Source organism: Erythrobacter sp. HL-111 (assembly GCF_900105095.1).
In the GTDB taxonomy this organism is placed as follows: Bacteria; Pseudomonadota; Alphaproteobacteria; order Sphingomonadales; family Sphingomonadaceae; genus Erythrobacter.
In genome coordinates this window covers 110,685-221,752 of the sequence record NZ_LT629743.1, presented here as the reverse complement: position 1 = coordinate 221,752, position 111,068 = coordinate 110,685, and the positions used below count along the sequence as shown (strand labels likewise).

Annotated in this window: 111 protein-coding genes and 1 tRNA gene (2 of these 112 cut by a window edge); 66 read left to right on the top strand and 46 right to left on the bottom strand. The window is 69.1% G+C overall.

What is annotated here, in order from left to right:
* From BLU08_RS01100 to BLU08_RS01050, 11 genes are all read left to right on the top strand, one after another.
* A protein-coding gene (locus tag BLU08_RS01100; RefSeq protein WP_090194225.1) for a chemotaxis protein CheA crosses the window boundary here: on the top strand, nt 1-2,001 show its 3' portion. Its footprint begins 135 nt before the window's first position; only the last 2,001 of its 2,136 coding nucleotides appear in the window; the start codon falls outside the window, past its left edge; it ends in the stop codon at nt 1,999-2,001.
* The gene (locus tag BLU08_RS01095; protein WP_090194221.1) at nt 1,998-2,906 is read left to right on the top strand and encodes a protein-glutamate O-methyltransferase CheR; all 909 of its coding nucleotides are present in this window, start codon (nt 1,998-2,000) and stop codon (nt 2,904-2,906) included. Before BLU08_RS01100 ends, BLU08_RS01095 begins: the two co-directional genes overlap by 4 nt.
* On the top strand, nt 2,903-3,979 hold the full coding sequence (locus tag BLU08_RS01090; protein ID WP_090194219.1) for a chemotaxis response regulator protein-glutamate methylesterase: 1,077 nt from the start codon (nt 2,903-2,905) through the stop codon (nt 3,977-3,979). Before BLU08_RS01095 ends, BLU08_RS01090 begins: the two co-directional genes overlap by 4 nt.
* Nucleotides 3,980-4,026: 47 nt before the next feature.
* The gene (locus BLU08_RS01085) at nt 4,027-4,572 is read left to right on the top strand and encodes a chemotaxis protein CheD (protein ID WP_090194217.1); all 546 of its coding nucleotides are present in this window, start codon (nt 4,027-4,029) and stop codon (nt 4,570-4,572) included.
* 113 nt (nt 4,573-4,685) lie between these two features.
* Nucleotides 4,686-5,045, top strand: coding sequence for a response regulator (locus BLU08_RS01080; protein WP_255361278.1), 360 nt, complete (start codon nt 4,686-4,688; stop codon nt 5,043-5,045).
* A 43-nt stretch (nt 5,046-5,088) separates the two neighbouring features.
* Nucleotides 5,089-5,529, top strand: coding sequence for a chemotaxis protein CheW (locus BLU08_RS01075; protein WP_090194213.1), 441 nt, complete (start codon nt 5,089-5,091; stop codon nt 5,527-5,529).
* A complete protein-coding gene (locus BLU08_RS01070; protein WP_090194210.1) occupies nt 5,526-5,795 on the top strand; it encodes a hypothetical protein in 270 nt (89 codons plus the stop codon). Before BLU08_RS01075 ends, BLU08_RS01070 begins: the two co-directional genes overlap by 4 nt.
* A gap of 7 nt (nt 5,796-5,802) precedes the next feature.
* Nucleotides 5,803-6,117, top strand: coding sequence for a hypothetical protein (locus tag BLU08_RS01065; protein ID WP_090194207.1), 315 nt, complete (start codon nt 5,803-5,805; stop codon nt 6,115-6,117).
* Entirely contained in the window at nt 6,105-7,634 is a 1,530-nt protein-coding gene (locus BLU08_RS01060) for a methyl-accepting chemotaxis protein (RefSeq protein WP_157674405.1), read from the top strand. The genes BLU08_RS01065 and BLU08_RS01060 overlap by 13 nt, the downstream gene beginning before the upstream one ends.
* 323 nt (nt 7,635-7,957) lie before the next feature.
* The gene (locus BLU08_RS01055) at nt 7,958-9,448 is read left to right on the top strand and encodes a DUF1800 family protein (RefSeq protein ID WP_090194202.1); all 1,491 of its coding nucleotides are present in this window, start codon (nt 7,958-7,960) and stop codon (nt 9,446-9,448) included.
* 5 nt (nt 9,449-9,453) lie between these two features.
* Nucleotides 9,454-10,626, top strand: a complete 1,173-nt coding sequence (locus BLU08_RS01050) for a DUF1501 domain-containing protein (protein ID WP_172800950.1) — start codon at nt 9,454-9,456, stop codon at nt 10,624-10,626.
* Between the two features lie 4 nt (nt 10,627-10,630).
* Here the strand turns inward: BLU08_RS01050 and BLU08_RS01045 are convergent, their stop codons facing one another.
* From BLU08_RS01045 to BLU08_RS01030, 4 genes are all read right to left on the bottom strand, one after another.
* Nucleotides 10,631-11,821, bottom strand: coding sequence for a flippase-like domain-containing protein (locus BLU08_RS01045; RefSeq protein ID WP_157674404.1), 1,191 nt, complete (start codon nt 11,819-11,821; stop codon nt 10,631-10,633).
* The gene (locus BLU08_RS01040) at nt 11,818-13,053 is read right to left on the bottom strand and encodes a glycosyltransferase (protein ID WP_090194197.1); all 1,236 of its coding nucleotides are present in this window, start codon (nt 13,051-13,053) and stop codon (nt 11,818-11,820) included. The genes BLU08_RS01045 and BLU08_RS01040 overlap by 4 nt, the downstream gene beginning before the upstream one ends.
* 244 nt (nt 13,054-13,297) lie before the next feature.
* Entirely contained in the window at nt 13,298-13,840 is a 543-nt protein-coding gene (locus tag BLU08_RS01035; RefSeq protein WP_090194194.1) for a DUF421 domain-containing protein, read from the bottom strand.
* A 51-nt stretch (nt 13,841-13,891) separates the two neighbouring features.
* Nucleotides 13,892-15,322, bottom strand: coding sequence for a M28 family peptidase (locus tag BLU08_RS01030; protein ID WP_090194192.1), 1,431 nt, complete (start codon nt 15,320-15,322; stop codon nt 13,892-13,894).
* 118 nt (nt 15,323-15,440) lie between these two features.
* Here BLU08_RS01030 and ettA point away from each other — a divergent pair, with 118 nt between their 5' ends.
* Nucleotides 15,441-17,114, top strand: coding sequence for an energy-dependent translational throttle protein EttA (ettA, locus tag BLU08_RS01025; protein WP_090194189.1), 1,674 nt, complete (start codon nt 15,441-15,443; stop codon nt 17,112-17,114).
* 176 nt (nt 17,115-17,290) lie between these two features.
* The gene (locus BLU08_RS15020) at nt 17,291-17,782 is read left to right on the top strand and encodes a hypothetical protein (RefSeq protein WP_157674403.1); all 492 of its coding nucleotides are present in this window, start codon (nt 17,291-17,293) and stop codon (nt 17,780-17,782) included.
* 165 nt (nt 17,783-17,947) lie between these two features.
* Here the strand turns inward: BLU08_RS15020 and BLU08_RS15015 are convergent, their stop codons facing one another.
* A complete protein-coding gene (locus tag BLU08_RS15015) occupies nt 17,948-18,088 on the bottom strand; it encodes a hypothetical protein (protein ID WP_157674402.1) in 141 nt (46 codons plus the stop codon).
* Nucleotides 18,089-18,090: 2 nt separating this feature from the next.
* Here BLU08_RS15015 and BLU08_RS01015 point away from each other — a divergent pair, with 2 nt between their 5' ends.
* Both BLU08_RS01015 and BLU08_RS01010 read left to right on the top strand, forming a co-directional pair.
* Nucleotides 18,091-18,612, top strand: a complete 522-nt coding sequence (locus BLU08_RS01015) for a BLUF domain-containing protein (RefSeq protein WP_090194187.1) — start codon at nt 18,091-18,093, stop codon at nt 18,610-18,612.
* 86 nt (nt 18,613-18,698) lie between these two features.
* On the top strand, nt 18,699-19,400 hold the full coding sequence (locus BLU08_RS01010; RefSeq protein ID WP_090194184.1) for a diguanylate cyclase domain-containing protein: 702 nt from the start codon (nt 18,699-18,701) through the stop codon (nt 19,398-19,400).
* Between the two features lie 19 nt (nt 19,401-19,419).
* Here BLU08_RS01010 and BLU08_RS01005 read toward each other — a convergent pair whose 3' ends face one another.
* A complete protein-coding gene (locus tag BLU08_RS01005) occupies nt 19,420-20,004 on the bottom strand; it encodes a pyridoxamine 5'-phosphate oxidase family protein (RefSeq protein ID WP_090194181.1) in 585 nt (194 codons plus the stop codon).
* A gap of 181 nt (nt 20,005-20,185) precedes the next feature.
* On the opposite strand from BLU08_RS01005, the gene BLU08_RS15010 reads away from it, so the two are divergent.
* The gene (locus BLU08_RS15010) at nt 20,186-21,298 is read left to right on the top strand and encodes an RcnB family protein (protein ID WP_233996038.1); all 1,113 of its coding nucleotides are present in this window, start codon (nt 20,186-20,188) and stop codon (nt 21,296-21,298) included.
* Nucleotides 21,299-21,398: 100 nt separating this feature from the next.
* The gene (locus tag BLU08_RS00995) at nt 21,399-22,067 is read left to right on the top strand and encodes a 2OG-Fe(II) oxygenase (RefSeq protein WP_090194178.1); all 669 of its coding nucleotides are present in this window, start codon (nt 21,399-21,401) and stop codon (nt 22,065-22,067) included.
* A gap of 34 nt (nt 22,068-22,101) precedes the next feature.
* On the opposite strand, the gene BLU08_RS00990 is transcribed toward BLU08_RS00995, so the two are convergent.
* Nucleotides 22,102-23,724, bottom strand: a complete 1,623-nt coding sequence (locus tag BLU08_RS00990; RefSeq protein ID WP_090194175.1) for a lysine--tRNA ligase — start codon at nt 23,722-23,724, stop codon at nt 22,102-22,104.
* Between the two features lie 427 nt (nt 23,725-24,151).
* On the opposite strand from BLU08_RS00990, the gene BLU08_RS00985 reads away from it, so the two are divergent.
* The 3 genes from BLU08_RS00985 (at nt 24,152) to BLU08_RS00975 (ending at nt 28,064) form a co-directional block, all read left to right on the top strand.
* Nucleotides 24,152-26,800 (top strand): ATP-dependent DNA helicase, encoded by a 2,649-nt coding sequence (locus BLU08_RS00985; RefSeq protein ID WP_369816848.1) that lies wholly within the window; start codon nt 24,152-24,154, stop codon nt 26,798-26,800.
* Nucleotides 26,797-27,429 carry a hypothetical protein gene (locus tag BLU08_RS00980; RefSeq protein ID WP_090194171.1) on the top strand — a complete coding sequence of 211 codons (633 nt, stop codon included), beginning with the start codon at nt 26,797-26,799 and terminating at the stop codon, nt 27,427-27,429. The genes BLU08_RS00985 and BLU08_RS00980 overlap by 4 nt, the downstream gene beginning before the upstream one ends.
* Nucleotides 27,430-27,524: 95 nt before the next feature.
* The gene (locus BLU08_RS00975; RefSeq protein WP_090194168.1) at nt 27,525-28,064 is read left to right on the top strand and encodes a histidine phosphatase family protein; all 540 of its coding nucleotides are present in this window, start codon (nt 27,525-27,527) and stop codon (nt 28,062-28,064) included.
* A 63-nt stretch (nt 28,065-28,127) separates the two neighbouring features.
* Here BLU08_RS00975 and BLU08_RS00970 read toward each other — a convergent pair whose 3' ends face one another.
* Together BLU08_RS00970 and ubiA are read right to left on the bottom strand one after the other, a co-directional pair.
* Nucleotides 28,128-28,757, bottom strand: a complete 630-nt coding sequence (locus BLU08_RS00970) for an SOS response-associated peptidase (protein ID WP_090194165.1) — start codon at nt 28,755-28,757, stop codon at nt 28,128-28,130.
* Nucleotides 28,757-29,683, bottom strand: coding sequence for a 4-hydroxybenzoate octaprenyltransferase (gene ubiA, locus BLU08_RS00965; RefSeq protein WP_090194162.1), 927 nt, complete (start codon nt 29,681-29,683; stop codon nt 28,757-28,759). Before ubiA ends, BLU08_RS00970 begins: the two co-directional genes overlap by 1 nt.
* 148 nt (nt 29,684-29,831) lie before the next feature.
* Between ubiA and BLU08_RS00960 the strand changes: the two genes are divergently transcribed.
* Together BLU08_RS00960 and BLU08_RS00955 are read left to right on the top strand one after the other, a co-directional pair.
* Complete coding sequence (locus BLU08_RS00960; RefSeq protein ID WP_090194159.1) at nt 29,832-30,587, top strand: 16S rRNA (uracil(1498)-N(3))-methyltransferase; 756 nt, start codon at nt 29,832-29,834, stop codon at nt 30,585-30,587.
* A 76-nt stretch (nt 30,588-30,663) separates the two neighbouring features.
* Nucleotides 30,664-32,037 (top strand): glutamate--cysteine ligase, encoded by a 1,374-nt coding sequence (locus tag BLU08_RS00955; protein WP_090194157.1) that lies wholly within the window; start codon nt 30,664-30,666, stop codon nt 32,035-32,037.
* 25 nt (nt 32,038-32,062) lie between these two features.
* Here the strand turns inward: BLU08_RS00955 and BLU08_RS00950 are convergent, their stop codons facing one another.
* The 5 genes from BLU08_RS00950 to BLU08_RS00930 form a co-directional block, all read right to left on the bottom strand.
* Nucleotides 32,063-33,466: an isoprenylcysteine carboxylmethyltransferase family protein gene (locus BLU08_RS00950; RefSeq protein WP_090194155.1), complete on the bottom strand. Its 1,404-nt coding sequence runs from the start codon at nt 33,464-33,466 to the stop codon at nt 32,063-32,065.
* A 65-nt stretch (nt 33,467-33,531) separates the two neighbouring features.
* Nucleotides 33,532-34,881: a PQQ-binding-like beta-propeller repeat protein gene (locus BLU08_RS00945; protein WP_233996037.1), complete on the bottom strand. Its 1,350-nt coding sequence runs from the start codon at nt 34,879-34,881 to the stop codon at nt 33,532-33,534.
* Between the two features lie 101 nt (nt 34,882-34,982).
* Nucleotides 34,983-35,783, bottom strand: coding sequence for a tetratricopeptide repeat protein (locus tag BLU08_RS00940; protein WP_233996036.1), 801 nt, complete (start codon nt 35,781-35,783; stop codon nt 34,983-34,985).
* A gap of 192 nt (nt 35,784-35,975) precedes the next feature.
* On the bottom strand, nt 35,976-37,118 hold the full coding sequence (locus BLU08_RS00935; RefSeq protein ID WP_233996035.1) for a glycosyltransferase: 1,143 nt from the start codon (nt 37,116-37,118) through the stop codon (nt 35,976-35,978).
* Nucleotides 37,115-37,981: an alpha/beta fold hydrolase gene (locus tag BLU08_RS00930; RefSeq protein ID WP_090194149.1), complete on the bottom strand. Its 867-nt coding sequence runs from the start codon at nt 37,979-37,981 to the stop codon at nt 37,115-37,117. The genes BLU08_RS00935 and BLU08_RS00930 overlap by 4 nt, the downstream gene beginning before the upstream one ends.
* Nucleotides 37,982-38,089: 108 nt before the next feature.
* Between BLU08_RS00930 and BLU08_RS00925 the strand changes: the two genes are divergently transcribed.
* Nucleotides 38,090-39,541 (top strand): protein adenylyltransferase SelO family protein, encoded by a 1,452-nt coding sequence (locus BLU08_RS00925; RefSeq protein ID WP_090194145.1) that lies wholly within the window; start codon nt 38,090-38,092, stop codon nt 39,539-39,541.
* 81 nt (nt 39,542-39,622) lie between these two features.
* The gene (astD, locus tag BLU08_RS00920; protein ID WP_233996034.1) at nt 39,623-41,038 is read left to right on the top strand and encodes a succinylglutamate-semialdehyde dehydrogenase; all 1,416 of its coding nucleotides are present in this window, start codon (nt 39,623-39,625) and stop codon (nt 41,036-41,038) included.
* A gap of 9 nt (nt 41,039-41,047) precedes the next feature.
* Here astD and BLU08_RS00915 read toward each other — a convergent pair whose 3' ends face one another.
* Entirely contained in the window at nt 41,048-41,773 is a 726-nt protein-coding gene (locus BLU08_RS00915) for a hypothetical protein (protein WP_090194143.1), read from the bottom strand.
* Nucleotides 41,774-42,103: 330 nt separating this feature from the next.
* Between BLU08_RS00915 and rarD the strand changes: the two genes are divergently transcribed.
* Nucleotides 42,104-43,033 carry an EamA family transporter RarD gene (gene rarD, locus BLU08_RS00910; protein WP_090194141.1) on the top strand — a complete coding sequence of 310 codons (930 nt, stop codon included), beginning with the start codon at nt 42,104-42,106 and terminating at the stop codon, nt 43,031-43,033.
* Nucleotides 43,034-43,045: 12 nt separating this feature from the next.
* On the opposite strand, the gene pyrC is transcribed toward rarD, so the two are convergent.
* Nucleotides 43,046-44,083 (bottom strand): dihydroorotase, encoded by a 1,038-nt coding sequence (pyrC, locus tag BLU08_RS00905; protein WP_090194139.1) that lies wholly within the window; start codon nt 44,081-44,083, stop codon nt 43,046-43,048.
* A 69-nt stretch (nt 44,084-44,152) separates the two neighbouring features.
* Between pyrC and BLU08_RS00900 the strand changes: the two genes are divergently transcribed.
* Nucleotides 44,153-45,061, top strand: a complete 909-nt coding sequence (locus BLU08_RS00900) for a RimK family alpha-L-glutamate ligase (RefSeq protein WP_090194136.1) — start codon at nt 44,153-44,155, stop codon at nt 45,059-45,061.
* Nucleotides 45,058-45,801 (top strand): folate-binding protein YgfZ, encoded by a 744-nt coding sequence (locus BLU08_RS00895; RefSeq protein WP_090194133.1) that lies wholly within the window; start codon nt 45,058-45,060, stop codon nt 45,799-45,801. The genes BLU08_RS00900 and BLU08_RS00895 overlap by 4 nt, the downstream gene beginning before the upstream one ends.
* Here BLU08_RS00895 and BLU08_RS00890 read toward each other — a convergent pair.
* Nucleotides 45,798-46,409, bottom strand: coding sequence for a TetR/AcrR family transcriptional regulator (locus BLU08_RS00890; protein ID WP_090194130.1), 612 nt, complete (start codon nt 46,407-46,409; stop codon nt 45,798-45,800). The genes BLU08_RS00895 and BLU08_RS00890 overlap by 4 nt on opposite strands.
* A 53-nt stretch (nt 46,410-46,462) precedes the next feature.
* Between BLU08_RS00890 and BLU08_RS00885 the strand changes: the two genes are divergently transcribed.
* Nucleotides 46,463-47,371: a metal-dependent hydrolase gene (locus BLU08_RS00885; protein WP_090194127.1), complete on the top strand. Its 909-nt coding sequence runs from the start codon at nt 46,463-46,465 to the stop codon at nt 47,369-47,371.
* A 20-nt stretch (nt 47,372-47,391) separates the two neighbouring features.
* On the opposite strand, the gene BLU08_RS00880 is transcribed toward BLU08_RS00885, so the two are convergent.
* The 3 genes from BLU08_RS00880 to rplU all read right to left on the bottom strand — a co-directional run bounded on the left by BLU08_RS00880 (nt 47,392) and on the right by rplU (nt 49,117).
* Nucleotides 47,392-47,931: a GNAT family N-acetyltransferase gene (locus BLU08_RS00880; protein ID WP_090194124.1), complete on the bottom strand. Its 540-nt coding sequence runs from the start codon at nt 47,929-47,931 to the stop codon at nt 47,392-47,394.
* Between the two features lie 231 nt (nt 47,932-48,162).
* On the bottom strand, nt 48,163-48,432 hold the full coding sequence (rpmA, locus tag BLU08_RS00875; protein WP_090194120.1) for a 50S ribosomal protein L27: 270 nt from the start codon (nt 48,430-48,432) through the stop codon (nt 48,163-48,165).
* Between the two features lie 22 nt (nt 48,433-48,454).
* Complete coding sequence (rplU, locus tag BLU08_RS15605; RefSeq protein ID WP_369816806.1) at nt 48,455-49,117, bottom strand: 50S ribosomal protein L21; 663 nt, start codon at nt 49,115-49,117, stop codon at nt 48,455-48,457.
* Nucleotides 49,118-49,364: 247 nt separating this feature from the next.
* Here rplU and BLU08_RS00865 point away from each other — a divergent pair, with 247 nt between their 5' ends.
* Both BLU08_RS00865 and BLU08_RS00860 read left to right on the top strand, forming a co-directional pair.
* Nucleotides 49,365-49,898, top strand: a complete 534-nt coding sequence (locus BLU08_RS00865) for a hypothetical protein (protein ID WP_157674401.1) — start codon at nt 49,365-49,367, stop codon at nt 49,896-49,898.
* Nucleotides 49,895-50,584, top strand: a complete 690-nt coding sequence (locus BLU08_RS00860; protein WP_090194113.1) for a Crp/Fnr family transcriptional regulator — start codon at nt 49,895-49,897, stop codon at nt 50,582-50,584. Before BLU08_RS00865 ends, BLU08_RS00860 begins: the two co-directional genes overlap by 4 nt.
* A gap of 70 nt (nt 50,585-50,654) precedes the next feature.
* Here the strand turns inward: BLU08_RS00860 and BLU08_RS00855 are convergent, their stop codons facing one another.
* The 16 genes from BLU08_RS00855 to coxB form a co-directional block, all read right to left on the bottom strand.
* The gene (locus BLU08_RS00855) at nt 50,655-51,089 is read right to left on the bottom strand and encodes a hypothetical protein (RefSeq protein WP_090200828.1); all 435 of its coding nucleotides are present in this window, start codon (nt 51,087-51,089) and stop codon (nt 50,655-50,657) included.
* A 63-nt stretch (nt 51,090-51,152) separates the two neighbouring features.
* Nucleotides 51,153-51,614, bottom strand: a complete 462-nt coding sequence (locus BLU08_RS00850; protein ID WP_090194111.1) for a molybdenum cofactor biosynthesis protein MoaE — start codon at nt 51,612-51,614, stop codon at nt 51,153-51,155.
* A gap of 1 nt (nt 51,615) precedes the next feature.
* Complete coding sequence (locus tag BLU08_RS00845; RefSeq protein ID WP_090194108.1) at nt 51,616-51,888, bottom strand: MoaD/ThiS family protein; 273 nt, start codon at nt 51,886-51,888, stop codon at nt 51,616-51,618.
* Between the two features lies 1 nt (nt 51,889).
* Nucleotides 51,890-52,960, bottom strand: coding sequence for a GTP 3',8-cyclase MoaA (gene moaA, locus BLU08_RS00840; protein WP_090194106.1), 1,071 nt, complete (start codon nt 52,958-52,960; stop codon nt 51,890-51,892).
* On the bottom strand, nt 52,957-53,271 hold the full coding sequence (locus BLU08_RS00835; RefSeq protein WP_090194104.1) for a Rossmann fold domain-containing protein: 315 nt from the start codon (nt 53,269-53,271) through the stop codon (nt 52,957-52,959). The genes moaA and BLU08_RS00835 overlap by 4 nt, the downstream gene beginning before the upstream one ends.
* A gap of 3 nt (nt 53,272-53,274) precedes the next feature.
* The gene (locus tag BLU08_RS00830) at nt 53,275-53,658 is read right to left on the bottom strand and encodes a dihydroneopterin aldolase (protein WP_090194102.1); all 384 of its coding nucleotides are present in this window, start codon (nt 53,656-53,658) and stop codon (nt 53,275-53,277) included.
* 17 nt (nt 53,659-53,675) lie between these two features.
* Nucleotides 53,676-54,575 carry a class I SAM-dependent methyltransferase gene (locus BLU08_RS00825; protein WP_090194100.1) on the bottom strand — a complete coding sequence of 300 codons (900 nt, stop codon included), beginning with the start codon at nt 54,573-54,575 and terminating at the stop codon, nt 53,676-53,678.
* Complete coding sequence (thrC, locus tag BLU08_RS00820) at nt 54,575-56,008, bottom strand: threonine synthase (RefSeq protein ID WP_090194098.1); 1,434 nt, start codon at nt 56,006-56,008, stop codon at nt 54,575-54,577. The genes BLU08_RS00825 and thrC overlap by 1 nt, the downstream gene beginning before the upstream one ends.
* Nucleotides 56,009-56,067: 59 nt before the next feature.
* Nucleotides 56,068-56,700, bottom strand: a complete 633-nt coding sequence (locus BLU08_RS00815) for an SURF1 family cytochrome oxidase biogenesis protein (RefSeq protein ID WP_090194096.1) — start codon at nt 56,698-56,700, stop codon at nt 56,068-56,070.
* Nucleotides 56,697-57,071 carry a DUF983 domain-containing protein gene (locus BLU08_RS00810; protein ID WP_233996033.1) on the bottom strand — a complete coding sequence of 125 codons (375 nt, stop codon included), beginning with the start codon at nt 57,069-57,071 and terminating at the stop codon, nt 56,697-56,699. The genes BLU08_RS00815 and BLU08_RS00810 overlap by 4 nt, the downstream gene beginning before the upstream one ends.
* Nucleotides 57,071-57,901 (bottom strand): cytochrome c oxidase subunit 3, encoded by an 831-nt coding sequence (locus BLU08_RS00805; protein WP_090194093.1) that lies wholly within the window; start codon nt 57,899-57,901, stop codon nt 57,071-57,073. Before BLU08_RS00805 ends, BLU08_RS00810 begins: the two co-directional genes overlap by 1 nt.
* Before the next feature lie 43 nt (nt 57,902-57,944).
* A complete protein-coding gene (locus BLU08_RS00800; protein WP_090194091.1) occupies nt 57,945-58,535 on the bottom strand; it encodes a cytochrome c oxidase assembly protein in 591 nt (196 codons plus the stop codon).
* A 1-nt stretch (nt 58,536) separates the two neighbouring features.
* Nucleotides 58,537-58,662 (bottom strand): hypothetical protein, encoded by a 126-nt coding sequence (locus tag BLU08_RS15575; protein ID WP_255361268.1) that lies wholly within the window; start codon nt 58,660-58,662, stop codon nt 58,537-58,539.
* On the bottom strand, nt 58,659-59,612 hold the full coding sequence (locus tag BLU08_RS00795) for a heme o synthase (RefSeq protein ID WP_090194088.1): 954 nt from the start codon (nt 59,610-59,612) through the stop codon (nt 58,659-58,661). Before BLU08_RS00795 ends, BLU08_RS15575 begins: the two co-directional genes overlap by 4 nt.
* A gap of 105 nt (nt 59,613-59,717) precedes the next feature.
* Nucleotides 59,718-61,439 carry a cytochrome c oxidase subunit I gene (ctaD, locus tag BLU08_RS00790; RefSeq protein WP_090194085.1) on the bottom strand — a complete coding sequence of 574 codons (1,722 nt, stop codon included), beginning with the start codon at nt 61,437-61,439 and terminating at the stop codon, nt 59,718-59,720.
* Nucleotides 61,440-61,490: 51 nt separating this feature from the next.
* On the bottom strand, nt 61,491-62,570 hold the full coding sequence (gene coxB / locus BLU08_RS00785) for a cytochrome c oxidase subunit II (protein ID WP_090194083.1): 1,080 nt from the start codon (nt 62,568-62,570) through the stop codon (nt 61,491-61,493).
* A gap of 266 nt (nt 62,571-62,836) precedes the next feature.
* On the opposite strand from coxB, the gene pyrE reads away from it, so the two are divergent.
* From pyrE to BLU08_RS00740, 9 genes are all read left to right on the top strand, one after another.
* Entirely contained in the window at nt 62,837-63,415 is a 579-nt protein-coding gene (pyrE, locus tag BLU08_RS00780) for an orotate phosphoribosyltransferase (RefSeq protein ID WP_090194081.1), read from the top strand.
* 26 nt (nt 63,416-63,441) lie between these two features.
* Nucleotides 63,442-64,197 (top strand): pyridoxine 5'-phosphate synthase, encoded by a 756-nt coding sequence (locus BLU08_RS00775; RefSeq protein ID WP_090194078.1) that lies wholly within the window; start codon nt 63,442-63,444, stop codon nt 64,195-64,197.
* On the top strand, nt 64,197-64,484 hold the full coding sequence (locus BLU08_RS00770) for a pyridoxal phosphate biosynthetic protein (protein ID WP_090194076.1): 288 nt from the start codon (nt 64,197-64,199) through the stop codon (nt 64,482-64,484). Before BLU08_RS00775 ends, BLU08_RS00770 begins: the two co-directional genes overlap by 1 nt.
* Nucleotides 64,485-64,553: 69 nt before the next feature.
* The gene (gene acpS / locus BLU08_RS00765) at nt 64,554-65,012 is read left to right on the top strand and encodes a holo-ACP synthase (RefSeq protein WP_090194073.1); all 459 of its coding nucleotides are present in this window, start codon (nt 64,554-64,556) and stop codon (nt 65,010-65,012) included.
* Entirely contained in the window at nt 65,009-65,992 is a 984-nt protein-coding gene (gene lepB / locus BLU08_RS00760; RefSeq protein WP_233996032.1) for a signal peptidase I, read from the top strand. The genes acpS and lepB overlap by 4 nt, the downstream gene beginning before the upstream one ends.
* Before the next feature lie 26 nt (nt 65,993-66,018).
* Nucleotides 66,019-67,227 (top strand): DUF3089 domain-containing protein, encoded by a 1,209-nt coding sequence (locus BLU08_RS00755; RefSeq protein WP_090194069.1) that lies wholly within the window; start codon nt 66,019-66,021, stop codon nt 67,225-67,227.
* Complete coding sequence (ruvX, locus tag BLU08_RS00750) at nt 67,224-67,694, top strand: Holliday junction resolvase RuvX (protein ID WP_090200823.1); 471 nt, start codon at nt 67,224-67,226, stop codon at nt 67,692-67,694. The genes BLU08_RS00755 and ruvX overlap by 4 nt, the downstream gene beginning before the upstream one ends.
* Nucleotides 67,695-67,752: 58 nt before the next feature.
* Nucleotides 67,753-68,232, top strand: coding sequence for a PaaI family thioesterase (locus BLU08_RS00745; RefSeq protein ID WP_090194067.1), 480 nt, complete (start codon nt 67,753-67,755; stop codon nt 68,230-68,232).
* Nucleotides 68,225-68,617 carry a PaaI family thioesterase gene (locus tag BLU08_RS00740; protein ID WP_090194064.1) on the top strand — a complete coding sequence of 131 codons (393 nt, stop codon included), beginning with the start codon at nt 68,225-68,227 and terminating at the stop codon, nt 68,615-68,617. Before BLU08_RS00745 ends, BLU08_RS00740 begins: the two co-directional genes overlap by 8 nt.
* Here the strand turns inward: BLU08_RS00740 and BLU08_RS00735 are convergent.
* Nucleotides 68,614-70,803 (bottom strand): transglycosylase domain-containing protein, encoded by a 2,190-nt coding sequence (locus BLU08_RS00735; RefSeq protein ID WP_090194062.1) that lies wholly within the window; start codon nt 70,801-70,803, stop codon nt 68,614-68,616. The two genes, BLU08_RS00740 and BLU08_RS00735, sit on opposite strands and share 4 nt — an antisense overlap.
* Nucleotides 70,804-70,863: 60 nt before the next feature.
* The gene (gene cobS, locus BLU08_RS00730) at nt 70,864-71,811 is read right to left on the bottom strand and encodes a cobaltochelatase subunit CobS (protein WP_090200821.1); all 948 of its coding nucleotides are present in this window, start codon (nt 71,809-71,811) and stop codon (nt 70,864-70,866) included.
* A gap of 164 nt (nt 71,812-71,975) precedes the next feature.
* Here cobS and BLU08_RS00725 point away from each other — a divergent pair, with 164 nt between their 5' ends.
* Both BLU08_RS00725 and BLU08_RS00720 read left to right on the top strand, forming a co-directional pair.
* Entirely contained in the window at nt 71,976-72,809 is an 834-nt protein-coding gene (locus BLU08_RS00725; protein WP_090194060.1) for an oxygenase MpaB family protein, read from the top strand.
* A gap of 23 nt (nt 72,810-72,832) precedes the next feature.
* On the top strand, nt 72,833-73,474 hold the full coding sequence (locus BLU08_RS00720; RefSeq protein WP_090194058.1) for a glutathione S-transferase family protein: 642 nt from the start codon (nt 72,833-72,835) through the stop codon (nt 73,472-73,474).
* On the opposite strand, the gene BLU08_RS00715 is transcribed toward BLU08_RS00720, so the two are convergent.
* Nucleotides 73,471-74,064, bottom strand: coding sequence for a J domain-containing protein (locus BLU08_RS00715; protein ID WP_090194056.1), 594 nt, complete (start codon nt 74,062-74,064; stop codon nt 73,471-73,473). The two genes, BLU08_RS00720 and BLU08_RS00715, sit on opposite strands and share 4 nt — an antisense overlap.
* 67 nt (nt 74,065-74,131) lie before the next feature.
* On the opposite strand from BLU08_RS00715, the gene BLU08_RS00710 reads away from it, so the two are divergent.
* From BLU08_RS00710 to BLU08_RS00655, 12 genes are all read left to right on the top strand, one after another.
* A complete protein-coding gene (locus tag BLU08_RS00710; RefSeq protein WP_090194054.1) occupies nt 74,132-74,404 on the top strand; it encodes a BolA family transcriptional regulator in 273 nt (90 codons plus the stop codon).
* Nucleotides 74,401-74,880 (top strand): NUDIX hydrolase, encoded by a 480-nt coding sequence (locus tag BLU08_RS00705; RefSeq protein WP_090194052.1) that lies wholly within the window; start codon nt 74,401-74,403, stop codon nt 74,878-74,880. The genes BLU08_RS00710 and BLU08_RS00705 overlap by 4 nt, the downstream gene beginning before the upstream one ends.
* 127 nt (nt 74,881-75,007) lie before the next feature.
* The gene (locus tag BLU08_RS00700; RefSeq protein ID WP_090200818.1) at nt 75,008-75,820 is read left to right on the top strand and encodes an SDR family NAD(P)-dependent oxidoreductase; all 813 of its coding nucleotides are present in this window, start codon (nt 75,008-75,010) and stop codon (nt 75,818-75,820) included.
* A 4-nt stretch (nt 75,821-75,824) separates the two neighbouring features.
* Complete coding sequence (locus tag BLU08_RS00695; RefSeq protein ID WP_090194049.1) at nt 75,825-76,715, top strand: alpha/beta fold hydrolase; 891 nt, start codon at nt 75,825-75,827, stop codon at nt 76,713-76,715.
* 139 nt (nt 76,716-76,854) lie between these two features.
* Nucleotides 76,855-77,556 (top strand): ATP phosphoribosyltransferase, encoded by a 702-nt coding sequence (gene hisG, locus BLU08_RS00690; protein ID WP_090200816.1) that lies wholly within the window; start codon nt 76,855-76,857, stop codon nt 77,554-77,556.
* Nucleotides 77,556-78,848, top strand: coding sequence for a histidinol dehydrogenase (gene hisD / locus BLU08_RS00685; RefSeq protein WP_090194047.1), 1,293 nt, complete (start codon nt 77,556-77,558; stop codon nt 78,846-78,848). Before hisG ends, hisD begins: the two co-directional genes overlap by 1 nt.
* Complete coding sequence (gene nusB / locus BLU08_RS00680; protein ID WP_090194044.1) at nt 78,845-79,315, top strand: transcription antitermination factor NusB; 471 nt, start codon at nt 78,845-78,847, stop codon at nt 79,313-79,315. The genes hisD and nusB overlap by 4 nt, the downstream gene beginning before the upstream one ends.
* A 71-nt stretch (nt 79,316-79,386) precedes the next feature.
* Nucleotides 79,387-80,289: a thiamine-phosphate kinase gene (thiL, locus tag BLU08_RS00675; RefSeq protein WP_090194042.1), complete on the top strand. Its 903-nt coding sequence runs from the start codon at nt 79,387-79,389 to the stop codon at nt 80,287-80,289.
* A gap of 214 nt (nt 80,290-80,503) precedes the next feature.
* A complete protein-coding gene (locus BLU08_RS00670; RefSeq protein ID WP_090194039.1) occupies nt 80,504-82,657 on the top strand; it encodes a sodium-translocating pyrophosphatase in 2,154 nt (717 codons plus the stop codon).
* 187 nt (nt 82,658-82,844) lie between these two features.
* On the top strand, nt 82,845-84,032 hold the full coding sequence (locus BLU08_RS00665; protein ID WP_090194037.1) for a GNAT family N-acetyltransferase: 1,188 nt from the start codon (nt 82,845-82,847) through the stop codon (nt 84,030-84,032).
* Nucleotides 84,029-84,904: a cupin-like domain-containing protein gene (locus BLU08_RS00660; RefSeq protein ID WP_157674400.1), complete on the top strand. Its 876-nt coding sequence runs from the start codon at nt 84,029-84,031 to the stop codon at nt 84,902-84,904. Before BLU08_RS00665 ends, BLU08_RS00660 begins: the two co-directional genes overlap by 4 nt.
* A 46-nt stretch (nt 84,905-84,950) precedes the next feature.
* The gene (locus BLU08_RS00655) at nt 84,951-85,874 is read left to right on the top strand and encodes an acyl-CoA thioesterase II (protein ID WP_090194035.1); all 924 of its coding nucleotides are present in this window, start codon (nt 84,951-84,953) and stop codon (nt 85,872-85,874) included.
* Nucleotides 85,875-85,986: 112 nt separating this feature from the next.
* Here the strand turns inward: BLU08_RS00655 and BLU08_RS00650 are convergent, their stop codons facing one another.
* Nucleotides 85,987-86,802: a universal stress protein gene (locus tag BLU08_RS00650; protein WP_090194033.1), complete on the bottom strand. Its 816-nt coding sequence runs from the start codon at nt 86,800-86,802 to the stop codon at nt 85,987-85,989.
* Between the two features lie 171 nt (nt 86,803-86,973).
* On the opposite strand from BLU08_RS00650, the gene BLU08_RS00645 reads away from it, so the two are divergent.
* Complete coding sequence (locus BLU08_RS00645) at nt 86,974-88,512, top strand: carotenoid oxygenase family protein (RefSeq protein WP_090194031.1); 1,539 nt, start codon at nt 86,974-86,976, stop codon at nt 88,510-88,512.
* On the opposite strand, the gene uvrC is transcribed toward BLU08_RS00645, so the two are convergent.
* Complete coding sequence (gene uvrC, locus BLU08_RS00640) at nt 88,509-90,485, bottom strand: excinuclease ABC subunit UvrC (RefSeq protein WP_090194029.1); 1,977 nt, start codon at nt 90,483-90,485, stop codon at nt 88,509-88,511. The two genes, BLU08_RS00645 and uvrC, sit on opposite strands and share 4 nt — an antisense overlap.
* Nucleotides 90,486-90,657: 172 nt before the next feature.
* Here uvrC and BLU08_RS00635 point away from each other — a divergent pair, with 172 nt between their 5' ends.
* Nucleotides 90,658-91,827, top strand: a complete 1,170-nt coding sequence (locus BLU08_RS00635) for an NAD(P)/FAD-dependent oxidoreductase (RefSeq protein ID WP_090194027.1) — start codon at nt 90,658-90,660, stop codon at nt 91,825-91,827.
* Between the two features lie 31 nt (nt 91,828-91,858).
* On the opposite strand, the gene BLU08_RS00630 is transcribed toward BLU08_RS00635, so the two are convergent.
* Nucleotides 91,859-95,035, bottom strand: coding sequence for a hypothetical protein (locus BLU08_RS00630; RefSeq protein ID WP_090194025.1), 3,177 nt, complete (start codon nt 95,033-95,035; stop codon nt 91,859-91,861).
* Nucleotides 95,036-95,257: 222 nt separating this feature from the next.
* Here BLU08_RS00630 and infA point away from each other — a divergent pair, with 222 nt between their 5' ends.
* The 9 genes from infA to purQ all read left to right on the top strand — a co-directional run bounded on the left by infA (nt 95,258) and on the right by purQ (nt 102,827).
* Nucleotides 95,258-95,503 (top strand): translation initiation factor IF-1, encoded by a 246-nt coding sequence (infA, locus tag BLU08_RS00625; protein WP_007163491.1) that lies wholly within the window; start codon nt 95,258-95,260, stop codon nt 95,501-95,503.
* 17 nt (nt 95,504-95,520) lie between these two features.
* Nucleotides 95,521-96,093, top strand: a complete 573-nt coding sequence (locus BLU08_RS00620; protein ID WP_090194023.1) for a nucleoside triphosphate pyrophosphatase — start codon at nt 95,521-95,523, stop codon at nt 96,091-96,093.
* Entirely contained in the window at nt 96,086-97,105 is a 1,020-nt protein-coding gene (locus BLU08_RS00615; RefSeq protein ID WP_090194021.1) for a ribonuclease, read from the top strand. The genes BLU08_RS00620 and BLU08_RS00615 overlap by 8 nt, the downstream gene beginning before the upstream one ends.
* A complete protein-coding gene (locus BLU08_RS00610) occupies nt 97,102-97,290 on the top strand; it encodes a DNA gyrase inhibitor YacG (protein WP_090194019.1) in 189 nt (62 codons plus the stop codon). Before BLU08_RS00615 ends, BLU08_RS00610 begins: the two co-directional genes overlap by 4 nt.
* 108 nt (nt 97,291-97,398) lie before the next feature.
* Nucleotides 97,399-97,474: transfer RNA gene (locus tag BLU08_RS00605), tRNA-Phe, on the top strand.
* A gap of 34 nt (nt 97,475-97,508) precedes the next feature.
* The gene (gene purC, locus BLU08_RS00600) at nt 97,509-98,306 is read left to right on the top strand and encodes a phosphoribosylaminoimidazolesuccinocarboxamide synthase (RefSeq protein WP_090194016.1); all 798 of its coding nucleotides are present in this window, start codon (nt 97,509-97,511) and stop codon (nt 98,304-98,306) included.
* A gap of 462 nt (nt 98,307-98,768) precedes the next feature.
* The gene (locus BLU08_RS00595) at nt 98,769-101,642 is read left to right on the top strand and encodes a pitrilysin family protein (protein ID WP_090194014.1); all 2,874 of its coding nucleotides are present in this window, start codon (nt 98,769-98,771) and stop codon (nt 101,640-101,642) included.
* A 250-nt stretch (nt 101,643-101,892) separates the two neighbouring features.
* Entirely contained in the window at nt 101,893-102,138 is a 246-nt protein-coding gene (gene purS / locus BLU08_RS00590) for a phosphoribosylformylglycinamidine synthase subunit PurS (protein ID WP_090194011.1), read from the top strand.
* A complete protein-coding gene (gene purQ / locus BLU08_RS00585; protein ID WP_090194009.1) occupies nt 102,138-102,827 on the top strand; it encodes a phosphoribosylformylglycinamidine synthase subunit PurQ in 690 nt (229 codons plus the stop codon). Before purS ends, purQ begins: the two co-directional genes overlap by 1 nt.
* Before the next feature lie 11 nt (nt 102,828-102,838).
* Here the strand turns inward: purQ and BLU08_RS00580 are convergent, their stop codons facing one another.
* From BLU08_RS00580 to BLU08_RS00570, 3 genes are all read right to left on the bottom strand, one after another.
* Nucleotides 102,839-105,085 carry a bifunctional diguanylate cyclase/phosphodiesterase gene (locus BLU08_RS00580; protein ID WP_090200812.1) on the bottom strand — a complete coding sequence of 749 codons (2,247 nt, stop codon included), beginning with the start codon at nt 105,083-105,085 and terminating at the stop codon, nt 102,839-102,841.
* Nucleotides 105,086-105,294: 209 nt separating this feature from the next.
* Entirely contained in the window at nt 105,295-107,139 is a 1,845-nt protein-coding gene (glmS, locus tag BLU08_RS00575) for a glutamine--fructose-6-phosphate transaminase (isomerizing) (protein WP_090194006.1), read from the bottom strand.
* 117 nt (nt 107,140-107,256) lie between these two features.
* Nucleotides 107,257-108,168, bottom strand: coding sequence for a DMT family transporter (locus tag BLU08_RS00570; protein WP_090194004.1), 912 nt, complete (start codon nt 108,166-108,168; stop codon nt 107,257-107,259).
* Between the two features lie 158 nt (nt 108,169-108,326).
* Here BLU08_RS00570 and BLU08_RS00565 point away from each other — a divergent pair, with 158 nt between their 5' ends.
* Nucleotides 108,327-109,358, top strand: coding sequence for a glycosyltransferase family 2 protein (locus BLU08_RS00565; RefSeq protein WP_090194002.1), 1,032 nt, complete (start codon nt 108,327-108,329; stop codon nt 109,356-109,358).
* Nucleotides 109,355-110,878, top strand: coding sequence for a glycosyltransferase family 39 protein (locus tag BLU08_RS00560; protein ID WP_157674399.1), 1,524 nt, complete (start codon nt 109,355-109,357; stop codon nt 110,876-110,878). The genes BLU08_RS00565 and BLU08_RS00560 overlap by 4 nt, the downstream gene beginning before the upstream one ends.
* Before the next feature lie 60 nt (nt 110,879-110,938).
* Here the strand turns inward: BLU08_RS00560 and BLU08_RS00555 are convergent, their stop codons facing one another.
* Nucleotides 110,939-111,068 carry the end of an IS1380 family transposase gene (locus tag BLU08_RS00555; RefSeq protein WP_090193770.1) on the bottom strand. The gene runs 1,241 nt beyond the window's last position, so only the last 130 of its 1,371 coding nucleotides appear in the window; its start codon lies off the right edge, out of view — the gene reads right to left on this strand; its stop codon occupies nt 110,939-110,941.

The following is a 111,068-nucleotide window of genomic DNA, read 5'->3' as shown; positions in this document are numbered from 1 at the left end:
CATTCGGTGAAGGGCGGCGCGGGGGCCTTCGGGCACCTCGCGATGCAGGCCTTCACCCACGGCTTCGAGAACCTGCTGGGCGAAATCCGCGAACACAAGGTGGAACTCACCCCGGCGCGGGTGGACCTGATGCTGACCGCGCTCGACCTGCTGCGCGACCATGTCGATGCCGCCCGCAGCGGGACCGAGGCGCCCGACGACGCGGCCCTGATCGCCCGGCTCGAAGCGGCGCAGTCGGGCGCGGGCGCAAATGCCGGACCCGCCCGGCCCGCTCCCGCACCCGCCCCGCTGCCGGAGCCTGCCAGGCTCGACGAGCTCGACGCCCTGCTCGACGAACTCGCCGCAGATCACGCGGCCCCGCGGGACGATGCGGGCGGGGAATGGCGCGTCCACATCCGCCCGCATTCGGGCGCGATGGCCAATGGCAGCGAACCGCTCCTGTGGCTGCGCGAACTGGCCGAACTGGGCGGCACCTGCGAGGCCTGCGACTTCTCCGCGATCCCCGCGCTCGAACGGCTGCTGGTCGAGGAAGGCTATTTCGGCTGGACTTTCCGGATGCCCGCCGCGGTCACGCGCGAGCAGGTCGCGGACATCTTCGATTTCGCCGGTGACGATGTCTCGATCGGATTCGGCGAGGCGGGCATTCCGCCGCTGCGGATATCGCAGCGCGCCAGCGAACAGCCCCTCCCCGGAAAGCCGGAACCGCCGCTCCGGTCGGATCGCCGCAAGCACCCGCCCGCCGCAGGCACCGCGGGCGGAAGCGGCGCGGGCGGAACCGGGGCGAGCGGCGGCGGCTCGCAATCGGTCCGCATCGACCTCAGGAAACTGGATCGCCTGATCGACGGCGTCGGCGAACTCGTCATCGCCCAGGCCATGCTGACGCAGCGCCTCGCCAATGAAAACGTCGCCCATGTCGAGGAACTCGCCATGCTCGACACGCTGGTGCGCGACATCCAGGAACACGCCATGGCCTTCCGCGCCCAGCCGATCAGCGCGGTCTTCGGGCGCGTGCCCCGGCTGCTGCGCGAACTGGCGGGCAGGACCGGCAAGCACGTCAAGCTGGAGGTCACAGGCGAGACGACCGAGCTCGACAAGACCGTGATCGAGCGCCTGTCGGAGCCCATGACCCACCTCATCCGCAACGCGGTCGATCATGGCATCGAACCGGCCGGGGAACGCCGCGCGGCGGGCAAGGATCCCGAAGGCACGCTCTCGCTCTCCGCCGAACAGAAGGCGGGCCGGATCGTCATCCGCATCGGCGACGACGGGCGCGGGATCGACCGCGACAGGCTGCGCGCGAAGGCGATCGCGAACGGCCTCATCGCCGAGGACGCGCAGCTGTCGGACGAGGAATGCTGCCAGCTCGTCTTCGCGCCCGGCCTTTCGACCGCAAAGGAAATCTCGAACATTTCCGGCCGCGGCGTGGGCATGGACGTGGTCAAGCAGAACGTGAAGGACCTGGGCGGCCGCATCACGATCGAATCCGAGCCGGGCAAGGGCACGACCTTCATCCTCGCCCTGCCGCTGACGCTCGCGATATCGGACGGCATGATCGTCGAGGTCGGCGACCAGTCGCTGGTCATCCCGCTGACCCACGTGATCGAAAGCCTGCGCCCTGCGGAAGGGGAGGTGAAGGGCCTCGGCACTTCGCGGCAGATGCTCAACGTGCGCGGGTCCTTCGTGCCGATCGTCTCGCTCGGCGCGATGACCGGCGCGCGCGGGTGGCAGGCCGATCCGGGCAAGGGCGTGCTCGTCCTCGTCGAAACCGAAGGCAGCGGGCGCGCCGCGCTGCTGGTCGATGCGATCAGCGACCAGCGGCAATTCGTGATCAAGAGCCTCGATGCCCATTACCGCGCGGTCGAAAGCGTCGCGGGCGCGACGATCATGGGCAACGGGCAGGTCGCGCTGATCGTCGATGTCGACTTCCTCGTCCAGGCGACGGGCGCCCCGGGGCCGGTTCCGACCGACCAGGCCACGCCCGTCACGGCCCGCGCCGCATGACCGCCGGCCGCACGCTCGGCCGGGACGTCGGCGAGGCGGAAGACGCGATGCTCGTCCCCGGCATCAGCCCGATGGTCTATTCGCAGGCCGATTTCCTGCGGATCGCCGAACTCGCGCGGATCGAGGCCGGGATCGTCCTTGGCGAGCGCAAGCGGATGCTCGCCTATTCGCGCCTCGCCCCGCTGGTGCGGCGGAGCGGGCGGACGACCTTCGGCGACTATCTCGACCTCATCGAAACCGACCCGGGCGAAGCAATGGACGCGATCGCCGCGCTCACCACGAACCACACCTATTTCAACCGCGAGCCGCATCATTTCGCGCATTTCGAGGCCGAGGTCCGCCCTGCCCTCGTCGCCCGCGCCTCTGCCGGCGGGCGGGTCCGGCTGTGGTCGGCGGGATGTTCGAGCGGGGAAGAGGTCTGGACGCTGATGATGGTCCTTCTGGGCGAGGACAGGGGCGCCGGGCGGCGGATCGCCGGACGCGACGTGATCGCGCTCGCCAGCGACCTGTCGGGCCGGGCTCTCGCGCGCGCGAAGGCGGCGACCTACCCGGCCGAGGCACTCGGCGCCATGCCCGAACGGCTTCGCGCCAACTGGACCCTGCCCGCCGGGGCTAACGGCCCGGCGCGCCTCGCGATCGGGCCGGAGCCGCGCGCGATGGTCCGTTTCCGCCAGCTGAACCTGCTTCGTCCCTGGCCCTTCAACAGCCTGTTCGACGTGATCTTCTGCCGCAATGTCATGATCTACTTCGACGCCGCCGCGAAGGAGCAGCTGGTCCTCGCGCTCGCGCGGCAGCTGGTGCCGGGCGGCTATCTCTACATCGGCCATTCCGAACGCGTGTCGGGCGAGGCGACCGGGCTGATCGATCCCGTCGGCCCGACGATCTACCGCCGCAGGGCGCCATGAACGCGCCGCCCGGGTCCCCGCCGCGCGCGCCGGTGCGCGTCCTTGTCGTCGATGATTCCGCGGTGATGCGCGCCCTGCTCCAGCACCGCCTGACGCGCGAAGCCGACATCGAGGTGGTGGGCTGCGCCGCCAATGCGACCGAGGCGCGGGCGCTGATCAAGGCGCTCGACCCGGACGTGGTGACGCTCGACATCGAGATGCCGGGGATGGACGGCCTGTCCTTCCTCGAAAAGATCATGACCTTGCGGCCCACGCCCGTCATCATCGTCTCGAGCGCGACCGAGGCGGGTGCGAGCGCGACCGCGCGGGCGCTGAGCCTGGGGGCGGTGGACTGCTACGCCAAGTCCGAACTCCAGCGCGGGACCGGGCACGACGATCGCGGCGCGCTCGCCCGGATGGTGCGCGAGGCGGCCTCGGTCCGGCGCGGCCGCCCGCGCCCTCGCCCGGCCCCGCCGAACCCGTCGACCGCCCCGCGCGAACGCCGCGAAGCCGCGCCCGAACTCATCGCGATCGGCGCATCGACCGGCGGGGTCGAGGCGCTCCACTCCCTGCTCGCCCGCTTCCCGGCCGATTGCCCGCCCACGCTCGTCGTGCAGCACGTCAACGCCTGTTTCGCCCCGGCGATCGTCCAGTCGCTCGGCCGGGTGTCGCGCCCGCGGGTGATGCTGGGCGAAAGCGACCTGCCGCTCGCCCGCGGCACGATCCTGCTCGCGCCCGGCGATGCCAAGCACATGCTGGTCGGCGGTGCCGGCCCGCGCGGCAGCCGCTGCGTCCTGCGCGCGGGCGATCCGGTTTCCGGCCACCGGCCGAGCGTCGACATGCTGTTCCAGTCGGTCGCCGAGCGATTGGGCCCGCGCGCCTGCGGCGTCCTCCTCACCGGCATGGGCCGCGACGGGGCGGAGGGCCTTGCCGCCATGCGCCGGGCCGGCGCCCACACCATCGCGCAGGACGAGGAAAGCTGCGTCGTCTTCGGCATGCCCCGCGCCGCCATCGCGCTCGGCGCCGCGCGCGAGATCCTGCCGCTCGCCAGCATTGCCGAGGCCTTGTACACCCCCGAGGAGATCGCCCGATGAGAGCCCCGCCCAAGCCACGCCCCGCGGACCTCGCGCGAGCCGGCGCCATGGCCGATCCCGGAACGGGCGCCCCGGTGCGGATGACGATCCTGCAGGGCCAGGCGCGGGCCAGCGCCGATGCCGCGGTCGAGATGGGCACCGTGCTCGGCAGCTGCGTTGCGACCTGCCTCTACGACCCGCGCGCGCGGGTCGGGGGAATGAACCACTTCCTCCTCGCAGAACCGCCCGAACACGCCGACCGGGCGAGCTTCGACCGCGACTATGGCCTGTTCCTGATGGAGCTGCTGGTCAACGAGATGCTCCATCTGGGCGCCAGCAAGGCCCGGATGAAAGGCCGCCTCTACGGCGGCGCGAACATCAATCCCGACCTCGCCCCGATCGGTTCGGCCAACGCCGCCTTCGCCCGCGACTTCCTGCGGCGCGAGGGGATCGAGCAGGTCCACGAGGACCTCGAGGGCCGCCATGCGCGCCGCATCCAGTTCCGCCCCGCCTCGGGCCTGGTGCGCTGTCGGGCGGTCGCGCGCGATGCCGCCCCTACGCAAAAACCACTGGCCCGTCCGCAATCGGCGATTGGGACGGTCGAGCTATTCTAGGACGAAAGGATCAGGTCATGTCGTCACCCCAGGCTTCCCCGCCGCACCCCGCCTCCGCAACCGCTCCCGCAACCCCGACCGCAACCCCGACCGCAACCGACGCGGGCGGCTCGATCCGCGTGCTCACCGTCGACGACAGCGCTTCCATGCGCGCGCTGCTGCTGGCCGCACTGTCCTCGCGCGGGTTCGCCGTGGAACAGGCCGAGGACGGGCAGGAAGCGCTCGAATGGCTCGCCACCAACGAGGTCGACGTGATCATCACCGACATCAACATGCCGCGCCTCGACGGCTTCGGCCTGATCGAGAAACTGCGGGGCAGCGCGCTCCACGCCGACCGCCCGATCCTGGTGCTGACCACCGAAAGCTCGGACGACAAGAAGAAGCGCGCGCGCGATGCCGGCGCGACGGGGTGGATCGTCAAGCCGTTCGACGCGGACAAGCTCACCACCGCGCTGCGCCGCGTGACCCACTGACGAGCCCAGAGCCCACCGATTTCCCGAGGAAGCGGACGACCCCATGCGCTATGAACTGATCACCTTCGGCATCGCCGACCAGCTGTTCGGCATCGACATCATGACGATCCGCGAAATCCGCGCGTGGTCGCCCGTCACGCGCCTGCCGCGGGTGCCGGACTATGTCGCGGGCGTGGTCAACCTGCGCGGCGCGGTGCTGCCCGTCATCGACCTGTCGGTCCGGCTCGGCTGGGGCGCGACCGAATGCACGCCGCGCAACCCGATCATCGTGACCGAATTCGAGGGCCAGTCGCGCGGGCTCATCGTCCACGACGTCAACGACATCGTCTCGCTCGACGCCAATGACCTGCAGCAGCCCGACGCGGTGCAGAACGACTACATCAACAATTTCCTCGAAGGGCTCGCGCCCCTGGGCGACGACATGGTGATGGTGCTCGACCTCACCAGGCTGATGGCGAGCGACGAACTGGACCTCGCCGCATGAGCGCGCCCTTCCCGCGCGCGATCCAGCCCGCGATCGCGGATTCGCTGCGCCTGCTGGCGATCGACACGGAAGGCATGGGGCTCGCCCTGTGCTCCGATCCTGCCGTGGCGGCCCGGCACATGGAGCAGTTGCAGGCGATCGACCGCATCTCGCAATCGCTGCGCGAACTCGCCCGCGTGCTCGCGGCGAGCGATCCGGAGGCGGCGATCGGCAGCATCTGCCTCGGCGACCTGCGCGAAGCGCTGGAGGGTTCGCTTGCGGCCTGAACGGATCATGCTCGCGGGCCATTCGCTCGCACTGGGCTTCGCGCTGGCGGTTGCGGCGTTCTGCCCGCGGCCGGGCGAGCCGGCCCTGCTCGTGCCGGTGGCCGCGACAGGCGCGGACGGGGGCCTCCTCGCCGCGCTCGCCTGGGCCCGGCGCGAAGGCACCCGCCCGCTCCTGCTCGACACCGCCGGCGCCAGGATGGTCGCGCCGGTCCCCTCGCATGGCAGCCTGCTCCGCGCGCTCGCTGCCGGCATCCTTCCGATCGCGGCCGGCACGGCGGGCTGCGCGGAGCCCTTGGACGGAGAGAGACAGTGGAAGAGTTGAACCGCCTGCGCCTCGAAGGCGTCAAACTGCTTGCAGCGCAGTCCGCCCTGTGCAGCACGATCGTGACCATCTGGGCATTGCAGGCGGGCGCCCCCGCCTTCGCGCTCGCGGGGGGCGCGCTCGTCGCCCTGCCGCTCTACCTCGCCGTGACCGGCCGCGCCGATGCCGCCTCGCGCGTCGCGCTGGGCGCGACCTTCCCGCTCTACGCCGCGCTGTTCCTCGCGCTCGCGCGGGACACGGGGTGGATCATCGACTGGCACATGACCTTCTTCGCCTTCCTTGCGACGCTGGCGATCATGGCCGACTGGCGCGTCATCGTCGCCGCCACGGCGACCACGGCGGTCCATCACCTCGCACTCAATTTCATCGCCCCGCTCTATGTCTTTCCCGACGGCAGCGACCTCCTGCGCGTGCTGTTCCACGCGGTCATCGTGCTGGTCGAGGCGGGCGTGCTCATCATGCTGTGCCTCAGGCTCGAGGCGCTGGTCACCGGCCTGATGCGCGCGCGGCACGAACAGGCGCAGCAGGAAGCGCGCGCCGCGGCCGAGCGCGAACAGATCGCGGCCGAGCAGAACGAGGTCCTCACCGCGATGAGCACGCGACTTCGGGCGCTGGCCGCGGGCGATCTCGGCGCCCGGCTCGAAACCCCCTTTCCGGACCACTACGACAGCGCGCGGACGATGCTGAACGAAAGCTGCGCCGAGCTCGAAAAGCTGGTCGGGTCGGTCGCGCACAATGCCGACCTCGTCCAGGTCGGATCGCGCGAGATGCGCGAGGCCTCGAACGACCTCGCCGCCAAGACCGAGGAGCAATCCGCCGCGATCGAGAACGTCGCGCGCACCACGGCCGACCTCCTGCGCGAATTCAAGGCGAATTCCGACGCCTGGAGCGCGACGCGCGCGACCGCGCTCGAAGCGAAGGCCGATGCCGACCGCGGCACCGAGGCGATCAGGGGCGCGGCCGAGGCGATGGAGCGGATCGAGGCATCCTCCGCCCAGATCGGCGAGATGATCGCCTTCATCGATTCGATCGCCTTCCAGACCAACCTGCTTGCGCTCAATGCCGGGGTCGAGGCCGCGCGCGCCGGAGAGGCGGGCAAGGGCTTCGCCGTGGTCGCGGGCGAAGTGCGCGAACTCGCCCAGCGCTCGGGCGAAAGCGCGACCGCGATCAAGGAACTCATCCGCACCTCCAAGACCGAGGTCACGACCGGGGTCGAACGGGTGCAGGAACTCGTCACCCTGCTCGGCGGCGTGGTCACCCGCTTCACCGAAATCGCCGAGCGGATCGACGAGATAGCGGGCAAGTCGGACCGGTCGCTCGCCGGGATCGAGCACATCAACGAGGCGATGGCCCTGCTCGAACGGGCGATGCAGCAGAACGCGGCGATGGCCGAACAGACCAGCGCGGCCTCGGCCCAGCTGATGCAGAGCGCCAGCGAGCTGAAAAGCCACATCGCCAATTTCGACTACGGGCAGCCTCCAGCCGCCGGACCCGAAACCCTGCGCGCGGCCGCCTGAACGCCCGCGCATCGCCGCCTGACCCGCTTGCCGCGACGCGCCCCCGACAATCGGGGCATGGCGCGGCCTGCCACCCGGTGAAGGAACCGGAACCCGTCGCCCTTCGCGCGGCCTTGCCGAGAATTTCAATCCTCGAAATTCCGCCAAGGCCGCGCGAAGGGTTCGGCCGCTTCGGGCGTTTGCCCATCCGAGCATCCGGCTCGCCGCTGCGCGACATCTTGCGACGCGACGAGACATGACATCGACAGGGCCGCGCGGCATTTTCGCCCCCCGGCTTCGGCAGCAATGCAAGGCGGCAAGAGACTGGCATGAAAGGGGCAGGCATGGGCGGGGCAAGCACTTATCTCAACCGCTTCGGCTACGGCCTGCGCTGGCGCGGGCAGACGGGGCCGGGTGCCGGCGGGACCGGGAAAGCTCCCGAAGCCGCGCTGCTGGCCGAGATCGACCGCTTCGATCCCGCCCCTAGCGCGATCGCGGGGCGCGAGGACACTTCGGGCAGGGCGGGCGAAATCTTCGAGCTGCTGCGCCGCAACCGCATGATGCGTCAGCGCCAAGGCCCGCCCGCCGCCGCCGCGGGCATGATGCCGGGTGCGATGGCGGCGGAAGACGGCGCGGTGCGCGGACCCCTGGCGGACCTCCCGCCCGAGATCCGCCGCGCCTATCTCGACGGCGGGCGCGTCCTGCGCCGCGACATCGCGATCAAGGTCAACACCGCCGCACGCAGCGACACCCCCTTCGCCGAGCGGCTGGTGCATTTCTGGTCCAACCATTTCAGCGTCTCCGCCGGAAAGCCCGGCACCCAGCACCAGGTCGGCAACCACGAGTTCGGCGTGATCCGCCGCCACGTCTTCGGGCGCTTTTCCGACCTTCTCAAGGCCGCCGTGCTGCATCCGGCGATGCTGCTCTATCTCGACCAGTTCCAGTCGGTCGGCCCCAGTTCGCTGGCCTTGCGGCGCGGGTGGCGACGCGGCGGCGGCGGGCCCGGCGGGCGCGAGCGCGGGCTCAACGAGAACCTCGCGCGCGAAATCCTCGAACTGCACACGCTCGGGGTCGCGGGCGGCTATGACCAGGCGGACGTGACCGAATTCGCCCGCGCGCTGACCGGCTGGACGATCGCGGGGCTTGGCCGGATCGCCCGCTTCGCCGAGCCGCAGGCGAACGGCGCGGCCTTCGTGGCGGTGGCCCACGAACCGGGCGCGCGGCGGATCATGGGCAGGACCTATCGCGAAGGCGGGCCGGAGCAGGCGCTCGCCGTGCTCGACGACCTCGCCGCCCATCCCGCGACCGCCCGCCATGTCGCGGTGAAGCTCGCGCGGCATTTCGCGGGCGATACCCCGCCCGAAACGCTGATCGCGCGGCTGGAGGCGGATTTCCGCAGGACCGGCGGCGACCTCGAAAGCCTGTCGCGCACGCTGGTCGCTTCACCCGAGACCTGGGCGGCGGGGCCGGTCAAGTACCGCGCCCCGTTCGAATGGCTGGTGGCCGTCCTGCGCCTGACCGGGATCGAGGACCTCGACGACAACCGCCTCGCTGGCGCGCTGCGCGAACTCGGGCAGCTTCCCTGGCGCGCGCCTTCGCCGGCGGGCTATGATGATCTCGAAGGGAGCTGGGCCGGGCCGGACGCGCTGGTGCGGCGGGTCGAACTGGCCGAACGGGTCGCGCGCAACGTGCCGGCAGGCGACGTGATGGCGCGGGCCGAGGCGGCCTTTCCCGGCGCGCTGTCCGAGAACACGAGAATATGGCTGTCGCGCGCGGAAAGCGGGACGCAGGCGCTCGGCCTGCTGCTGGTCGCGCCGGAAATGATGCGGAGATGACGGGCATGGGACAGGGAATCGATCGCCGCGGGATGCTGGCCGGATCGCTCGCGCTGGGCGGCGCCAGCCTCGCATGGCCGCGCATGGCCTTCGCGCGCGTGGCGGGTTCGCGCAACTTGCTCTTCGTCCTGCTGCGCGGCGCGGCGGACGGGCTCGCCCTGCTCGCGCCGGTCGAGGACCCCGGTTTCCCGCACCTGCGCGAGCGGACGCTGCCCGATTACGCCGACGCCCGCCGGGCCGAGGGATTCTTCGCGATCCACCCGGCCCTCGATGCGGTCGGCGCGGCCTATGAACGCGGCGAGGCGCTGTTCGTCCACGCCGCCGCGACCGCCTATCGCGAGCGGTCGCATTTCGACGGGCAGAACCTGATCGAGACCGGCGGGACGCGGCCCTACGGGACTAAGGACGGCTGGCTCAACCGGCTGGTCGCGCTCCATGCCGAGGCGCACGCGAAAGCTCCGCCGCGCGCGCTCGCCATCGCGCCGACCATGCCGCTCGCCCTGCGCGGGGCCGCGCCCGCCTCGAGCTATGCGCCCTCCGCCCTGCCCCAGGCGAGCGGGGATTTCATGGGCCGGGTGGCGCAGCTCTATGCCGGCGATCCGCAATTGGGCGCGCTCCTCGCGCAGGCGATGGAGACGCGCGCCATGGCCGAAACGAACGACCTTTCGAACCTGCGCGATGCGAGGGCCGCGGGCGAGCTCGCGGCCACGCTGATGCGCGAGGAAGGCGGGGCGCGGATCGCGATGATCGAGCTGGGCGGGTGGGACAGCCACGCGAACCAGCCCTTCCAGTTCACCCGCGCCGCGCGCCAGCTCGACGCGCTGCTCGGCGCCTATGCCGCCGGCATGGGCAGCGCCTGGGGCGAAACGCTGGTCCTGGTCGCCACCGAATTCGGGCGCACGGCGCGCTTCAACGGGACGAACGGGACCGATCACGGCACGGCCGGCGCGGCGATCGCGCTGGGCGGGGCGGTGGCCGGGCGGCGGGTGATCGCCGACTGGCCGGGCCTTGGCGACGGCGCGCTCCACGAAGGGCGCGACCTTGCCCCGACCCTCGCGCTCGAAAGCGTGCTGGCGGGCGCCGTCGCGGAGCATTTCGCGCTCGATCCGAAGACGGCGATGGCGCGGCTCTTCCCCGGCCGCGGCGCCGCGCCGCTCGCCGGTCTGGTGCGCGGCTGAGGTCCTATTCGGCCGGCTGCGCGCGCATCGACGCGCCGAGCCGCGCGCCCGACGCGCGGTGAAGCAGGACGAACACCAGCGCGGCCCCCGCGAGCGGCAGGAAGAAATGGAGCAGGCGCCACGCGCTCATCGCCGGGACCAGCGCATCTACCGGGGCGAAGGGCGCGAAGAGCAGCAGGAACCCCGCTTCGGCCCCGCCCGCCCCGCCCGGCGTCGGCACGATCGCGCTGATCGACTGCACCAGGTATTGCAGCAGCCAGTAGAGCGCCGGGTGCCATTCCACCCCGAAAGCCGCCAGCACCAGTCCCGCGATCGAGAAGCGCACGCCCCATTGCAGCAGCGCAAGCGCGAGATTGGCGAGCGCGACGAGCTTGCCGCGCCGCCACATCGCGCGCCAGTCGCCCGCCACCTGCGCGAGGAACCCGCGCGCGCGCAGCCCGACCCGCGCCGCCCAGCTGCGCACCCGCTTGCCAAGGAGGCCGCCCGCCGTCACCAGCGCCAGCAGCGCGAGCGCGGCAAGGCTCCACAACGCGACCAGGCTCGCCGTGCGGACCGTCATGTCGATCCGCGCGAGCAGGGCCGGGTCGGAACCCAGGAATTCGAACATTGCGAAGCCCGAAAAGCCCAGGCACAGGGCGATGAGGCAGGCCGCTGCCACCGCGTCTTCCGCCGCCTGAAAGGAGATCAGCGTCACCGCGCGGCGGGATTCGACGCCCGCGCCGACCAGGAACAGGAGCTTGATCGGCATTCCCCCGGTTGCCGACGGCGTCACGGAATTGGTCACCATCGTCCCCGTGATGACCTTGAGCGCGCCTCCGAAGCCGAGGCCAAGCGCCATGAAGCGCGACCAGATCGCCAGCCGCGCGGCATTGGCGAGCATCGGCACGAACACCAGCACGGCAGCAAGGCCGAGCAGTTCGGGCGCGACGATGCGCTGCGCCAGATCGACCCCGCCGAGCGACCAGACCAGCACCGCGACATTGCCCAGCGCCACCACGGGCAGCACGTAGAGCGCGATCCGCAGCGAACGGCGCGGGACCGCTTGCCACAATTGCGCGAGCCGCCCGCCCGCCTGCGCCCCCGCTCCGGCCTGCTCCGCCACCGCACCGGGCGCGTCCTCGGGCTCGGACGCGGCGAGGGGATCGGAGCGCGTATCCTGTTCGAACCGGAACTCGGGCGGTGTCTCGTGGGTCAAGAGAAGTTCGGCGCTCGCTTCAATCGCCCGCGGATCAGACCCGCGCGACGTCTGTCGCGCGCCCTTAGCGCTTCTGCATATTCCACATCAATCAGTTGTTCGAAGGTCTGCGGCCAACGATTGTGCCGCGCGGCCAGGGCGAGCGCGGCGGCGCGGCTCCCGGCGTAATCCTCGCGCCAGACGCGCACGACATTGTCCGCCATCGCCTTGGCGTCGTCGACCGGGCCGAGCAGGCCCGTCCCTTCCGGCACGCGTTCGGGCATGGCCCCGCTCGCGACGCCGACCACCGGCAGACCCGATGCCTGCGCCTCCAGCACCGAAATGCCGAAAGTCTCGTCCGCCATGCCGCTGACATAGATGTCGCACGAGGCGAGCGCGCTCGCCAGTGTCTCGCGGTCGGTTTCGTAGCCGGGAAAGGCGATCGGCAGGCTCTTCGCTTCCTCCATCAGCGTATCGCGCAGCTTGCCGTCGCCCATCAGCACCATCGCCGCGCCGAGATCGCGCGGGAGCTGCTTGAACATTTCGGTGAGGACATAGGCGCGCTTTTCATTGTCGAGCCGCCCGGCATAGATCAGCAGCGGCCCGTCCGTCCGCGGCAGGCCGAGCTTCGCGCGGAAATCGGGATCGCGCCGCGCGGGCGAGAAACGCTCGACATCGACGCCGAGCCCCAGCACCCCGGTGTTGCGGCAGCCGAGCTGTGCGAGCATCGCCTGCGCCTCGCGGTTGAGGGTATAGACCCGGTCGAAGCGGTGATAGGTCATCCAGGCGTAGAAATAGGCGACCTGCCTGAAGAAGCTCGCCGGGTAGTGCCCCGACAGGTCGTTCATCACCCGGTAGACCTGCGAATTGGGAAAATCCGTGCGGTAGCCCGCGACCAGCGCGGTGTCGGGATGGCGCAGGCGATGGCGGATCGCGATCCACGGCAGGACCCAGGGGCACAGGCTCTCGATGATGTCGGGCTTGTATTCGCGCAGCAGGGCGAAAACCGCGTCGTTGCGGCTGATCCAGCGGTAATTCGGGCTGCCCCAGACCTGGCCCGAGCCGACTTCGGCGAAGATGGTGCGGCCCTCCACCGTGATGCGGTCCTCCGGCCCGGGCACGATCTGGAGCAGGCGATGTTCGGTCTTCGCCTGGAAATACTTCCGCTTTTCCTTGAGATAGGTCGATATCCCCCCTCCCCCGGTCGGCGACCAGCTTTGAGTGAGATCGCAGATGAGGAGGTTGTCGGACATGACGGCAGCGTCCAGCTGTGCGGTTGGTGCGGGGCGCCCGGGACTGCCTTGCCGCCGAGGTCGAGCGCGAGGCGGTCCGGGGGCGCGTATCGCATCTCCTTGCCTTCGTGACGTGTCGCGGGTGCGACAGGCGCGTGTCGTTTGCGAGGCGAGGTTTCACCACCGCGTCGGTTGCGCGACCGCAGTCTGATGATTGTCTGACGAAGTCGCTCGCGGACCCGGGACGGCAGGACGGCCGGACGCGTCAGGCGGGCGTCTTTCCCTCCGCCCCGCCCACCCGATCGACGTCCTCGATGAGGTCCCGGTCCAGTCTTTCCCCCTGCACCACGGACACGTCCCCGGTCGTCTCGAGGATCACCGCGCGCACCTCGGAGATGTCCGTGACATTGGCGGACCGCAGCTTTTCGTAGAGGTCGGCCCGGCTCACGCGGGTCTCGTGCATCGCCTCGGTCTGGAATTCGCCGTCCCGCACCAGCACGACCGGGCGGTTCTGCACGAGCGTGCGGAAAGCGGGCCATTTCATCCGCAGTTCGTTCATGCCCCACTGGACCGCGAACAGGCTCGCCATGGCGGCGAGCGCCTGCACGAAGGGCTTCCATTCGCTCGACGTGGCCGCGCTGGCGAGCAGGCTGCCGAGCGCGATGGTCATGACGAAGTCGAAATTCGACATCTTGGACAGCGAACGCAGCCCGTTGATGCGGATCAGGAAAATGGCCCAGATCAGGCCGGCCGCGGCGAGGATCGCTCCGCGCAGGATCGCGTCGATGACCGGTGCTTCAACAAACATGCGCGCTCTCCCTTTCCCGATGCAACGGGAAAGCGCGGCGCTGTTTCCGCCTTAGCGGTCCATCACCGGCGGCGCGGAGGGTTCGGGAGAGCCGTTCAGGATCGCGCGCGGTTCGTTGGCGAGGATGCCCACCACCTGCGTCCACACCGCGACATTCTGGCGCAGCTGCGCCGGGTCGATCTTGTCGAGCGTGTCGTCGGGCGTGTGGTGGAGATCGAAATAGCGCAGCCCGTCCTGCTGGAGGTCGATCAGGGCGCCTTTCTGGTCGCGCACCACGTCGAGGTCCGCGCCGCCGGTCGCGACGACGGGGGAATCGGCGACGCCGAAGCGCGCGACAGCCTTGGCAAGCCGGGCGTGGAGGTCGGCATTGGTGCCGCGGAAATTGCTTTCGAAACGCCAGATCCGGTCCGCGCCGAAATCGCTTTCGAGCCCGACCGCGATGGGTTCGTCGAGATGCGCCGCACTGTAGGCCTTGGAGCCCCACAGGCCCGTCTCCTCGGCGCCCGCCATCAGCACGCGGATGGTGCGCAGCGGTTGCTCATCGCGGCTGGCGTGGAGCGCGGCGGCGGCGATGATCCCGCAACCCGCCGCATCGTCGAAGGCGCCGGGCGAATTCCACCAGCTGTCGATATGGCAGGCGAGAAGCACCGGCGGCAGGCCCGGATTGCGGCCGACGATCTCGCCCACGACATTGCCGCTCGTCGTTTCGCCGAGTTCGCGCGGGTTGAGTTCGAGCCGCAGGCGGATCGCGCGCCGGCCATCGCCATCGGCGGCGCGGGCGAACATCCGCTCGACATTGTCGGCATCGGGTAGCGACATCGCCGCCGCGGGGATCGGCGCGATGCCGTCCGGAAAGGTCGTCCCGCCGGTGTGCGGGTTGCGGTGGTAGTCCGTGCCGACCGATTTGATCACCGTCGCTATCGCGCCCTTCTGCGCCGCGATCCCCGCGCCGACCCAGCGCGCCGGCCCGGCAAAGCCGTAATGCGAACCGTCCTGCGCCGGGCGCATGGCGTGGCTGATATAGGCGATCTTGCCTTCGAGGCTGCCCGCGGGCGCGGCGCGCAGTTCGTCGACATTGCGGAAATGGACCAGCTCGCCCTCGACCCCGCCTTCGGGCGTGGCAGCGCTGTTGCCGAGGGGGAGCACGACGAGGTCCTGCGCGAAAGGCTGCGTGATGCGCGCCCTTGCGATGTCGCCGGGCACCCAGGTTTCCATCGCGAAGGGCTCGCTCGCGACGTTCGCGAAGCCGTGTTCGCGCAGCCAGGCCATCGCCCATTCGCGCCCGCGCGCCTCGGCCTCGGTCCCGGCCTGCCGCGGCCCGACCTCGGTCGTCAGCCCCTCGGTGAAGTCCCAGGCGTGGCGATCCTCCTCCAGCGCGGTGTCCGCCCGCTGACCGAGCGCCGGGGGGACATCGCCGGCATGGGCGGTTGCGGACGCGAGCGCGAGGGCCGCGAGGGCGAGCGGGGATGCGAATGTCTTCATCGGACAAGGCTGCTAGGGTTGCCCGCCCGGCCTGTCCAGCGCCACTTGCCCGATCCTGCCGGGCGGCCTATCTGCACGGGCAACTCTCCCCCCGACCTGACCCGAAGGACCCAACCCGATGGCCGCGCAATACGCCTTCGTCATGAAGAACATGACCAAGAGCTTTCCCGGTGCCCCCAAGCCCGTGCTCTCGAACATCAACCTGCAGTTCTACCAGGGCGCGAAGATCGGCATCGTCGGACCCAACGGCGCGGGCAAGTCGACGCTGATGAAGATCATGGCGGGGATCGACACCGATTTCAGCGGAGAGGCATGGCCGGGCGAGAACATCACGGTCGGGTACCTTCCGCAGGAACCGGAACTCGATCCGACCAAGACCGTGCTCGAGAATGTCCGCGACGGCGCGCGCGAAACCGCCGACCTGGTCGAGGAATTCAACGCCGTCTCCGCGCAGATGGCCGAACCCGATGCCGATTTCGAGGCGCTGGGCGACAGGATGGCCGATCTCCAGGCGAAGATCGACGCGGTCGACGGGTGGACGCTCGACAACCAGCTCGAGATCGCGATGGAGGCGCTGCGCTGCCCGCCGTCCGATGCCAGCGTCGAGAACCTGTCGGGCGGCGAAAAGCGCCGCGTGGCACTGACCCGCCTGCTGATCCAGAAGCCCTCGATCCTGCTGCTGGACGAACCGACCAACCACCTCGACGCCGAAAGCGTCGAATGGCTCGAAAACCATCTCAAGGAATATGCCGGCGCGGTGCTGATGATCACCCACGACCGCTATTTCCTCGACAACGTGGTGGGCTGGATCCTCGAACTCGATCGCGGTTCCTACTACCCGTACGAAGGCAATTATTCGACCTACCTCGAAAAGAAGGCGAAGCGGCTCGAACAGGAAAGCCGCGAGGAATCCGGCCGCCAGAAGCAGCTCAGCCGCGAGCTCGAATGGATCCGCCAGACGCCATCGGCCCGCCAGACCAAGTCCAAGGCCCGCATCCGCAAGTTCGAGGAGCTCCAGAACGCGCAGGAGGGGCGCAAGCCCGGCAAGGCACAGATCGTCATCCAGGTCCCCGAACGGCTCGGCGGCAAGGTGATCGAGGCGAAGAACATTTCCAAGGCCTATGGCGACAAGCTATTGTTCGAAAACCTCTCCTTCCAGCTTCCCCCCGGCGGGATCGTCGGCGTGATCGGTCCGAACGGCGCGGGCAAATCGACCCTGTTCCGCATCATCACCGGGCAGGAAGTGCCCGATTCCGGCACGATCGAGATCGGCGAGACCGTCCGCCTCGGCTATGTCGACCAGAGCCGCGACGACCTCAATCCCAAGAACAACGTGTGGGAGGAGATTTCCGACGGGCTCGACTACATGAAGGTGAACGGCCACGACGTGTCCACGCGGGCCTATGTCGGCGCCTTCAACTTCAAGGGGCAGGACCAGCAGAAAAACGTCGGCAAGCTGTCTGGCGGGGAACGCAACCGCGTCCACATGGCCAAGATGCTGAAACAGGGCGGCAACGTGCTGCTGCTGGACGAGCCGACCAATGACCTCGACGTCGAGACGCTCGGCGCGCTCGAGGACGCGATCGAGAATTTCGCCGGCTGCGCCGTGGTGATCTCGCACGACCGCTTCTTCCTCGACCGACTGGCGACGCACATCCTTGCGTTCGAGGGCAATTCCCACGTCGAATGGTTCGAGGGGAACTTCGAAGCCTATGAAGAGGACAAGCGCCGCAGGCTGGGCGATGCGGCGGACCGGCCGACGCGGCTCGCATACAAGAAGCTGACGCGGTGATCTCGTCCTTTGCCTGTCTTCAAATATTTTGACGAAGAAAGATACGCTAGACGATTTATGAGCAAGGGCGAAATATTGCTTCGCCCTTTGGCTTTCTATCGAGCGCTAGAAATCGAAGAGGGGGGCGCGGGGATAAATGGGACGGGGTCTTGCGCTATGCGCCAGCCGAGGGCCTGATGCTGAACATGGAGGACGGGCGAACGGTCAAATTGCAAGACCACAGCTTCAACGCCTCCGTTCGCCAAGATGAAATATTCGTTTGGTGTGCAAGCAAGGATTTCTCGGCAGAGATCGCAAGCACCTTCGGAAGGTTTTGCGTTCAGATTGATCCCAAGGTGATCGTAGATCGCTTGAGAATGCGCGCGAATGCTAGCTCATCACTCGATTACTCCAAAATCGTTGCCGACGACGTAGTCTATCGCTCAATACAACAAGTCCCTCTCGCCGATTGGGCGCTGCCGGAGAAAGTTGCTCTTATCAAACCTGAAAGCTTCGCCAATCAACGAGAGTACCGCATTGCAGTGAGTAAACGGGGTGCCTTTGATGTGGAGAATGTAGAGCTTCAGCTAGTCCCGCTGGCTCATCTTGAGCCTATAACCCTTGTCAGCTCAAAAATACTCGTGGCCTTGGGTAATCTTGAAGACCATGCAACTCTTCACGAATTCTAAAATTCGCACTAATATTATTCGTCACGCCGACATAGATCGTTCCGCGATATCGGTCCGCCATCGCATAGACCCAGCCGCCGCGCGTTTCCCGATCCATCCGACGAAGAAAAAGGCGAAGCGGCACCCCGGGTCAAGCCCGGGGCGACGGCTGGGGCACATCCCCCCTCACCCCCGCATCTTCCGCAGCAGCATCCCGTTGATCATCTGAAGGTCGCCCTCCGACACCACCGGCTCGATCTGGCCGAGAAAGCCCGAAAGCGCGGCGGCCTTGTCGAACAGCACCTCGTCCTTTTCGCCGCGCAGCAAGAATGTCCCCGAGCCCGCCCGGCTCGCGACCCCGGCTCCCGCAACCGATCCCCGCTGGCCCTCCCCGCCCCGCAGGTGTTACACTGCCGCATCCACGCAGCAGGAGCGCCGCCATCAAACAGCTCATCTACCGCTCGCAGCCCTTCGGCTTCGACCAGTCCATGCTCGACGGCATCCTCATGGCGGCGCGGCGCAACAACCGGGCGAACGGCATCACCGGCGCGCTGATCTGCCGGCAGGACATGTATATCCAGCTCGTCGAAGGGCCGGACGACGCGATCGACGCGTTGTACCAGCGCATCCTCGCCGATGACCGGCACACCGACGTGAAGCTCGAAATGTCGCTCGCCATCGAGGAACGGATGTTTCCCCGATGGGCCATGCTCGACGACACCAATCCCTCGATGACCTTTTCCAAGGAGGAGGTCGAGGACGGCGCGATCGACCGCGCCAGTCCCGAGGCGCTGCGGGCGCTGTTCCGCCGGATCGCGGACAGGGCGAACGCGGCCAGCACCGCGACCTAGTTGCGCGGGGCGGGCGCCCCTTTACGCCGTCTTAACCACACTGCCCGCATTGCTGCGTAAAAGGGGCCGGCAAAAGGGGCAGCGTCATGGCAGTGGGCCATTCCAGCGGCGAGGCGGCAGCGCTCCTGATCGATCCGGGCGCGCTCGATCCCGGGGCGGGCCTCGTCATCACGATCGCGCTGGCGGCTGTCCTTACCGTCTTCGCGCTGATCCGCGACCCGCTGGCGCTCGCCGGCGCGGCCGGGGTCGGCGCGCCATGCGAATCCCTTTCGGACCTGCTGGGGCCGCGCCGTTCCGGGCGTGACGGCCGCTCCCCCGGCGTCCCGCACGCCGTGGTCGAGGCGCGGATCGACCAGTTCCGCGCGATGCCGCGCCTCATGGGCGAAGAGGCCCTGCGCGAGGCGGTCGAAGGGTTTGCCGCGATCCTGCGCGGGGGGCTGCGCCGCGGCGACAGCCTGCGCACGATCCCGGGCGAGGGTTTCGTCATCGTCCTCGAAGGCACGCGCGAGGTCGAGGCCGCCGGCATCGCCGGGCGGCTGCGCCGCGCGCTCGCACGGACCCGCGTCCCGGGGCTGGCGGACATGATCCGCGTCACCGCCAGCTTCGGGGTCGCCGAGGCGCGCCTCGGGGAAAGCCCCGAGGCGACCCGCGCCCGCGCCGCGAGCGCGCTCGACGCGGCGATGGCGCAGGGCGAGGACTGCGTCGTGATGGCGAGCGAGATCGAGGAAGTGCTGTTCCTGCCCCCGCCCGCCCTGCGCCTTACTGCATCGGACAGCCGGGCGGCCTGAGCCGCGCCGGGAAGCCGTCTCAGGGCGACAGCCAGCGGCCCTGCCAGGCGCCGTCCTGCGCCCGTTCGAATCCGGCCCGGACATGGCCGGTATGCGCCAGATGGAGCCAGTCGAGGCTCACGAGGTCCACCATCATCACCGCGAAATTGGGCCGCGCCTCGACCAGCTGCCCGTCGGTCGGCTCGACGCCTTCGAGCGCGCCCGGCAGGCCCGAGGTCGGCGCATCGCTCGGCGTGCCCGGCCCCGCGCCGAGATAGCAGCGCCGGGCGAAATTGGTGCCTTGCGCCCAGGCCTCCTCGGTGATCGGCGCATCGGGCAGGACCCGGGCCGTGCCGCGGGCGCGGATCTGGATCTTCGCGCCCTTGTCGTAGAACAGGACCGCGACGCGCGGGTCGGCGGCGATCGCGGCGGTCTTGGGCGCGCGGGTGTCGGTGTGGAAGCGCAGGCTCCAACCGGCCGCATCGAACGCGCGAAGGACCATGACGCGTGCATCGACATCGGCGGTGACGACGGCGGGCGTGTGCATCGGCGACTTGCGGTCGCGCGCCCCGCGGACGAGGCGATTGGTGCAGTCCTCCAGGACATCGTCGAGCGCGTCGAACATGGCGGCGCACTTGCCCGGTAGACCCGGCGGGATCAAGCCCGGCCACAATCGGTTCAGCCTTTATCCTCATAACATTAACGCAGGCCCGACCGACCGATTAAGGCGAGCGACAGGCCGCTGCCGCCACAATGCTTCCATCGAAATGGCCGTGTGTGGTGGTGCGGCATTGACGGAGGCACACATGGACATGACCTTTTTCCTGCGAGGCACCGCCCTGTCGGGCATCGCCCTTGCCCTTGCCCTCGCGCTGTCGCTGGTCGCGCCCGCCGGACCGGCGAGCGCGGCGAGCACGAGCGCGGCCGAAGCAGGGCGCGGCGTCGGGGCGGACCCGATCGCGCAGCGCCGCGCGGCGATGCGGCAGGCTCGCCAGCAGGCCCGCAGCGAGCGTCGCGCGGCGCGCCAGCAGGTCCGGCGCGCGCGTCCTTCCGCGGTCCGATCGAGCCGGGGCACGGCGCGCCCCGACCGCGCGCGTCCGCGCTTAGATGCCATGCCGCGGGTGCCGCAGGGCCGGGTCGAACGGGTCGAAGGGCGCCCGGACCGGCGCATGAGGCAGGCCGCGCGGCGGGCCGAACGGGTCGAGCGGCAGGCAAACCGGCGGGCCGAGCGGGTCGAACGACGGGCCGGACGGCAGGCGGACCGGCTCGACTGGCGCGGACGCGACCGCGCGGCGCAGCGGCTCGAACGCCGGGGCGTGCGGCGCGCCGATCGCATCGAGCGCCGGGGCGAGCGCAACGCGGGCCGCATCGAGCGCCGCGCCGACCGCCGCATCGACCGCTTCGACCGGCGGGGGAACATCCGCGCCGAACGCCGTGCGCAGCGGCAGGGCCGGGACTTCGACAACCGCGTCGCCCGCCGCGTGATCCGCGCCGAACGGCGCCGCGACTGGCGCGACGAGCGTCGGCGCGATGTCCGCCGCGAAATCCGGCGCGAGCGGCGCGATGCCTTCCGCAGCGGCGTGCGGGCCGAACGGCGCGCCAGTTTCCGCCGCTGGGACCGTCGCTGGCGCAACGACAATCGCTTCGGCTGGCGCAACTATCGCCGCGCACACCGGCAGCATTTCCGGCTCGGGCGCTATTACGCCCCGTTCCGCGCGCACCGCTACAGCCGGATCGGCATCGGCTGGCAGCTCGACCGCCTGTTCTTCCAGCCGCGCTTCTTCATCAACGATCCCTGGGCCTTCCGCCTGCCGCCGGTCTACGGGCCCTATCGCTGGGTGCGCTATTACGACGACGTCCTGCTGGTCGATGTCCACAGCGGCCAGGTGGTCGATGTAATCTACGACTTCTTCTGGTAGGCTCCGCGCACGTCCTGCCGGACCCCGGCCTGCCCGCGCCCGGCGGTCGGGGTCCGAGCCTTCTTGCACCCGCAAGCACGCCTGATAGATAGTCGGCCCCATGCCGAAATCCCCCGCCATTCCCGACCAGGACGCCCTGCGCCGCATCGGCGCGACCGTGACCGCACGCCTCGACGCCGATCCCGGCGTCTACCGGATCGACACCGACAAGGCCGACCTTTTCGCGGTCGGCCAATTCCTCACCCCGGCCGAATGCGAGCGCCTGTGCCTGATGATCGACGCGGTCGCGCGCCCGTCGAGCCTCCACGAACAGGGCTATGAAAGCGGCTTTCGCACCTCCTATTCGGGCGATCTCGATCCGCATGACAGCTTCGTCATGGGCATTTCGCGGCGGATCGACGACCTGCTCGGCCTCAACCCCGTCACCGGCGAGGCGATCCAGGGCCAGCGCTACCTGCCGGGACAGGAATTCAAGCCGCACAACGACTGGTTCTACACCTCCGAAAGCTACTGGCCGCTCGAACGCAAGCGCGGCGGGCAGCGTTCATGGACCGCGATGGTCTTCCTCAACGCGGTCGAGGAAGGCGGGCACACCCATTTCACCGACCTCGGGATCTCGATCGAGCCCAAGCCCGGCGTCCTGCTCGCCTGGAACAACGCCGACCGCGACGGGGTGCCGAACGAGCTCACGAAACACGCCGGGACGCCGGTGGGCAAGGGCGCAAAATACATCATCACCAAGTGGTATCGCACCCGTCGCTGGCGGTAGGAAAGGGGGCGCGTCCCCCTCCCGGGTCCGGGGTTCACGCCCGTTCGAGCGCTTCGGCGATCAGCTTGCGCGTCGGCTCCACCCCGTAGAGCGCGATGAAGCTGCCCATGCGCGGACCCTGCGCCGATCCGAGCAGCGTCTGGTAGAGCGCCTGGAACCAGTCGCGCAGCGAGCCGAAGCCGAATTCCTCGCGCTTGCCGATCTCGTAGACGATGGTCTGCAAATCCTCCGCCGCCATGTCCGCCGGCACCGCGGCCAGTTCCGCGTCGAGCGCACGCAGCGCCGCCGCCTCGCTTGCCGTGGGCGCGCGCTTGACCAGGGTCGGCGCGACGAAATCGCGGTTGTAGGCGAGCGCCTTGTCGACGAGGTCATCGAGCGCGGGATGCGCCGCGGGGTCCGCGTTCTCGATGTAATTGCCGAGATAGGACCACACCGCCTCGCGCGTCGCTTCGGCCCCCAGCACCCCGACCAGGTTGAGGAGCAGGCTGAACGGCACGGGCAGCGCGTCGCCCGCGCCGGGCGCGTGCGGACCTTCGATCCGCTCGTTCGCGCGCAGGAGGTGCCAGACCGGGTTGCCGAGCCGCTTGTCGAGTTCCTGTTCGGGCAGCTTCTCGCGGAACTGCCAGTAATCGTCCACCGCCTTCGGGATCACGCCCGCGTGAAGCTGCTTCGCGCTCTTGGGATTGGCGAAGATGTAGAAGCCGAGGCTCTCCTCGCTGCCGTATCGCAGCCATTCCTCGATCGACAGGCCATTGCCCTTGGACTTGGAGATCTTCTCTCCCTTCGCATCGAGGAACAGCTCGTAGATCAGCCCCTCGGGCTTGTGGCCGCCGAGCACGCGCGCGATCTTGCCCGACTGCACGCCGCTGTCGGTCAGGTCCTTGCCGTACATCTCGTAATCGACGCCGAGCTCGACCCAGCGCATCGCCCAGTCGACCTTCCACTGGCATTTCGCCCGGCCGCCCAGCGCGCTCTGTTCGACCGTGGTGCCGTCCTCGTCGGTGAAGCGGATCAGGCCCGCTTGCGGGTCGATCACCTCGATCGGCACCTGCAGCACCGTGCCCGTCGAAGGGCTGATCGGCATGATCGGCGAATAGGTCCTGCGGCGTTCCTCTCCCAGTGTCGGGAGCATGATGTCCATGATCGCATCGAAGCCGCGCAGCACCTTGCGGATTCCCTCGTCGAAGGCGCCCGAATCGTAGCGTTCGGAGGAACTCACGAATTCGTAGTCGAACCCGAAACGGTCGAGGAATTCGCGCAGCCGCGCGTTGTTGTGGTGGGCGAAGCTTTCGTGCGTGCCGAACGGGTCGGGGATGCGCGAAAGCGGCTTGCCGAGGTGCTCCGCCAGCATTTCCCGGTTGGGCACGTTGTCGGGCACCTTGCGCAGCCCGTCGAGATCGTCGCTGAACGCCACCAGCCGCGTCGGCGCGCCGCCGGTCAGCGCCTCGTAGGCGCGGCGCACCAGCGTCGTCCTCAGCACTTCCTGGAAGGTCCCGATATGCGGCAGGCCCGAGGGGCCGTAGCCGGTTTCGAACAGCACCGGCGCGCCGCCCGGCTTGCCGTCGCGCAGCCGCTTGGCAAGGCGCTGCGCCTCCTGGAACGGCCAGGCCTTGGAAGAGCGCGCGGCGGCGAGGAAATCGTCTGTCGTGGTCGTCATGGCGTCGCGCCTATCAGGCAAGAAAAGCGCCCTTGCAAGCCGGGATGAAGCGGCGGGGCCGCCTGCAAAGGTGACAAAGTTGACACCCTGTCACCTTTTCCGGCTCCGATTTCTTCCCTGCAGATCATGGGCTTGAATTCCGAAACGACGGGCGGACGAACAACGGGGCGAGGCGCGAAATGGCGTTCCCGCCTGCCGACCGCGTCAGCCTCCTGCCACGCGCCGCGCCGGTAGGACAGGGCGCCGGGCGAAACGGCGCGCGGGCGCGTTTACTTTCGGCGGCGCCTGCTCCATCTTGGCCGGCGTGACGGTTCCCTCCACCGCCCCCGCCCCGCTTCCGCTGCCCGCCCTTCATGCCAGTCATGGGGGCAACTGGCTGCGCGGCCCCGACGGAGGGACCGGGGCGGTGTCGAAAGGCGATGCGATCATGGCCGCCGCCGACACCCCCGTGCTGATCCTGAACGCCCCGCTGGTCGCCAGCCGGCTGGGCTATCCCGACCTTTCGGGCCTCGACCTGCTCGAAGCCTTCGCCTTCGTCCACCCGGCGCGGTTCTGCGTGCCGACGCCGCGCGGCCTTGCCGAAGCGCTCGGCATGGATCCGCCGCAGGGCGATTCGGACGTGCCCGAATTCCTCCAGCGCGCCGCGGGCGCCCTGTGCGCCGCCTGCGCGGACGGCGAATGGTTCGAACGCGCCGGGGCGTGGAGCGCGCTGCAATCGCTGGAACGCCTGCGCTGGCCGTGGGCGCAGGTGCTCAGGCCCCATGTCGCGCGCCCCGAACGGGCGGAGAAATGGCTCTTTTCCGCGCTTCCCGAATGGGAGGAGGCGGGCGAGCGCGCGCCTCCGCGCCAGGTCGACCTGCCGCCCGAGACGGTCCTGAAACGGCTCGACGAACTGACCGGAGAGGGCGCGGAAAGGCGCGCGGGACAGCGCGCCTATGCCGCCGACGCGGCGCGCATCTTCGCGCCCCGGTCGAAACGCGAAGCGCCGCACGTCGCGCTGGCGCAGGCGGGGACGGGGATCGGCAAGACGCTGGGCTATCTCGCGCCCGCGTCGGCCTGGGCCGAGGCTTCGGGCGGGACGGTGTGGGTGTCGACCTACACCAAGAACCTGCAGCGGCAATTGCGGGTCGAAAGCCGGCGGGCCTGGCCGCTCAAACGGCCCGACGGCACGCCGCCGGTCGTGGTCCGCAAGGGGCGCGAGAACTACCTGTGCCTGCTCAATCTCGAGGACGCGCTGCAGGGCGGGTTTGCCGGGCGGCCCGCGATCCTCGCCCACCTCGTCGCGCGCTGGGCCGCCTTCACCCGCGACGGGGACATGATCGGCGGCGACCTCCCGGGCTGGCTCGGCACGCTGTTCCGCCGGCGCGGCATTGCGGCCCTGACCGACCAGCGCGGCGAATGCATCTATGCGGGCTGTCCGCATTACCGCAAGTGCTTCATCGAACGGGTCGCGCGCGAAAGCGCCGGCGCCGATCTCGTCATCGCCAACCACGCGCTCGTCATGATCAACGCCGCGCGCGGCCGCGATCACGCGCAGCGCCCCACCCGCATCGTCTTCGACGAGGGGCACCACGTCTTCGAGGCGGCGGATTCGACCTTCGCCGCGACGCTTTCGGGGCAGGAGGCGATCGAGCTGCGCCGCTGGATCATCGGGCCGGAAAAGAACGCGCGCGGGCGGCGGCGCGGCCTTTCGGCGCGGCTGGCGGACGTGGCGAGCTACGACGAGGCGGGCGGCGAGGCGATCCGCGCGGCGAGCGAGGCGGGCCAGCTGCTCCCTTCCGACGGCTGGCTGCAACGGCTGGTCGAGGGCGAGCCGAGGGGGCCGCTCGAACGACTGCTCTTCGCGGTCCGCACCGTCACCTACGCCCGCGACGAGAGCGGCGGGCAGGAAGCGGGCTACGGGATCGAGACCGAGGCGGCGGGCCTGCCGGGCGAGGTGATCGAGGCCGCCGGGCTTGCCGCCGGTGCGCTAGCGGCGATCCGCGTGCCGCTGATCCGGCTTGCGGGGCGGCTCGAGGCGATCATGGCGGACCCGCCCGACTGGCTCGATTCGCAGGGCAGGGCCCGGATCGAGGGGGCGCGCCATTCGCTCGCCTGGCGGATCGACCTGCTGGCGGCCTGGGAAGCCCTGCTCGATCGGCTCGGCGGGTCGGCGGACCCCGAATTCGTCGACTGGCTCGCGGTAGACCGCAACGACGCGCGCGAATTCGACGTGGCGATCCACCGCCGCTGGCTCGACCCGATGAAGCCCTTCGCGCGCATCGTGCTCGAACCCGCGCACGGCGTGATGCTGACGAGCGCGACCCTGACCGACCGGATCGGCAGCGCGCCGGGCGATCCGTGGGAAAGCGCGATCGCCCGCTCGGGCGCGGCGCATCTCGACTGCGCTCCGATGCTCAGCACCGCCGACAGCCCCTTCGACTACGCCGCCCGCGCCGAGGTCCTGATCGTCACCGACATCCGCAAGGGCGACCTGCCCGCGCTCGCCGGGGCCTATGCCCGGATCATCGAGGCCTCGCGGGGCGGCGTGCTCGGCCTGTTCACCGCGATCCGCCGGATGCGCGCGGTCCATGGCCGCATCGCCGACCGGCTGGCGCGCGCGGGCCTGCCGCTCTACGCCCAGCACGTCGACCCGATCGACACGGGCACGCTGGTCGACATCTTCAAGGGCGATCCGCGCGCCAGCCTGCTCGGCACCGATGCCCTGCGCGACGGGGTGGACGTGCCGGGCCGGAGCCTGCGCTGCGTCGCATTGGAAGCCGTGCCCTGGCCGCGCCCCGACATCCTCCACAAGGCCCGCCGCGCCGCGAGCGGGGCCGGCAGCGGGTACGACGACCGCATCATCCGCGCCCGGATCGCCCAGGCCTTCGGGCGGCTGATCCGGGGCAAGGATGATTCCGGCCATTTCGTGGTCCTCTCGCCCGCCTTCCCCTCGCGGCTCCTTTCGGCCTTTCCCGATGGCACCGCGATCCGCCGGGTGACGCTGGACGAGGCGCTGGCGCGCATCTCGGCCGGGCTGATCGGGCCGGACGAGCCCGCCGGGGCCGAAGCGGACAGGATGGAGGCAGGCGCGTGACCGGCGATTTCAACAGCGCCCTCAGGATCGTGACGATCGGTGCCTGGCTGCTGCTGCTCGCGCAATATGCCGGGATCGCGATGCGCGCCGAACTGCGCCTGCCGCTCGCCCTGCTGGCGCTCGCCAACATCGCCGCGATGCTGGCGGGCGGCGGGCTGCTGTTCGCGCCCAGCATGGCGGAGCCCTTCATCCTGCTGCTCGCCGCCTTCGCGCCCTTCGCCGCCTGGCTCGCGGTGCTGCGCCTGATCGGACAGGGGCCGGAATGGCGGACCGTGCTGGTCGCGGCGCTGGCGGTCGCGGGCACGTTCGCGGTCGCGCGATACGGCGGGCCGCCGGGCGAGCCCGCCTTCTACGCGCTGCGGGTGCTCTCGCTGCTGCTCGCCGCCGACATCGCGCGCGCCGCCATCGTGGGCCGGTCGCGCGACCGCGAACCCGCCCGCCGCGCGCTGCGCCTGACGCTCGCCCCCTTCGCCGCCCTCCAGGCGGGCCTGCCCGTGCTGGCCGAGATGGTCGTCGGCCGGGGCTTCCTGCCCGCCCCGCTCTCGCTCGCCGAGGCGGCGCTCACGCTGGTCCTCGCCATGCTGCTGGCGCTCGCCCTGTTCGTGCCCGAGCGCGCGCTGCTCGATTAGGGCGCGGCCGGGCGGCGCCCTTCCCCTTTACAGCACCCCGATGCTCGTGTTGGAGGAGCGCCGCCGAAACATCCGCGAGGGAGCGCGTTAGGGTCATGAAGCTGCTCGGATTGCTGCGCCATGCCAAGTCCGACTGGGGCGATACGAACCTGCGCGATTTCGACCGCGGCCTCAACGAGCGCGGGCGGCGCGGGGCGAGGGTGATCGGCAGGCACCTGCGCGATCACGGGACGAAATGGGACCTGCTGCTCGCCAGCCCCGCCGTGCGGGTGAGGGAGACGCTCGCGGGCGCCCTGCCGGAAAGCGAGCCGGTCTTCGACACGCGGCTCTACCTCGCCAGTTTCGACACGATCATCGAGACGGTGCAGAGCCATGCCGGCGCGGCGGAAAAGGAACCGGACGCGGTGCTCGTCTCCGGCCATAATCCGGGCCTGCAGGAGCTGATCCTCGAACTCGTCTCGCCGAGCCACGAAAGCGACCTCTTCCGCGAGGCGGCGATCAAGTTCCCGACCGCGAGCTACGCGATCCTCGAATGCCCGATCGATTCGTGGGCCGAGCTCAAGCCCCGCACCGCCAGGCTCGCCCATTTCGCCCGGCCGCGCGATCTCGATCCTGAGCTCGGGCCGAGGCACTAGGACGGGCAAGGATCGCAGCTTCGACGAGGCGCTGGGCGCGATCGAGCAATTCCGCAGGGAGCCCTAGAGCAGGCTTTTCTGCGTCCCCCGGCCCTTGGCCCAGCTTTCGTCGGTGCGCTCGACCGCGATGTCGCCGCCCCAGGCCCGGCACAGCGCCTTCGCCTCCTCGGGCGAGCCCTCTACCCAGCCCGCGTAATCCCCGGGCGCGAGCAGCACGGGCATGCGCGTGTGGACCTCTTCGGCGGCACTCCCTGCACTGTCGGTCATCACCATCGCATAGCACGCGCCCCATTCCTCGCTGTCCCGCCACACCCCCGCAGCGGCGAACAGCGGAGCATCGGGCAGCGACAGCCAGGTGCGGGTCATCGCGCCCTTCGCCCCTTGCGCCTCGGCCCAGCCGGTCAGCGGGATCAGGCAGCGCCGCTCCTCGAAGGAATGGCGCCAGAAGAAGCTGTCCAGCTTGTCGGTGCGCGCGTTGTTCACCGGCTTGGGCTTCAATGGCTGGCCGCTCTTGCCCTTCGTCACCAGCGGGAAGCCCCAGACCATGCTTTTGAGCGACCCGTCGGCGACGACAAGGCCGGGCCAGCCGGGATAGACCTCCTCTGCGTAATTCGCGCCCCCTGCCGCGTCGATCGCGTCGAACCAGCGGGCGACTTCGTCGCGGTTCTTCGTCATGCGGTAGAGGTTGCACATCAGGCGAACCCGACGACGAAACACGCCGCCGCCATCAGCGCGCCCGCCATCCGGTTCGACCGGAACCGCTCGAGCGGGTTCGCCGGGTCGTCCGCATCGAGCGTCGCGACCTGCCAGGCAAGGTGCCCGGCCACCGGCAGCAGGGTGAGAAGCGCCAGCGGATCGGGCCGCAGCAGCCAGAAGCCGAGCGCCCACAGCGCGATGGTCAAGGCATAGAACCCCGCGATCCCGGCATGGACCCGCGCCCCCATGCGAAGCGCGGAACTCCTGATGCCGACCAGCGCATCGTCCTCGCGGTCCTGCAGCGCATAGATCGTGTCGTAGCCGATCACCCATGCGATGCACCCGGCATAGATCGCGCCGATGGCGTCCCAGTGATCGAGCCTCAATTGCGTCCAGCTCACCAGCAGGCCCCAGTTGAACACCATGCCGAGCCAGGCCTGCGGCCACCACGTGATCCGTTTCATGAACGGATAGGCCGCGACGAGCGCAAGGCTGGCGAGCGCGACCAGTTGCGCCTGCCAGCGCAATTGCAGCAGCACGAGAAGGCCCACCATGCTCAGCGCGACGAGCCAGATCCACGCGGTCCGTTTCGACACCCGCCCGCTCGCCACCGGCCTTGCGGCGGTGCGCGCCACGCTCGCGTCCAGTTTCGCATCGACGATGTCGTTGTAGACGCACCCCGCCCCGCGCATGGCGATGGCGCCTGCGAGATAGAGCCCGAGCAGCACCGCCAGCGCCTCCCACGGCGCGCCGTATCCGCCGAGCAGGGTCCCGAAGGCGCAGGGCCAGAACAAGAGCCACCACCCGATCGGCCGGTCGAACCGGGCAAGCTGGGCAAGGTCGCGCGGCAATTGCGGCAGCCGCGCGACGAGGCCGCCCGAAATCGTGTTGCGTTCGCTGTCGGGGACGACGGTTTCGCTCATGCTGCCCTCCTACACATCCGCGCCGCCGAGGCGAAGGGGGAACGCGGTTCGCCCGGCTTCGCGCGGTGCGCGCCATGCCCGGCACCTTCGGGCGAAGCTCCCCGCGAGCGGGGATGACGCAGCGCGCGGCGCAGGCTAAGGGCGCGCCATGCCCGCCACCCCTGCCTGGCCGCCGAAAAGCGCGCCCCGCCTGTTCGTCGAACCCGTACTCGCCGCGGGCGAACGGCGCGTGATCGCGGGCAATGCGGCGCATTACCTCGCCCGCGTGATGCGCGTCGCGCCGGGCGATGCGGTGATATTGTGCGACGATGCGACCGGCGAATGGGCCGCGCGGGTGGTGGACGTGGCGAAGCGCGAGGTGACGCTGGAAGTGGTCGAAAACCTGCGGGCGCGCGAGGCCGTGCCCGACCTGTGGCTGTGCCCCGCCCTGCTCAAGAAGGACCGTTTCGACCTCGTGCTGGAAAAGGCGACCGAACTGGGCGCGGCGCGGATCCTGCCCGTCCTCACCCGGCGCTGCGTCGCCGACAGGCTCAACCCGGAGCGCGCCCGCACGATCATTGTGGAGGCGGCCGAACAATGCGCGCGCACCGCCCTGCCCGACCTTGCGGAGCCGATGAAGCTCGACGCGCTGCTCGCCGACTGGCCGGAGGACCGAACGCTGTTCTTCGCCGACGAGGAGGGCGGGGAAAGCGCCGCCGATGCCTTCTGCTACCATGACGGCCCCGCCGCGATCCTGATCGGCCCCGAAGGCGGCTTCGATGACGCGGAGAGGCAGGGGATCCGCGCCCACCCGAACGCGCGCCCCATCAGCCTCGGCCCGCGCATCCTGCGCGGCGAGACGGCGGCGATCGCCGCGCTCGCCGTGTGGATGGCCGAGGCGGGCGACTGGCTCGAGGACGAATGATCCCGCGCGGGGCCGGGCAATTTATCGCTTCCCACGGCCTCGCCGGTTTCCTAGGGCGACGCACCGGGAGAAGCCCATGAGCACACGCGAGACGTCCAGCATCGACGAACCCGTCATCGAAAGCCGCGAAGACCTCGTCGCGCCGATGATCCGCGGGGAAAAGCCCGTCTCCGAATGGCGGATCGGGACCGAGCACGAGAAGCTCGTCTACAAGCGTTCCGATTTCCGAGCGCCCTCCTATGATGAGCCCTGCGGCATCCGCGACCTGCTGATGAACCTCGCCGAATTCGGCTGGGAGCCGGTCGAGGAAGGCGGAAAGGTCATCGCCATGCGCGGCGAGGACGGCACGGTCAGTCTCGAACCCGCCGGCCAGCTCGAACTGTCGGGCGCGCCGCTCGAGAACCTTCACCAGACCTGCGCGGAAACCGGGCGCCATCTCGAACAGGTCAAGAAGGTGGGCGAGCGCTGCGGCGTGTCCTATCTCGGGCTCGGCATGTGGCCCGACAAGACGCGCAAAGAGCTCCCCGTCATGCCCAAGGGCCGCTATGCGATCATGATGCGGCACATGCCGTGCGTCGGCAATCTCGGGCTCGACATGATGCTGCGGACGTGCACGATCCAGGTCAATCTCGACTATTCGTCCGAAGCCGACATGGTGAAGAAGTTCCGCGTCGGCCTCGCCCTGCAACCGCTCGCCACCGCGCTGTTCGCCAATTCCCCTTTCACCGAAGGCAGGCCCAACGGCTATCTTTCCTATCGCAGCCACATCTGGTCCGACACCGATCCACACCGTACCGGAATGCTGCCCTTCGTGTTCGAGGACGGCTTCGGCTACGAACGCTGGGCCGAATACATGCTCGACGTGCCGATGTATTTCGTCTTCCGCGACGGGAGATACATCGACGCGGCGGGGCTTTCCTTCCGCGATTTCCTCGAGGGCAGGCTTTCGGTGCTCCCCGGCGAGCGGCCGCGTCCGTCGGACTGGTGGGATCACCTTTCGACCGCCTTCCCCGAGGTGCGGCTCAAGAGCTTTCTCGAAATGCGCGGCGCGGACGGCGGCCCGTGGAGCCGGATCTGCGCCCTGCCCGCGCTGTGGGTCGGCCTGCTCTATGACAGGCAAGCGCTCGATGCGGCGTGGGACCTCGTCAAGAACTGGTCGATGGAGGAACGCGAGCGGCTGCGCGGCGAAGTGCCACGCCTCGCGCTCGACACGCGGCTGCCCGGTGGCACGGGCACGATGCAGGACCTGGGGCGCGAAGTGCTGAAGATCGCCCACGGCGGCCTCGCCGCGCGCGCGCGGCTCAATTCCTCGGGCGACAACGAAACCGGCTATCTCGAAACGCTGGACGAGATCGTGGCGACCGGAAAGGTCCCGGCGCAGCGCCTGCTCGACGCCTATCACGGGGAATGGAACGGGGACGTGACGAAGGTCTACCAATACTCGTTCTGACAACGCCGGGTCATTCGGCGCCGGGTCATTCGGCGGGCTGGACGACCGCGCCCCGTCCGCCCTCCCCGCCCCGTCCCAGGGCACGCATCAGCCGCGCGAGCCGGGCGGTGACGAGGCCGCGCTCCTCCATCCAGGCGTGGTATTCGCGGTATTTCGCATCCTCGGCGAGGAGATGCGCCTCCTCCGTCTTCGCACGCCAGTAATAGATCGCGTTGACGAGCAGCAGGAAGAAGGTGTTGCGGATCGCGTCGGCCGCCGAATTGCTCGTGACGAGGAAGGGCATGACGGTGAACCACCAGAACAGGTTCTTCGAAAGATAGGCCGGGTGGCGGGTGAAGCGGTACGGCCCGTTCGTCAGCACGCCGCGATAGGTGAGGTTGGAAAAGCGGATCCCGAAGGCGACCGTCGCCCAGGCGTAGATCGCGCTCAGGAACACGATGATCGCGGCCCAGGTCCACAGCAGCGCCGGCTGGCCGGAAAGCCAGTAGCCCCAGCCCGCGACGTTCCGTTCGTAGGAAAGGATCTGGTTGCCGTTGCCGATGATCCCCCAGACGAAGGGCGGATAGCAGAGCAGCGCCGCGACCCACCCGCCGAGCAGGGGATTGCCCGAACGGATATGCGCGTCGAGCGGGCGCAGGGTGAAAAGGTATCCCACCGTCCCGATCTGCACGTCGACGACGAAGAGCAGCGCGACAAGGAACATGGTGAGCTCGACCGGATTGGCGAGCATCCGCGCCGGGTCCGCCTCGACCACCTCGGCAAAGCCGCCGGGGAGGATCGAGATCATGAAGGCGCCGAAGAAGCCCTTGATGAGCCAGGCGCGCGCGTGCTTTGCGATCTCGCCCCGCTCCCAGCCCGGCCGCCCGGCGATCAGCGCACCGAAATGCCAGGTCGAATCGCGCTGATCCACCATGAACCGGTCGAGCCACAGGACATAGGGAACCGACAGCGCCATCAGCGGGACCAGCGCGGCGGCAAGCACCTCCATCGCGAAGAGGTAGGAGCCTTCCCAATACCAGCGGCCAAGACCGTAGAGCGCGGCGAGCGCGGCGAAGGTCGCCCAGAGCCCGACGAGCTTGACCAGGCTGACCGGCCAGGTTTCGGCGAGCGGGCGCTTCGAGGACCAGTCGAGCCCGGTCGAAGGACGCAGGTGCACCCGGTCTACCAGCACCGAATAAACCGCCATCGGCCCGGCGGTGAAGACCAGCGCGGCGAGCGCTGCGTAAGGCCCCGACAGGACGCCGCGCGCGCCCGACAATTCCCCCGCGAGGCCGAGCGCGTCGGCGATCGCCGGATAGGACCGGCACACCAGGATCCACGCCAGCAGCCCCAGCAGCCCCGCAAGGCCGACCCCGGCGGACACATCGCTTGCGGGCATCGGCCTTGCAGGCAGGCGCGCGGGCGCGCTGGACGGGGAACGGGCGCTCATCACGCGCCGAGCCTTAGCGCGAAGTGGTTAACGACCCGCTCAGACCTGCGCCGCGCGGCGCGAGCCTATTTCCAGGCATGAATCGTCCCGTTGTCGTCGAGCACGTAGAGGAACCCGTCGGCGACGATCGGCGGCAGGCTGACCGGCTTGCCGATGTCGGCGAACATCGTCGCCGACCCTTCGGACACCGAGGCGCGCCAGATTTCCCCGCGCGAACTGGCGACCCACAGGTTGTCCCCGGCGAGCACCGGCCCGGTCCAGAAGATCGGGTCCTTCTTCTTCTTTTCGTTGCGGAATTGGCGGAGCTGCGTGATCCACCGCACCCGCCCGGAAGACCGCGCGATGGCAAGCAGGCGCGCATCGTCGGTCAGGGTGAAGATCCATTCGCCCGCGATCGCCGGGGTCGAAATCCCCGCCAGCGTCAGTTCCCAGATGCGCTGGCCGGTGACCAGTTCGTAGGCCGCCATGCGCCCGCCCTGGCCGAGCGCATAGACGCGGCCCGAATCGATGATCGGATCGGCGTCGATATCGGTGAGCGAGGAAACCTGCGTCGAGATGTTCGTGCGCGCCAGCGCATCGGCCCACAGCGGGCGCCCGTTCTCGTAGCGATAGGCCGACAGTTCCCCGGAGGAATAGCCCGCGATCACCGTGCCCTGCCCGGCCGCCGGAGCGGCGACGCCGAACACGCCCGATTGCGTGGACGAACCGGATTCGTCCCACAGCAATTCGCCGTTGCGCGCGTCGAGGGCGAGGATCTGGTTGTCCTGCGTCATCACGTAGACCTGCCCGAAGGCGATCGTCGGCGAACCGCGGAGGGGACCGGCGGGTTTGACCTTCCAGATCAGCTCGCCGGTCTCGGCCTTCTTGGCCTTGACCTCGCCAACGCCGTTGGTCGCATAGACGATGCCGTTGTCGTAGCTCACCCCCCCGCCGAAGACCGAGTTCCTGAGGTTCTTCGCCATCTCGTCCTCGGAACGGGTCCACCTGGTCTCGCCGGTCGCGTGGTCGAAGGCATGGATCACGCCCTGGGTGTCCTCGACGAACAGCAGGCCGCCGCCCACCACGGGCGAGGCGGCGAGCCGGCGGCGCTGGTTCGCCCCGGCGATCCGGGCGGTCCAGCGCTTGGTCGGGTTTTCGGCGAGGGCGAGGTGGCCGTAGCTCTTGCTGGCCGAGCCGCTGACCTGCGGCCAGTCGTCATTGCTGCGCGCGGGCGGCAGCACCACGCTGACGTCGGCGAGATCGGGATCAACGCTGGTGCCGCGCTCGATCCGCGAAAGGATCGGCGTGCGCTCGCCGATGGTTGGGGTGGTCTTGGGGTCGCCGCCGCCGAACAGGCCGCCGCTGCAGCCCGCCAGCCCAGCCGCGAGCGCCCCGGCGACGAGCGCGCCCTTGAAAGCCGTCTTGGTGATCATCATCCGTCCGTTCATTTGTCGTGCGCGGGCGCCCCCGTCCCGCCGTTCCCGCCGGATCCGCGCGGCCGATGCCCCCGGGGCCCGCCGTGCGGCTCGTTGCCAGTTCATTCTCCCGCGTCGACCCCGGCGCCCTCTTCGGGGAGCGCGCCTTCCTCGCGCAGCAGCGCCTCGACATCCTCGATCGCGTCGACGCCGAGCACCCCGGCAAGCTGCTGGGCGCGGCGAGTCAGCGTGTCGGGCAGGTCGTCGTCCTTGGCGATGGCGGCGAAAATCTCGCCCGCCTCGTCGCGATTGCCCATTTCGAGATGGGCGATCGCGGTGAGTTCGGCGGCGCTGCCGTAGAAAATGCTGCCCGGCCGGGCGAGCGGTTCGAGCTTGGCGATGGCGTCCGCCGGGTCGCGCTCGTCGAAATTGCTCGCCACCTCGCGCAGCCGGGCAAGGTCGCGCATGGGTGCCGGGATTTCCTCGTCGGCGGCGATCGCCGCGTAGATTTCGACCGCGCGCGCGGTTTCGCCCTGTTCCAGCGCCGCGCCCGCCTGCAGGAACAGCGCCGCCGCCCGCGCCCCGACCGTGCCGTCGGCGGTGAGCGGTTCGACCCGCTCGCTCGCCGCCTCGTAATCGCCCGCATCGACCGCGTCCAGGGCGGTGATGAGCGTTTCCGACTGCGCCTCGAGCTCGGCCTCCTGCTGGTTCTGCCAGTAGAGCCAGCCCCCGAAGGCGGCGAGGAAGACCACCAGGATCCCGGCCAGGGCCGGGCCGTAGCGTTTCATGAAGGCGGCGGCATCGTCCTGCCGCACGGCTTCGTCGATCTCGCGGATCAGGACCTCGTCCTCGGCCGAAGGCGCCGGCGTTGCGCGGTCCGCAGCCGGTTTCGATCGATCGGTCTTCGTAGGGATAAGCGCCACGGAAGAAGGGTTCCTTGTCCATTCGTGCCCGCCCGAGGCCCGAAGCGGACGGGCGGCACCGACATATGTTTGCAGGTTGCGGCTCTTTAGGCAGGTGCGCCGCCTTCCGCAATGCCAAGGCAGCGGGTGGCGCCGTCCCTTGCCGTGCGCCAGTTGAACCGGCGATGAAGCGAAAGGGGCGCGACGGGGTCGCTAGATCGCCCGGCCCAGCGCCTCGCCATAGACTTCGCGGTAGCGCGCCACCATCGCCGCCTCGTCATACAGCTCCCGCGCGCGCGCCCGGTTCGCCGCGCCGATTTCGGCGGCAAGGTCCGGTTCGGCGGCGAGGTCGGCGAGCATCTGGCCGAGCGCCTGCCAGTCGCCGGGCACCGCGATGAAGGGCCGGTTCGCATCGGCCAACATCGCGCGGATGTCGCCCACGTCGGGCGCGGCGATCGCGAGCCCGGCGGCCATCGCCTCGACCACCGAAAGCGGGAACTGCTCCGACCGGCTCGACAGGGCGAAGATGTCGAACAGGCCGATCACCTCTGCCGGGTCGGGATGGCTGCCGGGCAGGTGGACGCGGTGGCTGATCTCGAGCTCGTCTGCGACCGCGCGGATCGAATCGCGCTCCGGCCCCTCGCCGATGATGACGAGGTGCCATTCCTCGCCGAGCGCGGTCAGCGCGCGGACGAGGTCGCCCAATCGTTTTACCGGGCGCAGGCCGGCGAGCGTCCCGACCCAGCGTTCGCCCTCGCGCTTGACCACGCGGAACGAGCCCGGCTTCGGCTTGCGGGCGAAGCGGGCGGTCGCGATGCCGTTGGGGATACGCACGATCCGGGCGGGCGGCTGCTTCCACGCCTCGCGCGCGATCTTCTCCAGCCGCTCGCTCGGCAGGATCAGGCGATGAGTCCGGCCGAGCGCGATCCGGCGGTACCAGTTGCGCCGCGCCTTCAGTTCGTCGACCTCGTCCTCGTTGAAGCCGTCCTCGTGGTGGATCAGCGGCGGCAGGCCCATCGCCTGCGCGAAAAGGGTGTGCGCCATCACCGCGTCCATCGCGCCCCAGTTATAGGTGAGGACGAGGTCGTAGCCCTTCATCGCCTCGGCGATGGCGACCAGCCGTCCGGGCGAGGGAAACCCGGTGAGCGCCGGGAAATCGGCGGGGAAGGAAACCTTGACCGCGCGCGCGACATGGTCCCGCGCCCCGGTCTCGCCCGGCTCGCCCGAAACCACCGCGTGTTCGAGCGCGCCGCCGAAGGCGTTCATCAGCCTGACCGCGCGCAGTTCCTTGCCCCCGGCCGCGAAGGTCGAGTGGCAGTGCAGGACGCGCGGCGGGCGAGCGGCGGGCGCGGTCACTCGACCCCGGCCAGCAGGGCGTCGATCGCCGCGCGCGCCTCGGGCTCGTCGAGGGTCGGGGCATGGCCGACGCGCGGCACGGTGACGGTTTCCAGCCGCGGGTTCAGTTCCCGCATCCGTTCGACCGTCGCGGGCGAGATGAGGTCCGACAATTCGCCGATCACCAGCAGCATCGGCTTGCCCGCAAGCGTCTCGAACGCGCTCCACAGGTCGGCCGGCGCGGCGTTGCCGGGCTTGGCAAAGGGTTCGGCGATCGCCATGTCGTAATCGTAACTGATGCGCCCGTTCTGGCTCACCACCATGATCCGCTTGGCCATGTCGAGCCAGTCTTCGAGCGTGTAGTCGGGGAAGGCCTCGCCGTGCACTTCGCAGAGCGAGCGGGCGGCGTGGATCCAGGTCGGATAGCTGCGCCCCTGGCCGACATAGCCGGAAATCCGTTCCAGTCCGGCCGGTTCGATGACCGGCCCGATGTCGTTGAGCACGACCGCGGCGATCCGGTCGGCGTCGGCCTGGGCAAGCAGCATGGTCATCAGCCCGCCCATCGAGGTGCCGATCGAAACGAAGCGGGTCAGGCCGCGTTCGGCCAGCAGTTTCTCGACGTCGGCGACATAGGTCAGCGGGTTGTAGGTCTCGGGATCGGGGGCGTAGTCGCTCATCCCGCGCCCGCGCATGTCGGGCACGATGACACGGCGGGTCTGCGCGATGTGCTGGGCAAGGTCGGCGAAATCGCGCGCGTTGCGGGTCAGGCCGTGCAGGCACAGCACCGGGGTCCGCGTGCCGCCTTCGGGTCCGGGATAATCGCGGTAATGCAGGGTCAGACCGTCCGGGCTGGTCCAGCTGCAATCGTCGTAGCTTGCTGCCATGGCGGCGGATTTTCCTTCGATTCTCGACACGCGGCGGTTGTCCGCATTCGCGCATAGGCCGCCTCGCGGCGCTTGCAAGGGGCGAGGCGCATCGCCACACTCGCGCGGATGGACAAGGACACGCAAGCGGCCGCGCAGGGCGGCGAGACAGCAATCGGCGAAATCGCGGACTTCATCGCCGTGCCGGTCGAGCCGGCGGACTTCCCGCGGACCGAGATCCGCTTCCGCAACGACCGCGCGGCGGCCGAGGTCGGGCTGGCCGGGCTCTCGGACGACGAATGGGCGGCGCATTTCGGCCGGTTCCGCGCCCTGGAAGGCAACCTGCCGCAGCCGCTCGCGCTCAAGTATCACGGCCACCAGTTCCGGGTCTACAATCCCGAGATCGGCGACGGGCGGGGCTTCCTCTTCGCGCAGTTGCGTTCGTCCGACGGCCGCCTGCTCGACCTCGGCACCAAGGGATCGGGGACCACACCCTTTTCGCGCGCGGGCGACGGGCGGCTGACGCTGAAGGGCGCGGTGCGCGAAATCCTCGCGACCGAAATGCTCGAGGCGCTGGGGGTGAACACCTCGCGCACCTTCTCGGTGATCGAGACCGGCGAGGATTTGTGGCGCAACGACGAGCCTTCGCCCGCGCGTTCGGCGGTGATGGTGCGGCTGTCGCATTCGCATATCCGCATCGGCAGCTTCCAGCGCCTGCTCGCGCACGAACAGGGCGAGGAGATGGAGCGGCTGGTGGACTATTGCCTGACCCGCTTCCCCGGCCCGCCGCCGCCCGCGGACATGCTCGAATCCGTGCCCGCGCCAGAGCAACCGGCGATCCGGCTGATGCACCAGGTCGTCGAACGCATGGCCGACCTCGCGGCGAGCTACATGGTCGCAGGCTTCGTGCACGGCGTGCTCAACACCGACAACATGAACGTGACGGGCGAAAGCTTCGACTACGGCCCGTGGCGCTGGCTGCCGCGCTGGGACCCGTCCTTCACCGCGGCCTATTTCGACCATGCGGGGCTCTATGCCTTCGGCCGCCAGCCCGAGGCGATCCACTGGAACTGCGGCCAGTTCGCGGTCGCGCTGCGGCTGCTCGCCGAAAGCGAGCCGCTGATCGCGGCGCTGGGCCGGTTCCCCGACCTCTACATGGCGGCGGTCGCGCGGCGCTGGTGCTGGCGGCTCGGCGTGCGCCCGCGCGGGGCCGAGCCCGACGGCGCGCTCGTCGCGGCGTGCGAGAAGGCGATGCGCGAAAGCGGCGAGGGGCCGGACGATTTCTTCTTCCGCCTGCGCCGCGCGATCGCCGCGGGCGAGCCGCCGGCCGATCTCGCCCCGGCGCTCGACGGCTACGAAGCCGCGGCCAGCGACCATCCCTACTGGTCGGACGAGGCCCCCCAGTCGATGCTGATCGAGGAGGTCGAGGGCATCTGGTCCGCGATCGCCGAGCGCGACGACTGGCAGCCGCTCGCGCGCAAGGTCGCCGCCCTGCGCCGCATGGGCGAGGCCCACGGCCCCGCCCCCACCCCCGCCGGACATGTCCCGACCGGGCACGCGTCCCATGGGCAAGGCCGCTGACCCCTAGCTTTTGCGGCCTCTTGGGAGTACCCGGGCGCCGATGAAGGGGGGGAAGACCATCCGCTTTGAAGGCAGGCTGACGTGAGCGAACCGGCGACGCTGATCTCGACCGCGCCCGCGACGGGCGAGGAATTGTGGCGGGGCGAACACGGCGATGTCGATGCCGCGGTGAGCCGCGCGCGGCGCGCCTGGCCCGACTGGGCCGCGCGCCCGCTGGCCGACCGGATCGACACCATGCGCCGCTTCGCCAACGCGGTGCGCGACCGCGCGGAAGAATTCGCCGACCTGATCGCGCGCGAGGCGGGCAAGCCCCTGTGGGAAGCCCGCACCGAAATCGACGCGGTGATGGGCAAGGTCGACATCTCGGTCCAGGCCTATGCCGAACGCACCGGCAAGAAGAAATTCGACAGCGGCATCCAGGGCACCGCCGCGGTGCGGCACAAGCCGCACGGGGTGATGGCCGTGCTCGGCCCCTACAATTTCCCCGCGCACCTGCCCAACGGCCACATCGTGCCCGCCCTGATCGCGGGCAATGCGGTGCTGTTCAAGCCGTCCGAGAAGACCCCGGCGGCCGGCGCGATGCTGGTGCGCTGCCTGCACGAGGCGGGCGTGCCGGAAAACGTCGTGCAGCTGGTCATCGGCGGACCGGAGGAAGGCAAGGCGCTGGTCGCCCATCCCGGGATCGACGGCGTGCTCTTCACCGGCTCCGCCCAGGCGGGGATCGCGATCAACCGCAAGCTCGCCGCCAATCCGGGCAAGATCCTCGCGCTGGAGATGGGCGGCAACAACCCGATCGTCGTGATCGACACGCCCAAGCTCGCCGATGCCGCCGCGCTGGTCGTGCAGAGCGCCTTCACCACCGCGGGCCAGCGCTGCACCGCCGCGCGCCGGCTGGTGGTGAAGGAAAGCGTCTACGACGATCTCATGGCCGAACTCGTCCCGCTCACGAAGCAGCTGGTGGTGGGCGATCCGCTGAACGATCCGCAGCCCTTCATGGGGCCGGTGATCGACAACGACACCGCCGAACGGCTGAGCGAGAGCTTCGTCGCACTGATGACCGCGGGCGGACGCGTGCTGGCCCCGATGCGGCGGACGATTCCCGACCGGCCCTTCCTCACCCCCGGCATCCTCGACGTGACCGATATTCCCGACCGGCCCGACATCGAGCTGTTCGGCCCGCTGCTCCAGGTCGTGCGCGTGCCCGATCTCGACGCGGGAATCGCCGAGGCGAACAACACCCGTTTCGGCCTCTCCGCCGCGCTGATCGGCGGCGCGCCCGAGGATTACGGGCGGTTCTGGGCGAACGTGCGCGCCGGGATCATCAACTGGAACCGGCCGACGAACGGTGCCTCGTCGAAAGCGCCCTTCGGCGGGATCGGCCTGTCGGGCAACCACCGCGCGGCCGCCTATTACGCCGCCGATTACTGCGCCTATCCGGTCGCGAGCACCGAGATGGACCAGCCGCGCGCCAATATCGGGATCGGGTTGAAGCCCTGAAGGCCCGGCTCAGGGCCGCCACCAGACGATATCGACCGCGGTGAGGGCGCCGGGCCCCGCGCCCACGGCGACGAGCATCGCCCCCCCTTCGCCCGAGGCGGCGACCATGCGCACGGGCGCGTCGTGAAGGCGCGGGGCCGTTCCCGCGCGCGCGGCGCGGGTGAAATGGTATTGCAGCACGTCCTCGGCCGCCGCCGGGGTGAGATAGCGCACCGCCCGCGCCCCGCACGCCGTGCCTCCCGCCGCCGCCCTGACCATGCCGTGCGGCATGATCCGCGCCATCGCGGGAAGGTCGGCGGCGAAGGCGAAGCCCGCTTCCAGCCCCCGCGTGCAGCGACCGGGCGCCCCCGCCGCGGCGAGCATCGCAGACGCCGTCGGCGCCCCGGCGAAGCCGTCCGGCCCCTTCGCCGCCCCGGCCCTCGGCAATTCCGGGATGCGCCCGCCCTCGAGCAGTTCGAGCCGCGCCGCCTCGCGCGCGGCCTGCGCGGCCTCCTCGCTCCGGCGCAGCGGCGGCAGGGCGTGGCTTGCGGGAACGGTCAGCACCGCATTGGCTTCGTTGCGGTGGGAAAGATCGGGGTCGGTCATGAGCGGGTCGTGGAGCGCCGCGGCGAGCAGCGGATCGGCCGCCAGCGGATCGCCGCCGGTCTTCGCAGCCGGCTCCTCCCCGCAGCCGGCGAGCGCGAGGGCGTGCGCGAGAACCAGGGCGAACGGGAGGGGCGAAAGCGCGCGGATCATCGCCGGGGCGCCTCGCATGGTTCCGGTTAACATCCCGCCAACCACGCGCTCCCGCGCGGCCGATAAGCGCGCGAAAGTGAAGACGCCCCCGCCTCCCATGGGGAGACGAGGGCGCCTTCCGCGGCTGGTGGGGGCCGCGCCCGGACCATAGGTGGGATGGCCCAAGAAGGAGGCGGGGACCGGGCAACCAGTGCCTCGCCGCGATTTCCCGTTCATCCATAGCTCACCTTTCCTGAACGGACGTGCATCCGGCGCGACAGCATCCGTTCACCTCGATCGGTTTTCCGCGGCTTGCGCGCCCGCGCTCCGCGGCCTACCTGCCGCGCCCTGATGCGCGCGCTCTTCCCCGATTCCGCCAGCGGCGAACCCTCCGGCCTTCCCGCTGCGCTCGGCGCCTACACGATCTGGGGATTCCTGCCGCTCTACCTGCTGCTGGTGCGGCACATCCCGCCGTTCGAATTCGTCGGCTGGCGGATCATCTGGACGCTGCCGCTCTGCCTTGTGATCGTCGCCCTGCGAAAGCAGTTCCCCGCGCTGCGGCAGGCGCTGTCGAACCCGCGCGCCATGCTCGCCCTGCTGGCGAGCGCGACGCTGATCGGGATCAACTGGTTCGTCTACATCTGGGCGATCACCGCGAACGAGGTCTATGCGGCAAGCCTCGGCTATTACCTCAACCCGCTGCTGAACGTGCTGCTCGGCACGCTGGTGCTGGGCGAACGGCTGTCGCGCCTGCAATGGGTTGCGGTCGCGGTCGCGGCAAGCGCCGTGGCGATCCTTGCCGCAGGGGCGATCACGACGCTCTGGATCAGCGTGGCGCTGGCGCTCAGCTTCTGCCTCTACGGGCTGGTGCGGAAACGGGTGCCGGTCGGCTCGCTACCCGGTCTCACGGTCGAAAGCGTGCTGCTGCTGCTCCCCGCCGCGGGAATCGCCGCGTGGTACGCGCAGACGCCCGCCGGACCGGCTTTCGGCACGGACTGGGGACAGAGCCTGCTGATCGCCTTTTCCGGCGTGGTCACCGCGGTGCCGCTGCTCCTCTTCGCGATCGCGGCGAAGCGGATGGATTATTCGACCCTGGGCTTCATCCAGTATCTGGCGCCCACCATCGTATTCCTGCTGGGCCTCACCGTGTTCGGGCAGGAATTGCGCCCGGTCCAGCTGTTCAGCTTCCTGCTGATCTGGACCGCGGTCGGCATCTTCGTCGCCGATCTCCTCGCGCGCGGCCGCCGGGCGAAGGCGGCGCGCAGCGTGGCGGCGAGATAGCCGCCGGGCGCGCTAGGCGGCGATCCGCCAGCCGAGCGTCTGCCCGGCGTGGAACGGCACGATCGCCGCGCCCGCCAGCGCCAGTTCCTCCGGCACCGCGACTTCCGCGCGTTCGAGCGTGATCGTCTCCTCATTCACCGGCAGGCCGTAGAAGGCCGGGCCGTGGAGCGAGGCGAAGCCTTCGAACCGGCCGAGCGCGTCCTCTTCCTCGAACACCGCGAGATAGCTTTCGAGGGCGTGGGGCGCGCCGAAGATGCCCGCGCAGCCGCAGGCCGATTCCTTGTCGTGGCGGAAATGCGGGGCGCTGTCGGTGCCGAGGAAGAACTTGGGGCTGCCCGAAGTCGCCGCCGCGCGCAGGGCGATCCGGTGCTTCTCGCGCTTGGCGACCGGCAGGCAGTAATTGTGCGGCCGGATGCCGCCCGCCAGCATGGCGTTGCGGTTGAGGTGGAGGTGCTGCGGCGTGATGGTCGCCGCGACATTCGGGCCGCAGCCGGTGACGAAGGCGACCGCATCGGCGGTGGTGACGTGTTCGAACACGACGCGCAGCCTCGGGAAATTGCGGATGATGGCCTTCAAGTGCCGGTCGATGAACTCGGCCTCGCGGTCGAAGATGTCGATGTCGTGATCGGTCACTTCGCCGTGGATGCACAGCACGATGTCCTCGGCCTCCATCCGTTCGAGCACGGGATAGATGCGTTCGACATCGCTCACCCCGGCGGCGGAATTGGTGGTGGCGTTGGCAGGATAGAGCTTGGCCGCGGTGAACACGCCTTCGGCCGCGCCGCGCGCGAGGTCGTCCGCATCGGTCGTGTCGGTGAGGTAGCAGGTCATCAGCGGGGTGAAGCGCACGCCTTCGGGCACGGCTGCAAGAATCCGCTCGCGATAGGCCGCGGCCATTTCGGCGGTGGTGATCGGCGGCACGAGGTTCGGCATGACGATCGCCCGGGCGAACTGGCGCGCGGTATAGGGCACCACGGCGCGCATCACCGCGCCGTCGCGGAAATGGAGGTGCCAGTCGTCGGGCCGGCGGATCGTGAGGCTGTCGGTCATGCCCCGGACCTGTAGGCGCGCGCGCAGGGTCTTTCCAGAGGCTTGAAGCGGTCCTAGAGGCCGCGAACCATGACCACGATCGGTTTCCTCGCCTGCGAGACGACACTGCCCGGCGCGGGCGCACGCCGCCGCGGCGATGCCTACGAGCACGATCTCATGGTCGCCGCGCTCGAACCCGCGCTTGCCGGCGAAAGGATTGCGATGCGGGTGATCGATTGGGAAGCGCCGCTCGCCGAATTCGACGGGATCGCGGCCGTGCTGCTGGGCACCGCGTGGAATTACCAGGACAAGGCCGCCGCCTTCCTCGCCCGGCTCGAAGCGCTCGCAGCGCGCGGGATCGCGGTCCACAACCCGCCCGCCGTGGTCCGGTGGAACCTCACGAAATCCTACCTCGGCGAGCTCGAGGCGGCAGGCGCGCCGATCATTCCCTCGCAGTTCATGAACGATGTCACCGCCGCGGATGTCCGTTCGGCCTTCGCCGAATTCGGCTGCGACCGGCTGGTCCTGAAACGGCAGGTCGGCGCCGGGGCCGAAGGGCAGGTCCTGCTCCATGCCGCCGACCTGCCCGGCCCCGACTGGCGCTTTGGCCGGCCGGCCATCGTCCAGCCCTTCCTCCCGGCGATCGAAACGGAGGGCGAACTCAGCTTCGTCTTCGTCGCGGGCGAGCTTTCGCACGCGCTGTGCAAGCGCGCGGCGAAGGGGGATTATCGCATCCAGTCGCTCTATGGCGGGATCGAAAGCCGCCACGAACCCTCGCCGCAGGAGGCCGCAAGCGCGCGCGCCGTGCTCGCCGCGCTGCCCTTCGACCCGCCGCTCTACGCCCGGATCGACATGGTCCGGCACGACCGCGCCCTGCTTCTGATGGAAGCCGAGCTGATCGAACCCTATCTCTACCCCGAACAGGGCGAACGGGTGGGCGAACATCTCGCCCGGACGCTCGCCCGCCTGCACCTGCCGGAAGAAGGGAGCCGCCCATGACTGCCACCCGCCTTGCCAACCGCGCCGTGATCCGGGTTTCGCCGCGCGACCCGTCCGAAAACGGCTCCGCCTTTCTCCAGGGCCTCGTCACCAACGACGTGCGCGCCGAACGGCTCGCCCAGGGTCCGGTCTATGCCGCGCTGCTGACCGCGCAGGGCAAGGCGATGTTCGATTTCCTGGTCTGGGGAGACGGAGCTGATGTCCTGCTCGATTGCGAGGCGTGTGCGGCGGACGATCTTGCGAAACGGCTCGGCCTCTATCGCCTGCGCCGGGCGATCGACATCGCGCGGGACGAAACGCTCGCCGTCCACTGGAGCGCGCAGCCCCGCGAAGGCGCCGCCGCCGACCCGCGCCTTGCCGCGCTCGGGTGGCGCTGGCTCGCGCCCGCCAATGACGGCGAGGAAGGCGCGGACGAGGCCTGGCTCGCCCACCGCCTCGCCCACGGCGTGCCCGAGGGGCAGGGCGAGCTCGGCGACATCCTGTGGCTGGAAACCAACGCGGTCGAACTGCACGGGGTGAGCTTCGACAAGGGCTGCTATGTCGGACAGGAGAACACGGCGCGGATGAACTGGCGGCAGAAGGTCAACCGCCGGCTGGTCGTGGTGGACCTCGAAAGGTCGCAGGAAAAGCGGCGCAAGGCGGCTTACCCTGCGCTCGGCAAGGCGGTCGATCACCTGCGCGTGGACGATCTCGACCCGGCGACCCTGCCCGACTGGCAGGCGGCGGGCGTGTCCGCCTAGCCGGCGCGCTGATAGCGGGCGAGCGATGCGGCGAGCTGTTCCGCCGCGCGCACCCGCGCCGCCTCGCGCGGGAGGCCGAGCGATTTCGCCAGCGCCGCCCCGATCAGCGCGTCGCCCATGGCGAGCAGGACGAGGCTGAGCGTCTCGCGGTGGACCTGGCGCGGCTCGCCCCCGTCCTGATCGACGTGCCCGGCTTCCTCGGGCGCGATCTCGTCGACGAGATCGTGGATCGTCCCGATGATCGGATTCAGGGCGTCCTCGTTCCCGGTCAGCAGCATCCAGGATGCAAGCGCCCCCGCCCCCTCCCGGTCGAAGGCGTCGAAGGCGAGATCGACCACTTCGCGCGGGCTGCCGAGCCCCGCGCGGCTGGCATGGACCGCCTCGATGATTGTCTCGCACACGGTCCGCGCGAGATGTTCGGCAAGCGCCTTCTGCAGCCCCGCCGCCGAGCCGAAATGGTGCAGCAGGTTGGCATGGGTCCGTCCGATCCGGGCCGAAACCGCCTTCAGCGTGACCGCCTGCGGACCCGCCTCGATCAGCAGGGCGCGCGCCGCCTCGAGCGCGGAACTGCGGGATTCCTCGGGCGTTAAGCGTTTGCGGCCGGTCATGGCTTTGGGGTATACAAGGTCATCGCCGGTGGGGATTAACGGGGATTGCGGACATGAACAAGCACACGGCACCGGCGAATGGAGCGGCCGCGCGCGGCTCGCACAACGCCCCGCAGGACATCGGCGCAACGCCCCACGACCATGAACTGACGGTCCGCAACGAACGCTTCGACCGCGCCGCGCTGGTCCCGCGGCACTGGCATTCGGGCGATCCGGTCGCGACCGCGTGGTACAATTCGATCTCGGCCAGCCTGCCGCGCGGAGAAGCCTTCTTCATCGACACCCTGCGCGAATTCCGCGGGTCGGTCCCGCCCAGGCTCGCCTCTGAGATCAAGGCCTTCTGCGCGCAGGAGATCAACCACACGCGCGAACACGTCGCCTTCAACCGGCTGGTGTCCGACCATGGCTACAACGTCGAATCGATCGACCAGGGCATCCAGGTCATGCTCGACCTGACCAAGGGACGCCCGGTCGAATTCAACCTCGCCATCACCATCGCGCTCGAACATTTCGCCGCGATCATCTCGCGCCACCTGCTCGCCTATCCCGAATTTCTCGAGGGTGCGGACCCGATCGCGGCGGAAATCTGGCGCTGGCACGCGACCGAGGAGGTCGAGCACAAGGGGCTGACCTACGACGTCTGGCTCCACGCGACGAAGGACTGGTCAGACTGGAAACGCTGGCGGGTGAAGACGCTGCTCGCCATCCTCATCACGCGCAAGTATTTCCGCAACCGCGTGCGCGACGCGCTCGGCCTGTTGGAGCAGGACGGGATCCCGCGCTGGAAGGGGCGACTGAAACTCGCCTGGTTCCTGTGGGGCCGTCCGGGCATGATGCGGCGCATGTTCTTCGAATGGGCCGCGATCCTGAAACCCGGCTTTCACCCCTGGCAGCACGACGACCGGGCGCTCATCGCCAGGTGGCAGAGCCCCTATGCCGACGCGGTGATGCCCGCCGAGTGAGCCGGAAGGGCGCGCGGCGGTCAGGCCGCGCGCTGCCTTTCGCCTTCCGACGCGACCAGCCGAAGGCGATATTCGGCCGCTTCGACCTCTTGCCCGCGCGCGCAGGAATGGCGCTGCACGATCCGTCCGGTCGGTTCGAAACCGAGCTTGCGAAGGACGCGCCCGGAAGCGGGATTGTCGAGGAAATGCGAGGATTCGAGCTCGCGATGGCCCAGCACGCGCGCGATGCCGACCACGGCGCGTCCGGCCTCGGTGGCGAAGCCCTGCCCCCAGAACGGCCGTGCGATCCAGTAGCCGAGTTCGACCGCTTCCCTGCCTTCCACCGCACCCAGCCCGATGCAGCCCACCACCGCCGCATCCGAGGCGCGCGTGGCGAGAAACGTCGGATGGAACGGATCGAACGCGCGCCCCGCGAATTCGCGCGCATGGTTCTCGTCATAGGGCCAGGGCACGGTGGCGAGGTTTCGCACCACGCTTTCGTCCCGGATGCCGCCCAGGACGCCCTGCCAGTCCTCTGGCCAGATCGGCCGCAGGAACAGTCTTTCGCTGCGATGAAACACGAGTTCTCCCTTCCTCGCCCCGCGTCGCCGCCGATAAGCGGGATGCGTGACAATTTCATGGCCGTGAAATTTTATGATTCCAACGGCTTTGCGGCAGAGGGAGAACGGGGCGCGTGAAACCGACACGCAAACGAAAAGGGGGAGACGGGGCGGCCCCATCTCCCTCCTGGTCGCCGGATGCTTGCCGGCTGGGACCGTCCCGCTGGACGATCCCGTCAGCGAATCGTCCGATTATTCGGCTGCCTCGGCAATCATGTCGACCGAGACGTATTTGCGGCCGAGCTTGCCCTTGTGGAATCGCACCACGCCCGCTTCGAGCGCGAAGAGGGTGTGGTCCTTGCCCATGCCGACGTTCGAGCCGGGATAGAACCTGGTGCCGCGCTGGCGCACGATGATGTTGCCGCCGATCACGTCCTGACCGCCGAACTTCTTGACGCCAAGGCGCCGGCCTTCGGAATCGCGCCCGTTGCGCGACGAGCCGCCTGCTTTCTTGTGTGCCATGAGCCTGTACCCTTGCCTTGAATTACTTGTCTTCGCCCGAGGCGGCTTCGGCCTGGTCGACCTTCGCGCGCGGCGGCTTGCCGTCGAGCAGTTCCTGCGCCTGCACCGCCCACTCGTCCTTGATCGGGCGATTGCCGAGCTTGAGCTCGTCGTTCCACTTGTTCGCGGTGGCCTCGTCCCAGCCGGCGATGTCTTCCCAGCTGTTGATGCCCGCCTCGCGCAGCTTCTTCTCGATCGTCGGGCCGATGCCCGAAATCAGCGAGAGGTTGCCGGTGTCGCGGTCGCTCTTGGTGTCGGTGCCCGCGGTATCGGTGCCCTTGGTTTCGGCGCCCTTGGTTTCGGCCTTGGGAGCCGCATCCTTCCTGGCCGCGGCCTTCTTCGCCCCGCCGGTGCCCACGTCCGTGATGCGCAGCAGGGTCATCTGCTGGCGATGGCCGTTCTTGCGGCGGTAGTTGTGACGGCGACGCTTCTTGAAGACGATGACCTTTTCGGACTTCGCCTGGGCGATGATCTCGGCCGAGACGGTCACCTTGGACGCGTCGGCGAGCGAATCGCCTTCGCCGGCCAGAAGGACGTCGCCCAGCGTGATCGTGTCGCCGGCCTCGCCCGCGAGCTTTTCAACGGCAATCTTGTCTCCGGCGGCAACCCGATATTGCTTGCCGCCGGTACGCACTATCGCGAACATGGCTTTTTACTCTCAATCTCTTGCTGTGCCCGGTTTCGGCGGAGTTTCCCTTTCGGACACTCCGCGCCGACCAGGCGGCAGTGGGCGCTGCGACGATGCCGCGCCGGAAAGAAGCGTGCCGTTAGGCGAAAGGGCATCCCAAGTCAACGCCGCCCCGGCATAATTTGCGCCGCGAAGGGCTGCCGACCCCGAAGGGCGCCTCTTGCGGCTTTGCCGGGCGCGAGTGTCATGCTAACACGACACAGGCATGATGACACTCCCTCCGCGCATTTTGACAGTCCTGCTCCCGGGCGCGCTTTGCGCCGGATGTGCGGGCGCGGGCGGGGACTATCCCTCGCTCGCGATTCGCGATGTCGAGCGGCAATATGGCCGCTTCCTCCCGACCGAAGGCGCCCGATCCGGGCCGACACCGGCCGAGGTCCCGGCGCCGGTTCCGCCCGTCGCGGGCTCCGCGGCGATCGCCGCCCTCGTCGACGACGCGCAAGGCTCCCACGCCCGTTTCGAGCAGCGCGAGGACAGCGTCGCGGCGCAGGTCGGCGCGGCGCGCGGACGGGGGATCGACAGCGATGCGCGCGCCGCAGCGCTGACCGCGCTGTCGGACCTGACCGCCCTCAGGAGCGCGACCGCCGTCCCGCTCGGCGATCTCGACTTGCTTGCGGCCGAGGCCGCCACCACTTTCGCACCGACGGGTGACATCGACGCCGCACGCGCCCTCGTGCTGGCACTGGTCGAACACCAGGACGCTGTGCTGGCCGAGCTTTGGACGGAGATGGATCGATGAACCTGCAATGCACCACCTGTCCGGTGCGCGAGACCGCGGCCTGCGCGGTGCTCACCCCCGAGGAACGCGATGCCATGGCCGCCGCCGGGCACACGCGCACCCTGCGGCGCGGCGAAATGCTCTTCGCCGCCGGGGACGAGGACGCGGCCTGCGCGACGCTGGTATCGGGAGCGCTCAAGGTCTCGGCGATCGACGCCAACGGGAACGAGCAGATCCTCGCGCTGGTCCACCCGGCGGGCTTCATCGGGGAACTGTTCGCCCCCTTCGCCCATCACGACGTGGTCGCCCTGACCGAAAGCAAGCTGTGCACCTTCGCGCGCGGCGATTTCGAACGGGCGATCGACGATCACCCCGCCCTCGCCCGCGCGCTGCTGCGCCGCAGCCACGAGGACCTGCTCGCGACGCGCGCCCTGCTCGAACTCACCGGCCACGCCAGCGCCGAGGCGCGGCTTGCCGCCCTGCTGCACGATTTCGCCGCCGCGGCGAGCCAGTCCTCGTGCCATGTCGCCGCCGAATTCGACCTGCCGCTGACCCGCGGGGAAATCGCCAACATGCTCGGCCTGACGATCGAGACGGTCAGCCGCAAGCTCGGCGAGCTCGAGGATACCGGCGCGATCCGGCGCAAGGGCAAGCGCGGGATCGAACTGCTCGACCCCGCACTCCTCCACGAAATTTCGGGGCGCTAGGGGGGAGAGGTCCGGCGCCCCTCGGCGGAAGCTGGCGCTCCCGCCGAAACCCTTTCGCAGCAGGCCCTTCTCAGGACACCAGCGCCGCGATGGTCGCCGCCGCGAGGCCCCAGAAGAACACCAGCACCGGCAGCAGCAGGACCTGCACCGCCGCATCGCGCGGGGCGCACGCGCCCGTGTGGGTCACGATCCCGAACCGTCCGAACTGGCCAAGGCTGAGCGGCCTGCCGTCATTGCCCTTCATGCGCGTCCAGATCGCCGGCACGCCGAAGGCCGCGACGACGAACAGCGCGATCATCGTCATCGGGATCGCGAGCGCCGGATTGGCGAAGGCCATGGCGGTCACGCCGACAAAGCCGAGATAGCACGCCGCCGTCACGCCATAGAGCGCGCCCGGCAGGCCGAAGCTGCGGTCGCGTGCGGGGACCGGTGCTGGCACCTGTGCGGGCGCATCGACGATCCGCGCGTCGCCCCGGGCGAGGATGTCCCGAACCTGTTTGCTCATCATCTCCCTCCTTCTTCGATGAAGGGAAATTAGCGCGGCGCCGCCGTGCTTCGTTGATCGCGGTCAAACAGGCGCGTTTTTTCCGCGCCAGCGCGCAAGGTCGGCGTGATCCTCGACGCGCGGTTCGATCCAGCGCCATCGGCCGCGGCGCAATTCGCGCTTCCACAGCCATGCGGCGGCCTTGAGATGATCCATGCAATAATCGACCGCCTCGATCGCGCTGCGCCGGTGGGTGGCCGCGGCGCCGACATAGACCAGCGGCTGCCCGACCGTGTGGAGGCCGAGCGAATGGTAGACCAGCAGCGCCCCGACCCCGAAGCGCCGCGCCGCGCGCTCGACCATGTCCTGCATGGCCGGGCGGGTGAGCGGTTCGTAATGGAGGAGTTCGAGCGCCTCGACCCCGTCATCGCCCCGCACCCGCCCGACAAAGCTCGCCTGCGCCCCGGCATCGCCGCCCGCCGCGGCAAGTTCCCGGTCGAGATCCGCCGGGTGCCAGGGGCCGCAGCCGACGCGCGCGCGGATCATGTCAGCCGCCCGAAACCGGCGGGAGCAGCGCGACCTCGTCCCCATCGCGCGCGTCGAGCGCGGTCTTGTCGGAGAGCACGCGGCCCGCACAGGCCAAGTGGACACGCTCGCCCGCGACCTCCCGGGCGAGCGCGGGTTCGAGCGATGCGAGCAGCCCCGACCAGTCGAGCGGGGCGGTGACGATGCGCCGCCCGGTCCCGGCAAGGTCCGCGAGCGGCCCGAGAAAGACGAGCGTCACGCTGCCGCCGCCGCCTTCGCTCCCCGGTGCGCCCACTTCAGCCTCCGGTGATCGACATGTGGCGGCCGAGCTGCGGCCCCGCCCCGCGCTCGTCCATGCGGAAGCGGTGCCTTTCGGGCTTGATCGCCATGGCCCGTCCGAGCGCCGCGGCAAGCTCCTCCTCCGGCCGCTCGGAGCGCAGCGCGGCGCGCAGGTCGACCCGCTCCGCCCCGCCAAGACAGGGGTAGAGCTGCCCGGTCGCGGTGACGCGCAGGCGGTTGCAGCCGGCGCAGAAATTGCCCGTATGCGGCGCGATGAAGCCGAGCCTGCCGCGCGTTTCGGCGATCTCGACATAGCGCGCCGGGCCGCCGGTCGCGTGGCTCGTATCGGTCAGCGTCCAGCGCTGCTCCAGCCGCGCGCGGACCTCGGACAAAGGGAGATACTGGTCGAGCCGTTCCGCCTCGACATCGCCGAGCGGCATCACCTCGATCAGCGTCACGTCGTGGCCCTCGCCGTGCGCCCAGGCGATGAGGTCGGGCAGTTCCTCCTCGTTCATCCCCTTCAGCGCGACCGCGTTGAGCTTGACCCTTAGCCCGGCCTCGCGCGCGGCGGCGATCCCCTCCAGCACCTGCGGCAGCGCATCGCGCCGCGTCAGCGCCTCGAACCGGGCGCGGTCGAGCGTGTCGAGCGAGACGTTGACCCGCCGCACGCCCGCCTTGGCCAGCGCCTCGGCGTGCCGGGCAAGCTGCGTGCCGTTGGTGGTGAGCGTGAGCTCGTCGAGCCCGTGGCCGAGCCGCCGCCCCAGCATCTCGAACAGGTGCATGATGTCGCGCCGCACCAGCGGTTCGCCCCCCGTGATGCGAATCTTGGTCACGCCGCGCTCGATGAAGCCGCAGGCAAGCTCGTAGAGCTCCTCGAGGCTCAGCACCTCGCGCTTGGGCAGGAAGGTCATGCGTTCGGGCATGCAGTAGCTGCACCGCAGATCGCAGCGGTCGGTCACCGAGAGGCGCAGGTAGGTGATGGCACGGCGGAAAGCGTCGACCAGCGGGCGCGGCTCGTCATTGACCGCGATGAGGTCGCGCCGCCGCGTGAGGGAATCGATCGTGGTGACGCGCCGCTGCTCGCTCATGAAAGCGGGATATACTGCCCTGTAATGCCGGGCGCATCTGCCAAATATGCGAGCGCGGCCGCGCGGGCCTCGCCCCCGGGTCCGCCGACGAGGTTGACCCGCTTCGGCGTCCACGCGCGGGCGAGGTCGCGGGCGAGCGTGCGGCGCCAGTCGTCGTGGTCCGTCCCGGCGGCGGGCAGGCAGATCGCGAGCGCCGTCACGCCCTCGCCTTCCAGCATCGCCTCGGCTTCGGCGAGGTGCCGCGCGTGGAGGACCGCGCTCGCGGCGAGCGGTTCTTGCGGCAGGGAGGCGACGGTGAGGACGACCTGCAAGGCCTATTCCCCGCCGCGCGGGCGTTCGCGGTGGAGGGTGATGCCGATGCTTTCCCCCGCTTCGGCGATCGCGAGCTTGACGATCTTGACCGTCACTGCCTCGACCCGCGCGTCGCCGATTAACAGGGTTTCGCAGATGTGCTCGGCGACCGCCTCGATCAGCTTGAAATGGACGCCCTGCGGCAGGCCTTCGGTCGCCGCGAACTTGAGGTCCATGTAGTTCTTGCTGGCATCGAGCGGCGTGTCGGGATCGTAGCGTTCGGCGGGCCGGTAGCGCGCCGCGACCGAGATGCGGAGCGGCTGCGGACGTCCGGTTTCCTCCGAATAAATGCCGGTCAGGACATCGACTTCGAGATCGGCGACTTCGAGGGTTAGCGAATCGGTCATTGCGGTCATGAGCGCCCTTAGCCCGGATTGCTCCAGCGCGCGAAGATCGCGGTCGGCAGGCGGCGGCGCGGGGCGTCTCCGGCAGGTTCCTCGATCACGGCAAGGTCCCCGTGTTCGATTCCGCCGGGCAGGTGGACGAGCGCCTCTTCCAGCAGTCCGGCGAGCGCGAGGCTGCTCATCCGCACGGCATAGACGGTGAGGAAGAGGAACCGGCTGTCGGCATCGAGCAGCCTGGCGCAATCGTGGACGAGCGGGGCGAGGCCCTCTTCCAGCCGCCAGGTCTCGTTCTTCGGCCCGCGCCCGAACTTGGGCGGGTCGAGGATGATCCCGTCATAGCGCCTTTCGCGCCGCACCTCGCGCGCGGTGAACTTGGCCGCGTCGTCGACCAGCCAGCGGATCGGCCGGTCCTCCATGCCCGAAAGCGCCGCGTTGTCCCGCGCCTGCGCGACCGATTTCTTCGACGCATCGACGTGCGTCACGCTGCCATGGCGCGACAGGGCGAGAGTGCCGAGGCCGGTGTAGCCGAACAGGTTGAGCGTCGCGGCATCCTCGCGGCCCGAAAGTTGCGCGCGCATCCAGTCCCACACCACGGCCATGTCGGGGAAGAATTGCAGGTGGCGAAAGGGCGTCGGGCGGGCGGTGAAGCGGACCTCGTTCCAGGCCAGGTGCCAGCCCTCTTCGGGCAGATCCTCCCCGAAATCCCACCGCCCGCCGCCGTCCTCGTCCGAGCCGGGGACGAATTCGCCCGCCGCGCGCCAGTCGGCAAGCCGCGGCCGCCACAGCGCCTGCGGCTCGGGCCGGATGAAGGCATGGGGGCCGAACGCCTCGAGCTTGCGCCCCGCCCCGCTGTCGATCAGGCGGTAGGCGTCCCAGCCATGGCATTCCATCACGAGAGGAGCGGGCGCGAGTTGCGCCATCAGGCCTCCGCCGGGTCGGCGTCGGTCCGGGCAAGCGCGTGTTCGAGCACGAAATCGCGGCTCGCCTCGTAATCGCCGGGAAGCTCGGTGAAGCTCTCTTCGCGGGCGAACAGGTCGCCGACCCGCCCCGGCAGGTTCGGGCGCACGCCGATCGCGCGCTCGACCGCTTCGCGGAACTTGGCCGGGTGGGCGGTGGCGAGCGTGACCAGCGGCGTGCCGGGTTCGACCGCGCCCTTCGCGGCGCAGGCGAGGCTCGCGTGGAGGCCCACCCCGGTGTGCGGGTCGATCACCTGCCCGGCCTGCCGCCACGCCCATTGCAGGGCGCGCGCGGTGTCGTCCTGGTCGGCGCGGCAGCTGGTGAAGAGCGCCGCGGCGCCCTCCCTCTGGGCGTTCGTCAGCTGCATCGCCCGCGCCGTCTCGAACCCGCGCATCTGTTCCGCCATGGCGGCCCCGTCGCGGCCGCCGCAATCGAACAGGAGCCGCTCGAAATTGGAGCTTACCTGGATGTCCATCGACGGCGTGTGAGTCGCGGTCACATCGCCGGCGCTGTAATCCCCGCTGGTGAGCGCGCGGTGGAGGATGTCGTTGACATTGGTCGCGACGATCAGCCGTTCGACGGGCAGGCCCATCTTCGCGGCGACATAGCCGGCGAAGACATCACCGAAATTGCCGGTCGGCACGCTGTAGGCGACCGGGCGGTCGGGTGCGCCCAGTTGCAGGGCGGAGGCGAAGTAATAGACCACCTGCGCCATCAGCCGCGCCCAGTTGATCGAATTGACCGCACCCAGCGCGAGCGGTCCGTTGATCGCGGGATCGCCGAACATCCGCTTCACATGGGCCTGCGCGTCGTCGAAGCTGCCTTCGATTGCGAGGTTGTGGACATTGGGCGCGCGCACGGTCGTCATCTGGCGGCGCTGGACCTCGCTCACCCGGCCTTTCGGGTGAAGCATGAAGATCTCGACCCTCTCGAGGCCCGCGACCGCGCGGATCGCGGCGGAGCCCGTATCCCCGCTGGTCGCGCCGACGATGGTGAGCCGCTCGCCCCGCCGATCGAGGAAGGTCTCGAACAGGCGCCCGAGCAATTGCAGCGCGACGTCCTTGAACGCGAGCGTTGGCCCGTGGAAGAGTTCGAGCAGCCAGTGGCGCTCGTCGAGCTGGACCAGCGGCGTGACGGCGGCGTGGCCGAATTCGCCATAGACCTCGTGGCAGATCGCGGACAGTTCCCCGGCGGTAAGACTGCCCTCGACGAAGGGCTGCATCACCCGCGCGGCGATATCGGCGTAGGACAGCCCGCGCATCGCCCGGATCTCCTCCGGCGAGAAGCGCGGCCATTCGCGCGGCAGGTAGAGGCCCCCGTCGCTCGCGAGCCCCGCCAGCGTCACCCCTTCGAAATCGAGCGCGGGCGCGCTCCCCCGTGTGGATAGGTATTCCATCGAATACGGCGGTTAGCGCGCCGCGGGACGTGCGGCAATGGCGCGGGCCGCGCGCAGGCTCATTTCCGCGTCCCCAGCCGCGAGCGAATGGCGAATCCGTACATGACGAGCGCCGTCAGCGCGAAGAAGAACCACTGCCCCGCATAGGCCCAGGAGGAATTCTCCTCCGCCGCGAGCGGCTGCGGCTGGGCCGAAGGGACGAGCCCGTCCGGTGCCTGCTCGGCGACGATCATCAGCCTCGCGTCGCGCTGCGCCCTGGTGACGAGTTCGCCGAGGCCGCGTTCGTCCGGTTCGAGGATGGCGCGCCCGCGGATCGCTCCCCCCGCCCAGCGCGGTTCGGCCCCCGGATCGGCGGAGACACCCATGTCGGCCTTGAACCGCGTGCCTGTCGGCGCATGGAGGCAGGTCGCGATCTGCCGCCAGCCGTTGCGCCCGCGCGTGTCCTTGCCCCCGATCGCCTCCCATTCGAGCACCTCCGAGCATTCGGCTTCGAGCGTGCGGTAAAGGAAGCTCTCGTCGTAGGGATCGGCATAGGGATAGGACGCAGGGGGCAGTTCGACGCGCTGGGCGAGGGTCGCGATGCGCGTGTCCTTTTCCTGCGCGCGGCCGATCTGCCAGATGCCGAGGCCGATCATCGCGACGACCGCGGCAAGCACGAGGATCGTGGGCAGGACGGGCAGGCGGCGGATCATCGGGCAGGACGCCTGTCGTACTGGCGGTAAAGCAGCGCGGTGCGGTAGAAGCGCAGGGCGAAGATCACCCCGCCCACGGTAAGCGGCGCCCAGACCAGCGCCGAAAGCCACAGCGGCGGGCGAAGCAGCGCATCGACGCCGAGCGCCGCGCCGATCAGCACCGCCGCCAGCACCATCGTCAGCAGGCCGGCGAGCCGCCCGCCCCGTTCCAGCGCGCCGAGATCGAGCCCGCACGCCTCGCACGAAAGCGCGATGCGAGCAGGAGCCTCGAACAGGGTGGGCGCACCGCAGCGGGGGCACAAACCGAAAAGGGCAGCCCGGCCAAGACCCGGCTGCCCCTTTTCGCGTTCAGGGCCTGAGCCCTGCTGCATCAGTGGTATTCGGCGCCCCAGCCGCCCCAGACATAGACGGCGATGAACAGGAACAGCCACACCACGTCGACGAAGTGCCAGTACCACGCCGCCGCTTCGAAACCGAAATGCTGGCGCGGGGTGAAGTGGCCGAGATAGGCGCGATACAGGCATACGGCGAGGAAGATCGTGCCGACGATCACGTGGAAGCCGTGGAACCCCGTCGCCATGTAGAAGGCGCTCGAATAGGTGTTGCCGCCGAAGGCGAAGGGCGCGACCGAATATTCGTAGGCCTGGATGAAGCTGAACAGCACGCCGAGCGCGATCGTCGCCCACAGGCCCTGCTTGAGGCCCCTGCGATCGCCGTGGATCAGCGAATGGTGCGCCCAGGTCACCGTCGTGCCCGAACACAGCAGGATCAGCGTGTTGAGCAGCGGCAGCGCGAAGGGATCGAGCACTTCCTCGATCGCCTTGGGCGGCCAGACGCCGCCGACCACTTCGGCGAGGGTCGAGGGGAACAGCGAGAAGTCGAACCACGCCCAGAACCAGCCGACGAAGAACATCACTTCCGACGCGATGAACAGGATCATGCCGTAGCGCATGTGAAGCTGCACCACCGGCGTGTGGTCCCCGCGCTCGGCTTCGACGACGATGTTCTTGAACCACATGAAGAAGGTCGCGATCAGCCCCGCGAGCCCCGCCCACATGACGATCGAGGCGGCCTGGCCGAACAGGTCGGGATAGAAGCTCAGCACCATGCCCGAGGTGAAGGTCAGCGCCGACATCGACCCGACGAAGGGCCAGATATCCGGCTCCAGGATGTGATAGTCGTGGTTTACCTTGCCTGCCATTGTTCTCGTTCCCGTCCCTTAGGAAATGTGCGTGCGGATTGGCCTAGCGCGCGAGCCCGCTCGATACGGGCTCCTTCGCGCGGTGGAAAGTGTAGCTCAGCGTGATCTGTTCGACATCGGCCATGACCTCGTCCTGCTCGATCGCGGGATCGATGTAGAACAGGACCGGCATGTTGACCTTCTCGCCCGGCTGCAGCGTCTGTTCGGTGAAGCAGAAGCACTGGACCTTCTGGAAATAGCGCCCGGCCTGCGCCGGCTCGACGTTGAAGGTCGCGGTGCCGGTGATCGGCTCGTCGGAATTGTTGACCGCGGTGTAGGTGGCGATGTCGCGTTCGCCGATGCGGACGGTTTCGGTTCTCTGGTCCGGGCGGAAGCTCCACGGCATCCCGCTCGCGGTGGAGGCGTCGAACCGGACCGAGATCGTGCGGTTGACCCCCGCGGCCGCGGCGCGCGCGGCGTCGTCCTCGGAAGCGACCTGCGTCGTTCCGGCAAAGCCCGTGACCCGGCAGAACAGGTCGTAGAGCGGCACGGCCGCATAGCCGAGCCCGAGCATGAACGCGGCGAACAGGAGCGCGAACAATCCGGTCCGCAGGTTCCGGCGCGAGGTTTCGATATCGAGCGCGGTCGTGCCCATGTCAGTCTCCCATCCGCACGAGGGTGATGGCGTAGAACAGCACCACGAAGAACAACAGGGTCCCGCCGACCACGAGATTGCGGCTCTTGCGGCGGCGCTTGAATTCCTCTTCCTCTTCCGGCGTCACGCCCCGATCCCCTGGAGCATCCCCGGCCCGATCAGGCCGTTCGCGAACAGCACCCGGTCGGCGACCAGCGCGGCGAAGAGGGCGAAGAGGTAGTAGATCGAGAACTTGAAGAGCAGCTTTTCCTCGCGCATCGAATCCTCTTCGCGCCGCTCCCGCGTGCCGACGGGGACGGCGAGCGCGATGAAGAGGGCGGAAAGGACCACGGCAACCGAACCATAGACCCAGCTCGTCCCGCCGATGACCCACGGCGCGATGGCGATGGGCGCGAGGACGAAGGTGTAGACGAGGATGTGCTGGCGCGTCGTCCTCTCGCCCGCGACCACCGGCAGCATGGGGATGCCGACCTTGGCGTAGTCCGACTTCACGAACAGCGCGAGCGCCCAGAAATGCGGCGGGGTCCAGAAGAAGATGATCGCGAAGAGCAGCACCGGCATGGCGGTGATCTCGCCCGTGACCGCGACCCAGCCGATCAACGGCGGGAAGGCGCCCGAACCGCCCCCGATGACGATGTTCTGCGGCGTGCGCGGCTTGAGCCACATCGTGTAGACGACGGCGTAGTAGACGATCGCGATGGCGAGCGTCGTCGCGGCGAGCCAGCCGATCGCGACGCCCATCAGCACGACCGAGACCGCCGACAGGAACACGCCGAAATCGCGCGCGTCCTCGCGCCGCATCCGGCCCGCGGGCAGGGGGCGCTTGGCGGTGCGCTTCATGCCCTTGTCGAGATCGGCTTCCCACCAGTGGTTGAGCGCCGCCGAACCGCCCGCGCCCATCGCGATGGCGAGGATCGCGGTGAAGCCCAGCACCGGGTGGATCGTCCCCGGCGCCGCCAGCAGGCCGCAGATCCCGGTGAAGATCACCAGCGTCATCACGCGCGGTTTCGTCAGCGTGAAGAAATCACGCCATTCGGCCGGCATCAGGCTCGTCTGGTTCGCTGTGGTCTGCATCATCGTGTTCTCTATTCGAAGGAAGGCGCACCCGCCGGCGCGCCCTCCCCCGTTTTCCCTTGTCGACAGGCCCCGCGTCGGGGGGGGCCTTTGCGAAAAGCTCTCCCGTCAGGCGGTCGCCGGCTTGTCGCCGAGCGGACGGTGATCGTGGTAGCTGTGATGATCCTCGATCACCGGCAGCGTCTCGAACTGGTGGAACGGCGGCGGCGAGGACAGCGTCCATTCGAGCGTCGTCGCGCCTTCGCCCCACGGATTGCCTTCGGCCCGGCGACCGGCGGCCAGCGAGTAGGCGATGTTGATGAAGAAGAACACCATCGAGAACGCCATGATGTAATAGCCGTAGGTGCTCACCTGGTGCCACAGCGTGAAGGCTTCGGTGTAGTCCGGATAGCGCCGCGGCATCCCCTGCATCCCGAGGAAGTGCTGCGGGAAGAAGATCACGTTCACCCCGATGAAGAACAGCCAGAAGTGGATGTGGCTGAGCAGTTCGGAATGCATCCGCCCGCTCATCTTCGGGAACCAGTAGTAGAAGCCCGCGAACATCGAGAACACCGCGCCCATCGACAGCACATAGTGGAAGTGCGCGACGACGTAGTAGGTGTCGTGCAGATTGTCGTCGATGCCGCCGTTGGCCAGCACGACGCCAGTCACGCCGCCCACGGTGAACAGGAAGATGAAGCCCAGCGACCACACGAGCGGCGACTTGAATTCGAGGCTGCCGCCCCACATCGTCGCAACCCAGCTGAAGATCTTCACGCCGGTCGGGACCGCGATGACCATGGTGGCCGCGGTGAAGTACATCTTCGTGTTCACGTCGAGACCGACCGTGTACATGTGGTGCGCCCACACGATGAAGCCGACGACGCCGATCGCGACCATGGCGTAGGCCATGCCGAGATAGCCGAACACGGGCTTGCGGCTGAAGGTCGCGACGATCTGCGAGATCATGCCGAAGCCCGGCAGGATCATGATGTAGACTTCCGGGTGGCCGAAGAACCAGAACAGGTGCTGATAGAGCACCGGGTCGCCGCCGCCCGCCGGATCGAAGAAGGTCGTCCCGAAATTGCGATCGGTCAGCAGCATGGTGATCGCTGCGGCCAGAACCGGCAGGGCGAGCAGCAGCAGGAAGGCCGTGACCAGCACCGACCACACGAACAGCGGCATCTTGTGCAGGGTCATGCCCGGCGCGCGCATGTTGAAGATGGTGGTGATGAAGTTGGTCGCACCCAGGATCGAGCCCGCGCCGGCGAGGTGGAGCGAGAAGATCGCGAAATCGACCGCGGGACCGGGCGAGCCGGTGGTCGAAAGCGGAGCGTAGACCGTCCAGCCCACGCCCGCGCCGTTGCCCGCGCCGCCCGGCACGAACATCGAGAACAGCAGCGAGAAGAAGCCCGCCACCGTCAGCCAGAACGAGACGTTGTTCATGCGCGGGAAGGCCATGTCCGGCGCGCCGATCATCAGCGGCACGAACCAGTTGCCGAAGCCGCCGATCATGGCCGGCATGACCATGAAGAACACCATGATGAGGCCGTGCGCGGTGATGAACACGTTCCACATGTGGAGCGCGGTGTTGAGATCCTCGCCCCCGCCCATGAAGCCGGCCCACCAGGTCAGGTACTGGATCCCCGGTTCGGCCAGTTCCAGCCGCATGATGCCCGAGATCGCGCCCCCGATGATCCCCGCGATGATCGCGAAGATCAGATAGAGCGTGCCGATGTCCTTGTGGTTGGTCGACATGAACCAGCGGGCGAAGAAGCCCGGCTTGTGATCCGCGTGCGTGTCCGCGTGATCTTCCCGGTGGATGTCGAAGCCTTCAGCTGTGGTGGCCATTGTGTTCGTCTCTCGGTCGGTTCGTATTCGTTCTGATCGGTCGGGCGCAGATTACAGGGCAAGCGCCACTTCGGTCGTTTCCTCGACCGCGGTGTCCTCGGCGGCGGAAGCTTCTTCGACCGCCTCGTCACCCGGCATGGTGCCGCCCTGCGAGCGGACCCATGCGGCGAATTCGTCCGGCGGCAGGGCCTCGATCGCGATCGGCATGTAGGCATGGCGCGTCCCGCACAGCTCGCTGCACTGGCCGTAATAGACGCCCGGCTCGTCGATCGTCAGCAGCTTCTCGTTGAGGCGGCCGGGGATCGCGTCCTGCTTGAACCACAGCGACGGGATCGCGAAGGAATGGATCACGTCCGCGCCGATCGTCTGGATCCGCAGCGGCACGCCCACGGGCACGACCATGCGGTTGTCGACCGCGAGCTGCGGCGGTTCGCCGTTCTTGATGGCATCGGCGTCCGACAGCATGTTCGAGATGACCTCGATCTCGCCATGGTCGGGATAGGAATAGCCCCAGTACCACTGGTAACCGGTCGCCTTGATCGTCACCGCGTCTTCCGGCGGGGTTTCGTACTGGCGCGCGAGCAGGGTGAGCGAAGGCACGGCGATCACGACGAGGATCGCGGCGGGCAGGATCGTCCAGACCACCTCGATCGCGGTGTTGTGGGTCGTCTTCGACGGTTCGGGATTGGCCCGGCGGCTGTAGCGGACCACGACATAGAGCAGCAGGCCCAGAACCAGCAGCGAGATCGCGGTGATCACCGGCAGCAGGAACCAGTTGTGCATCCACAGCGCGTATTCCCCGTCCTTGGAATACTGGTCCTGGAAAGTCAGCGACTTGGCCATCGCGCCCGGTTCGCCGGTGCGCGGGTCGGTCGGCATCCCCTTGTCCCTGGTCGGGGCCATCGGGGAGTAGGCACCTTCGGTCTGGGGCGGGACAGTCTCGCTGGCGACGATTTCGCCCTCGGCCGCGCTCTCGGGCGCTTCGCCGAAGTTCTCGCCGCTGCCCGGCGCGGCGGAGATGGCGTCGGCATCGTCCTGCGCGACGACCGCCTGCGGCGCGGCGACGAACGCCAGCGCGGCCAGCAGCGACAGGGTAGCGAATTTGATACGGAGGGTGTGACCCATCTTCATGTGCCTAAGTTGTTTCCAGATCTGATCCCGTGTCACCCCGTTCGAAACCTTTAGAAAGGCGGGAAGGGCGACGCAACGCCGACAGCTTTGCCAGTGTTGGGGCCGCCTTAGCCGCGCTTGCCCGTACCCTCAAGCGCTACTAGGGAGATTTTTATGCAAGCTTCCATGCCGACCGCGCAAGCCCGCGCAAATCCGGGGTTTGCACACACGCGGCCCGCCGCTCCATCCAACAGGTTCCCAGCATGACACACCCCCCCTTGCGCCCCATGAACGAGGCCGAAGTGCTCGCCGAATTCCGCGCCTCGGGCGCGCTGCTCGAAGGGCATTTCAAACTTTCCTCGGGCAGGCACAGCGGCCATTACCTGCAATGCGCGCGCGTTCTCATGAACCCCGCGCGCGCTGCCCGCCTGGCCGAAGCGGTGGTGGCGGGCATCCCCGCCGACGTGGTGGAGCGCGTCGACACCGTCGTCTCCCCGGCGATGGGCGGCATCATCGTCGGCCACGAGGTCGGCCGGGTGCTGGGGAAGGACGCGCTCTTCCTCGAACGGCCCGAGGGCACCTTCCACCTGCGCCGCGGCTTCGCGCTCGATCCCGGGGCGAAGGTGCTGATGGTCGAGGACGTGGTGACGACCGGCCTTTCGAGCCGCGAGGCGATCGCGGCGGTCGCGCGCGAGGGCGGCGAGGTGATCGCCGAATGCGCGCTGATCGACCGGTCCTGCGGGATGGTCGATCTCGGCGTGCCCTTCCACCCGCTCGCCGCCTTCGATTTCCCCACCTACGACGAAGGCGACATCCCCGAGGAACTCGCCCGGATCGCCGTGACCAAGCCGGGTAGCCGCAAATAGCGCTTTGATCTAAGGGGCGCGACGCGATGACCAGGACCTTCCACCCCAACCCGCTCAGGCTCGGCGTGAACATCGATCACGTCGCGACGATCCGCAACGCGCGCGGCGGGGACCACCCGGACCCGGTGCGCGCCGCCGAAATCGTCGCCGGGGTCGGCGGGGACGGCATCACCGCGCACCTGCGCGAGGATCGCCGCCACATCCGCGACGAGGATCTGCGCCGCATCCAGGACGCGACCGACCTGCCCCTCAACCTCGAAATGGCGGCGACCCGCGAAATGCTCGCCATCGCGCTGCGCCACAGGCCCCACGCCGCCTGCATCGTGCCCGAAAAGCGCGAGGAGCGCACGACCGAAGGCGGCCTCGACGCGGCGGGGTTGCACAACACGCTCGTCCCCATCGTCGAGGAACTGAAAAGCGCCGGCATCCGCGTGTCGCTGTTCATCGAGCCGAACGAGCGGCAGCTCGACGCGGCGCTCGGGCTCGGCGTGCCGGTGGTGGAGTTCCACACCGGCGAATACGCCCACGCGGTCCAGGACGGCGATCGCGAGCGCACCGCGGCCGAGCTCAAGCGCATTTCCGACATGGCCGCGCTTGCCGCCAAGAACGGGATCGAACCGCACGCCGGGCACGGCCTGACCTTCGACAACGTCACGCCCATCGCCGCCATCCCCCAGATGGCCGAGCTCAACATCGGCCACTACCTGATCGGCGAGGCGGTGTTCATCGGGCTCGAAGGGGCGATCCGGCGGATGCGCGGATTGATGGACGAGGCCCGCTAGTGGCGGACGAACCGCCCGCGGACCTCACCGCCGAACAGAAGCGCTGGGCCTTCTTCGGTTCGACCCTGTTCCTCACCGCGGTCGGGTTTCTCGGCTTTGCCGTGGCCGAGGGGGTCATGCTCGCCTTCGCCATCGGCTGGGTCGTGCTGCTGGCGTTCGGCTATGCCGGATCGCTCTCCCGCGCTAGGGGCGATTTCGCCCACCCCCTGTTCAAGGGGCAGGTGATGATCCATTTCGTGGTCCTCGGCCTGCTGGTCGCCTTGATCCTGAAGGGGCCGCCGGCCTGATCGGGCAAGTATAATCGCGGGGGGCTTCCGGCGGCTTCGCGCGTAGGATTGGCGAAGGACATTTCCTCCATGATCATCGGCCTCGGTTCCGACCTTTGCAACATCGAACGCATCCAGAACTCGCTCGACCGTTTCGGCGAGCGGTTCGAGGCGCGGGTCTTCACCGACACCGAGCGCACCAAGGCCCGCCGCCGCCCCTTCACCATCGCCGGAACCTACGCCAAGCGCTTCGCCGCCAAGGAGGCCTTTTCAAAGGCCGTGGGCACGGGTTTCCGGCGCGGCGTCTTCATGAAGGACATCGGCGTCGTCAACGCACCCTCGGGCGCGCCGACCCTCGCGCTGGCGGGCGGGGCGGCAAAGCGGCTTGAAGAATTGACGCCCCAAGGGCATGAGGCGCGCATTCATCTCACCCTAACCGACGATCATCCATGGGCCTATGCCCTCGTCCTGATCGAGGCCCTTCCCCTTGGCGATGCCCCCGACGGACCTGTCCTGACCCATCCGCCCCATCCGAGACCCGCCCCGTGACCGACCACGACACCGAACCCGCCGCCCCGCATTCCCCCGAACCCGCCGCCCCGGGAACCGGCGGCGCGGGCGGCACGGCGCCCGCGCCGCCCGCGAGGGGGGAGGAGAAGGAAAAGGTCAACTGGTTCGCCGAAGCACGCGGCCTCGCGCTCATGCTGCTGGTCGTGCTCGCCTTCCACAGCCTCGTCGCCAAGCCGTTCTACATCCCCTCCGCCTCGATGATGCCGACGCTGTGGGTGGGCGACCGCCTGATCGTCACCAAGTATCCCTACGGCTGGTCCTGGGCCTCGGCGAGCTTCCACCTCCTGCCGCGCGGGGACTGGCGGATCTGGCCCGACACGCCCGAATACGGCGACATCGTCATTCCCGTGCACCCGATCCGCAACGAGGACTACATCAAGCGCGTGGTGGCTCTGCCCGGCGACACGATCGAGCTGCGCGAGGGGCGCATCATCCTCAACGGCACGCCGATAGAGCGCGAACAGGTCGCTTCGGTCCGCCTGCCGCTCGAACCGGAACTCTACTGCAACCGGATCGACGGGCTTTCGGCCCCCTGCCTCGACGCCTTCGAGGATCACCGCGTCACCACCTCCGAAGGCACGTTCTTCGAACCGCCGACCTTCCGCGAGACGCTGCCCAACGGCGCGACCTATCTCGTGATCGACCATGAACGCGTGCGCTTCGACGACCACGGCCCGGTCACCGTCCCCGAAGGCCACGTCTTCGTGATGGGCGACAACCGCGACCATTCGGCCGACAGCCGCGCGAGCATCGCCGAAAGCGGGCTCGGCGGGCCGGTTCCGCTCGAAAACATCGGGGGCCGGGCGGAATTCATCACCTTCAGCCTCGACGGGTCGACCACCTGGAACCCGCTGAGCTGGTTCTCCAGCCTGCGCGAAGACCGGGCGTGGACGACGCTGCGCCCCGCGATCGCCGAAGGCACCGCAGTGGGCGAGGCGGCCAAGCTCACCGCCGATTGAATCGCTCGAAGGACCGGGGCAAGCCCATGGCGAAGAAATTCCTCTACCTCGTCGCGATCGTGATCGTCCTGTTCCTCGCGGGCGCGATCGCGCTCAATCTCTTCGCGACCGAGATCACGCGCTTCGTCTACGTGCCGAGGGGCGATTTCGTCGCGCAGGAGCCGCTCGAGGAAAACGCCTACCAGGACCCGGCGCTATGGTATTCGCGGCCCGGCATCGGCACCTCCGACCCGGCGCGCTGGCAGCCCGCCTACGCGCCCGAAGGCGAAGTGCCGAGCGGGGTGGACGAAGCGGCCAAGGCCCGCGTCCTGTCGACCGACCAGCCCCCTTTCGCGGTCTTCTTCGTCCATCCGACGAGCTATCGCAGCACAAGCAACTGGAACGCCCCGATCGCGCTCACCGACGACGCCGATCCCGACACCGAAGAGGCCGAGCGGATCGCGCGCATCTATGTCCGCGGCATGGCGAGCCCGTTCAACGCCGCGTCCGAGATCTGGGTGCCGCGCTATCGTCAGGCGACAATGGGTGCCTTCCTCACCGACTCGCCCGAGGCGCAGCAGGCGCTCGATGCCGCCTATGCCGACGTGCGGGAAGCCTATGCCTATTTCCTCGATTCGATCGGCGAGGACACGCCGTTCGTGCTGGCCGGGCACAGCCAGGGCGCGCTCCACCTGATGCGGCTTCTGAAGGACGAGGTGAAGGGCTTGGACGCGGCGGACCGGCTGGTCGCGGCCTATGCCGTGGGCTGGCCGATCTCGGTCGAGCACGACCTGCCCGCGATGGGTGTCCCGGCCTGCGCCACCGCGAGACAGACCGGCTGCGTGCTGTCGTGGTCGAGCTTTGGCGTGCCTGCCGATCCCGCCGCGGTGATCGAGGCCTACGCGGCCTCCGAAGGCTTCGACGGCGAACAGCGCGGGGCGAGCGAGATCCTCTGCACCAATCCGATCACCGGGACCTACAGGGGCGCCGCGCCGGCGAGCGCCAATGCGGGCACTCTGAAACCCGACGAGACCATGGCGAACGGCGAACTCGTGCCCGGCGGGGTGCCGGCGACCTGCGACACGCGCGGGCTCCTGCTGGTCGGCCCGCCGCCCGAGATGGGGCCCTTCGTCCTGCCGGGGAACAATTACCACGTCTACGACATCCCGCTGTTCTGGGCGAACACCAAGCTGGACGTGGCCCGCCGGGTGCAGGCCTTCGCCGGGGCTGCCGGCCAGGCGGAAACCGGCCGCTGATCACCGAACACGCCCCCGATTTCGCGGACGCCCTGCCCGATGGCGGGGCGCTGCTCGGTCTCGACCTCGGCACGAAGACCATCGGCACGGCGACCTGCGATGCGGGCTGGCGATTCGCGACCGCCGGCCGGACCATCGCGCGCGGCAAGTGGGGGCGCGACCGCGAGACGCTCGCCCTGCTGCTGGCCGAACGTCAGGTGAAGGGCATCGTCATCGGCCTGCCGCGCAACATGGACGCCAGCGAAGGCCCGCGCGCGCAGGCATCGCGCGCCTATGCCCGCAACTGCGCGGAAGCCTTCGCGCTGCCCGTCCTGCTGTGGGACGAACGCTGGTCGACCAGAAGCGCCGAGGCGGCGATGATCGGGCAGGACATGAGCCGCAGGAAGCGTGCGGCGGCGATCGACAGCCATGCCGCGGCCGTCATCCTGCAGGGCGCGATCGACCGGCTTGCGGGGGGCGTGCTTTAGGTGCGCCCCGATGATTTGGGGATTGGATGCGGGCGGCCGCGCCCCTAGGGATCATGCCATGAACGATCAGCCGAAATTCGACGCCGGGGAGGCGGGCAAGTACTTCTTTCGCGGCGGGCATCCGGGCTGGCTCGGGCTCGAATATGTCTCGCATGGCGCCAACTGGGTGGAACTGAAGCTCCCCTGGCGCGAGGACCTGCTGGGCGAACCCGACCGGCCCGTGCTCGCGTCCGGTCCGATCGTCAGCCTGATGGACATGGCGAGCGGGATGTCGATCTGGCAGACGACCGGCGCGTTCACGCCCGTCGCGACGCTCGACCTGCGGGTCGATTACCAGCGCCCCGCGCGCGAGCGCAGCGCTGTGTGGGGCCGGGTCGAATGCTACCGCGTCACCCGTTCGGCCGCCTTCGTGCGCGGGATCGCGCATGACGGGGACGAGGCGGACCCCGTGGCGCATATCGCGGGGGTCTTCATGCAGGTTTCCTACGACGCGAAACAGCGGCTCGAGGCCAAGAGCGAAGGGCGCGACGATGACTGAGCCGCTCGAACTCACCGCCTATGCCCGCTCGCTCGGCATCGAGGTCGCAGGCCGCGAGGACGGCGTCCCGGTCCTTGCGGTCGATTTCGGGCGCAACGTGGAGGGGCGGCCCGGCCATTTCCACGGCGGGGCGACTGCGGGCCTGCTGGAAACCGCGGGCTACGCCGCGCTTCGCACCCGCCTCCTCGCCGAAGGGCGCGAGCCGCTGCTCAAGCCGATCGGGATCACGGTGCAGTACCTTTCCGCCGGGCGGCAGAAGCGCACCTATGCCCTCGCCCGGATCGTGCGGCTGGGACGGCGCAACGCGAACCTCACGGTCGAGGCGTGGCAGGACGACCGCACCCGCCCGATCGCCAGCGCGGTGATGAACATCCTGATGGCCTAGTTCGGGGGCTCGCCCGCGGGCGCGAGCTCGAGCCCGTCCTCGCCCAGGCGCAGTTCGACCGGTTCGCCGTCGATCTCGGTCGACACCGTCACCCCGCCCTGTTCGATCCTGAGGGTCGAGCCGTTTTCGTCCAGCGGGATTTCCTCCCCCTCCTCCACGTCGAAGGGCTGGACCGGGCCTTCGGGATCGGGCGATGCGGTCGGCTTCGGCGCCGGCGCCGGGCCGCCGAGCCGCAGCGCGCCGCGCATGAAGTCCTTCCAGATTCGCGCGGGCAGGCTCCCCCCGGTGACACCGTCCAGAGGCGAATTGTCGTCGTTGCCGACCCACACGCCGACCACCAGCCGCGCCGCGCCCTCCCCCGCATAGCCGACGAACAGCGCGTCGCGGTAATCCTGCGTCGTCCCGGTCTTGCCGTAATTCGCAACCGGCAGCATTGCCGCGCGCCCCGTGCCGCGGTTGACCGCCACCCGCAGCATCCGCTCGATCGCCTCGTGGTGGCGGCGCGAGAGGCTGTCCTCGCGGCTGGTCAGCCATTCGAGCCATCCGCGCTCCTCGCGCTCGAAGGGCCGCGGGGTCACCGGGAAGGCATTGCCCGCGACGCCCGCATAGGCGGCGACGAGTTCGATCAGCGTCATCGTCGAGCTGCCGAGCGCGAGGCTCGGATCGCCTTCGGGCAGGGGCGAGGCGACGCCCAGCTTTCGCGCCATGCGGATGACCCGCTCCGATCCGACCTCGTTCATCAGCCGCACCGCGGCGACATTGCTCGACGAGGCCAGCGCCTGTTCGAGCGTTATCGTTTCGGAATAGCTCTCCCGTGCGTTCCTCGGCTGGTAGGCACCGCTTTCGAAGGGCGTGTTCGCGATCGTGTCCTCCGGCTCCCATCCGGCCTCGAGCGCGGCGAGATAGACGAACAGCTTGAAGGTCGAACCCGGCTGGCGGCGGGCCTGCGTCGCGCGGTTGAAGGGCGATGCCGCGTAATCCCTGCCCCCCACCATCGCGACCACTTCTCCCGACGGCCGCATCGCCACCAGCGCGACCTGTGCTTCGCCCAACGGCGCGCGCGCGGCGACACGGCCCGCCAGCGCCTGCAGGCGGGAATCCAGCGTCGTCGTCAGCACCTGGCGGGAATAGCTCGCCTCCATCCCCTCGCGCGCAATCGGCAGCGCCCAGTCGGCGAAATAGGTGCCGGTGGGAAGGTCGTCCCGCGTCCTCACGTCGAGCCGCGGCGCGGGCAGCGCATCGGCCTCGCCCTGCGTCAGATAGCCCTCCTCCACCATCGCCGAAACAACAAGATCCATGCGCGCCTTCGCCCGGTCGTAATGCCTGGTCGGGGCATAGGCGCTGGGGGCCTGCAACAGCCCCGCCAGCATTGCCGCCTGCTGCGGCAGGAGGTTTTCCGGCTGGCGGTAGAAATAGTGCAGCGAGGCGGCACGCAGGCCATACTGGTTGTCGCCGAAATAGGCGTTGGAAAGGTAGCGTTCGAGGATCTCGTCCTTGGTCAGCCACGCCTCCAGCCACAGCGCGATGAGCGCCTCGCGCGCCTTGCGGGTCAGCGTCTGTTCGGGGGTGAGGAAGGTGAACTTGGCAAGCTGCTGCGTGATGGTCGAGCCCCCGCCCCGCCCGGTCCAGGCGGCGCGGGCGATGCCGCGCGGATCGATCCCCCAGTGCGACCGGAACCGCCGGTCCTCGATCGCGATGAAGGCCTGCGAAACGTGCGGCGGCAGCTTCGCGATCTCGACCGGCGCATCGACCATCGCCCCCGCCCGCGCGATCGGCGTCCCGTCGCTCGCCAGCAGCGTCACTTGCGGCGCGGCGATGGGTTGGAGGCTTTTCGACAGCGGCGCCGTGACCGCGAGCCATGCGACGAGGAGGAAGAAGGCGAGCAGCGCGGCGGCGATGCCCCGGACCATCCACCACAGACGCCCGCGCGCGCGCCAATAGTCACGCTGCCACCACCCGAGCCGCCGGCGCTCTTCCGCTTCGAGAGCGCCGTCGACCTGCGCGAGCCCTTCGTCCCACCGGGCGTAATCGGGCGCAGGCGCGGCGCGCGGAGGCGCGTTCTCGTCTTCGTCGTCGATGATCGGGCGCCGGCTTTCGTAGAGCGGGAAATAGCCGGCTTCGCGTGCCTCTCCGCCATCGCGCCCGTTCGCGCGCACCGGTCTGCGGAATCGCTCGAACAGGCCCATGACTTGCTGTGTTAGCAGGCTAACACGCCCGGGCACAAGCGCGATCGCGGTCGCCGGGCGCTAGCGCCCCTTCGCCGCCCCTTCCGGCAGGTCCTCGCCGAAGACGCGCTGGTAATATTCCGAAACCAGCATCCGCTCGGCCTCGTCGCACTTGTTGAGGAACGACAGGCGAAAGGCGAAGCCGACCGACTTGAAGATCGCCGCGTTCTGCGCCCAGGTGATGACGGTGCGCGGGCTCATCACGGTCGAGATGTCGCCGTTCATGAAGCCCTGCCGGGTCAGTTCGGCGACCTTGACCATGTCGGCGATGACCTTGTCATCGGTTTCGGGCGTCTTGGACTTGACGATCTGCTGTTCGGTCTCGGGCGGGAGATAGTTGAGCGCGACGACGATGTTCCAGCGGTCCATCTGCGCCTGGTTGATCGCCTGCGTGCCGTGATAGAGGCCGCTGGTATCGCCGAGGCCAACCGTGTTGGTCGTGGCGAAGAGGCGGAACCACGGGTTGGGCGTGATGACGCGGTTCTGGTCGAGCAGGGTGAGCCGCCCGTCGAATTCGAGCACGCGCTGGATCACGAACATCACGTCGGGGCGGCCCGCGTCGTATTCGTCGAAGGTCAGCGCGACGGGGTGCTGCAGCGCCCACGGCAGGATGCCTTCCTTGAATTCGGTCACCTGCAAGCCGTCCTTCAGCACGATCGCATCGCGCCCGACGAGGTCGATGCGGCTGATGTGCGCGTCGAGGTTCACCCGCACGCTCGGCCAGTTGAGGCGCGCGGCGACCTGTTCGATATGGGTCGACTTGCCGGTGCCGTGATAGCCCTGCACCATTACCCGGCGGTTGTGCGCGAAGCCCGCGAGGATCGCGAGCGTGGTGTCGGGATCGAACACGTAATCCCTGTCGAGTTCGGGCACGTGTTCGTCATTGGCGGAAAAGGCGGGAACCTGCCAGTCCACGTCGATCCCGAAGGTGTCCTTCACGTCGATCGTCGTATCGGGCTCGGAGGGCATGGCCCCGGCGAATTCTTCTGTCGAATGGTTGTTCATCGCGCGGGAGGGTTAAAGGGCCGAAGCCCGCCCTGCAAGCCGGTCTGCCCTGCCAAATTTGCAAGTCGCGCCCGCGCACGGCGATGAGGCTCGCAAATCGCCCGCGCCGCGCCCATATTGAACGGGCCATGGCGGACCCGCTCGAATCCCTGCGCCTCCGTCTCGTCGGACAGGTGCGCGACCTGTTCAACGAGACCGGCCAGCAGCCCGTCCCCCCTTCGGACGAGGCGCTGTTCGCGCGCGACACGCCAATCCGGCGGGTCCATGCCGACCTGGTGGGCATGATGTCGGGCGGCATCCGCGGGCTGTTGCTGCAGATGCTCCATCCGGCGGCGCTGCAGGGCGTGCTCGACCATTCCAATTTCCGCGCCGACATGCACGGGCGGCTGCGCCGCACCGCGCGCTTCATCGCGGTCACGACCTTCGGCCACCGCGACGAGGCGATGCGCGCGATCGACCGGGTCAACCGCATCCATGCGAAGGTCGGGGGAACCCTGCCCGGCGGCGAGCCCTACACCGCAACCGACCCGCGCACGCTCGCCTGGGTCCACGTGGTCGAGGCGCAGAGCTTCCTGGCCGGATACCTGCGCCATGTCCGCCCCGAAATGCCCTATGCCGAACAGGACGAATATTACCGCCAGTTCGCGATCATCGCCCGCGCGCTCGGCGCCGATCCCGTGCCCGAGAGCCGGCGCGAGGCGGAGGCGATCTTCCGCGAGCTGCGGGGCGACCTGAAAACCTCTCCCGAAGCGCGCGAGGTCGCCCGGCTGGTGCTCACCTCCCGGCCCGAGGGCACGCCGCAGGCGCTGCAGGCGGTGATCGCGGCCGAGGCGGTGGCGATGGTGCCCGACTGGGCGCGCGCCATGCTGCGGCTGCAGCGCCCCGTGCTCGGCGCGATCCCCGCGCGCGCGGCGACCTGGGGCGTCGGGCGCACGCTGCGCTGGGCCTTTCGCCAGACCTGACAACCGATCCGAGGGGGACAGAAATGGCCGAATTCACCTTCTACACCGTGGCCATGAGCCGGGGGCAGATTTCGCGCTGGGCGCTGCACGAGGCGGGCGCGGATTACGAACACGTCGTGTTCGACTGGGACACGAAGCCCGAGAATTTCCGGGACATCAACCCGATGGGCAAGGTCCCCGCGCTGGTGCACCACCATGCCACCAGCAACGGCGGGGCCCATGATCACACCGTCACCGAATGCGCCGCGATCAACCACTACCTCGCCGAAACGCACCCGCAAGCGGGCCTGCTCCCCGACAGCCACGAGCGCGCGGCCTATTTCCGCTGGCTGTTCTTCGCGAGCGGCCCGCTCGAACAGGCGATCATGGCGCGGATGATGGGCTGGGACGTGCCGGCCGAGCGCGAGGCGACCACGGGCTTCGGCTCGTTCGAGCGGACGCTCGATGCGCTCGACGGGTGGCTTTGCGCGCATGATTTCGCCGCCGGGACCCGCTTCACCATGGCCGACACCTATGTCGGCAGCCAGTTCGTCTGGGGCCTCAGGTTCGGCACGATCCCCGAACGGCCCTCGTTCAAGGCCTATGTCGAGCGCGTCACCCAGCGCCCCGCCTATGGCGAGGCCAATGCGATCGACGCGCAGCTGATCGCAGGGGCGGCAGGCTAGCCGATCGCCGCGCTCTTCCTGAGCACCTGGTAGGCCTCGACCACGCGGCCCAAACGCTTTTCGTAAGACCGATCGCCGCCGTTGCGATCGGGATGATAGCGCCGCACCAGTTCGGAATAGCGCCGCCTGAGGCGCCGTTTGTCGGTGTCGGAGCCCAATCCCATCGTCTCCAGCGCCGCGGCCTCCTCTTTCGAAAAGCGCCCGCCCATCGCCATGCGCGCCTCGCGTTCGGCGCGGCTGCGGATGCCCCCGGCGCGGGCCGAGATCGCGTCCAATGGATCGTCGAAATCGGCCCAGCGCGGCATTCCGTCCACACCCGCACGCGGGCCGAAACCGGGGCTTTCGGTGCGCCAGCCGCTCGCCGGGTTTTGCGCTGCGTAGATCTCCTCCGCGCTCATCCCCTCGAACCAGTCGTATCCGGCGTTGAATTCGCGCACGTGTTCGAGGCAGAACCAGCGCCACTCGCCGGGCCCGTCGAAGCCGCTCGGGCGGTGGCCGGGAGCGCGGAATTCGCCCGGCTCCTCGCATCCGGGGGCTTCGCAGGTGCGCCGCGTCCCTTCGTGGCGGCCGTGGAATCGGGTGGAAGACATAAGGGGTTGAGAATGGCGTCGGATGCGCCAGATTCCAAGCCGTCGGCAGTTGCAAAGAGGTGAACGGATGAGCGGATCGGTTGCGCAGGAAATGGAAACCAGGCTGCACGAGGAGTTCGCGCCCACCCGGCTCGAGATCGTCAACGACAGCGCGAAGCACGCAGGCCATTCGGGCGATGACGGTTCGGGCGAATCGCATTTCACGATCGTCATCGAAGCCCCCGCCTTCGCCGAAATGAACCGCCTCGCCCGCCAGCGCGCGGTGATCGCGGCGCTGGGCGACATCGTGGGCGAGCGCGTCCACGCCGTCGCGATCCAGGCCAGCGCCCCCACCCAATGACCACCGGCGCGAACGGCGCGGTGACGCGCAAGCGCCTGCGCCGCTCGGCGCGGCTTGTCGTGCTCGCACCTGGGCCGATGGTCCTCATGTTCCGCTACGACATTCCGGGCCGCGAACCCTTCTGGGTGACGGCGGGCGGCGAATGCGAGCCGGGCGAGAGCTTCGAGGAGGCTGCGCGGCGCGAATTGCTCGAGGAGACGGGCATCGCCGCGGACCCCGGCCCCCAGATCGCCCGCACCACGCCCGAATTCGTCACCCCCGAGGGAGAGCCGGTGCGCGCGGACGAGCGCTACTTCATCGTGCGCGTCGCCGAGGCTGCCATCGACACCTCACGCCACACCGCGCTCGAACAAGCGTGGATGAACGAGCACCGCTGGTTCGCCCTCGATGAATTGGACGACTGGCCCGAAGCGCTCTATCCCGAAGGCCTGCGCGCGATGATCGAGGCGCGGCTTGCCGGCGAGGACCTGGGATGACCATCACCCGGATCGGCGCGTCGGGCGCCTTTCCGGGCTGGCGGGCGACGCGGAGCGATTTATCCCCTTGCCTGACCGGCCCAAGACCGTCAGCTATCCCGAAACGGTAAATTCGGGAGCGGATGCGATGGATTATGCGGGCAGGACCGCCTGGATCACGGGCGCGTCTTCGGGGATCGGCGCGGCGCTCGCGCGGGACCTCGCGGGGCGCGGGGCGCATGTCGTCCTGTCGGGCCGGGACGGGGAACGGCTGGCGGCGGTGGCGAAGGATTGCGGCGAGGTGCTCGTCCTGCCCTTCGACGTGCGCGACGAGGCGGCGCTTGCCCGTGCGACCGCCAGGGCCATCGACTGGAAGGGCGGCGTCGATCTCGCCTTTGCCAACGCGGGCGTTTCGCAGCGCAGCCGCGCGCTCAAGACCTCGATGCAGGTCTATCGCGACATCATCGACATCGACCTTACCGCGCAGATCGCCTTCTCGCAGGGGCTGATCGGCCACATGACCGAAAGGGGATCGGGCGCGCTCGCCTTTGTCTCCTCCATCGCGGGCAAGGTCGGCGTGCCGATGCGGACCGCCTATTGCGCCGTCAAGTTCGGCCTTGCAGGCTATGCCGATGCGCTGCGGGCGGAACTCTCGCAGACTGGCGTCGGCGTCCACGTCATCTACCCCGGTTCGGTCGCGACCGATGTCAGCCGCAACGCGATCACCGGCGACGGGTCGAGGCGCGGGCGCAGCGACCGGGCCATCGACGAGGGCATTCCCGCGCCCGAGGCGGCGGCAAAGATGCTCGACGAGATCGCCAAAGGCACGCGCGAGATCATCGTCGCGCGCGGGATGGAGGAACAGATGGGCGAAATGCGGCGCACGCCCGACATCCTGTTCGATCAGGTCGCGGCGATGGTGGCGAGCGGTTACATGGAAAAACTCGAGGCGGAGGGCTGAGGCGATGATGGAACTCAAGCGCGTGGAACTGGCGAACGGCATTCACCTCGACGTGGTGGACGAGGGGCCGACCGATGCGCCGGTGCTGATCTTCCTCCACGGCTTTCCCGAAAGCCACCGCACCTGGCGCCACCAGATCCGGCATTTCGCAGGCCGGTTCCGCTGCATCGCCCCGGACCAGCGCGGCTATCGCGGCTCGTCCAAGCCGCAGGAGGTCGAGGCCTACACACCCGACAAGCTGATCGGCGACGTGTTCCTTTTGGCCGATGCGCTCTCGATCCCGAAATTCACCATCGTCGGCCACGACTGGGGCGGCGCGATCGCCTGGGGGGTGGCGCTCGGCGGGCAGCACATGCGGGTCGAGCGGGCGGTGATCGCCAACGCACCGCACCCGGCGATCTTCCAGCGCCTGCTCTATACCAACAAGGTCCAGCGCGAGGCGAGCCAGTACATCCGCGGTTTCCGCGATTCCGCAAACGACGCTTTGGTGAAGGAGCACGGCCTTACCGGCCTGCTGCTGCAGGAGGTCAAGTGGGACCGGCCCGACGCGATGGAAGCCGAGGAACGCGACGCGCTCCTGCGCGACTGGCAGAACCGCGACGCGGCGTTCGGGATGCTGAACTACTACCGCGCCTCGCCGATCGACGTGCCCGCGATGGACGCGCCCTTCGAACTGCCCGAAGACTGGACCCCGCCCGACCTGCCGAAGCTCACCATCCCCACGCTCGTCATCTGGGCGCTGGACGACCTCGCCCTGCCGCCCGAAAACCTCGAAGGGCTGGAGGACATGGTCGACCCGCTCACCATCGTGCGGGTGCCCGATTGCGGACATTTCGTGCCCTGGGAAGCGCCCGAAACGGTCAACCGGGCGATGGAGGATTTCCTTTCCGCCTAGGGCGCGCGCGACGAATGCCGGTTAGCCGCGCTGCGCGCCGCCGTCCCACGACCGCACGCTGCGCGCGGGCGAAGAGGTCGCGGCGCGCGGCTCAAGCCTTGTTGCCCTTTCCCGGCCGAGTGCCTAGATGCGCGGCTTCATGACCAGCCAGCTTACCTTCGCCGTGCCCAAGGGGCGGATCCTCGACGAGGCGCTGCCCGTGATGGCGCGCGCCGGGATCGTGCCCGAGGACGGTTTCCACGACAAGGCGAACCGTTCGCTGTCCTTCGCCACGCAGCGCGCCGACATCGGCCTCATCCGCGTGCGCGCCTTCGATGTCGCGACCTTCGTCGCCCACGGCGCGGCGCAGGCGGGGATCGTGGGTTCGGACGTGATCGAGGAATTCGATTACGACGACCTCTACGCGCCGGTCGATCTCGACATCGGGCATTGCCGGCTTTCGGTCGCGAAGCTCGCCGGGGACGAGGCGGAGGACCGCTCGGTCAGCCACCTGCGCGTGGCGACCAAGTATCCCAATCTCACCCGCCGGCATTTCGAGGCCGCGGGCGTGCAGGCCGAATGCGTGAAGCTGAACGGTGCGATGGAACTCGCGCCGTCACTGGGCCTCGCGCGGCGGATCGTCGATCTCGTCTCGACCGGGCGCACGCTCAAGGAGAACGGGCTGGTCGAGACGAGCCGCATTCTCGACATCTCGGCGCGCCTCATCGTCAACCGCGCCGCGCTCAAGACCGACCCGCGCGTTGCCGCGCTGGTCACCGCCTTCCGCGAGGAGGTCGAGGCGCGGCAAGCGGGTGCGGGTGCGGGTGCGGGTGCGGGTCAGGTCGCGGAGGCGGCGGCCTGATGCAGCTCCTCTCCACGCTCGATCCCGATTTCGAGGCCCGCTTCGCCCGGATCGTCGCCGACCGCCGCGAAAGCGCGAGCGACGTGGCGGCGAGCGTCGCCGCGATCCTCTCCGCGGTGAAGAGCCGCGGGGACGAGGCGCTGCTCGAATACACCGCGCGGTTCGATCACCACCACATCGGCTCGGAAGCGGACTGGAAAATCGCGCCCGAGGCCTGCGCTGCTGCCTATGAATCGCTCGATAAAGACCTGCGCGAGGCGCTCGACCTCGCCGCGGCGCGCATCCGGGCCTATCACGAGGCGCAGCTGCCCGAAAACCGCGACTACCGCGACGAGGCGGGCGTGCGGCTGGGCGCGATCTGGCGCGCGGTCGATGCGGCGGGGCTCTACGTCCCCGGCGGGCGCGCGGCCTATCCCTCCTCGCTGCTGATGAACGCGATCCCCGCCAAGGTCGCGGGCGTTTCCCGGCTCGCGGTCTGCACCCCGACGCCGCACGGGCAGACCACCCCGCTGGTGCTCGCGGCGGCGCACGTCGCGGGGGTGGACGAGATCTGGCGCATCGGCGGAGCCCAGGCGGTCGGCGCGCTGGCCTACGGAACCGGGCGGATCGGCGCGGTCGACGTCATCACCGGACCGGGCAATGCCTGGGTCGCCGAGGCGAAGCGCCAGCTCTACGGCGTGGTCGGGATCGACATGGTCGCCGGCCCTTCCGAAATCCTCGTCATCGCCGACGGGGACAACGACCCCGACTGGATCGCCGCCGACCTCCTTTCCCAGGCCGAACACGATCCGACCGCGCAATCGATCCTCATCACCGACGATGCCGCCTTCGCCGCGCTGGTCGAAGACAGCGTGACGCTGCAGGCCAGCCAGCTTTCGACCGAGGCGGTCGCGCGCGAAAGCTGGGAGACGAACGGGGTCGTCATCGTGGTTGGCGACCTGGCGCGCGAGGCGCCCGAACTCGCCAACCGGCTGGCGGCGGAACACGTCGAACTCGCCATTGCAGAGCCCGACGCGATGCTGCGCACGATCCGCCACGCCGGCAGCGTGTTCCTCGGCCGGATGACGCCCGAGGCCATCGGCGATTACGTCGGCGGGCCGAACCACGTGCTCCCGACGGGGCGACGGGCGCGCTTTTCGAGCGGGCTGTCGGTGCTCGACTTCATGAAGCGCACGAGTTTCCTCGAACTGTCCGAAGCGGCCTTCAGGGCGATCGGCCCGGCAGCGGCGACCCTCGCCCATGCCGAGGGCCTGCCCGCGCACGCGCGCTCGGTGGAGCTGCGCCGCAGATGACTTCTCGCAACCCGAGATCCCGGGCCCGCTCCAGCGCGCGGCTCGCCGCGGTGCAGGCGCTCTACCAGCAGCAGATGGAGCAGACCCCGCTCGCCCGCCTGCTCGACGAATTCCACCAGCACCGGCTCGGTCGGACGATCGACGACGACGAGCACCGCGATGCCGTCTATGCCGAGGCCGAGGTCCCGTTCTTCGACGACATCGTGCGCGGGGTCGCGGCGCGGCGGGCGGAGATCGACGACCTCCTCACCGCTCGCCTCGCAAGCGGATGGACGCTCGCCCGGCTCGACAAGACGATGCTCCAGGTCCTGCGCGCGGGCGCCTATGAACTGATCGCCCGGCCCGACGTGCCCGCGGGCGCGGCGATCAACGAATATGTCGACGTGGCAAAGGCCTTCTTCGACGACCGCGAGGCGAAATTCGTGAACGGCATACTGGATGCGCTCGCCCGCGAGGTGCGCGGCTGACCCTCTCCTTGCAAGGGGCGCACGGCGGCGCTTTCGCGCTTCGGCGCTTCCCCTTGCTTTCGATCCGGTTTATGACCCTGCCCGAGGGGATTACTTGGGATGGGGTCGGGATCGTGAACGAACTGGATTTCGTGACCGCCCTGCGGAGCCTGCCGCTGCACCCGGGCGCGCAGGGATTGCGGGATGATTGCGCGCTGATCGAGATCGGCGACGAGGTGCTCGTCATCAACATGGACTCGATGGCCGAGGACACCCATTTCAAACCCAGCGCCGACCTTGCCGACGTCGCGTGGAAGCTCGTTGCGCTCAACCTGTCCGACATCGCCAGCAAGGGCGCGGAACCGATCGGCGTGCTGCTCGGCTACGCGCTCGGCGGGGACGAGGACCAGCGCTTCCTTGCGGGACTCGCCGATGCGCTGACCGAATACGACGTGCCGCTATTGGGCGGGGACACGATCGCGACGACCGGGGCGAGCACCTTCTCGATCACCGCCATCGGCCGCGCGACCTGCCGCCCGATCCCCTCGCGCACCCGCGCGACGCCGGGCGAGGCGCTGTTCGTGACCGGCCCGCTGGGCTGCGCCATGCTCGGCTTCGAAGGCGACAAGGCCCATCTCGAGGCGTTCAACCGCCCTCGCCCGCGGCTCGTCGAGGGGATCGCGCTCGCGCCCCATGTCGGCGCGATGATGGACATTTCGGACGGCCTGCTGCTCGATGCCTACCGCATGGCGGAGGCGAGCGACGTCACCGTCATGATCGATCCGCAGCTCGTCCCCGTCGCCGCGCCCGACCGGCTCGACGAGTGCATCCGCTGGGGCGACGATTACGAACTGCTGTTCACGGCCGCCTGGGACGCCGAACTGCCGGTCCACGCGGTGCGGATCGGGCTGGTCGAGGAATCGGGCGATGCACCGCTGATGCTCGGCGCGTCGAGCTTCACCGATCCCGATTCGCTCGGCTACCGCCACGGCTGAACCGCGCCTCCTGCGCCGGATCGTCGGCGTTACCCTCGCGCCCTGCCGGGCGGCTCGGCGGCGAAAGGCTTGCCAGGTTTCGAACCCGCGCTAGAGTGAGGCCCGCGCGGCCCCCGCCGCGCTTGGTGGGAGGAAGGGAAGGCCGGGGGCACCGATTCCCTTGCGGACACCGGCAAAACCGGGACGTTTCCCACGTCAGGAGAGGGGATGTCTCTTGGAACTCGTCCATATTTCCATCGGGCTGGGACTGCTCGCCGTGGTCTACGGCTTTATCACCAGTCGCCAGGTCCTCGGCGCGAGCCCGGGCAATGAACGGATGCGGGAAATCGCCGGCGCGATCCAGGAAGGCGCGCAGGCCTATCTCAACCGGCAATACACGACCATCGGGATCGTCGGCGTGGCGGTCGCGGTCGTGGTGGGGCTGTTCCTCGGCCCCGTCCCGGCGGCCGGCTTCGTGATCGGCGCGGTGCTTTCGGGCGTTGCGGGCTACACGGGCATGAACATCTCGGTGCGCGCCAATGTCCGCACGGCGCAGGCGGCGAGCCTCGGCCTGCAACAGGGCCTCACGCTCGCCTTTCGCGCGGGCGCGGTGACGGGGATGCTCGTGGCGGGCCTCGCGCTGCTCTCGATCGCGGTGTTCTTCGCGGTGCTCATCGGGCCGCTGGGCCATGCCGCCAATGCCCGGATCGTGATCGACGGGCTGATCGGCCTCGCCTTCGGCGCCTCGCTGATCTCGATCTTCGCCCGGCTCGGCGGGGGCATCTTCACCAAGGCGGCGGATGTCGGCGCGGACCTCGTCGGCAAGGTCGAGGCGGGGATACCGGAGGACGACCCGCGCAACCCGGCGGTGATCGCGGACAATGTCGGCGACAATGTCGGCGACTGCGCGGGAATGGCCGCGGACCTGTTCGAGACCTATGTCGTGACCGTCGGCGCGACCATGGTGCTGACCGCGCTGCTGCTGCCCGATATCGGCGACCTGCTGCTGCCGCTGATGGCCCTGCCGCTGCTGATCGGGGGCGCGTGCATCGTGACCTCGATCATCGGGACCTATTTCGTCCGCCTCGGCGGCGGGACAAACGTGATGGGCGCGATGTACAAGGGCTTCATCGTCACCGCCGTGCTCGCCCTGCCGCTGATCTGGCTGGTGACGCGGTTCGCCCTGGGCAGCGTGGGGGTGGACATGGGCACGGTGCTCAACCCGCAGCTGCTCGACCCGACCGGAGCGGCGGCGCTGGGCGAGACGCCGATGGTCGAATTCACCGGCACCGACCTCGTCCTGTGCGCGCTGATCGGGCTGGTTCTCACCGGCGTCATCATCTGGATCACCGAATATTACACCGGCACGGGCTTTCGCCCGGTGCGCTCGATCGCCAAGGCGTCGGAAACGGGCCACGGAACCAACGTGATCCAGGGCCTTGCGATCAGCCTCGAATCGACCGCGCTGCCGACGCTCGCGATCATCGCGGGCATCATCGCGGCCTACCAGATCGCCGGCCTCATCGGCCTCGCCTACGGCGCGACCGCGATGCTGGCGCTGGCCGGAATGGTCGTGGCGCTCGACGCCTATGGCCCGGTCACCGACAATGCGGGCGGGATCGCGGAGATGGCGGGGCTGGACGAATCGGTGCGCGAGAAGACAGACCTCCTCGACGCGGTCGGCAACACGACCAAGGCGGTGACGAAAGGCTATGCGATCGGTTCGGCCGGCCTTGCCGCGCTCGTCCTGTTCGCGGCCTACACCGCCGACCTCGGAGAGTTCTTTCCCGAGGCGGACGTCGATTTCAGCCTCGAGAACCCCTATGTCATCGTCGGCCTGCTGCTCGGGGCGCTGCTGCCCTATCTCTTCGGAGCGATGGGCATGACCGCGGTGGGCCGCGCGGCGGGCGATGTCGTGACCGACGTGCGCGAACAATTCGCCGCCGATCCGGGGATCATGGCCGGGACCAGCCGCCCGAACTACGCCCGGACCGTCGACCTCGTCACCAAGGCCGCGATCAAGGAGATGATCCTGCCCTCGCTGCTCCCCGTGCTCGCGCCGATCGTGGTCTATTTCGCGATCACGGGAATTGCCGGGCAGCAGAACGGCTTTGCCGCCCTGGGTGCGCTGCTGCTCGGCGTGATCGTCGGCGGGCTGTTCGTCGCGCTGTCCATGACCGCGGGCGGCGGGGCGTGGGACAACGCGAAGAAATACATCGAGGACGGCAACCACGGCGGCAAGGGCTCCGAAGCGCACAAGGCCGCGGTGACGGGCGACACGGTCGGCGATCCCTACAAGGACACCGCCGGCCCCGCCGTGAACCCGATGATCAAGATCACCAACATCGTCGCCCTGCTGCTGCTCGCCGCGCTCGCCGGGGGGCATTGACCCGGCTTTCGCGGCGCGGGTGCCCGCTCCGACCCACGTGCCGGGGTTCTTAACCTTTCGGGCGGTTTAACGTCCCAACCGCGGACATCCCCCATCTCGGCCCGCGCGCCGCACGCCGGCCCGTGGCATGGAGCCGGTCCGAAGCGCGGATCCTTCGCGCATCGCAGACGGACGGGGATATTGTCGCATGGACCTGGCGAACGCGCCGAAGCTGGCCGATCAGCCCGCGCCCGAAGCCGTGCGCCCGCCCGCAGGCGCGGCGCCGCGCGGGCGCGTGGTCCTGCTCGACCGCGCGGCCCTGCGGGACCGGGCCTTCAGGACGGAATGGGATCGCCTCGTCGCCGAGGCGAGCGAGCCCAATCCCTTCTTCGAACCCTGGTTCCTCCTCCCCGGGCTCGATCGCTGGGGCGCGGCGGAGCGGGTGACGGTGAAGGCATATTTCGCCGGCGGGCGGCTGTGCGGGCTCTACCCGGTGGTCCGCTGGCCGCGCTATTACGGCTACCCGGTGACGCACGCGACCGGCTGGCTCCACCCCAACGCCTTCACCGGCACGCCGCTGGTCGCGCGCGGGCACGAAGTCGCCTTCTGGCGGGCGATCCTCGCCCATTTCGATCGCTCCGCCCGGCGCGCGCTGTTCCTGCACCTGCCGATGCTCACCGAAGCCGGCCCGGTGGGCGACGCGCTCGAGACGGTGCTCGCCGAACAGGGCCGCGCGCGCACCGTGGCAAAGCGCGAGAGCCGCGCGATGCTCGCCTCGCCCCTCGGCCCTGAGGCCTATCTCGAAGCCTCGATGAGCGCCAAGAAACGCAAGGAACTGCGCCGCCAGCACAAGCGGCTCGCCGAAGAGGGCGCGCTCGCCTTCGAACGCTGCGAGGGGGCCGAAGGGCTCGCGGGCTGGACGCGCGAATTCCTCGTGCTCGAAGCGGCGGGTTGGAAAGGCGCGGCGGGCTCCGCCCTCGCCAGCCACGAACACACCCGGACCTTCTTCGCCGAGGTCCTGCGCGGCGCGGCGGAGAGCGGACGGCTCGAACGGCTCGCCCTGCGGCTCGACGGGAGGCCGGTCGCGATGCTGGCGAACCTGATCGCCCCGCCCGGCGCGTTCAGTTTCAAGACCGCCTTCGACGAACGCTTCGCGCGCCATTCGCCGGGCCTGCTGCTGCAGCTCGAAAACCTCGCCCTGCTGGACCGTCCCGGCATCGCCTTCGCCGACAGCTGCGCCGCCGAAGGCCATTCGATGATCGAGCGGCTCTGGCGCGAGAAGCGTAGCCTTGCGAGCCACAACATCGCCATCGGCGGCGCGGCGCGGCGCGGGCTCTTCGCCGCGCTGACGGCGTGGGAGAACCGCCGCGGGGAAAACCGGAGGAACGCGCGATGAACGCCCCCTTCCGCGCCTGCAAGCCAAACGTGACGCCGGTCTTTGACCAACAGACCCGCAGGGTCTTCGCCGCGCATTACCCCGAAGGAGCGCACCGGCTGACGCATGGCCTTGCGGATCATCCTCTGCTCACGATCCCGGCGCTCGCCGAACTTGCCGCGCGGCTGCCCGGGCGCAGCGTCGAATACAACCGCGGCGACCTGCCGCTCGGCATCGACGGGAAACCCGGCGCGACGGGCCTTTCGATCACCGAAACCATCCTCGGCATCGCGCGGGCGAACAGCTGGGCGGTGCTCAAGAATGTCGAACAGGTCCCGTCCTATGCCGCCCTGCTGCACGCCATTCTCGCCGACCTGAAGGACGAGATCGAGGCGAAGACCGGACCGCTGATGGATCCGCAGGCCTTCGTCTTCATCTCCAGCCCGAACGCGGTGACGCCCTATCACTTCGATCCCGAACACAACATCCTGATGCAGCTCGCGGGCTCCAAGGCGATGACGCAGTTCCCCGCCGGCGACCCCCGTTTCGCGCCCGACGAGGCGCACGAGCGCTACCACCTCGGCGGCCCGCGCGAGCTCGGCTGGGACGAAGGCTTCATGGACGCCGCGCGGACCTTCACGCTTCAGCCGGGCGAGGCCGTGCACGTCCCGGTCATGGCGCCGCATTTCGTGCGGAACGGCCCGGCGCCCTCGATCTCGCTGTCGGTCACCTGGCGTTCCGAATGGAGCCACGCGGAAAGCGATGCGCGCTGCTTCAACGGGCTCGTCCGGCGGTTCGGCCTCGCGCCCACCGCCCCCGGTCGCTGGCCGCGGCGCGCGCCGGCCAAGGCGCTCGCATGGCGGGCATACCGGCGGCTGTTCGTGCGCGGCTGACGCGCCGGCTTGACCTTCCCGCACCGGCGCAGCATTGCCGCGCGCCATGAACGACACGCCCGATCCGCAAGCCCCCTCTCCCGAACAGCTCGTCGCGGGCCTCGTCCGGCTGCTCCGCGTCGAGAAACGCGCCGCCGATGTCTGGCTCGGCTCCGCCCAGAAGGGCGGCGTGGGCCGCGTGTTCGGCGGGCAGGTGCTGGCGCAGGCGCTGATGGCGGCGCAGGCGAGCGTGCCCGCGGGCAAGGTCGCCCATTCGCTCCACGCCTATTTCCTGCGCGGCGGGCGCGAGGGAAGCCCGATCGAATACCGCATCGCGCGCGATTTCGACGGGAGGAGCTTCGCCAACCGGCGCGTCGTCGCGGCGCAGGAAAACGAAGACGGATCGTGCACCCCGATCCTCAACCTCACCGCGAGCTTCCAGACGCCCGAGGACGGCCTCGAACACTGCGACGCGCCGATGCCGGACGTGGCCGGGCCGGAAGAACTGAAATCCGACGTCGAGACGCGCCGCGAACTCGCCGAAGCGATGGGGGACAGGCTCGACGAGGCGCAGCGCGCGGTCATGCTGCGCCCCCGCCCGATCGAGATGCGGACCCTCGACCAGCTCCACTGGATGAGCCGCGAGCCGAGGGAGCCGCGCGCCCATACCTGGTTCCGCACCGTCGCGCCGCTGCCCGACGAACCGCTGCTGCACCGCGCGGTCATCACCTATGCAAGCGACTACACGCTTTTGGGCACCAGCGCGCTGCCGCATGGCCTGTCATGGATGCGGAACGAACTGGTCGGCGCGAGCCTCGACCACGCGATCTGGTTTCACCGCGAAGCGAGGGCGGACGAATGGCTGCTCTACGCGACCGACGCGCCGTGGTCGGGCGGCGGGCGCGGCTTCAACCGCGGGCGCATCTTCGACCGCGCGGGCAACCTGGTGGCGTCCGTCGCGCAGGAAGGAATGATGCGCAAGCGGCGCTGACCGGGGCGCGCCAACGGTCGCCGGAGAGCTGGAGGCAACCAGGCCCTCCTGCTCCTTCCAGCCAAGGCGGCGGAAGACCCGGTGACGCGATCGGCAGCGGCCTTCGCGCCCGTCAGTGCGCCATGAACATCGGCATCTGCGGGTCCGAAAGGCTCCGCCGCGTAACCCCGCCGAACAGCATTTCGGCCAGCCGCGAATGGCCGTAGGCGCCCATCACCATGAACCCGCATTCGCGCATCTGGGCGGCCGAAAAGAGCGTGTCGGAGATCGATGCCTCGCCGCGCGGGATCTCGACGAACTCGCTCGAAATGCCGTGACGGCTGAGGTATTTCGCGGCCTCGCTCGGGGGGAAGTCGAAGCGGGCGCGCTCGCGCTCCTCGGCGACGCTGGCGAGGTAGACCTTGCCCGCGTGTTTCAGCAGCGGCACCGCCGCGCGCAGGGCGACGCAGGCTTCGGACGAACCGTTCCACGCGATCATCACGTCCTTCGAAAGGTCGAGCGACGTGGTCGCCTTTGGCACGACCAGCACCGGGGCCGGCGCCTTGAGCACCAGTTCGCCGACCATGGCCGACGGCCCGCGCCCTTCCTCGCCGACATCGTTCGGCCCGACGAGGATGATGTCGTGCAACGCCGACTGTTCGAGCAGGCGCGTGTCGGCCATGCCGTACATGAAGCGCCATTCGAAGGAGACGCCCTCGTTCTCGAGGTCCTTCTCGATCTCGCGGCGCAGTTCCTCCGCCGCCTCCTTGATCCGCGGCATCGCGGCGGCGAGCGCGGAGCCGTAGAAATCGCCCGGCGCGAAGACCTCGTAGCTGACCGCCTGCAGGCAGGTGATGTGTGCATCGCAGGTGCGGGCGATGTCGAGCGCGACCTGCATCCGCGCCTCCATGCAGCTGTCGCCTTCGACGTGAAGCAGAATGGATTTCATGAGCCTGTCTCCCTCCAGATGCCCGTCCCGATGACCGGCTTTTGCCGCCGGCAAGGCATTGCTGCCTTGACGAAGATCAAATTTCGCCGCCGGTCGGCGCTTTCCAACACGCCTCGCCCCCGCTTGCAACCCGGCACGCGGCCGCTAGGCTCGCGCGCGAGGAGAGCGCGCATGGAGATCACCCGGCTTGAGCCCGTCATTACCAGCCTGAAACCGTCGAACCACCCCTATCTCTCCGGCCCGTGGACGCCCTGCCACGAGGAGGTCGATGTCCCCGAACTGGAGGTGATCGAAGGCGCCATTCCCAAGGATATCGACGGCATCTACCTGCGAAACACCGAAAACCCCGTGCACCAGCCGCTCGGGCGGCATCATCCCTTCGACGGGGACGCGATGATCCATGCGGTGAACATTTCGGGTGGCCGGGCAAGCTATCGCAACCGCTTCGTGCGGACCCACTGCTTCGAGGCGGAACAGCTCGCGGGGCAGTCGCTCTGGGGCGGGCTGATGGACCCGCCGGGCACGTCGAAACGGCCCGGCTTCGGCGCGCACGGGGGGCTGAAGGACACCGGCTCGACCGACATTATCGTCCATGCCGGGATCGCCTATGCGACCTTCTACCAGTGCGGCGAGGCGTGGATGGTGGACCCCGTCACGCTCGAAACGCTTGGCAAGGCGCCGTGGGCGCCCTTGGACGGCGTCTCCGCCCATCCCAAGGTGGACGAGGAGACGGGCGAACTGATGTTCTTCAATTATGGCAAGCACGCGCCCTTCATGCATTACGGCGTGATCGACCGGGACGGGCGGCTTGCCCATTACGTGCCGATCCCGCTGCCGGGACCGCGCCTGCCGCATGATATGGCGATCACGAAAAACTGGTCGATCCTCAATGACATGCCGCTGTTCTGGGACGAAAAGCTGCTCGAACGCGGCATCCACGCCGCGCGGCTGCACGAAGGCGTCCCGACCCGCTTCGCACTGATCCCGCGGCACGGGGGACCGGAGGAAATCCGCTGGTTCGAAGCCGCGCCAACCTATGTCCTGCACTGGACCAATGCCTACGAGGACGGCGAGGAGATCGTGCTCGAAGGCTATTTCCAGGACCGGCCCATGCCCGACCCGCTCGAGGAAGCGGGCGAATACAGCCACATGATGGCCTATGTCGACGAACACTCGTTCCAGAGCCGCCTTCACCGCTGGCGCTTCGACCTCGCCACGGGCGAATGCCGGGAAGAGCGCCTGTCGGAGCGGATCGTCGAATTCGGCATGATCAACCCGGCCTTCGCCATGAAGAAGAGCCGCCATGTCTGGTCGACCACGACGAGGCCGGGCTGGTTCCTGTTCGACGGCTTCGTCTGCCACGACACCGAGACGGGCGCCGAGGAGGTCTTCAGGCTGCCCGAAGGCGTCTATGCGAGCGAGGCCCCGGTGGTGCCGAAAAAGGTCCCCGCCTCTGACAGCGAAGCGGCAGGCGAAAGGGACTTCTCAAGCAGCGAAGCGGTAGGCGAAAGGGACGCATGGCTTGTCACCTTCCTGATCGACGAGAACACGGGCACGTCCGAATGCGCGATCCTCGATGCGGGTGACATCGCCAGCGGGCCGGTCTGCCGGCTGGCGCTGCCGCACAAGATTTCGAGCGGGGTCCATTCGACCTGGGTCGAGCACGCGCAGCTGCGCCGCTATGCCGCCCGGCGACGCGCTTCGTCCTAGCCGCCCGCATGGTAGAAATCATAGACCGCGCGGGCGACCTTGTCGCTCACTCCGGGGGCGCGGCGCAGATCCTCGAGGGCGGCGGCGCGCACCTTGCTGGCGGTCCCGAAATGGAGCAGCAGCGCGCGCTTCCTCGCCGGGCCGATGCCGGGGATTTCGTCCAGCGGGCTCGCCGTGATCCCCTTCGACCGCTTCGCGCGGTGCGCGCCGATCACATAGCGGTGGACCTCGTCGCGCAGGCGCTGGGCGTAGAACAGCACCGGCGAATTGGTCGGCAGGGTCTTCTCGCGCCCGTCGGGGAAGTGGAACACCTCGCGCCCCTCGCGCCCGTGATGTGGACCCTTGGCGATGCCGACCACGGGCACGTCCTCGGCCAGGCCGTATTCCTCGAGCACGCTCATGACGCTCGAAAGCTGGCCCTTGCCGCCATCGATCAGGACGAGGTCGGGAAGCACCGCGTGGTGTCCCCTCGCGCCCGGTTCGCCGTTCTCCGCGCCGCCCTCCCCGCCGCCATCGGCGAAGCGGCGGAAGCGGCGGCGCATCACTTCGCGCATCATGCCGAAATCGTCGTTCGACTGCGCCTCGCGGATGTTGAACTTGCGGTATTGCGACTTCTCGAAGCCCTCGGGGCTTGCGACCACCATCGCGCCCACCGCCTTCGCGCCCTGGATGTGGCTGTTGTCGTAGATCTCGATGCGCTGCGGCGGCTCTTCCAGTTCGAGGAATTCGGCGAGCTCGCGGTGGACCCTCGCTTTCGTGCCAGTCTCGGCCAGCCGCCGGTCGAGCGCCTCGACCGCGTTGCGGCTCGCCTGCGCCATCAGCTTGCGCCGGTCGCCGCGCTGGGGGATCGAGAGCGCCACCTTGCGTTCCGCCAGTTCCGACAGCGCCGCCTCGATCAGCGCGCGCTCGGGCAGGTCGCGGTCGACGAGAATGGTCGGCGGCGGCGGGACCTCCTCGTAGAATTGCAGCATCACGTCGGACAGGACCTCGGCCTCGTCGATCTCCTTCGTGTGGCGCGGGAAGAAGGCACGGTGGCCCCAGTTCTGCCCGCCGCGGATGAAGAAGGCCTGGACGCAGATCTGCCCTCCCTTGGCCGCCAATGCAAAGACATCGGCATCGCCCACCGCCTTGGCGTTGATCGCCTGGCTGCCCTGGATGAAGGTCGCCGCGCGCAGCCGGTCGCGCAGGATCGCGGCGGTCTCGAAGTCGAGGTCCTCGGCCGCCTTCGCCATCTGCCGTTCGAGATCGGCCTGCACCGCGCCCGATTTGCCCGCGAGGAAATCCTTCGCCTGCCGCACGAGGCCTGCGTAATCCTCTTCCGAAATGCGGCCGACGCAGGGGGCCGAACAGCGCTTGATCTGGTAGAGCAGGCAGGGCCGGTCGCGATTGTTGAAGAAGCTGTCGGTGCAGCTTCGCAGCAGGAACAGTTTCTGCAGCGCGTTCAGCGTCGTGTTGACGCTGCCCGCACTGGCGAAGGGGCCGTAATAATTGCCCTTGGCCCGGCGCGCGCCGCGATGCTTGTGGATGCGCGGGAATTCGTGATCGGCCCGCAGCAGGATGAAGGGAAAGCTCTTGTCGTCGCGCAGCAGCACGTTGAAGGGCGGGCGGAACCGCTTGATGAGCTGCGCCTCGAGCAGCAGCGCCTCGGCCTCCGAATTGGTGGTGACGATCTCCATCGAGCGGGTTTGCGAGACCATCCGCTGGAGCCGCCCCGACAGGGCCTTCCACTGGGTGTAGTTGGCGACGCGCGCCTTGAGGCTCCTCGCCTTGCCGACATAGAGCACGTCGCCGCGCGCATCGACCATGCGATAGACCCCGGGAACGGGCCGCAGCACCTTCACCGTTTCGCGGATCGCTGCCACCCCCGCGGCGAGATCGGGCTGGGCGCGCGCGACGGTCGAGGCCGCGCGGCTTTCGTCGAAGCGCCCGGCCCCTCTCGGATCGTGCGGCGTGCCGGCTTCGGTTCGGGACATTGGTGCGAGATAGGGCGCAAGGGCGCGCGATGGAAGATGGGTGCAGCCGGATTGCCACAATGGAAAATCCCCCTGTCGCCCCGTCTCGCCGGCCCGCCCCCGGCGGCGGCTTTCGTTCGCGCGGCCGCGTGATCCTTTGCGCGAACGGGCGAAGCTGCCTATCTCGCGGGCGATGGAACATTACGATGCGATCATCCTGGGCGCGGGCGCAGCCGGCCTGATGTGCGCCGCACGCGCGGGCCAGCGGGGGCTTCGCGTCGCGGTGCTCGAACGGGCCGAGAAGCCGGGCAGGAAGATCCTCATCTCGGGCGGCGGGCGGTGCAATTTCACCAATCTCCACGCGGCTCCGGAAAACTACCTGTCGGCCAATCCGCATTTCGCCAAGAGCGCGCTCGCCCGCTACACGCCGGCCGACTTCATCGAACTGGTCGAAAAGCACGGCATCGCGTGGCATGAAAAGACGCTCGGGCAATTGTTCTGCGATGGCTCGGCCAGGGCGATCGTGGAGATGCTGCTCGCCGAATGTCCCGCCGGCGTCGACGTGATCTGCAACGCCGATGTCGGCGCGGTGGTGAAGGACGGGGAAACCTTCGCCGTTTCCGCCTCCGGCGCCAGCTACGCCGCGCCCGCTCTCGTCATCGCCACCGGCGGCCCGTCGATCCCGAAAATGGGCGCGACCGGCTTCGCCTATGATCTGGCGCGGCAGTTCGGGCTGAAGGTGGTCGAGCCGCGCCCCGCGCTCGTGCCGCTCACGCTGGGCGGCGGGGACGCGCTGTTCCGCGAGCTGTCCGGCGTCTCCGCCCCGGTCCGCGCCCGCGCCGGGGCGGGCAGTTTCGACGAGGCGGCGCTGTTCACGCACAAGGGCCTGTCGGGCCCGGCGATCCTGCAGGTCTCCTCCTACTGGCGCGCGGGCGAGGAGGTCGCGGTGACCTTCGTGCCGCAGGCGGGGCCGGACTGGCTGGTCGAACTGAAGCGCGACCGGCCCCGGGCGAGCCTGCGCGCGGCCCTGCGCGAACACCTGCCCGACCGGCTCGCCGATGCGCTGGCCGATCGGCTCGGCGTGACGCGCGAACTGGGCAACGTGCCCGACAGCGCCCTGCGCGAAGCGGGCGCGCGGCTCGCCGACTGGCGCTTCCGCCCGACCGGGACCGAAGGCTTCGCCAAGGCCGAGGTGACGATCGGCGGCATTTCGACCTCCGAGCTTTCCTCGCGCACGATGGAGGCGAAGCGCGTGCCCGGCCTCTACGCCATCGGCGAGGCGGTGGACGTGACCGGCTGGCTCGGCGGGTACAATTTCCAGTGGGCCTGGGCGAGCGGGGTCGCCTGCGGGGAGAGCTTGTAGCCTTTCCCCCCCAAGAAGGTCGCAAGGGAGGCTAGAACAGCTTGCGGATGTCGATGCCGACGAACAGCCCCGTCGGGTCGATCAGCAGCGGCTGGTAGTTTATCGGGACATTGCCCGCCTCGTCCCTAACCCGGCGCTGCGCGTCGAAGAGGTTGTCGGCCCGCAACGACACGCGGACATTGTCGAGCCATTTCGCCTCGCTCCGCGTCACCTGGTCGAGATTGGCGAAGACGCGCAGGTCGAAGGTCACGATGTCGCCGAAGAACAGGTCCGTGCTTCCCGGCAGGCCCGACCCGTCGAGCCGTGTCCTGCCGGTATAGCGGCCCGACAGGCGCAGACCGAGACCCTGGCCGAAGATCCCCGCCTCCAGCCGCGAGGAATGGCGCGGCAGGCCGAAGGCGTCGGTGGCATCCCCGTCGAGCTGGTCGAGCACGGGGACGCCGGGGGCGATGAGGATCTCGTTCGCAAGCTCGATCGTGTGAGTCAGGTTGGCGAAGTAGAAGAAGCCGCCCGGCCGCCCTCCGCCGCCGAGCGGATTGAAGGCCGGACCGCCCCCGCCGCCCCCGCCACCGTCGCGCCCGTCGCCGCCGTCACCGTCGCGCGCTTCGCCGCCGCTTTGTCCGCCGCGCGCGCTCATCTCGCACATCCGCGTGCGGAAGCGTTCGAGCACCGCGTCGGGAATGGTCCCGTCGGGGCCGCGCGCCCGGTCCAGCCCCGTCTCGATCAGGGCCGGATCGACGCCGGGCAGGAGCGCGGACACGTCCTCGCCCGCCTCGATCCTCGCGATGAGTTCGCGCAGGGCGGCAATGCCCCCCTCGCCGCACAGGCGCGCGCGGAAGGCTTCGTATTCGGGCGTTCGCTCGCCGCCGCCGGGGACGCGGGGAGAGCCGTCCGCGGGCACGGGCGGCCCGGCGCGGCCACCCATCACCGCCGGATCGATAGCGCAGATCCGCTCCCGGAACATGGCGAGGCGGTCCTCGTCGATGGTCCCGTCCGCGCCGCGCGCGCGGGCGACCATCGCCTCGAGCCGGGCGGGATCGAAGCCGGGGATTTCTTCGGACAGGTCCTCGCCCGCATCGACCCGCGCGACGAGGTCGGCGAGCCATTCGGCCCCGTCCTCGGCGCAGAGGCGGTCGCGGAAGGCCATGAACCGCTCGCGCCGGTCCGCCGCGGGAGGCCCGCCGCGCTCCGCCCCGGCCGTGCCCGCCGCCGGAGCGCCGGACGGCCTGCCCATGCGGCCGCCGGCCCGCTCGCCGGCCCCGCCCGGAGGACCGCCGCGCTCCGCCTCGTCCCCGAAGCGCCCGCGCGTGCCCAGCGTGAACTGCAACCGGTCCGATCGCGTCTCGGCAAAGCGCACCGCCCGCCGGTCGACGAAGGTCAGCCGCCCGTCCGCGTCGCGCCCGATCCGGTCCGGGAAAGCCGCCTCGATCGCGGGCGTGACCTGCGGGAAGGCGCTCGTCACGTCATCCGAACGATTGCGGATGTATTCGATGGTGAAGCGCGTGTCGTCCCAGAACGGCAGCTCCCAGTTCGCCTGGAACCGCCAGTCGGTCTGCGTCTCGGCCGGAAGGTCGGGATTGCCGCCGGTCAGGACTTCGGCCAGCACGGTCTCGCCCGCGACAAGATCGAAGACGGGCACGTTGGGCTGGAGCACCTGCGGATCGCCCAGTTGCCGCAGCCCCGGCGCTACCTCGCGGTAGATGTAGGTCGCCGACAGCTCGAACCGGTCGGTCACGCCCCAGTTGAGGCCGACCGAATAATCGCCGAGCGTCCCGAAATCCGACAGGTCGTTGATCCCGGCGTTGAGATTGAGCGTGAAGCTGCCCAGCGCATCGGCGAAACCCCGCCTGCGGCTGGTGATCGGGACGACCAGATTGGCGCCGGTCGAGATGTCGCCGCGGGTGAGGTTCACCGGCAGGTTGCCGCGCGTGTCCGAGGCTTCGACCCGGCTCCAGTCGTAGCCGACATCGAAGGTCGCCATCAGCTCGCCCCCCGGCAGGTCGGCGAGCGGACCGTTCAGCGTGTGCAATGTCGCCGCGTTGATGCCGCGCGTGTTCGCCACATCGAACCCGCCCGCGACCGCGCCCGGCAGCGGGCCATCGAGCGCGAGAGTGCCGGCCAGCGCCTCCGCCTCCAGCGCGGAGGTGTCGAACCGGCGGTCGATCACCTGCTCGAGTTCGGACAGCCCCGCGTCGAAGGTCCCGGTGTACTGGAAGGCGTTGACCTGCTTGTTCAGCGAGCCCGAGGCGTTGAGGACATCCTCCGCCCGGGTCTGGGTCAGCGGGGTCTCCTCGCCGAAGGTGCGGGTCAGGCTGTCGCCGTCCGGCCCTGTCAGCGTGACGAGGTTGAGCCCGTTCAGCGCGCGGCTGTCGTTGCGCTGGTAATTGATGTTCGCAGAAACCGAGGCTCCCTGGTCGATGAAGGCCTTGGCGTAGCTCACATTGGCATCGAAGGAGCGCGTGTCGGCGAGCAGGCTGCGGAATTCGGCCTGGTCGGGATCGCCCGGCAGGTCCGAGGTCGAACCCGGCGTCTGGATGATCCCGCGCTCCGCCTCGGTCAGGAGCGAGCGGTCGTTCGCGGTCAGGTTGACGTTGATCCGCCCCCCGTCGGCGATGCGCAGGTATCCCAGTTCCTGTTCGGTCTGGAAATAGCCGCCCCGGCTCGGGCCTTCGAATTCGAGCTCGACCTCGGCGTTGTCGTAGTTGTCCTTGAGAATGAGGTTGATCACCCGCCGGTCGGGCGGGAAGCCGAAGCGCTGGGCCACTTCCTCGGGGAAGACCTCGACCCGGGCGAGCGCCTCGGGCGGGTATTGCGCGAATTCGCGGAAGGAACCGACGCGGATGCCGTTGACGAGCACGATCGGCCGCTCTCCCCCGCGCCCGCGGGCCGAGCCGGTGCGTGCCTCGATCTGCTGGATGAGGTCGCTGATCGAGGCGACGCCCTCGGCCGCGATCGCCTCTTCGCCGAGTTCGAGCAGCGGCGCCTGTTCGACGTCGAGCTGACCGCGCAGGCGCTGGGCGCGCACGACGATCTCGCCGCCGCTGCCGATCGGGTCGTCCTCGGCTTCCTGCGGAACGGGGGCCTGCGCGCTCTCGTCGCCCTCCTCCGCCTGCTGCGCCGCGGCAGGGAGCGCGCCGAGCGCGAACGCGAGCGCCGAAGAGGCGAGCAGGGCGCGAACGGGAGGGCGCAGGGAGGCGGGGCGGTTCATGCGGGCTCTCTCTTGAGCGGAAGGGGCATCGGAACAAGCGCCCGAATGTAACGCTTTGCATCCGCCCCCGGAAATGGCAGGCGCGCAGGGCGGCAGGCTGCCGGCCCTCCGCGCGGTCGCGTCCCTAACGCACGACCCTTCCCTTTTGTCCCCCGCATCGCTAAATGCCGCGCTCACATCGACGAACGCATTGTGCGTCGCAACACGGATGCAAGGAAATTCATGGCGAAAGAAGAACTCCTCGAAATGCGCGGGCGTGTGGTCGAACTGCTGCCCAATGCGATGTTCCGGGTGGAGCTTGAAAACGGCCATGAAGTCCTTGGGCACACGGCGGGCAAGATGCGGAAGAACCGCATCCGGGTGCTGGTCGGCGACGAGGTGCTGTGCGAACTGACGCCCTACGATCTCACCAAGGCGCGGATCACCTATCGCTTCATGCCGGGCCGCGGCGGTCCCGGCCCGCAGTAAACCGCGCGGCCCCGCTGATGGGCGCGCTTCACCTGACCCTCGCATCGGCCTCCCCCCGGCGGCGCGAACTGCTCGCGCGGCTCGGGATCGAGCCCGATGCGGTGCGACCTGCCGACATCGACGAGACCCCGCTCAAGGGCGAACTGCCCCGCGCCCATGCCCTGCGGATGGGGCGGGAAAAGGCGCTGGCGGTGGAGGCGCCCGGCTTCGTGCTGGCAGGCGACACGGTGGTGGCCGCCGGGCGCCGCATCCTGCCCAAGACCGAACGCCGCGAGGATGCGGAAGCCTGCCTCAACCTGCTTTCGGGCCGTCGCCACACCGTGCTTTCCAGCGTCGTCCTGCGCGCGCCCGACGGCTCGCTGCGCGAACGGCTGAGCGAGAACACGGTGCGGTTCAAGCCGCTTTCGGCCGAGGAGATCGCGGCCTATCTTGCGGCCGGGGAATGGAACGGCAAGGCCGGGGGCTACGCGATCCAGGGCGCGGCGGAAGGGCTGATCCAGTGGATCCGGGGGAGCCATTCCTCGGTCATGGGCCTGCCGCTCTACGAGACCCGGGCGCTGCTGAAGGCGGCGGGATTCGGCATTGCCTGAGCCCGGGGCGGATCTCGCGCCGAGCTGGCTGGTCGATCGCGGCATCGGGGAAACCCGCGCGCTGCTGGTGGGCCGGGGGGGCGGGGTCATCGCGGCCAGGCTGTCATGGCCGGGCGAACTGCGGGCGGGCCAGGCCGCGCTTGCGACGCTGACTGCGAAACGGGCGGGCGCGCGGCGCGGTGTCGCGGTGCTGGAAACCGGCGGCGAAGTGCTCGTCGATCACCTGCCTCCCGCTGCAACCGAAGGCGCGAGGATCGGCATCACGATCACCCGCGCGCCGATGGCCGAGCGCGGCCGGCTGAAACGCGCCCAGGCGCGCTGCACGGCGGTGGGCAGCACGCTCGCCGACACGTCTGCCGGGACCGCGACGGAGCGTTTCGGCGAGGACCCCTTCGCGCTCGGCGCGACCGCCCGCCGGTTCCCCGCAAGCGACTGGGACGACGTCTGGCACGCCGCGTCATCGGGCAGCATCGCCTTTGCCGGGGGCGAGGTGCTGTTTTCGGTCACGCCGGCCATGACCGTGATCGACATCGACGGGGACGTACCCCCGCGCGAGCTTGCGCTGCGCGCGATCCCGGCGATCGCGCGGGGCCTGCGCTGGTTCGATCTGGGCGGCAATATCGGAATCGACTTCCCGACGATCGAGGCAAGGGCCGACCGCCGCGCGGTCGACGAGGCGCTGGGCGAAGCGCTCGCGGGCTGGCCGCACGAACGGACCGCGATGAACGGCTTCGGCTTCGTGCAGGTGGTGGCGCGGTTGGAAGGGCCTTCCCTGCTCCACCGCTTCGCCACGTCGCGCACCGGGATGTGCGCGCGTCATGCCCTGTTCGTTGCCGGGCGGGCGCCGGGCACGGGGCGGGTTCTCGAACTGCGGGTCCACCCCGCGCTAAAGGCGAAGCTGAAGCCCGGATGGCTGGACGAACTCGCCCGCCGGACGGGGCGCGAGGTGCGGCTGGAAACCGATCCGGGTCTTGCGCTCGAAGCCGCCAGCGCACAGATCGTGACCGCATGACCCGAACCGCCCACCGCCCCTGCCCGATCTGCAAGAAGCCGCGCACGGCCGAATTCTCCCCCTTCTGTTCGCAGCGCTGCAAGGACCGCGACCTCGCCCGCTGGTTCGGCGACGGCTACGCCGTACCCGGCCGCCCGGCCAGCCCCGAGGAGCTCGCGCAGTCCGACTGGGACGAGCAGGACTGAGGCATCGCCGGGGGCAGAAATACCCCTTGCCAAGCCGGTCCCCTTGTCCCATAGGCCCGCTCTCGTTCGCTCGCCGGCATGATCCGTCATGTCGCCGCGGAGTAGGAAGCCCAAGTAGCTCAGTTGGTAGAGCATACGACTGAAAATCGTAGTGTCGGTGGTTCGATTCCGCCCTTGGGCACCACTCCCCTCTTGACGCGAGGCACCAGAAAGCCGCCATGTCCCGCCGCACCAAGATTTACGAAGGCAAGGCCAAGATCCTCTACGAGGGGCCAGAGCCCGGCACGCTGATCCAGTATTTCAAGGACGATGCGACCGCCTTCAACGCGGAAAAGAAGGGCACGATCAACGGCAAGGGCGTGATCAACAACCGCATCAGCGAACACGTCTTCACCCGCCTCGCCCATATCGGCATCCCGACACATTTCATCCGCCGGCTGAACATGCGCGAACAGCTGATCCGGCAGGTCGAGATAATTCCGATCGAAGTCGTGGTCAGGAACGTCGCGGCGGGGTCCATCTCGAAGCGCCTCGGCATCGAGGAAGGCGAACCCCTCCCGCACACGCTGATCGAATATTACTACAAGGACGATGCGCTGGGCGATCCGCTGGTCGCCGAAGAGCACATCGCCTGTTTCAACTGGGCCAGCAACGAGGAGATGCACGACATTTCCTCGATGGCGATTCGGATCAACGATTTCCTGTGTGGGATGTTCGCGGCGATCGACATCCGCCTCGTCGATTTCAAGATGGAGTTCGGACGGCTCTACGACGGCGATTTCAGCCGCGTGATACTCGCCGACGAGATCAGCCCCGACAGCTGCCGGCTGTGGGACATGACGAGCGGCGAGAAGCTCGACAAGGACCGCTTCCGCCGCGACCTCGGCGGCGAGGAACAGGCCTATCGCGAGGTCGCTCGCCGGCTCGGCCTGCTCGCGGGAGAGGAGAACGGGCCGGGCGAGGTGCTCGACCTTTCGACCCACCGCTCGCGGATGCGGACCCCGCCCAAGAAATAGCCGCCCCGCACCCCCGCGCGGGGCTTTTTTCCAGACATGGACGCACGGCCTGCCATAAGGGCGGGCGGGCCGCCACGCATTGCGCGTGGCCGTCCGCTTGCGCCGCTCCGCCTGCCCGAAAAACGGGCAGCGGCGTCCTGCCCGTTTTCGCTGCACGCCATCGGCCCCTGCCCGTGCTTCGGGCAGCGCCGCGGGCGATGACACCCGCGCCTAGCGCGCGCCCTGCACAGGTTTTCGTTCCTGCCTGAAAAACGGGCCCCTGCACGAGGGCAAGCGCTGCCCGTTCAGCGGGCAGTCAAGCCGCTTGCGGCAAGGGCCTGCCAGGCCAGCCGCTCCTTTAGCGGCAGGATCTCGCCGCCGTGCTTCCCTCGCGGACAACGCCCGCGCACGGGTATGACAAAGCGGCGGGGGCAGCTAGGCTGCCATGCGAACACGACATTTTCGGGGCGTACACGACTGCACATGATTGCGACACTGCGACTTTTCGTTGCGGGGCTCTGCCTCGCGCTTCTTCCGATCGTTTTCGCCCCGCTCCAGGCGCAGGACCCCGCGAGCGATACTCCCCCGCCGCCGCCGCAATGGCCGTTCGAGGCGAGCGACGTGCCGCTCGAACCCGGCTATGTCTTAGGCACGCTGCCCAACGGGATGCGCTACATCCTGCGCGAGAACGCCACGCCCGAGGGCACGGCGCTGGTGCGGATGCGGATCGGTTCGGGCTCGCTCGAGGAGCGCGAGGAGGAGCGCGGGCTGTCGCACTACCTCGAACACATGGCCTTCAACGGCTCGCGCCGGGTGCCCGAGGGGGAGATGATCAAGCTGCTGGAACGCGAAGGGCTCGCCTTCGGCGCGGACACCAATGCCTCGACCGGATACGAGGCGATCACCTACATGCTCAACCTGCCGCGCAATGATCCGGACCTGCTCGACACCGCGCTGATGCTGATGCGCGAGACCGCGAGCGAGCTCACCATCGATCCCGACGCGGTCGAGCGCGAGCGCGGCGTGATCCTTGCCGAGCGGCGCGACCGGGCGGGCTACGCGCTCGATGCCTACCGCGACGAGGTGGACTTCCTCGCACCGGGCGCGCGCTATGGAGCGCGACTGCCGATCGGCACGCTCGACGTGCTCGAACGCGCCGACGCGGCGGCGATCCGCGCGCTCTACGAACGCACCTATGTGCCCGCGAACACCGTGCTGGTCGTCGTCGGCGACTATCCGGTGAACGTGATGGAGGAAAAGATCCGCGCGCTGTTCGCCGACTGGGACGGCGGCCCGGCCCCGGAAGAGCCCGTCTCCGGGCCGATCGATGTCACCCGCAAGGGCGAAACCCGCATCCATCTCGATCCGGCGCTTTCCGAAAGCATCACCCTCACCCGCCTCGCGCCCTACCGGGACGAACCCGACACGCTGGCCGCGCGCGAACGCAGCACGCTGCGCTCGATCGGCTATGCCATCGTCAACCGCCGCCTCGCCGCGCTCGCCCGCGGGGCGGATGCGCCCTTCAGCTCGGCACGGTTCGGCTCGGGCGACCTGTTCGAGGATGCGCGCATCACCCGGCTCAGCGTGAACACGCCGGACGGCGAATGGCGCGGCGGGATGCTGGCGGCGGTGCAGACGGTGAACGAGGCGCTCGAATACGGCTTCACCCAGGCCGAGCTCGACGAACAGGTCGCGGGCCGGCGCACGGGGCTCGGGAACCTCGTCGCTGCCGCCGCTTCGCGCACCCACGCCGCCTTCGCGAACGCGGCGCTGCGCCTGGTGGACGAGGAGGTGATCCCGACCGATCCCGCCTTTGCCCTGGGCTTTTTCGAGGAGCTGGCCGAGCGGATAACGCCCGAGGCCGTCCACGCGGCGCTGCGCGAGGATGCCATCCCGCTGAAAGAGCCGCTGATCCGCTTCGAGGGCCGCAGCGCCCCCGAAGGCGGCGAGGCGGCGTTGCGCGCGGCGTTCACCGAGGCGATGGCGCTTCCCGTCGCGCCGCCGAACGAGGCGGCCGCGGCCGAGTTCGCCTACGGCGATTTCGGCGAGCCGGGCACGGTCGCGGAGGACCAGGTGGACGAACGGCTCGGTATCCGCCTCGTCACCTTCGAGAACGGCGTGCGGCTCAATCTCAAGCGCACCGACATCCGCGAGGACCGGCTGCAGGTCTTCGTCGCGGTGGATGGCGGGCAATTGCTCGAGACGAAGGATGATCCGCTCGCCACCGCAATGATTTCCGCGCTCGCCGGGGGCGGGCTCGGCGCGCACAGCGAGGACGAACTCGCGACGATCCTGGCCGGGCGCACCGTCAGCTTCGGCATGTCGTCGGGGGCCGACAGGTTCGCCATGTCCGCCGCGACGACGCCGCGCGATCTCGCGCTGCAATTGCGGCTCTCCGCGGCGCTGCTGACCGATCCGGGCTACCGTCCGGAGGGCGAGGAGCGCTATGCGCGTTCGATCGAGGACTATTTCGCCAATCTCGACGCCACCCCGGCGCGCGCGCTGGGCGCCGCGCTGGGCGGGCTCCTGTCGGACGGCGATCCGCGCTTCACCCTGCAATCCGAAGAGGCCTATCTCGCCAGGGATTTCGCCGCCCTGCGCGAAGTGGTCGAGGACCGCTTCGCCAAGGGCGCGATCGAGGTCGCGGTGGTCGGCGATATCGACGAGGACGCGGCGATCGCGGCGGTCGCGACGACGTTCGGCGCACTCCCCCCGCGCGAGGCCGAGTTCCGCGAGCGGCCCGAGGCGCGCCGGCGCAGCTTCACCGCCGATCGTTCCCCGCGCGTCCTCACCCATGCGGGCGAGCCGGACCAGGCGCTGCTGCGGCTGACCTGGCCGACGACCGACGATTCGGACCACGGAGAAAGCCTGCGCCTCGCCGTCCTCGCCCGGGCGGTGCAGGTCGAACTGACCGAGCGCCTGCGCGAAAAGCTCGGCCAGGCCTATTCGCCGGGGGCCAACTCCTCGCCGAGCCGGACCTACGAGGGTTACGGCACGTTCCAGGTCCAGGCCGCGCTCGACGTGGCGGCGGTCGATGCGGCGCGCGACGCGATCCGCGGGCTGGTCGAGGATTTCCGCGCCGGGGCGGTGGATGCGGACACGCTCGAACGGGCGAAGCGGCCGCTGCTCGAGGATTACCAGAACGCGCTCAAGAACCTCGGGGGCTGGATGGGCCTCGTCGCCCGGGCGCAGAGCGAGCCCGAGCGGATCGACCGCTGGCTTGCCGTTCCCGGGCGCCTGGACGCGATCGGCCTCGAGGACATCGCCGCGACCGCCCGGCGCTGGCTCGACCCCGAAGAGGCGCTCGAGGTGCTCGTCCTGCCGAAAGCCGCCTGCACCGCAGAGGCAGACTGCTGAGGCGCCGTGGGCGCGCTGACGTGCAAGCACAAAAAAGGGCCGGCGAGTCGCCTCTCGCCGGCCCCATTCTGTCACAGTTCCGGGTTGCGATTGCCCCGGCGTCTCTGGTTGTGACGCCTTGGTAATCGACCCCGAAGGAAACGCCAACCACCCGCGGATCGTCCACGAAGGCCTTGAGGAAACCCCTCCCCCTTGGCGTCCGGCCCCGCTATAGGGCGCCGCAACCCACTCCAGCCGCAGGAACAGTCCCATGAAAGTCCGCATCCTCGTCCGTCTCAAGCCCGGCGTGCTCGACCCGCAGGGCCGCGCGGTGCATCACGCGCTCGACGGGCTCGGCTTTGCGGGCATCGAGGACGTGCGGGTGGGCCGGATGATCGAACTGGAGGTTGCCGAGGACACTTCCGACGAGACGCTGGCGAGGATGTGCGAACAGCTGCTCGCCAACATGGTGATCGAGGACTACGCCATCGAACGGGTCGAAGGGGAGCGCGGCTGATGGGCTTTCGCGCGGGGGTCGTCACCTTTCCCGGCTCGAACTGCGACCGGGACATGGCCGTTGCGCTCGAAAAGGTATCGGGCGAACCGGCGATCCGCATCTGGCACGGCGATGCCAGCCTGCCCGACCGGCTCGACCTGATCGCGCTGCCGGGCGGCTTTTCCTATGGCGACTACCTGCGTTCGGGCGCGATGGCGGCGAAGAGCCCGATCCTGCGCGCGGTGGTCGAGGCGGCCGGGCGCGGCGTGCCGGTGCTCGGCGTGTGCAACGGGTTTCAGGTCCTGACCGAGGCGGGCCTGCTGCCCGGCGCGCTGATGCGGAACGCGAACCAGACCTTCATCTGCCGCACCGTGCCGCTCCGGGTCGACAACGCGCAGAGCCTCTTCACCGGCGCGTTCAGGCAGGGCGAGAGGATCCGCATCCCCGTCGCCCATCACGACGGCAATTATTTCGCCGACGAGACGACGCTCGACCGGCTCGAGGGCGAGGGCCGCGTCGCCTTCCGCTACGAAGAGACCTGCAACGGCTCGCGCCGCGACATCGCCGGGGTGCTGAGCGAAAACGGCCGCGTGCTCGGCATGATGCCGCATCCCGAACGCGCGATCGAACCGGCCAGCCATCCCTCGCTCGGCGGGACCGACGGGCGGCGCCTGTTCGAAGGGCTGATCGGCGCGCTCGCCTCCGCCTGAACCGGCCCGGTTCAGGCGCTCAGGCGGCGGCGCTGCGTCCTGAACAGGCGACGCGCTTCCTCGTTCGACATCGGGCGGCCGAAATAGAAGCCCTGGATCTTGTCGCAGCCCAGGTTGCGGATCAGCGCCGCCTCCTCGCCGTTCTCGACCCCTTCGGCCGTGGTGGTCATGTCGAGGCTCTTCGCCATCGCCACCACGGCGTTGATGATCGCGAGGCTTTCATTATTGCCCTGCGCCGCGCCCTGGACGAAGCTGCGGTCGACCTTGATCGTCGAGAAGCGCAGTTTCCTGAGGTATCCGAGGGAGGAATAGCCGGTCCCGAAATCGTCAAGCGCGACCGAACAGCCCAGCGCCATGACCTGTTCGAGCGCGTTGCGCGCGACGCTCGCATCGCGCAGGAAGATGCTTTCGGTCACCTCGACCTCGAGCCGTTCGGGCCGCAGCCCGCTCGCGGCGAGGGCATCGACCACGTCCTGGTGGAAATCGGGTTCGAGCAATTGTTCGGGCGAGACGTTGACGTTGACCTTGACCTCCTCGGGCCATTCGCGCGCCTCCATGCACGCCTTTCGCAGCACCCACTTGCCGATCGGCACGATCAGGCGGGTGTCCTCGGCGAGCGGGATGAACTTGCCCGGGCTGACGAAGCCGTGTTCGGAGGAATGCCAGCGCACCAGCGCCTCGAAACTGACGACCCGCTCGCTGCGCGCATCGACCACCGGCTGGTAATGCAGCAAGAATTCCTCGAGGCCGAGCGCCTTGCGCAGGGAAACCTCGAGCTGGCGGCGTTCCTCGGCCGAGGCGTGGAGGACCGGCTCGAACCGGCAATGCTCGCCCCCGCCGATGTCCTTCGCCTGATAGAGCGCGAGGTCGGCATTGCGCATCAGTTCCTCGACCGTCCTGCCGTCGCGCGGGCCGATCGCCGAACCGACGCTGGCGCCGACATAGAGCGTGTGCTGTTCGACCTGGTAGGGTTCGGAAAGCGTCTCGATCACGCGCCTCGCGACCGCGGGGACGCGTTCGCGGTCGCTCGCATCGCGGATCACGATCGCGAATTCGTCCCCGCCGAGCCGGCCGACCAAGAGGTCCTGGTCCATCAGCGCCTGGAGCCGGGCGGACACCTGCGCGAGCAGCTTGTCGCCGGTCATGTGGCCGAGCGAATCGTTCACCGCCTTGAAACGGTCGAGATCGACCATCAGCAGCGCGCAGCTCGAGCGCCATTTCTCGGCATAGCGCAGCGCATCGCCCAGCGCCTCGGTCAGCTGGAGCCGGTTGGGCAGCTGGGTGAGCGTGTCGAAGCGCGCGAGATAGGCGATCTTTTCCGACGACTCGCGCTGCTCGGTGACGTCCGAGCCGACCCCGCGGAACCCGTCGAAGCGGCCGCGCTCGTCGCGCAGGGGCGTGCCCGACAATTCCCACCAGCGCTTTTCCCCGTGGATCGTCACCTCGACCAGGAGGTTCGAGAAATTCTCCCGGTTCTTGAGCTTGTCGGCGAGTTCGTGGAGGCTTTCGGGATAGCGTTCCTCGCCCCAGCCCGCGCCGCTGACGAGTTCGAGCAGCGGTCGGCCCGTCACCGCCGCCTGCGAGGCGCCGAGCGCGAAGGCGAAACGCGGGGAAACCGAGCGCAGGCGGCGGGCGGTATCGACCTCCCACAGCCAGTCGGCCTCGTTCTCCTCGAATTCGCGCAGCAGGAGCGAGACGACTTCCTCCTTTTCCGCGATCGCCGTCTCGGCGAGCCGTGCGGCAAGGAAGCGGCGTCCGGTCTCGACCGCGCCGACGATCGAGACGATGGCGAAGACGATCGAGACGATCATCGTCACGAATTCGCCCTCCAGCGCCAGCGCCAGCGCCGTGCCCGTCCCGACGATCACCGCGAAGACGACGACGCCGAACGGTGCGGCGGTGTTGAAGAACATGCCGGCGGTGATGAGGATCGCGAGGATGTAGAGCAGCGCGCCGAAATCGCCCGGCGTGCCCATCGGACCGAAGCCGAGCACCGCGCCCGCCCAGAGCAGCCCCGAAAGCGCCGGGGTGAGCGTCTGCCGGTTGAAATCGCGCACCGTGATCTTGCGATGCCCGACCTCGCCAAGCGAGCGGTCGAACTTCGCCCCGCGCACGTGCACCGCCGCCAGTGCCGCCATCCACAGCGCGAGCGCGACCATGGGCACCGCGTCGCGGTAGATCGTCGCGACGAGCACCGCGAACAGCGCGTGGGCATAGGACTTCACGAAGGTCAGCCCGGCCAGCGCGGAATACTGCATCTCCCGCAGGCGCGCCCAATCCGCTCCGCCGCGATCGGTCAGGCCGAGCACGGCAAGGGCGGTCAATCCCGGCTGGTCGGGCTGCGCTGGAGTGGGGGCCTGTTCGCTCACGCGAGCGGCATTAACCGAGAAAGGTTAGAGCGCCGTAAAGCGTACGGGGTTTCCTGCCGAAATCGAACCGCCTTCAGGCGCCCCGGCGGCTGGCCGGTTCACTCCACCGTCACCGATTTCGCGAGGTTGCGCGGCTGGTCGACATCCGTGCCCTTGACCACGGCGACGTGGTAGGCGAGCAGCTGGACCGGGATCGCATAAACCAGCGGCGCGATCAGCGGGTGGACCACCGGCATTTCGATCGTGGCGAGGCAGCCCTCGCCCGCCTCGGCCAGCCCCTTCGCATCCGAGATCAGCACCACCTGCCCGCCGCGCGCGCGGACCTCCTCCATGTTCGAGACGGTCTTTTCGAACAGCGGCCCCGAAGGCGCGATCACGACCACCGGCACGGCATCGTCGATCAGCGCGATGGGCCCGTGCTTCATCTCGCCGCTGGCATAGCCCTCGGCATGGATATAGCTGATTTCCTTGAGTTTCAGCGCGCCTTCGAGCGCCAGCGGGTAGTCCTGCCCGCGTCCCAGATAGAGCACGTCGCGCGCCGGGGCGACGAGCGGGGCGATGGCGGCGATGTCCTCGTCGTGGTCGAGCGCCGCGTTCAATGCCGCGGGCGCCTCGAGCAGGTGGCCGACCACCTCGCGCTCCTCCTCGCGCGTGAAACGGCCCTTCTTCACCGCCATGTGCGCGGCGAGCGCGGCGAGCACGGCGAGCTGGCAGGTGAAGGCCTTGGTCGAGGCGACGCCGATTTCCGGCCCGGCATGGGTCGGCAGCAGCAGGTCGGCCTCGCGCGCCATGGTGCTGGTCGGCACGTTGACGACGACGCCGATCGTCTGGCCCTGCGCGCGGCAATGGCGCAGCGCGGCGAGCGTGTCGGCGGTCTCCCCGCTCTGCGAGATGAACAGGGCGAGCCCGCCCTCCTCCAGCACCGGCTCGCGGTAGCGGAACTCGCTCGCGACATCGACATCGACCGGCAGGCGGGCGAATCGCTCGAACCAGTATTTCGCGACCATGCCGGCATAGAAAGAGGTCCCGCAGGCGACCACGGTGAGCCGCCTGACCCCCGACAGGTCGAAATCGAACTGCGGCAGGGCAACCGTGTTGTCCTCGCGCCGCAGGTAGGAGCCGAGCGTCTGCGCGACCACGGTCGGCTGCTCGAATATCTCCTTCTGCATGAAGTGGCGGTAATTGCCCTTCTCCACCGCCGCTGCCGAGGCGCCGGAAGCGCGGATTTCGCGCGTCACCTTGTTGTTCTCGGCATCGAAGACCTGCGCCCCGCCGCGCGTCACCACGACCCAGTCGCCCTCCTCGAGATAGGAAATGCGCTGCGTCAGCGGGGCAAGCGCGAGCGCGTCGGAGCCGAGATACATCTCGCCCCCGCCCCCACCCTCGCCCTCGGGTCCGTATCCGACCACCAGCGGCGAGCCGAGCCGCGCGCCGATCAGCATGTCGGGATGGCTCCGGAACGCGATGGCGAGCGCGAAGGCGCCGCGCAGGCGCGGGAGCACCTCCTTCACCGCGTCGATCGGGTCCATGCCCGCCTCGACCCGGCTCGAGACCAGGTGCGCGACCACCTCGCTGTCGGTCTCGCTTTCGAAGGTCCGCCCTTCGGCGGCGAGTTCGGCGCGCAGTTCCTTGTAGTTCTCGATGATGCCGTTGTGGACGATCGCCACCTCGCCGGTCGCGTGCGGGTGCGCGTTGGTTGCGGTCGGGGCGCCGTGGGTCGCCCAGCGGGTGTGCGCGATCCCGGCATTGCCGGGCGCGGGTTCCTCTCCCAGCGCGCGGGCAAGATTGTCGAGCTTGCCCTCGGCCCGGCGGCGCACCAGGGCGCCTTCGTGCAGGGTGCAGATCCCGGCGCTGTCATAGCCGCGATACTCCATCCGCCTGAGGCCGTCGAGCAGCCGCTCCGCGACCGGCCGGCTGCTGACGATACCCATGATCCCGCACATGCGCTGTCACCCCCTTCAAGGCCCTGCGCGGCGGGCGCTGCGCCGCCCGTCGCCGATTCGCCTGCCGGTCTAGCGTTTCGCATCGCCGCGGCAAGCCCGCCCTTCCCGGATCGCCGCCTATCCGCGCCGGGCGCCCGCGCGCCAGAGATAGAGCCCCGCCGCAATGATCAGCGCCGCGCCCGCCATCGTGTAAAGGTCGGGCACGTTGTCGAACCACCACCAGCCCAGCCCCACCGCGACCAGCATCTGGACGTAGATCGCCGGGGCGATGGTCGATGCCCCCGCCCTGGCGGTGCCGATATAGACCAGCCAGTGCGCGCTGCTCGCCGTCACCGCGACGATCGCGCAGCGGGCGACGACGTGCCATTCGGGCCAGCCGAAATCGAGCGCGGGCACGCCCGAAAGCTTGGCCGCACCGGCAAGCGCGATCAGGATCGGCGCGCAGATGCCGGCGACGAAGACCTGCATCGACAGCGCGCTGCCCTGCCCCGCGCTCGCCCGGTTGGCGATCATCAGCAGGGCGAAGAAGGTCGCCGAGATAAGCGGCAGCAGCGCCGCGAGGCCAAGCTCGGCGAGATTGGGCCTGAGGATGATCGCGACGCCGGCGAGCGCGGCGAGCGAGACGAGGTAGACCGCCGGACGCACCCGTTCGCCCAGCAGCGGCCCCGCGAGCGCCTGCGTCAGCACGGGTGCGACAAATGCGATCGCCATGGCTTCGGCCAGCGGCATGATGTAGATCGCGGAGAAGAAGGCGACCGAAGCGAAGGCGAGACAGGCCCCGCGCGCCACCTGCAGCTTGGGATGGGTCGGGCGAAAGGCGCGCGGCCCCTCGGCCCGCAGCAGCAGCGCGGCGAGGCCGAGCGCGCCCAGCGAGAACCGCAGCGCGGCGACCGCAAAGGCCGGCCAGTCGGTCGCCATCGTCTTGACCACCGCATCGCCCACCGAAAGCAGCGCGAACCCGCTCACGGCGTAGGCTAGGCCGATAGCCCCTTCGTCCTGCCTGGCACTGATCGCGGTTCGCTTGAGCATGGGCCCCGGTGCGCGAAAGCGCTGCCCGCCGCAAGAGGCGAGCGGCGCGTTGCATGGTTTACGATTGCTTAAACCGGTTCCTGTAGCCCGCTCGCCAACGGCAATGGCGCGGCGGGAATCCATCCCGGTCCCGCGCAAGGGGGACCCGCGCGATCAGTATGACCAAGCTCATCATCCAGATCCCGTGCCTCAACGAGGCCGAAGTGCTTCCCGAAACAATCGCCCGGCTGCCGCGCAGGCTGCCGGGGATCGACGTGATCGAATACCTCGTCATTGACGACGGCAGCAGCGACGACACCTCGGGCGTGGCGCGCCGCTGGGGGGTGCATCACATCGTCCGGCACCGCCGCAATCGCGGACTTGCTGAAGCCTTCCGGTCAGGCATCGACAAATGCCTTGCCGAAGGCGCTGACATCATCGTCAACACCGATGCCGATGGCCAGTATGAAGGCGGCGACATCGCAAAGATCGTCGCCCCGGTGCTGGCGGGTGAGGCCGATATCTGCATCGGCGACCGCTCGGTTGCTCGCAACGAGCATTTCGGACCCGGCAAGCGCCTGCTCCAGCGGCTGGGCAGCGCTGTCGTGCGCACGCTTTCGGCGACCGATATCACCGATGCCGTCTCGGGCTTTCGCGCGATCAGCCGCGAGGCTGCGCAGCGGATCAACATCACGACCGAATTCAGCTACACCACCGACATGCTGATCCAGGCCGGGCGCAAGCGTCTGGCGATCACCTCGGTCCCGGTCCGCACGCACGGGCCGACGCGGCCCTCGCGGCTGTTCAAGTCGATCCCGAAATTCATCCAGCAAACGGGCGTTACGATCCTGCGCGCCTATACGACGTTCAACGCGCTGCGCGTCTTTGTCGGGCTGGGCTTGCTTGCAACGCTGATCGGGCTGTTCCCGATCGGCCGCTTCCTGTGGTTCTTCGCCAATGGCGATGGAGACGGACACATCCAGTCGCTGGTCATTGGCGGCGCGCTGCTGACCGTCGGTGTGCTGGTATCAACGCTCGGCATCCTGGCCGATCTGATCGCGACCAACCGCAAGCTGATGGAAGCCACGCTGCATAAGCTGCGCATGCTTGAGGAGAGGCTCGCCGCTGCCGAGGACCGGGGCGCGCGGACTGATGGCGTCATGCCCGCAAGCCGGGCGGCGATCGAACCGGTGAAGAGGCGCCGCCCATGAAGGCTGTCACCGCGCGAGGCGCGCCGGCGCTGGGTCGTGCCTTGCCCCGCGCCATGCCTGGCAAGGCTTCCGCAGTCTGGCCTTACGCCCTTATCGGGCTGCTGGTCGGTTTGCATCTTACAATGGCGCTTTGGCGCGGGATCAACTGGGACGAGTTCTGGTTCTACAACCAGGTTCAGGTCGTGGCCCGGGGCGAATGGATTCAGCCGCTCCAGACGATCCATACACGCGCGCTTATCTGGCTTTCCTCACTTCCAGGCAATTCGATCGAACACATCATTGTCGCGCGCATGATCATGATGGCATTCCTCGCCGTGATCGCGGCGGGCATATACGCAACCGCCAAGGCCTTTACCGACCATCGCACCGCGCTTCTTTCGGTAGCTGTCTATCTAGGCGCAGGCTTTGTCCTGCAGCACGCCACTTCTTTCCGGGTCGATCCGATCGTGACGGCCTTCCTGACAGCCGCGCTCGCCATCGCGGCGCGCACGCGCCTGCGCTGGCCATCGATGCTTGCGCTGGGCGCGCTGATAGGCATGGCTGCGATGGTCACCATCAAGATGGTCCTGTGGGTTCCCGTCTTTGCCGGGATCGCATTGTGGCGCTGGCACGATGTCGATTTCGACCGGACCTACCCGCTGCGCTGGGTGGCCGCCGCGCTTGTCTCGGCCATCATGTTCGCCGCTCTTTACACGCTGCACTCATCGGGTGCCTCCCCGCAGGCAAACGCATCCGCCACGAATACACTGAGCTTTGCGGGCGGCAAGATGTTCGGCCTGCTGCATTCGCCCTATCTCGCCATGCTAGGCAAGGCGGCGGCCATTTCGATCCCGCTTGCGCTTGCTGCCTTGTTGGCTCCACCAACGGTGATGCGACTGCAATTGCCGCTGGGGAAACGCATCGCCTTGTTGGGACTATGGGTGCCGCTGCTTACGCCACTCTTCTACCATAACAGCGCCCCCTACGTTTACGTCTTCCTCCTGCCGCCGGTCGCCATCGTGAGCGCCCTTGCGCTGCGCGTTCTCGTCGAGCGATATGGCGAAACGCTGGTGATGGGCTTCATCGCTCTAAACGCGCTGGCGGTCTGGGTGGTGGACGAACGCCGTGTCTTACCAAGGCAGCAGGCGCTTATCGAAGCCGTGCACAAAGTTGTGCCCGAAAAGGTCCATTATTTCGATTGCTGCGGCATGATGGGTTCCTACACAAAGGCCAACGAATTCCTGACATTCATTGGGACCCTAAAATATTTCGAGCGCGGACATCCCGAATATGTCGAAGGCATGGCCAACGAGCCAGTTCCGCTCCTCATCGACAACAACCGGAACTTCACCGCGCTTTTCGATGAAGGCGATGGGCGCAAGTTCCTCGCCGAAGACGCCAAGGCCCTTGGCGAGACCTATCCTCTCTTATTCACGGCGATGCGGTTGGGCGCCTCTCGGCGCGAGCTTGACGCCACTGCTGCGTGCGGCGGCGTAGAGCGGGCGTGCGGCACCGCTGGCGTCTGTTTCACCGCGCTGTGATCGATGGGCTTTTCTGGTTGAAGGACTTGGCTCGGGGTTTCTGCGGCACTGCCGCGCCCGCTACGTCGGCGCAGGCTTGAGCGCGAGAACGATGGCACGCATCAGATCGGCATCGGGGCACGCAGAGGCGAACGCTACGCGGATTCGGGTGGCGCTTTCCATGACGCGGGCAGCAACCTTGAGCAGCCGC

Bases quoted from the DNA above. Each gene is read 5' to 3' on its own strand.
- BLU08_RS01095 (WP_090194221.1), top strand. From the start codon at position 1,998: ATGACCGCCGGCCGCACGCTCGGCCGGGACGTCGGCGAGGCGGAAGAC.
- BLU08_RS01090 (WP_090194219.1), top strand. From the start codon at position 2,903: ATGAACGCGCCGCCCGGGTCCCCGCCGCGCGCGCCGGTGCGCGTCCTT.
- BLU08_RS01085 (WP_090194217.1), top strand. From the start codon at position 4,027: ATGGCCGATCCCGGAACGGGCGCCCCGGTGCGGATGACGATCCTGCAG.
- BLU08_RS01075 (WP_090194213.1), top strand. From the start codon at position 5,089: ATGCGCTATGAACTGATCACCTTCGGCATCGCCGACCAGCTGTTCGGC.
- BLU08_RS01070 (WP_090194210.1), top strand. From the start codon at position 5,526: ATGAGCGCGCCCTTCCCGCGCGCGATCCAGCCCGCGATCGCGGATTCG.
- BLU08_RS01065 (WP_090194207.1), top strand. From the start codon at position 5,803: ATGCTCGCGGGCCATTCGCTCGCACTGGGCTTCGCGCTGGCGGTTGCG.
- BLU08_RS01055 (WP_090194202.1), top strand. From the start codon at position 7,958: ATGGGCGGGGCAAGCACTTATCTCAACCGCTTCGGCTACGGCCTGCGC.
- BLU08_RS01050 (WP_172800950.1), top strand. From the start codon at position 9,454: ATGGGACAGGGAATCGATCGCCGCGGGATGCTGGCCGGATCGCTCGCG.
- BLU08_RS01040 (WP_090194197.1), bottom strand. From the start codon at position 13,053: ATGTCCGACAACCTCCTCATCTGCGATCTCACTCAAAGCTGGTCGCCG.
- BLU08_RS01035 (WP_090194194.1), bottom strand. From the start codon at position 13,840: ATGTTTGTTGAAGCACCGGTCATCGACGCGATCCTGCGCGGAGCGATC.
- BLU08_RS01030 (WP_090194192.1), bottom strand. From the start codon at position 15,322: ATGAAGACATTCGCATCCCCGCTCGCCCTCGCGGCCCTCGCGCTCGCG.
- ettA (WP_090194189.1), top strand. From the start codon at position 15,441: ATGGCCGCGCAATACGCCTTCGTCATGAAGAACATGACCAAGAGCTTT.
- BLU08_RS15020 (WP_157674403.1), top strand. From the start codon at position 17,291: ATGCTGAACATGGAGGACGGGCGAACGGTCAAATTGCAAGACCACAGC.
- BLU08_RS01015 (WP_090194187.1), top strand. From the start codon at position 18,091: ATGTCCCCGAGCCCGCCCGGCTCGCGACCCCGGCTCCCGCAACCGATC.
- BLU08_RS01010 (WP_090194184.1), top strand. From the start codon at position 18,699: ATGGCAGTGGGCCATTCCAGCGGCGAGGCGGCAGCGCTCCTGATCGAT.
- BLU08_RS01005 (WP_090194181.1), bottom strand. From the start codon at position 20,004: ATGTTCGACGCGCTCGACGATGTCCTGGAGGACTGCACCAATCGCCTC.
- BLU08_RS15010 (WP_233996038.1), top strand. From the start codon at position 20,186: ATGGACATGACCTTTTTCCTGCGAGGCACCGCCCTGTCGGGCATCGCC.
- BLU08_RS00995 (WP_090194178.1), top strand. From the start codon at position 21,399: ATGCCGAAATCCCCCGCCATTCCCGACCAGGACGCCCTGCGCCGCATC.
- BLU08_RS00990 (WP_090194175.1), bottom strand. From the start codon at position 23,724: ATGACGACCACGACAGACGATTTCCTCGCCGCCGCGCGCTCTTCCAAG.
- BLU08_RS00985 (WP_369816848.1), top strand. From the start codon at position 24,152: ATGGCCGCCGCCGACACCCCCGTGCTGATCCTGAACGCCCCGCTGGTC.
- BLU08_RS00975 (WP_090194168.1), top strand. From the start codon at position 27,525: ATGAAGCTGCTCGGATTGCTGCGCCATGCCAAGTCCGACTGGGGCGAT.
- BLU08_RS00970 (WP_090194165.1), bottom strand. From the start codon at position 28,757: ATGTGCAACCTCTACCGCATGACGAAGAACCGCGACGAAGTCGCCCGC.
- ubiA (WP_090194162.1), bottom strand. From the start codon at position 29,683: ATGAGCGAAACCGTCGTCCCCGACAGCGAACGCAACACGATTTCGGGC.
- BLU08_RS00960 (WP_090194159.1), top strand. From the start codon at position 29,832: ATGCCCGCCACCCCTGCCTGGCCGCCGAAAAGCGCGCCCCGCCTGTTC.
- BLU08_RS00955 (WP_090194157.1), top strand. From the start codon at position 30,664: ATGAGCACACGCGAGACGTCCAGCATCGACGAACCCGTCATCGAAAGC.
- BLU08_RS00950 (WP_090194155.1), bottom strand. From the start codon at position 33,466: ATGAGCGCCCGTTCCCCGTCCAGCGCGCCCGCGCGCCTGCCTGCAAGG.
- BLU08_RS00945 (WP_233996037.1), bottom strand. From the start codon at position 34,881: ATGATGATCACCAAGACGGCTTTCAAGGGCGCGCTCGTCGCCGGGGCG.
- BLU08_RS00930 (WP_090194149.1), bottom strand. From the start codon at position 37,981: ATGGCAGCAAGCTACGACGATTGCAGCTGGACCAGCCCGGACGGTCTG.
- BLU08_RS00925 (WP_090194145.1), top strand. From the start codon at position 38,090: ATGGACAAGGACACGCAAGCGGCCGCGCAGGGCGGCGAGACAGCAATC.
- BLU08_RS00915 (WP_090194143.1), bottom strand. From the start codon at position 41,773: ATGATCCGCGCGCTTTCGCCCCTCCCGTTCGCCCTGGTTCTCGCGCAC.
- rarD (WP_090194141.1), top strand. From the start codon at position 42,104: ATGCGCGCGCTCTTCCCCGATTCCGCCAGCGGCGAACCCTCCGGCCTT.
- pyrC (WP_090194139.1), bottom strand. From the start codon at position 44,083: ATGACCGACAGCCTCACGATCCGCCGGCCCGACGACTGGCACCTCCAT.
- BLU08_RS00900 (WP_090194136.1), top strand. From the start codon at position 44,153: ATGACCACGATCGGTTTCCTCGCCTGCGAGACGACACTGCCCGGCGCG.
- BLU08_RS00895 (WP_090194133.1), top strand. From the start codon at position 45,058: ATGACTGCCACCCGCCTTGCCAACCGCGCCGTGATCCGGGTTTCGCCG.
- BLU08_RS00890 (WP_090194130.1), bottom strand. From the start codon at position 46,409: ATGACCGGCCGCAAACGCTTAACGCCCGAGGAATCCCGCAGTTCCGCG.
- BLU08_RS00885 (WP_090194127.1), top strand. From the start codon at position 46,463: ATGAACAAGCACACGGCACCGGCGAATGGAGCGGCCGCGCGCGGCTCG.
- rpmA (WP_090194120.1), bottom strand. From the start codon at position 48,432: ATGGCACACAAGAAAGCAGGCGGCTCGTCGCGCAACGGGCGCGATTCC.
- rplU (WP_369816806.1), bottom strand. From the start codon at position 49,117: ATGTTCGCGATAGTGCGTACCGGCGGCAAGCAATATCGGGTTGCCGCC.
- BLU08_RS00865 (WP_157674401.1), top strand. From the start codon at position 49,365: ATGATGACACTCCCTCCGCGCATTTTGACAGTCCTGCTCCCGGGCGCG.
- BLU08_RS00860 (WP_090194113.1), top strand. From the start codon at position 49,895: ATGAACCTGCAATGCACCACCTGTCCGGTGCGCGAGACCGCGGCCTGC.
- BLU08_RS00855 (WP_090200828.1), bottom strand. From the start codon at position 51,089: ATGAGCAAACAGGTTCGGGACATCCTCGCCCGGGGCGACGCGCGGATC.
- BLU08_RS00850 (WP_090194111.1), bottom strand. From the start codon at position 51,614: ATGATCCGCGCGCGCGTCGGCTGCGGCCCCTGGCACCCGGCGGATCTC.
- moaA (WP_090194106.1), bottom strand. From the start codon at position 52,960: ATGAGCGAGCAGCGGCGCGTCACCACGATCGATTCCCTCACGCGGCGG.
- BLU08_RS00830 (WP_090194102.1), bottom strand. From the start codon at position 53,658: ATGACCGATTCGCTAACCCTCGAAGTCGCCGATCTCGAAGTCGATGTC.
- BLU08_RS00825 (WP_090194100.1), bottom strand. From the start codon at position 54,575: ATGGCGCAACTCGCGCCCGCTCCTCTCGTGATGGAATGCCATGGCTGG.
- thrC (WP_090194098.1), bottom strand. From the start codon at position 56,008: ATGGAATACCTATCCACACGGGGGAGCGCGCCCGCGCTCGATTTCGAA.
- BLU08_RS00815 (WP_090194096.1), bottom strand. From the start codon at position 56,700: ATGATCCGCCGCCTGCCCGTCCTGCCCACGATCCTCGTGCTTGCCGCG.
- BLU08_RS00810 (WP_233996033.1), bottom strand. From the start codon at position 57,071: ATGCAGCAGGGCTCAGGCCCTGAACGCGAAAAGGGGCAGCCGGGTCTT.
- BLU08_RS00805 (WP_090194093.1), bottom strand. From the start codon at position 57,901: ATGGCAGGCAAGGTAAACCACGACTATCACATCCTGGAGCCGGATATC.
- BLU08_RS00800 (WP_090194091.1), bottom strand. From the start codon at position 58,535: ATGGGCACGACCGCGCTCGATATCGAAACCTCGCGCCGGAACCTGCGG.
- BLU08_RS00795 (WP_090194088.1), bottom strand. From the start codon at position 59,612: ATGATGCAGACCACAGCGAACCAGACGAGCCTGATGCCGGCCGAATGG.
- ctaD (WP_090194085.1), bottom strand. From the start codon at position 61,439: ATGGCCACCACAGCTGAAGGCTTCGACATCCACCGGGAAGATCACGCG.
- coxB (WP_090194083.1), bottom strand. From the start codon at position 62,570: ATGAAGATGGGTCACACCCTCCGTATCAAATTCGCTACCCTGTCGCTG.
- pyrE (WP_090194081.1), top strand. From the start codon at position 62,837: ATGAACGAGGCCGAAGTGCTCGCCGAATTCCGCGCCTCGGGCGCGCTG.
- BLU08_RS00775 (WP_090194078.1), top strand. From the start codon at position 63,442: ATGACCAGGACCTTCCACCCCAACCCGCTCAGGCTCGGCGTGAACATC.
- acpS (WP_090194073.1), top strand. From the start codon at position 64,554: ATGATCATCGGCCTCGGTTCCGACCTTTGCAACATCGAACGCATCCAG.
- BLU08_RS00755 (WP_090194069.1), top strand. From the start codon at position 66,019: ATGGCGAAGAAATTCCTCTACCTCGTCGCGATCGTGATCGTCCTGTTC.
- BLU08_RS00745 (WP_090194067.1), top strand. From the start codon at position 67,753: ATGAACGATCAGCCGAAATTCGACGCCGGGGAGGCGGGCAAGTACTTC.
- BLU08_RS00740 (WP_090194064.1), top strand. From the start codon at position 68,225: ATGACTGAGCCGCTCGAACTCACCGCCTATGCCCGCTCGCTCGGCATC.
- BLU08_RS00735 (WP_090194062.1), bottom strand. From the start codon at position 70,803: ATGGGCCTGTTCGAGCGATTCCGCAGACCGGTGCGCGCGAACGGGCGC.
- cobS (WP_090200821.1), bottom strand. From the start codon at position 71,811: ATGCCCTCCGAGCCCGATACGACGATCGACGTGAAGGACACCTTCGGG.
- BLU08_RS00725 (WP_090194060.1), top strand. From the start codon at position 71,976: ATGGCGGACCCGCTCGAATCCCTGCGCCTCCGTCTCGTCGGACAGGTG.
- BLU08_RS00720 (WP_090194058.1), top strand. From the start codon at position 72,833: ATGGCCGAATTCACCTTCTACACCGTGGCCATGAGCCGGGGGCAGATT.
- BLU08_RS00715 (WP_090194056.1), bottom strand. From the start codon at position 74,064: ATGTCTTCCACCCGATTCCACGGCCGCCACGAAGGGACGCGGCGCACC.
- BLU08_RS00710 (WP_090194054.1), top strand. From the start codon at position 74,132: ATGAGCGGATCGGTTGCGCAGGAAATGGAAACCAGGCTGCACGAGGAG.
- BLU08_RS00705 (WP_090194052.1), top strand. From the start codon at position 74,401: ATGACCACCGGCGCGAACGGCGCGGTGACGCGCAAGCGCCTGCGCCGC.
- BLU08_RS00700 (WP_090200818.1), top strand. From the start codon at position 75,008: ATGGATTATGCGGGCAGGACCGCCTGGATCACGGGCGCGTCTTCGGGG.
- BLU08_RS00695 (WP_090194049.1), top strand. From the start codon at position 75,825: ATGATGGAACTCAAGCGCGTGGAACTGGCGAACGGCATTCACCTCGAC.
- hisG (WP_090200816.1), top strand. From the start codon at position 76,855: ATGACCAGCCAGCTTACCTTCGCCGTGCCCAAGGGGCGGATCCTCGAC.
- hisD (WP_090194047.1), top strand. From the start codon at position 77,556: ATGCAGCTCCTCTCCACGCTCGATCCCGATTTCGAGGCCCGCTTCGCC.
- nusB (WP_090194044.1), top strand. From the start codon at position 78,845: ATGACTTCTCGCAACCCGAGATCCCGGGCCCGCTCCAGCGCGCGGCTC.
- thiL (WP_090194042.1), top strand. From the start codon at position 79,387: ATGACCCTGCCCGAGGGGATTACTTGGGATGGGGTCGGGATCGTGAAC.
- BLU08_RS00665 (WP_090194037.1), top strand. From the start codon at position 82,845: ATGGACCTGGCGAACGCGCCGAAGCTGGCCGATCAGCCCGCGCCCGAA.
- BLU08_RS00660 (WP_157674400.1), top strand. From the start codon at position 84,029: ATGAACGCCCCCTTCCGCGCCTGCAAGCCAAACGTGACGCCGGTCTTT.
- BLU08_RS00655 (WP_090194035.1), top strand. From the start codon at position 84,951: ATGAACGACACGCCCGATCCGCAAGCCCCCTCTCCCGAACAGCTCGTC.
- BLU08_RS00650 (WP_090194033.1), bottom strand. From the start codon at position 86,802: ATGAAATCCATTCTGCTTCACGTCGAAGGCGACAGCTGCATGGAGGCG.
- BLU08_RS00645 (WP_090194031.1), top strand. From the start codon at position 86,974: ATGGAGATCACCCGGCTTGAGCCCGTCATTACCAGCCTGAAACCGTCG.
- uvrC (WP_090194029.1), bottom strand. From the start codon at position 90,485: ATGTCCCGAACCGAAGCCGGCACGCCGCACGATCCGAGAGGGGCCGGG.
- BLU08_RS00635 (WP_090194027.1), top strand. From the start codon at position 90,658: ATGGAACATTACGATGCGATCATCCTGGGCGCGGGCGCAGCCGGCCTG.
- BLU08_RS00630 (WP_090194025.1), bottom strand. From the start codon at position 95,035: ATGAACCGCCCCGCCTCCCTGCGCCCTCCCGTTCGCGCCCTGCTCGCC.
- infA (WP_007163491.1), top strand. From the start codon at position 95,258: ATGGCGAAAGAAGAACTCCTCGAAATGCGCGGGCGTGTGGTCGAACTG.
- BLU08_RS00620 (WP_090194023.1), top strand. From the start codon at position 95,521: ATGGGCGCGCTTCACCTGACCCTCGCATCGGCCTCCCCCCGGCGGCGC.
- BLU08_RS00610 (WP_090194019.1), top strand. From the start codon at position 97,102: ATGACCCGAACCGCCCACCGCCCCTGCCCGATCTGCAAGAAGCCGCGC.
- purC (WP_090194016.1), top strand. From the start codon at position 97,509: ATGTCCCGCCGCACCAAGATTTACGAAGGCAAGGCCAAGATCCTCTAC.
- BLU08_RS00595 (WP_090194014.1), top strand. From the start codon at position 98,769: ATGATTGCGACACTGCGACTTTTCGTTGCGGGGCTCTGCCTCGCGCTT.
- purS (WP_090194011.1), top strand. From the start codon at position 101,893: ATGAAAGTCCGCATCCTCGTCCGTCTCAAGCCCGGCGTGCTCGACCCG.
- purQ (WP_090194009.1), top strand. From the start codon at position 102,138: ATGGGCTTTCGCGCGGGGGTCGTCACCTTTCCCGGCTCGAACTGCGAC.
- BLU08_RS00580 (WP_090200812.1), bottom strand. From the start codon at position 105,085: ATGCAGTATTCCGCGCTGGCCGGGCTGACCTTCGTGAAGTCCTATGCC.
- glmS (WP_090194006.1), bottom strand. From the start codon at position 107,139: ATGTGCGGGATCATGGGTATCGTCAGCAGCCGGCCGGTCGCGGAGCGG.
- BLU08_RS00570 (WP_090194004.1), bottom strand. From the start codon at position 108,168: ATGCTCAAGCGAACCGCGATCAGTGCCAGGCAGGACGAAGGGGCTATC.
- BLU08_RS00565 (WP_090194002.1), top strand. From the start codon at position 108,327: ATGACCAAGCTCATCATCCAGATCCCGTGCCTCAACGAGGCCGAAGTG.
- BLU08_RS00560 (WP_157674399.1), top strand. From the start codon at position 109,355: ATGAAGGCTGTCACCGCGCGAGGCGCGCCGGCGCTGGGTCGTGCCTTG.